Annotated in this window: 99 protein-coding genes, 3 tRNA genes and 1 pseudogene (1 of these 103 only partly in view); 68 read left to right on the top strand and 35 right to left on the bottom strand. The window is 43.5% G+C overall.

Annotated elements, in window-relative coordinates; genetic code table 11:
• Positions 1-20 precede the first annotated feature (20 nt).
• A complete protein-coding gene (locus AB3114_RS04715) occupies positions 21-1,973 on the bottom strand; it encodes a glycosyltransferase family 39 protein (protein ID WP_367342106.1) in 1,953 nt (650 codons plus the stop codon).
• 234 nt (positions 1,974-2,207) lie between these two features.
• On the opposite strand from AB3114_RS04715, the gene AB3114_RS04710 reads away from it, so the two are divergent.
• The 4 genes from AB3114_RS04710 (at position 2,208) to AB3114_RS04695 (ending at position 7,006) form a co-directional block, all read left to right on the top strand.
• The gene (locus AB3114_RS04710; RefSeq protein ID WP_367342105.1) at positions 2,208-2,921 is read left to right on the top strand and encodes a response regulator transcription factor; all 714 of its coding nucleotides are present in this window, start codon (positions 2,208-2,210) and stop codon (positions 2,919-2,921) included.
• Between the two features lie 12 nt (positions 2,922-2,933).
• On the top strand, positions 2,934-4,283 hold the full coding sequence (locus AB3114_RS04705; protein WP_367342104.1) for a sensor histidine kinase: 1,350 nt from the start codon (positions 2,934-2,936) through the stop codon (positions 4,281-4,283).
• 249 nt (positions 4,284-4,532) lie between these two features.
• On the top strand, positions 4,533-5,474 hold the full coding sequence (locus AB3114_RS04700; RefSeq protein WP_367342119.1) for a glycosyltransferase family 2 protein: 942 nt from the start codon (positions 4,533-4,535) through the stop codon (positions 5,472-5,474).
• 146 nt (positions 5,475-5,620) lie between these two features.
• The gene (locus AB3114_RS04695) at positions 5,621-7,006 is read left to right on the top strand and encodes a C69 family dipeptidase (RefSeq protein ID WP_367342103.1); all 1,386 of its coding nucleotides are present in this window, start codon (positions 5,621-5,623) and stop codon (positions 7,004-7,006) included.
• A gap of 62 nt (positions 7,007-7,068) precedes the next feature.
• Here the strand turns inward: AB3114_RS04695 and AB3114_RS04690 are convergent, their stop codons facing one another.
• Together AB3114_RS04690 and hemH are read right to left on the bottom strand one after the other, a co-directional pair.
• Positions 7,069-7,449 (bottom strand): hypothetical protein, encoded by a 381-nt coding sequence (locus AB3114_RS04690; RefSeq protein ID WP_367342102.1) that lies wholly within the window; start codon positions 7,447-7,449, stop codon positions 7,069-7,071.
• A complete protein-coding gene (gene hemH / locus AB3114_RS04685) occupies positions 7,449-8,396 on the bottom strand; it encodes a ferrochelatase (RefSeq protein ID WP_367342101.1) in 948 nt (315 codons plus the stop codon). The genes AB3114_RS04690 and hemH overlap by 1 nt, the downstream gene beginning before the upstream one ends.
• Before the next feature lie 108 nt (positions 8,397-8,504).
• Between hemH and AB3114_RS04680 the strand changes: the two genes are divergently transcribed.
• Together AB3114_RS04680 and AB3114_RS04675 are read left to right on the top strand one after the other, a co-directional pair.
• On the top strand, positions 8,505-10,445 hold the full coding sequence (locus AB3114_RS04680) for a GTP-binding protein (protein ID WP_367342100.1): 1,941 nt from the start codon (positions 8,505-8,507) through the stop codon (positions 10,443-10,445).
• Between the two features lie 156 nt (positions 10,446-10,601).
• On the top strand, positions 10,602-11,555 hold the full coding sequence (locus AB3114_RS04675; protein ID WP_367342099.1) for an alpha/beta hydrolase: 954 nt from the start codon (positions 10,602-10,604) through the stop codon (positions 11,553-11,555).
• A gap of 72 nt (positions 11,556-11,627) precedes the next feature.
• Here AB3114_RS04675 and AB3114_RS04670 read toward each other — a convergent pair whose 3' ends face one another.
• The 5 genes from AB3114_RS04670 to yaaA all read right to left on the bottom strand — a co-directional run bounded on the left by AB3114_RS04670 (position 11,628) and on the right by yaaA (position 15,948).
• Complete coding sequence (locus tag AB3114_RS04670) at positions 11,628-12,122, bottom strand: shikimate kinase (RefSeq protein ID WP_367342098.1); 495 nt, start codon at positions 12,120-12,122, stop codon at positions 11,628-11,630.
• Complete coding sequence (gene aroA / locus AB3114_RS04665) at positions 12,122-13,426, bottom strand: 3-phosphoshikimate 1-carboxyvinyltransferase (RefSeq protein ID WP_367342097.1); 1,305 nt, start codon at positions 13,424-13,426, stop codon at positions 12,122-12,124. Before aroA ends, AB3114_RS04670 begins: the two co-directional genes overlap by 1 nt.
• Positions 13,427-13,438: 12 nt before the next feature.
• Positions 13,439-14,605 carry a chorismate synthase gene (aroC, locus tag AB3114_RS04660; protein WP_367342096.1) on the bottom strand — a complete coding sequence of 389 codons (1,167 nt, stop codon included), beginning with the start codon at positions 14,603-14,605 and terminating at the stop codon, positions 13,439-13,441.
• Positions 14,606-14,625: 20 nt separating this feature from the next.
• A complete protein-coding gene (locus AB3114_RS04655) occupies positions 14,626-14,898 on the bottom strand; it encodes a chorismate mutase (protein ID WP_367342095.1) in 273 nt (90 codons plus the stop codon).
• Between the two features lie 291 nt (positions 14,899-15,189).
• A complete protein-coding gene (gene yaaA / locus AB3114_RS04650; protein WP_367342094.1) occupies positions 15,190-15,948 on the bottom strand; it encodes a peroxide stress protein YaaA in 759 nt (252 codons plus the stop codon).
• Positions 15,949-16,067: 119 nt separating this feature from the next.
• Here yaaA and AB3114_RS04645 point away from each other — a divergent pair, with 119 nt between their 5' ends.
• From AB3114_RS04645 to AB3114_RS04630, 4 genes are all read left to right on the top strand, one after another.
• Positions 16,068-16,937: an aldo/keto reductase gene (locus tag AB3114_RS04645; RefSeq protein WP_367342093.1), complete on the top strand. Its 870-nt coding sequence runs from the start codon at positions 16,068-16,070 to the stop codon at positions 16,935-16,937.
• A 13-nt stretch (positions 16,938-16,950) separates the two neighbouring features.
• Complete coding sequence (locus AB3114_RS04640; protein ID WP_367342092.1) at positions 16,951-17,475, top strand: flavodoxin family protein; 525 nt, start codon at positions 16,951-16,953, stop codon at positions 17,473-17,475.
• Positions 17,476-17,581: 106 nt separating this feature from the next.
• Positions 17,582-18,640 carry a D-alanyl-D-alanine carboxypeptidase family protein gene (locus AB3114_RS04635; RefSeq protein WP_367342091.1) on the top strand — a complete coding sequence of 353 codons (1,059 nt, stop codon included), beginning with the start codon at positions 17,582-17,584 and terminating at the stop codon, positions 18,638-18,640.
• 141 nt (positions 18,641-18,781) lie between these two features.
• The gene (locus AB3114_RS04630; protein ID WP_367342090.1) at positions 18,782-20,320 is read left to right on the top strand and encodes a glutamate--cysteine ligase; all 1,539 of its coding nucleotides are present in this window, start codon (positions 18,782-18,784) and stop codon (positions 20,318-20,320) included.
• Between the two features lie 54 nt (positions 20,321-20,374).
• Here the strand turns inward: AB3114_RS04630 and AB3114_RS04625 are convergent, their stop codons facing one another.
• Together AB3114_RS04625 and AB3114_RS04620 are read right to left on the bottom strand one after the other, a co-directional pair.
• Entirely contained in the window at positions 20,375-20,959 is a 585-nt protein-coding gene (locus tag AB3114_RS04625) for a TIGR00730 family Rossman fold protein (RefSeq protein WP_367342089.1), read from the bottom strand.
• A gap of 154 nt (positions 20,960-21,113) precedes the next feature.
• Positions 21,114-21,476 (bottom strand): DUF4828 domain-containing protein, encoded by a 363-nt coding sequence (locus AB3114_RS04620; RefSeq protein ID WP_367342088.1) that lies wholly within the window; start codon positions 21,474-21,476, stop codon positions 21,114-21,116.
• A gap of 177 nt (positions 21,477-21,653) precedes the next feature.
• On the opposite strand from AB3114_RS04620, the gene AB3114_RS04615 reads away from it, so the two are divergent.
• The 3 genes from AB3114_RS04615 (at position 21,654) to AB3114_RS04605 (ending at position 24,149) form a co-directional block, all read left to right on the top strand.
• Positions 21,654-22,664 (top strand): Gfo/Idh/MocA family protein, encoded by a 1,011-nt coding sequence (locus tag AB3114_RS04615; RefSeq protein ID WP_367342087.1) that lies wholly within the window; start codon positions 21,654-21,656, stop codon positions 22,662-22,664.
• Positions 22,665-22,680: 16 nt separating this feature from the next.
• Positions 22,681-24,030, top strand: a complete 1,350-nt coding sequence (locus tag AB3114_RS04610; RefSeq protein WP_367342086.1) for a DEAD/DEAH box helicase — start codon at positions 22,681-22,683, stop codon at positions 24,028-24,030.
• A gap of 46 nt (positions 24,031-24,076) precedes the next feature.
• Positions 24,077-24,149: transfer RNA gene (locus tag AB3114_RS04605), tRNA-Arg, on the top strand.
• A gap of 50 nt (positions 24,150-24,199) precedes the next feature.
• On the opposite strand, the gene AB3114_RS04600 is transcribed toward AB3114_RS04605, so the two are convergent.
• Positions 24,200-24,703 (bottom strand): hypothetical protein, encoded by a 504-nt coding sequence (locus tag AB3114_RS04600; RefSeq protein ID WP_367342085.1) that lies wholly within the window; start codon positions 24,701-24,703, stop codon positions 24,200-24,202.
• A gap of 172 nt (positions 24,704-24,875) precedes the next feature.
• On the opposite strand from AB3114_RS04600, the gene wecB reads away from it, so the two are divergent.
• Positions 24,876-26,000, top strand: a complete 1,125-nt coding sequence (gene wecB, locus AB3114_RS04595; RefSeq protein ID WP_367342084.1) for a non-hydrolyzing UDP-N-acetylglucosamine 2-epimerase — start codon at positions 24,876-24,878, stop codon at positions 25,998-26,000.
• 74 nt (positions 26,001-26,074) lie between these two features.
• Here wecB and AB3114_RS04590 read toward each other — a convergent pair whose 3' ends face one another.
• Together AB3114_RS04590 and AB3114_RS04585 are read right to left on the bottom strand one after the other, a co-directional pair.
• Entirely contained in the window at positions 26,075-26,518 is a 444-nt protein-coding gene (locus AB3114_RS04590) for a GtrA family protein (protein WP_367342083.1), read from the bottom strand.
• 12 nt (positions 26,519-26,530) lie between these two features.
• Positions 26,531-26,980, bottom strand: coding sequence for a flavodoxin (locus AB3114_RS04585; protein ID WP_367342082.1), 450 nt, complete (start codon positions 26,978-26,980; stop codon positions 26,531-26,533).
• A 108-nt stretch (positions 26,981-27,088) separates the two neighbouring features.
• Between AB3114_RS04585 and map the strand changes: the two genes are divergently transcribed.
• The 3 genes from map to AB3114_RS04570 all read left to right on the top strand — a co-directional run bounded on the left by map (position 27,089) and on the right by AB3114_RS04570 (position 28,602).
• Entirely contained in the window at positions 27,089-27,925 is an 837-nt protein-coding gene (gene map / locus AB3114_RS04580) for a type I methionyl aminopeptidase (RefSeq protein WP_367342081.1), read from the top strand.
• A 147-nt stretch (positions 27,926-28,072) separates the two neighbouring features.
• A complete protein-coding gene (locus AB3114_RS04575; protein WP_367342080.1) occupies positions 28,073-28,333 on the top strand; it encodes a type II toxin-antitoxin system RelB/DinJ family antitoxin in 261 nt (86 codons plus the stop codon).
• On the top strand, positions 28,333-28,602 hold the full coding sequence (locus tag AB3114_RS04570; protein ID WP_367342118.1) for a Txe/YoeB family addiction module toxin: 270 nt from the start codon (positions 28,333-28,335) through the stop codon (positions 28,600-28,602). The genes AB3114_RS04575 and AB3114_RS04570 overlap by 1 nt, the downstream gene beginning before the upstream one ends.
• 67 nt (positions 28,603-28,669) lie before the next feature.
• Here AB3114_RS04570 and AB3114_RS04565 read toward each other — a convergent pair whose 3' ends face one another.
• Positions 28,670-28,846, bottom strand: coding sequence for a hypothetical protein (locus AB3114_RS04565; RefSeq protein ID WP_367342079.1), 177 nt, complete (start codon positions 28,844-28,846; stop codon positions 28,670-28,672).
• Positions 28,847-29,194: 348 nt separating this feature from the next.
• Here AB3114_RS04565 and AB3114_RS04560 point away from each other — a divergent pair, with 348 nt between their 5' ends.
• Positions 29,195-30,115 (top strand): YihY/virulence factor BrkB family protein, encoded by a 921-nt coding sequence (locus AB3114_RS04560; protein ID WP_367342117.1) that lies wholly within the window; start codon positions 29,195-29,197, stop codon positions 30,113-30,115.
• Between the two features lie 38 nt (positions 30,116-30,153).
• Here the strand turns inward: AB3114_RS04560 and AB3114_RS04555 are convergent, their stop codons facing one another.
• Both AB3114_RS04555 and AB3114_RS04550 read right to left on the bottom strand, forming a co-directional pair.
• Positions 30,154-30,402 carry a DUF2922 domain-containing protein gene (locus AB3114_RS04555; RefSeq protein WP_367342078.1) on the bottom strand — a complete coding sequence of 83 codons (249 nt, stop codon included), beginning with the start codon at positions 30,400-30,402 and terminating at the stop codon, positions 30,154-30,156.
• An 18-nt stretch (positions 30,403-30,420) separates the two neighbouring features.
• Positions 30,421-30,642, bottom strand: coding sequence for a hypothetical protein (locus tag AB3114_RS04550; RefSeq protein ID WP_367342077.1), 222 nt, complete (start codon positions 30,640-30,642; stop codon positions 30,421-30,423).
• Between the two features lie 97 nt (positions 30,643-30,739).
• Between AB3114_RS04550 and recX the strand changes: the two genes are divergently transcribed.
• The 16 genes from recX to AB3114_RS04470 all read left to right on the top strand — a co-directional run bounded on the left by recX (position 30,740) and on the right by AB3114_RS04470 (position 49,865).
• Positions 30,740-31,534 carry a recombination regulator RecX gene (gene recX / locus AB3114_RS04545; protein ID WP_367342076.1) on the top strand — a complete coding sequence of 265 codons (795 nt, stop codon included), beginning with the start codon at positions 30,740-30,742 and terminating at the stop codon, positions 31,532-31,534.
• Between the two features lie 84 nt (positions 31,535-31,618).
• The gene (locus AB3114_RS04540) at positions 31,619-32,266 is read left to right on the top strand and encodes a sugar transferase (RefSeq protein ID WP_367342075.1); all 648 of its coding nucleotides are present in this window, start codon (positions 31,619-31,621) and stop codon (positions 32,264-32,266) included.
• Positions 32,267-32,285: 19 nt separating this feature from the next.
• Positions 32,286-33,050: a DUF4422 domain-containing protein gene (locus AB3114_RS04535; protein ID WP_367342074.1), complete on the top strand. Its 765-nt coding sequence runs from the start codon at positions 32,286-32,288 to the stop codon at positions 33,048-33,050.
• 18 nt (positions 33,051-33,068) lie between these two features.
• On the top strand, positions 33,069-33,998 hold the full coding sequence (locus tag AB3114_RS04530) for a glycosyltransferase family 2 protein (RefSeq protein ID WP_367342073.1): 930 nt from the start codon (positions 33,069-33,071) through the stop codon (positions 33,996-33,998).
• A gap of 57 nt (positions 33,999-34,055) precedes the next feature.
• Positions 34,056-35,174: a UDP-galactopyranose mutase gene (gene glf, locus AB3114_RS04525; protein ID WP_367342072.1), complete on the top strand. Its 1,119-nt coding sequence runs from the start codon at positions 34,056-34,058 to the stop codon at positions 35,172-35,174.
• A gap of 2 nt (positions 35,175-35,176) precedes the next feature.
• The gene (locus AB3114_RS04520; protein WP_367342071.1) at positions 35,177-36,613 is read left to right on the top strand and encodes a flippase; all 1,437 of its coding nucleotides are present in this window, start codon (positions 35,177-35,179) and stop codon (positions 36,611-36,613) included.
• Positions 36,614-36,619: 6 nt separating this feature from the next.
• Positions 36,620-37,816 (top strand): hypothetical protein, encoded by a 1,197-nt coding sequence (locus AB3114_RS04515; protein ID WP_367342070.1) that lies wholly within the window; start codon positions 36,620-36,622, stop codon positions 37,814-37,816.
• Positions 37,809-38,429, top strand: coding sequence for a chain-length determining protein (locus tag AB3114_RS04510; RefSeq protein ID WP_367342069.1), 621 nt, complete (start codon positions 37,809-37,811; stop codon positions 38,427-38,429). The genes AB3114_RS04515 and AB3114_RS04510 overlap by 8 nt, the downstream gene beginning before the upstream one ends.
• Before the next feature lie 91 nt (positions 38,430-38,520).
• The gene (locus tag AB3114_RS04505; RefSeq protein WP_367342068.1) at positions 38,521-39,540 is read left to right on the top strand and encodes a galactofuranosyltransferase; all 1,020 of its coding nucleotides are present in this window, start codon (positions 38,521-38,523) and stop codon (positions 39,538-39,540) included.
• Positions 39,541-39,651: 111 nt separating this feature from the next.
• Positions 39,652-42,003, top strand: coding sequence for a C39 family peptidase (locus AB3114_RS04500; protein ID WP_367342067.1), 2,352 nt, complete (start codon positions 39,652-39,654; stop codon positions 42,001-42,003).
• 86 nt (positions 42,004-42,089) lie between these two features.
• Positions 42,090-43,199 carry an acyltransferase family protein gene (locus tag AB3114_RS04495; protein ID WP_367342066.1) on the top strand — a complete coding sequence of 370 codons (1,110 nt, stop codon included), beginning with the start codon at positions 42,090-42,092 and terminating at the stop codon, positions 43,197-43,199.
• 45 nt (positions 43,200-43,244) lie between these two features.
• A complete protein-coding gene (locus AB3114_RS04490; RefSeq protein ID WP_367342065.1) occupies positions 43,245-44,051 on the top strand; it encodes a phosphorylcholine transferase LicD in 807 nt (268 codons plus the stop codon).
• Positions 44,052-44,127: 76 nt separating this feature from the next.
• A complete protein-coding gene (locus tag AB3114_RS04485; RefSeq protein ID WP_367342064.1) occupies positions 44,128-45,234 on the top strand; it encodes a glycosyltransferase in 1,107 nt (368 codons plus the stop codon).
• 30 nt (positions 45,235-45,264) lie between these two features.
• Positions 45,265-46,161: a glycosyltransferase family 2 protein gene (locus tag AB3114_RS04480; RefSeq protein ID WP_367342063.1), complete on the top strand. Its 897-nt coding sequence runs from the start codon at positions 45,265-45,267 to the stop codon at positions 46,159-46,161.
• A 3-nt stretch (positions 46,162-46,164) separates the two neighbouring features.
• Positions 46,165-47,214 (top strand): glycosyltransferase, encoded by a 1,050-nt coding sequence (locus AB3114_RS04475; protein ID WP_367342062.1) that lies wholly within the window; start codon positions 46,165-46,167, stop codon positions 47,212-47,214.
• Between the two features lie 1,019 nt (positions 47,215-48,233).
• Positions 48,234-49,865 (top strand): hypothetical protein, encoded by a 1,632-nt coding sequence (locus tag AB3114_RS04470; protein ID WP_367342061.1) that lies wholly within the window; start codon positions 48,234-48,236, stop codon positions 49,863-49,865.
• A 67-nt stretch (positions 49,866-49,932) separates the two neighbouring features.
• Here the strand turns inward: AB3114_RS04470 and AB3114_RS04465 are convergent, their stop codons facing one another.
• Entirely contained in the window at positions 49,933-51,282 is a 1,350-nt protein-coding gene (locus AB3114_RS04465) for a transposase (protein ID WP_169490189.1), read from the bottom strand.
• Positions 51,283-51,546: 264 nt separating this feature from the next.
• Between AB3114_RS04465 and AB3114_RS04460 the strand changes: the two are divergent.
• The 12 genes and pseudogenes from AB3114_RS04460 (at position 51,547) to AB3114_RS04405 (ending at position 69,521) form a co-directional block, all read left to right on the top strand.
• Positions 51,547-52,868: pseudogene (locus AB3114_RS04460) on the top strand (DUF6056 family protein).
• 88 nt (positions 52,869-52,956) lie between these two features.
• Positions 52,957-54,630, top strand: coding sequence for a hypothetical protein (locus AB3114_RS04455; protein ID WP_367342060.1), 1,674 nt, complete (start codon positions 52,957-52,959; stop codon positions 54,628-54,630).
• A gap of 178 nt (positions 54,631-54,808) precedes the next feature.
• Positions 54,809-56,431 carry a 6-pyruvoyl-tetrahydropterin synthase-related protein gene (locus tag AB3114_RS04450; RefSeq protein WP_367342059.1) on the top strand — a complete coding sequence of 541 codons (1,623 nt, stop codon included), beginning with the start codon at positions 54,809-54,811 and terminating at the stop codon, positions 56,429-56,431.
• Entirely contained in the window at positions 56,428-57,291 is an 864-nt protein-coding gene (locus AB3114_RS04445) for a UbiA prenyltransferase family protein (RefSeq protein ID WP_367342058.1), read from the top strand. Before AB3114_RS04450 ends, AB3114_RS04445 begins: the two co-directional genes overlap by 4 nt.
• A gap of 8 nt (positions 57,292-57,299) precedes the next feature.
• Positions 57,300-58,325 carry an acyltransferase family protein gene (locus AB3114_RS04440; protein ID WP_367342057.1) on the top strand — a complete coding sequence of 342 codons (1,026 nt, stop codon included), beginning with the start codon at positions 57,300-57,302 and terminating at the stop codon, positions 58,323-58,325.
• A gap of 262 nt (positions 58,326-58,587) precedes the next feature.
• On the top strand, positions 58,588-60,861 hold the full coding sequence (locus AB3114_RS04435) for a peptidoglycan DD-metalloendopeptidase family protein (protein WP_367342056.1): 2,274 nt from the start codon (positions 58,588-58,590) through the stop codon (positions 60,859-60,861).
• A gap of 85 nt (positions 60,862-60,946) precedes the next feature.
• On the top strand, positions 60,947-63,433 hold the full coding sequence (locus AB3114_RS04430; protein WP_367342055.1) for a GH25 family lysozyme: 2,487 nt from the start codon (positions 60,947-60,949) through the stop codon (positions 63,431-63,433).
• 1,008 nt (positions 63,434-64,441) lie between these two features.
• Positions 64,442-65,449 carry a LacI family DNA-binding transcriptional regulator gene (locus AB3114_RS04425; RefSeq protein ID WP_367342054.1) on the top strand — a complete coding sequence of 336 codons (1,008 nt, stop codon included), beginning with the start codon at positions 64,442-64,444 and terminating at the stop codon, positions 65,447-65,449.
• A gap of 206 nt (positions 65,450-65,655) precedes the next feature.
• The gene (locus AB3114_RS04420) at positions 65,656-66,399 is read left to right on the top strand and encodes a glutamine amidotransferase (protein ID WP_367342053.1); all 744 of its coding nucleotides are present in this window, start codon (positions 65,656-65,658) and stop codon (positions 66,397-66,399) included.
• 20 nt (positions 66,400-66,419) lie between these two features.
• Positions 66,420-67,391, top strand: a complete 972-nt coding sequence (locus AB3114_RS04415) for a DMT family transporter (protein WP_367342052.1) — start codon at positions 66,420-66,422, stop codon at positions 67,389-67,391.
• A 14-nt stretch (positions 67,392-67,405) separates the two neighbouring features.
• A complete protein-coding gene (locus AB3114_RS04410; protein WP_367342051.1) occupies positions 67,406-68,461 on the top strand; it encodes a linear amide C-N hydrolase in 1,056 nt (351 codons plus the stop codon).
• Between the two features lie 220 nt (positions 68,462-68,681).
• Positions 68,682-69,521, top strand: a complete 840-nt coding sequence (locus AB3114_RS04405; protein WP_367342050.1) for an Rpn family recombination-promoting nuclease/putative transposase — start codon at positions 68,682-68,684, stop codon at positions 69,519-69,521.
• Between the two features lie 59 nt (positions 69,522-69,580).
• On the opposite strand, the gene AB3114_RS04400 is transcribed toward AB3114_RS04405, so the two are convergent.
• The 4 genes from AB3114_RS04400 to AB3114_RS04385 are packed head-to-tail and all read right to left on the bottom strand — an operon-like array spanning position 69,581 to position 76,580.
• Positions 69,581-72,544 (bottom strand): LTA synthase family protein, encoded by a 2,964-nt coding sequence (locus AB3114_RS04400; protein WP_367342049.1) that lies wholly within the window; start codon positions 72,542-72,544, stop codon positions 69,581-69,583.
• Positions 72,544-74,073, bottom strand: a complete 1,530-nt coding sequence (locus AB3114_RS04395) for a BCCT family transporter (protein WP_367342048.1) — start codon at positions 74,071-74,073, stop codon at positions 72,544-72,546. The genes AB3114_RS04400 and AB3114_RS04395 overlap by 1 nt, the downstream gene beginning before the upstream one ends.
• Entirely contained in the window at positions 74,060-74,812 is a 753-nt protein-coding gene (locus AB3114_RS04390; RefSeq protein ID WP_367342047.1) for an NTP transferase domain-containing protein, read from the bottom strand. Before AB3114_RS04390 ends, AB3114_RS04395 begins: the two co-directional genes overlap by 14 nt.
• Positions 74,805-76,580 (bottom strand): phosphotransferase, encoded by a 1,776-nt coding sequence (locus tag AB3114_RS04385; protein WP_367342046.1) that lies wholly within the window; start codon positions 76,578-76,580, stop codon positions 74,805-74,807. Before AB3114_RS04385 ends, AB3114_RS04390 begins: the two co-directional genes overlap by 8 nt.
• A gap of 197 nt (positions 76,581-76,777) precedes the next feature.
• On the opposite strand from AB3114_RS04385, the gene AB3114_RS04380 reads away from it, so the two are divergent.
• Together AB3114_RS04380 and AB3114_RS04375 are read left to right on the top strand one after the other, a co-directional pair.
• Entirely contained in the window at positions 76,778-78,358 is a 1,581-nt protein-coding gene (locus AB3114_RS04380; RefSeq protein WP_367342045.1) for a peptide chain release factor 3, read from the top strand.
• A gap of 93 nt (positions 78,359-78,451) precedes the next feature.
• Positions 78,452-81,361 carry a KxYKxGKxW signal peptide domain-containing protein gene (locus AB3114_RS04375; RefSeq protein WP_367342044.1) on the top strand — a complete coding sequence of 970 codons (2,910 nt, stop codon included), beginning with the start codon at positions 78,452-78,454 and terminating at the stop codon, positions 81,359-81,361.
• Positions 81,362-81,497: 136 nt separating this feature from the next.
• Here the strand turns inward: AB3114_RS04375 and AB3114_RS04370 are convergent, their stop codons facing one another.
• On the bottom strand, positions 81,498-82,733 hold the full coding sequence (locus AB3114_RS04370) for a hypothetical protein (RefSeq protein ID WP_367342116.1): 1,236 nt from the start codon (positions 82,731-82,733) through the stop codon (positions 81,498-81,500).
• Positions 82,734-83,148: 415 nt separating this feature from the next.
• Between AB3114_RS04370 and AB3114_RS04365 the strand changes: the two genes are divergently transcribed.
• Positions 83,149-83,460 carry a hypothetical protein gene (locus tag AB3114_RS04365; protein WP_367342115.1) on the top strand — a complete coding sequence of 104 codons (312 nt, stop codon included), beginning with the start codon at positions 83,149-83,151 and terminating at the stop codon, positions 83,458-83,460.
• A gap of 67 nt (positions 83,461-83,527) precedes the next feature.
• On the opposite strand, the gene AB3114_RS04360 is transcribed toward AB3114_RS04365, so the two are convergent.
• Positions 83,528-84,127 carry a TetR/AcrR family transcriptional regulator gene (locus tag AB3114_RS04360; protein WP_367342043.1) on the bottom strand — a complete coding sequence of 200 codons (600 nt, stop codon included), beginning with the start codon at positions 84,125-84,127 and terminating at the stop codon, positions 83,528-83,530.
• Between the two features lie 190 nt (positions 84,128-84,317).
• Between AB3114_RS04360 and AB3114_RS04355 the strand changes: the two genes are divergently transcribed.
• From AB3114_RS04355 to AB3114_RS04330, 6 genes are all read left to right on the top strand, one after another.
• The gene (locus AB3114_RS04355) at positions 84,318-88,646 is read left to right on the top strand and encodes an acyl-CoA dehydratase activase-related protein (protein ID WP_367342042.1); all 4,329 of its coding nucleotides are present in this window, start codon (positions 84,318-84,320) and stop codon (positions 88,644-88,646) included.
• A gap of 192 nt (positions 88,647-88,838) precedes the next feature.
• On the top strand, positions 88,839-90,707 hold the full coding sequence (locus tag AB3114_RS04350; RefSeq protein ID WP_367342041.1) for an acyltransferase family protein: 1,869 nt from the start codon (positions 88,839-88,841) through the stop codon (positions 90,705-90,707).
• An 11-nt stretch (positions 90,708-90,718) separates the two neighbouring features.
• Positions 90,719-91,543: a Cof-type HAD-IIB family hydrolase gene (locus AB3114_RS04345; protein ID WP_367342040.1), complete on the top strand. Its 825-nt coding sequence runs from the start codon at positions 90,719-90,721 to the stop codon at positions 91,541-91,543.
• Positions 91,544-91,873: 330 nt separating this feature from the next.
• A complete protein-coding gene (locus AB3114_RS04340) occupies positions 91,874-92,509 on the top strand; it encodes a LysM peptidoglycan-binding domain-containing protein (RefSeq protein ID WP_367342039.1) in 636 nt (211 codons plus the stop codon).
• Positions 92,510-92,673: 164 nt separating this feature from the next.
• Entirely contained in the window at positions 92,674-93,102 is a 429-nt protein-coding gene (tnpA, locus tag AB3114_RS04335) for an IS200/IS605 family transposase (protein ID WP_367342038.1), read from the top strand.
• Between the two features lie 17 nt (positions 93,103-93,119).
• Positions 93,120-94,280, top strand: a complete 1,161-nt coding sequence (locus tag AB3114_RS04330; protein WP_367342037.1) for an RNA-guided endonuclease TnpB family protein — start codon at positions 93,120-93,122, stop codon at positions 94,278-94,280.
• Between the two features lie 96 nt (positions 94,281-94,376).
• On the opposite strand, the gene AB3114_RS04325 is transcribed toward AB3114_RS04330, so the two are convergent.
• The 6 genes from AB3114_RS04325 to AB3114_RS04300 all read right to left on the bottom strand — a co-directional run bounded on the left by AB3114_RS04325 (position 94,377) and on the right by AB3114_RS04300 (position 97,113).
• A complete protein-coding gene (locus tag AB3114_RS04325; protein WP_367342036.1) occupies positions 94,377-94,556 on the bottom strand; it encodes a hypothetical protein in 180 nt (59 codons plus the stop codon).
• A gap of 210 nt (positions 94,557-94,766) precedes the next feature.
• Positions 94,767-95,231, bottom strand: a complete 465-nt coding sequence (locus tag AB3114_RS04320; protein ID WP_367342035.1) for a flavodoxin — start codon at positions 95,229-95,231, stop codon at positions 94,767-94,769.
• A 123-nt stretch (positions 95,232-95,354) separates the two neighbouring features.
• Positions 95,355-95,427, bottom strand: a tRNA-Gln gene (locus AB3114_RS04315).
• Between the two features lie 46 nt (positions 95,428-95,473).
• Complete coding sequence (locus AB3114_RS04310; protein ID WP_367342034.1) at positions 95,474-95,647, bottom strand: hypothetical protein; 174 nt, start codon at positions 95,645-95,647, stop codon at positions 95,474-95,476.
• A 12-nt stretch (positions 95,648-95,659) separates the two neighbouring features.
• Positions 95,660-95,971, bottom strand: a complete 312-nt coding sequence (locus AB3114_RS04305; RefSeq protein WP_367342033.1) for a hypothetical protein — start codon at positions 95,969-95,971, stop codon at positions 95,660-95,662.
• Complete coding sequence (locus AB3114_RS04300) at positions 95,968-97,113, bottom strand: helix-hairpin-helix domain-containing protein (RefSeq protein WP_367342032.1); 1,146 nt, start codon at positions 97,111-97,113, stop codon at positions 95,968-95,970. Before AB3114_RS04300 ends, AB3114_RS04305 begins: the two co-directional genes overlap by 4 nt.
• A 137-nt stretch (positions 97,114-97,250) precedes the next feature.
• On the opposite strand from AB3114_RS04300, the gene AB3114_RS04295 reads away from it, so the two are divergent.
• The 8 genes from AB3114_RS04295 to AB3114_RS04260 all read left to right on the top strand — a co-directional run bounded on the left by AB3114_RS04295 (position 97,251) and on the right by AB3114_RS04260 (position 106,288).
• Positions 97,251-97,580 (top strand): hypothetical protein, encoded by a 330-nt coding sequence (locus tag AB3114_RS04295; RefSeq protein ID WP_367342031.1) that lies wholly within the window; start codon positions 97,251-97,253, stop codon positions 97,578-97,580.
• A 55-nt stretch (positions 97,581-97,635) separates the two neighbouring features.
• Positions 97,636-97,708 (top strand) — tRNA-Glu (locus tag AB3114_RS04290).
• 792 nt (positions 97,709-98,500) lie between these two features.
• Positions 98,501-99,964: an ABC transporter substrate-binding protein/permease gene (locus tag AB3114_RS04285; protein WP_367342030.1), complete on the top strand. Its 1,464-nt coding sequence runs from the start codon at positions 98,501-98,503 to the stop codon at positions 99,962-99,964.
• 12 nt (positions 99,965-99,976) lie between these two features.
• On the top strand, positions 99,977-100,720 hold the full coding sequence (locus AB3114_RS04280) for an amino acid ABC transporter ATP-binding protein (RefSeq protein ID WP_367342029.1): 744 nt from the start codon (positions 99,977-99,979) through the stop codon (positions 100,718-100,720).
• A 250-nt stretch (positions 100,721-100,970) separates the two neighbouring features.
• Positions 100,971-101,534, top strand: coding sequence for a hypothetical protein (locus tag AB3114_RS04275; RefSeq protein WP_367342028.1), 564 nt, complete (start codon positions 100,971-100,973; stop codon positions 101,532-101,534).
• A gap of 160 nt (positions 101,535-101,694) precedes the next feature.
• Entirely contained in the window at positions 101,695-103,437 is a 1,743-nt protein-coding gene (locus AB3114_RS04270) for an ABC transporter ATP-binding protein (RefSeq protein WP_367342027.1), read from the top strand.
• Complete coding sequence (locus AB3114_RS04265) at positions 103,430-105,262, top strand: ABC transporter ATP-binding protein (protein WP_367342026.1); 1,833 nt, start codon at positions 103,430-103,432, stop codon at positions 105,260-105,262. The genes AB3114_RS04270 and AB3114_RS04265 overlap by 8 nt, the downstream gene beginning before the upstream one ends.
• A gap of 18 nt (positions 105,263-105,280) precedes the next feature.
• Entirely contained in the window at positions 105,281-106,288 is a 1,008-nt protein-coding gene (locus AB3114_RS04260; protein WP_367342025.1) for a serine hydrolase domain-containing protein, read from the top strand.
• Positions 106,289-106,347: 59 nt separating this feature from the next.
• On the opposite strand, the gene AB3114_RS04255 is transcribed toward AB3114_RS04260, so the two are convergent.
• Genes AB3114_RS04255 through AB3114_RS04245 form a run of 3 tightly spaced genes read right to left on the bottom strand, consistent with a single transcriptional unit; the run spans position 106,348 to position 108,713 of the window.
• On the bottom strand, positions 106,348-106,629 hold the full coding sequence (locus AB3114_RS04255) for a hypothetical protein (RefSeq protein ID WP_367342024.1): 282 nt from the start codon (positions 106,627-106,629) through the stop codon (positions 106,348-106,350).
• A 39-nt stretch (positions 106,630-106,668) separates the two neighbouring features.
• Complete coding sequence (locus AB3114_RS04250; protein ID WP_367342023.1) at positions 106,669-107,376, bottom strand: type 1 glutamine amidotransferase; 708 nt, start codon at positions 107,374-107,376, stop codon at positions 106,669-106,671.
• Complete coding sequence (locus AB3114_RS04245; RefSeq protein WP_367342022.1) at positions 107,376-108,713, bottom strand: MurT ligase domain-containing protein; 1,338 nt, start codon at positions 108,711-108,713, stop codon at positions 107,376-107,378. Before AB3114_RS04245 ends, AB3114_RS04250 begins: the two co-directional genes overlap by 1 nt.
• A 150-nt stretch (positions 108,714-108,863) precedes the next feature.
• Between AB3114_RS04245 and AB3114_RS04240 the strand changes: the two genes are divergently transcribed.
• Genes AB3114_RS04240 through AB3114_RS04225 form a run of 4 tightly spaced genes read left to right on the top strand, consistent with a single transcriptional unit; the run spans position 108,864 to position 112,426 of the window.
• On the top strand, positions 108,864-109,451 hold the full coding sequence (locus tag AB3114_RS04240; RefSeq protein WP_367342021.1) for a thymidine kinase: 588 nt from the start codon (positions 108,864-108,866) through the stop codon (positions 109,449-109,451).
• A gap of 8 nt (positions 109,452-109,459) precedes the next feature.
• Entirely contained in the window at positions 109,460-110,542 is a 1,083-nt protein-coding gene (gene prfA / locus AB3114_RS04235) for a peptide chain release factor 1 (protein ID WP_367342114.1), read from the top strand.
• On the top strand, positions 110,535-111,398 hold the full coding sequence (prmC, locus tag AB3114_RS04230) for a peptide chain release factor N(5)-glutamine methyltransferase (protein ID WP_367342020.1): 864 nt from the start codon (positions 110,535-110,537) through the stop codon (positions 111,396-111,398). Before prfA ends, prmC begins: the two co-directional genes overlap by 8 nt.
• A gap of 5 nt (positions 111,399-111,403) precedes the next feature.
• Positions 111,404-112,426 (top strand): L-threonylcarbamoyladenylate synthase, encoded by a 1,023-nt coding sequence (locus tag AB3114_RS04225; RefSeq protein ID WP_367342019.1) that lies wholly within the window; start codon positions 111,404-111,406, stop codon positions 112,424-112,426.
• Positions 112,427-112,481: 55 nt separating this feature from the next.
• Here AB3114_RS04225 and AB3114_RS04220 read toward each other — a convergent pair whose 3' ends face one another.
• The 3 genes from AB3114_RS04220 to AB3114_RS04210 all read right to left on the bottom strand — a co-directional run bounded on the left by AB3114_RS04220 (position 112,482) and on the right by AB3114_RS04210 (position 114,878).
• Complete coding sequence (locus AB3114_RS04220) at positions 112,482-112,748, bottom strand: hypothetical protein (protein WP_367342018.1); 267 nt, start codon at positions 112,746-112,748, stop codon at positions 112,482-112,484.
• An 82-nt stretch (positions 112,749-112,830) separates the two neighbouring features.
• Positions 112,831-114,033, bottom strand: a complete 1,203-nt coding sequence (locus tag AB3114_RS04215) for an amidohydrolase family protein (RefSeq protein WP_367342017.1) — start codon at positions 114,031-114,033, stop codon at positions 112,831-112,833.
• A gap of 11 nt (positions 114,034-114,044) precedes the next feature.
• Positions 114,045-114,878 (bottom strand): transporter substrate-binding domain-containing protein, encoded by an 834-nt coding sequence (locus AB3114_RS04210; protein WP_367342016.1) that lies wholly within the window; start codon positions 114,876-114,878, stop codon positions 114,045-114,047.
• 313 nt (positions 114,879-115,191) lie between these two features.
• Here AB3114_RS04210 and AB3114_RS04205 point away from each other — a divergent pair, with 313 nt between their 5' ends.
• On the top strand, positions 115,192-115,343 hold the 5' portion of the coding sequence (locus AB3114_RS04205; RefSeq protein ID WP_367342015.1) for an argininosuccinate synthase. 1,072 nt of this gene lie beyond the right edge of the window; the window shows 152 of its 1,224 coding nt (coding positions 1-152); the start codon lies at positions 115,192-115,194; the stop codon falls past the right edge of the window.

Raw genomic sequence — 115,343 nt, 5'->3', positions numbered from 1 at the left:
AGTGACCATAGATCCTTTTGTTATTTCCAAGCTGTGTAAATCAGTGACGCATCATTTTCCGGAAAGCCATTATTGATCAATGGCTGTCGCGCCAATTGATAATTTCTGGCGTGGGTGATGGCTAGTGGTTGAATTTTTCCGGAATGATTGATGATCACTATTTGGTAGTTACCCGCAGGCAACTTTCGTTGGAGCACCAGGAAATCTTGTTGCTGCTGGTGCAGGCGATAGTGTTGTCCGGATTGCAAATTAAAGAGTTGAACGTCTAGTTTGCTGTGGTTAGCTACCAGGATGAAGAATTGTTGAGCCGGTGCATTGAGTCTCAACTGCTGAGTGACAATTTGCCCTGGTGCGACGTTGGTTGGACGTGCCTTGTACTGGCTCGATAATTGAGAACGTTGAGCAGCCACAACAGCAGCATTGGTACTGACATCTTCAATAGCTCGGGCTGGAGCTCGGTAATGTGTCAATAAACCAGAACAGAGGAGGGCGGCAGCCATAGTGACAATTGGATATGACCAGCTGCCATATCGTTGCGGATCATGTACGCCACCTTTGTTAGTGGCTAAGGTGAAAATTAGCAGTGGCAGCAATACTTGACCATACCTGCCCTCAACTTCCCACAACAAAATGTGAAAGGCCAGGTAGCCTAAAGCTGTGAGGATAGCAAGAACGGTGGCTGGTTGTTTGCCAGTGTATCTTTGAAATAAATTCCGGATTGCCATCAGAACCAAGGCTGCCCAAGCTGTTTGGTAGAGAAGGCTAAGACTGGTTTCAATCAGGATTCCGTGCTGAATCCACCAGGATGGTGCCTGGCGGTGCCCACCGCTGTACCACTGGCTGATGTCGGTGGCGTTCATCATGATGCCATCTTTAGCGAGGAAGAGTTTGGCTATGCCAGGAGCCCCGTCTTTTGCCAAACGACGCGCAATTTTATGTTGAGCGACTCGCTGGCGCGTTGTTTTAGTGGGAAGAGCAATCATTTTATCCACGTCATGGCTGCTGTAGGTGCCGCTGGTGTGTGCATTCAGCCCCATTGCGACCCAAGCGGTAGCCGGAAATTCATAGCTGTTGTTGTGACTGAAACCGGCTTGTTGTTCTATTATTTTGCCAACCGGCAGACTGATAAGAATCCCAATGATGATTGCTACTAGTGGAACGGTGAGTTGCCGGCTTGCTTTCCGCCACATTCGACAAGTTAGGACGGTCAGAATAATTGCGGGCATCATAACGATGAAGTTGCCTTTGATCAACATCGCTAGCATGCTGACAATGACAAGAAGTAGGCTTTCCCAGGTCCGGCCTTGCCTTGAATGGTTTGACCAAAAGTAGATAGTTCTGAAGATCACTAAAAGGATGATCATGTTGGGGAGGTCGGTGTAGGCGACGTTGAGAAAATAGGTGTAGCCAAAGGGTGTCAGTGCGCAAAAGGCAGTGGTTGCTGCCACCATGCTTTGACGATGGCTGCTCTGCCAGATTGTGGCAATCGTTAAAATAATAAAACCGTCGAGCATGATCATCTGGAGGATCATCAGACTGACGTTTGCAGACAAATGCATTGCGTTGGTCAAGATGAACCACCGCGATAAAAAGATGGCTGGGACGGCGTTGTTGGGGTAACGCCAGAAGTAGGTGCTGCTCTGCCAGCTCTGTTGTCCGCTGGCAAGTTGTAAAGCCTGGTGCAGCATGCGAAATGGGTCGTGGTAAACCGTAATCGGCAATTGTGACAGAATGAGACTTTGGCCGATGAACATGACCAATAAAATGATCAAGATAAGGTAAAAGAATGTCTTGCGGGGAATTTGGTTGACCTGATTTGCCATCGTCTGGCTGAAAATCATCATCAAACTAGCTAAAATCATCGCTGCTAATGAGACTGGCCAATTATGAATATTTGTTGTCGTTGCTAACAAACCGAGAAATAGGCAGCTAGCTAAAAACCATCGCCAACCACGAGATAGATAATAGTTCATCACATTTTCCTCCTCACTTATACGACTTAAAGATAAACGCCTTTGTCCGCTGCGGCTACCATGGTTGAATAAATTGAAACTAAATTTTTTGAAGGTTGGTTATTAAAAAGACTTGATAAAGCAGTTTTAATCTAAAGATTCTTTAGAATTGCCTTGGAACCGTTTTGATGTAGATTGACAATCAACCTGATTTGAGATGATAATCGCAGTATTAAGCAGAAAGAAGGGCGTGTCATGGCGACGATTTTGTTTGTTGAAGACGAAAAAGGCTTAGCAGACTCGGTCACGACAGAATTAAAATTGGAGAACATGGAGGTCATCAATGCTTTTGATGGACAGGAAGCCTTGGACCTTTATCGTCAGTATCAAGAAAAAATTGACTTAATCCTACTGGATTGGATGCTGCCAAAGGTGGATGGTTTTAGTGTGCTGCGCCGGGTCCGCAAGACCAGCCAGGTACCGGTCATTATGCTGACGGCCCGGACATATATTGGGGATAAAATTGCTGGCTTGACCGGTGGTGCCGATGATTACATTACCAAACCTTTTGAAATGGAAGAGTTGATCGCAAGAATTGAGGTTGCCTTACGTCACGGCAAGGAGGCTAAGCGAGCGGGTTCATCCAGTAGTGCATCTAAGATTCAAGTTGGTGATTTGACCATCGATTTAACTGCTAAACAGGCCGTGCGGGATCACCAAATCATTGCCTTGACGCCACGGGAATTTGCGTTGCTAGCGGCCATGGCTAAGCACCACGACCAGCCGTGTTCGCATAATCAATTGCTGGATGCGGTGTGGGGGACTGCTTTTGAAGGCGAGCCCAATATTTTGGATGTCTATATTCGTCAACTGCGTCACAAAATCGATAATGGGGACGGTAAGCTAAAGTTAATCCATACTATTCGCGGAACGGGTTACATGTTGTCAGCTAACGTGGCTAATGATTAGGGGGCAAATGCTGTGGATGACAAAGCGCGAGCAAGTGCTACGATTTTAACGCAATCCATTTTGCGTCTGATTATCTCGATGATTATCTGTTTAGGCCTCGCCATTGTCGTTGCCATCGGTCACCAGCTTTGGGAACAGGCTGCCGTTAATAGCAACAGTATTATGGAAAGCATGAAGAGAGTCACGATCGACTCCCAGCATGATTGGCGCAACTGGCGCAGCAATAGCAACGTCAACCAGTCTTCGCTGTATTTTGTGGCTGTCCACAATCATCGTCCGGGTGCCGTGCATACCCATTACTTTACTCCCTATGCCCGTTATCTAGTTCATCACCGGACAAAATTAACCAAGACCCTTTTCTATAGCCCCGGGATCGGCCTCCTTTACCGGCAAACGGGCGGTGCACATGGTATTCGTTACGTTGTTTGGACGCGGATGGACATGCAAATCAGTGTCCTGTGTCGGATTATTTTGGTCACGACAGCGGTGATGATCGTGGCAATTGTTTTTTCGGTTTATTATACTAAACGACTGTCACAACGGTTGACTCGACCTTTGCTGCAACTGGTTGACGATACCAATGCCCAGAGCGCTTCGATCAGTGAGGAAGCCCACATTGCCGTCCCCAAAGAACCGGTAGAAGTGCAACGCCTGGCGAAAAGCTTTAACCAATTGCTGAAGGAACGGTTTAATAGTCAAAAAGAGCAGCAACGTTTTTTAATGAACGCTACCCATGAACTGAAAACTCCGATTGCGGCTATTTATAGCCACGTTCAGTTGATTGAACGCCACGGTCAGGATCACCCTGAAATCATTCCGAAATCCATTCGCTTTATCGGTGAGGAAACCCAGCAGATGACCCAGTCAATCAACCAGATGCTGACCCTGTCACGTGCGGAGACAACGGCGGTGGATTTGGTGCCAACCGACGTCAGCCAAGTTGTGCAAGCTCAATTGGACCGGCTGCAACCTAGCATTCAGCAAAAGTTGATAATGAATTTAAAGCCTGGTTTATTGGTGAAGACGAATGAAGATAGTTTATCTCATATCGTAGACAATCTCGTGGGCAATGCGACCAAATATGCTGATCCTGATACAACAATTTCAGTAACGGTGCGTGCCAAAGGAGTGGCTCATGTGCAATTGATTGTCGCAGATCAAGGTCCGGGGATTAGTGCCACTGATAAGCCGAACGTCTTCAAACGTTTTTACCGCAGTGACACCGTCCGTGGTAATTATGAGGGCTCTGGTCTGGGGTTAGCCATTGTTGAACGCTTGGTGAAGGTGTGTCAGGGAACAATTCAGATAACAGATGCCCGCCCCCACGGTGCTGTCTTTACGTTGACCTTTCCACGAGCATAAAAAATAAGTCGGAAATTGCTTTTTCCGGCTTTTTACATTCTGAAAATCTTTGAATTTTACTCGCCGTGAGGCCGTCATTTTTATTGAATTTCTAAATAACCTTTAGTTAGCCGTTAGTTTCCCTTACTGGTTTGGTCCCAGCATTTGATTAAACTAGGGTTCAAATAATTGAGAAAGGGACGATTGATGATGCAAACGACCAATTACGCGCAAACAAAAACATTTACTATGACCGTGGATAAAACCCACCTGCCTCAGCTGACAATTGTGGTGCCGGCTTATAACGAAGAGGAAGTTCTGCCGTCCACTCTAGAGCGCCTTATCAAAATTGAGGACCAGATGAAGGCTAATGGAGAAATCGACTATGGTTCTAACATTTTAGTAGTTAGCGATGGTTCCACGGATCAAACTTGGCAGATTGTTAAACGTTGGCACGAAAAGACTTCAGCTGTTGATGGTTTGCAATTTTCGCGGAACTTTGGGCACCAGCAAGCGCTATTAGCGGGAATGAAAGCGGCGGTTGATCGAGCTTACTTGGTCATCACAATTGATGCCGATTTGCAGGACGATCCGGACTGCATTCCGCAGATGATCAGTGACTATCGTGCGGGCAGCGAAATTGTCTACGGCGTGCGCAATAACCGTCAATCGGACTCGTGGTTTAAACGCAATTCAGCTGAAGCCTACTATGGGTTACTGAAACACTTAGGAGTCGACCTAGTTGCCGATTCAGCTGACTTTCGGATGATGGATGCGCGGGCAGTTCACGAGTTTTTAAAATTTTCCGAGCGTAACCTCTTTATTCGGGGGATGGTACCCAAACTCGGCTTTAAAACGGCGAAAGTTTACTATAAGCGAACACCACGGCAAGCGGGGACGTCGAAGTACCCATTAAAAAAGATGTTAGCCTTAGCCTGGAATGGCATCACGTCGTTAACGGTAGTCCCTCTGCGGATGATCTTGTGGACCGGAGCGGTGGCATGTTTGCTGGCTGTTTTGATGGGAATTTACAGTATCGTTGGCCGCCTGGCAGGCATTAGTTCATTTGGCTGGTCACCGTTGATGATCTCGCTTTGGTTGATTGGTGGTACCCAGTTGATGAGTATCGGACTTGTCGGTGAGTATGTTGGCAAGGTAATGGTTGAGGTGAAGCACCGGCCTCGCTATATCGTGCAGTCTCGCCTATTTTAGTTAAAAAGAGCCGCTTAGCTATCCTGGTGAAAGGGAAACTGAGTGACTCTTTTGTTTTGAAAAGTTGCTAACTGGTGATTGAATGAGCAATAAGCTATAATGAAAACGTACTCATGTAAGTGATAGTTTGAGAAAGGATCGATAAAATGCCATGTACAACAATTTTGGTTGGTAAAAAGGCCAGCGCTGATGGTGCGCCTTTAGTATCACGGAATGAAGACTACTTCACTGCCTTTAATCCCAAGCGTTTCGTCGTTATTAAGCCGGCTGATCAACCGGTTCACTACCAGAGTGTTCATAATAAGCTGAAGCTGGAACTGCCAACGGACCCGCAGCGCTACACTTCCTTACTGGAATCTGATATTAAAAAGGATGGCTACTGGGGTGAAGCCGGTATCAATGCGTCGAACGTCTCCATGTCGGCTACTGAAACCAGTACAACGAACTCACGGGTTCTCGGCGTGGATCCGCTGAATCCCAAGGGGATCGGTGAAGAAGACTTTGTTACGATCGTTTTGCCGTACATCCATAGTGCACGTGAAGGTGTCGAACGTCTTGGCAAGTTGCTGGAAAAGTATGGAACATACGAATCCAACGGGGTTGCCTTTGGGGATGCCAACGAAATCTGGTACATGGAAACAATCGGTGGTCACCACTGGGCTGCTAAGCGGGTTCCTGATGACTGCTATGTTGCTGCACCTAACTGGTTTAGCATTACCGATTTTGATTTTGACAGCGACGATACAATGTCCTCTGCTGACCTGAAACAGATGATTGCTGACAACCACCTCAACATCGATCGCGAAGGTTACAATCTCCGTCATATTTTTGGCAGTCACAATGATTCCGATTATGGCTACAACATTCCACGGCAGTGGTACATCCAGCACCTCTTCAATCCGCATGATGATTTGCGGCCGGATGATCCGGAGATGCCGTTTGCCAAACAACCTGAACATCTGCTGACAATCGAAGACGTCAAATACGCTTTGAGTTCTCACTACCAACATACCAAGTACGATACATATGAGGGTACTGAAGATGGGAAGCACAAGTTCCGGCCAATTGGGATTCAACGTAACCAGGAAGTTCATGTTCTCGAAGTTCGGTCGGATGTTGATCCTGCCGAAGCCGGGATTATCTGGTTGGCTTACGGACCAAATCCGTATAATGGGCTAGCACCGTTCTACACTAACGTTACCGATACGCCGGCACCATACCGTGATTCCAGCAAGAAATTTGATATCAATAATATGTACTGGTTAACCCATACGATTGCAACGATGGGTGACGACCACAACTGGCGTTACAATGCTAGTCTGGAAGATCTTGACCGCAATACCCTTGCGGCAGGACGCCACAACATTGCGGAAACGGACGCTAAGTTTGCTGATGCTGGCGACGCTGCTGCTCAACAGAAACTTCTGATGGACACCAACGAAAAGACTGCTAAGAAGGCTCATGACCTGGCTATGAAGTGTCTTGGTGACATGGTGAAGAAGGGGTCACTGCTGATGAAGCTGAATTACTAGCCAACAGGACCACAAAAAAAGGGATGGATTTTGCAATTCTTGAGATTGCTGATCCATCTCTTTTAGTTCATGTGGAAATGCGTTGCAAGAATGAGCTTCTCATCAGCCCGCTGGCCTTTGCCATGGCCTAAGCGCCAGGCGGCTTGGTGCACTTTCTCTGTGTCAATCCACTGCCCCTGACTTGATAAGCTTTGCTGAAGGCGTGGGTGATGATCCGGGCCATAACCTAAACCAGGATGCACCCGCTCGACCTGCCAGCTAGGGTAGGTGATAATTTTGGCTCCTGGTAAGGCGGAATGCCAGCGCGCGGTATATTGCCAATTTCCATTATTCCACTGAAATTCGACTTGTTGGTAGCCGTCTTTTTCTTCATGGTGAACACGGGATGCAACAGGAATAGTCAAAGGCGCCGTTTGTATCAGCTGTTGGTCTTCTGTGAGCATTATCGGTTGTTGACGATATTGGCCAGTACCTGGGTGAAGGCCTGGTCATCGTTGAAACAAGGGACAAGCTTAAACTGCTGACCACCATTATCCATAAAGTAGCTACGGTTTTCCACGTTGAGTTCCTGGATCGTTTCCAGACAGTCAGCTACGAAGGCGGGGGAGACAACGAGAACGCGTTTCACGCCTTTGCTAGGTAGTTGTTTCATGGTATCGGCGGTTGCCGGCGTCAGCCATTCCGCCGGACCAAACTTTGATTGATAGGTCTGCATAACGGGCACATCGGTCTTCAGGCGTTGTTTCACTCCATCAGTGGTAGCGTCACATTGCTGCGGATAAGGGTCACCATTTTCGGCATAGGAGACGGGGATGCCGTGGTATGACATAATAATCTGATCATAGTCGGCCTTGTCCAATTCGGCCTGGATCTTACTTGCCAACAAGTCTAGGTAGTCGCTTCGGTCGGCAAAACCGCTCACCAAGTGTAATTCTGGGACACGGGCGCGGCGGTAGTAAAAACGGTTGATGTCGTCCATCACGGAACCGATCGTCGTCGTGGAATATTGGGGATACATGGGGATGATTGTCAGCTGGTCAACATTAGCGTCAGCCATCTTTTGAAGCCCCTCGCTAATTAATGGATGGCTGTAGGAATAGGCGTAGTCGACCAGGTAGTCGGGGAGTAATTTCTGCAATTGTACTGCTTGCCGCTGAGTGTAGTAGGCCAGCGGAGATCCATGTTCACTGGACCAGATTTGCTTGTACTTGGCAGCGGAAGCAGCTGGTCGTTTGGGCAGGATCATCAGGTTGAGAATGGGCAGCCAGATTGCTCTGGGAGTATTGATAACGCGCGGATCGCCTAAGAAGCGATGGAGAAATGGCCGCACTTCTTGGGCCGTGGGTGCCTTAGGAGTGCCTAAGTTAATCAGTAAAACGCCTTTTTTCAATGGAAACGACTCCTTTATTTACTTACTTTGTGTTAATGACTATGATAGCGCTTGATTGATAGCATGTCCATCAAGCTTGGGCGTATAATGTGAGCCGAGGTGAAACGTATGAAAAAGATTGTGGCGGGGATTATTGCCCCGGTGGATGCTGGGAAAACAACGTTGTCTGAGGCAATGCTCTACCAAAGCGGGGCAATTCGGCAGCTCGGCCGGGTGGACCGTGGCAACGCCCACCTGGATCCTGATCAGGAAGAAAAACGACGCGGCATAACCATTTTCTCTCATCAGGCGCAGTTACAAACTCAGGACCTGCAGCTAACCCTCCTTGATACCCCGGGACATGTCGACTTTGCGGCCCAAACGGAAGATGTTTTACGGGTGTTAGATTATGCGGTCTTACTTGTGTCAGCGACCGATGGGGTTACCGGCTACACGCGGACACTGTGGCGTTTACTGGACCGCTACCAGGTGCCGACCATGATCTTTGTGAACAAGTGTGATGGCTTGGGTGCTGATTACCAGGGTACACTGGACCAGTTGCAAGATTTAGCCGGCGGGTGCCTAGCATTTGATCAAGGTTTGACGGATGAACTGAAGGAACAGGTCGCTATGCAAGACGATGATGTACTGGCAGCCTACCTGGACAGTGGGCAGCTTGGTGACGACCAAGTCAGGGCGATGATTCGGCAACGCCTTCTTTTCCCCGTCTATCATGGGTCAGCCCTCCAGGGGGAAGGTGTTGCTCAGTTGTTAGCTGGATTGAGCCATTGGACCGTGGCACGATCATGGTCGAATGATTTTGCTGCCCGTGTCTTTCGGATTTCCCATGATTCTCAAGGAAATCGCTTGACTTGGCTGCGGGTTTTGGGCGGTCAACTCAAGGCTAAACAAGAACTGGTAGATGGTGAAAAAGCCGATCAAGTACGGATTTATGATGGCGGGCATTTTGATATTTCCCAGGAAATTCCGGCAGGCGGGTGCTGTGCAGTCACGGGCTTAAGCCAGACTTTTCCTGGTCAAGGCTTGGGCAATGCTCACGACAGCGGTCGGCCATTCTTTCAACCGGTTATGTCATATACGGTTGTATCGGGCAATGATAATGTCCAACAGTGTTTGAATGCCCTTAAGCGTTTAGCAGACGAAGATCCATTGCTCGATGTGATCTGGAATCAGGAACTCCAAGAAATTCGTGTTCAAGTAATGGGCCAGGTGCAACTAGAAGTGCTCCAGCAACGCCTTCACGACGAAGCCCAAATTGACGTGCACTTCACGTCCGGCAGCATTCTGTATAAGGAAACGATAACCCAACCAGTTGAGGGAGTCGGTCATTTTGAACCACTGCGGCACTATGCAGAGGTGCATTTATTGATGGAACCGGCAAAACGGGGGAGTGGTCTGCACTATGAGGCCCATCTCAGCGGGGACGTCCTCGATTTGTCGTGGCAGCACCAAATCTTGGTTGCCCTTCGATCCAAACAGCACCGCGGCGTCCTAATTGGGGCTCCCCTCACCGACGTGAAAATGACCTTGGTTGCTGGTAAAGGCAATATTGTCCACACTGTCGGCGGCGACTTTCGTGAAGCAGCATGGCGGGCAGTCCGTCAAGGATTAATGGAATTACGCCGTGTCGGTGCTTGCCAGTTGTTGGAGCCCTGGTATTCCTTTCGGTTGACTCTGGACCAGCAGAGTGTCGGTCACGCGTTAACCGATATCCAGCGAATGGGCGGTCAAGTGGATGCACCACAACAGCAGGGATCACAGACGGTGATTACGGGAACAGCGCCAGTCAGTGCGATGCGTGACTATGCGCAACAAGTTCGTTCGTATACTCACGGTCAGGGGCAACTGGAATGTGTGGTCGATGGCTACCGGCCATGCCATGATGCCAAGCAAGTCATTGAGCAGGCTGACTACGATCCAGTTAGCGATCTACCTAATACCCCAGGTTCCGTTTTCTGTGCTCACGGTGCCGGCTACCCAGTTCATTGGGACGATGTGCCGGCGCATATGCATGTTCCGTATGCGAGTTCGGTGATGAAAAATCATTAATGCGTAAAAAGCATCAATGACTATTAAATATGGATATTTTACATTGATGCAAATCCACCATATACTTAAAACATCAACTGATGAGGCAACGGGCATTCATTTGATGCTATTCAGCCTATTGCCAAATCAAAAAAAATATAATGGGGGATTTACCTAATGGATAACTACATTTTTGACTTAGACGAAAACGTAACTCGCACCCACGTCACTTACCCAAACCGTTATGGGATTAAGCTGGACGCAGACCTTTACCTGCCAAAGAACTTTGACAAGTCTGAAAAGCACATGGCTGTCGTCGTTGGTGGTCCTTACGGTGGTACTAAGGAACAGGCTGCTGGTGTTTATGGTAATCAATTGGCTAAGCGCGGTTTTGTTGCCCTGTCATTTGACCCATCATTCTACGGTTACAGTGGTGGCACGCCTCGCGAAGTTTCTTCACCAGATATTTACAGTGAAGACTTCTCTGCTGGTGTTGACTACCTTGGTGTCCAAGAATTCGTTGACCGCGACAAGATCGCTGCCCTCGGTGTTTGTGGCTCCGGTTCTTTTGCTCTGAGCGCTGCCCAAGTTGACCCACGTATCCAAGCTGTCGTAACTGCAAGTATGTACGACATTTCTCGTTACGTTCGCGATGGTCTTGGCAACACGATGACTGATGAACAACGGAAGGCTGCCCAAAAGCAGTTCGCTGAACAACGTTGGGAAGACTTTAAGACTGGTCGTCCAGCCTTAGACAACTCCCGGGCAATGCAGATGCAGGCTCTGGTTGAAGACAACCCGAACCCAGTACTGAAGGAATTTGCTGACTTCTACGCTCAACCACGTGGTTACGCTCACAATGCTACTGCTGAACACACCCTGTCCAGTAACCTGGCATTCATGAACTACGAATTATTGGACCACTTGGAAGACATCTCACCACGTCCAGTTCTGCTGATTGCCGGCGACCAAGCTCACTCCCTCTACTTCAGTCAGGATGCTTACAAGCAACTGAAGGATCCGAAGGAACTTTACCTGGTCCCAGGCGCTGGTCACGTTGACCTCTACGACAAGCTGGACCTGATTCCATTCGACAAGATCGAAGACTTCCTGAAGAAGTCTCTGGCTTAGGATCAAATTGATTTGAATATTTCTTCATAACTAGAAAAGGCATGGTCGCAGCAACGACCATGCCTTTTCTTATTACAATGCCTTTAATATCGTCTGGCAAATCGCATCGACATCTAGTTGATCAGTTGCAATCACTAAATCAGCTACCCGGTGATAGGCCCTAGCGCGCTGTTGCTGCAATTTAGCGATTCCTGTCTCATCCAATTTGTCACCAAGCGGGCGCCCGGATTGTTGGCACAAGCGGTCAGCAATTACTGCTGGTGACGCCTCCAAAAGGACGATGAATGCTGAAGACTTCATCAATATTTCCTGGTTATCTTTTCGTACTGGAGTGCCACCACCGGTTGCTAGGATTCCCGGTTGATTGATGACGTGCTGTAATTCATCGTGCTCCATTGTACGAAATGCATTCTCGCCGTCGTCAGCAAAAATTCGGGGGATGTCTTTGCCGGCAGTTTTCTCGATCACTTCGTCCAAGTCGGTATAAGGGCAGTCTAGCATCTCTGCCAATCGTTGGCCGACTGAACTTTTGCCACTGGCCATGAAGCCAGTTAAAATAACTTTCACTAATGGCCACCTCCTGTTAGGTGCTTCAGATCGTCGAAAAATCCGGGGTAGGAAACACTGATGGCATCAGCGCCTTGCAAGGTTAGTGGGACTGAGCTGGTTAAGGAAGCGATCGCAACCAACATTCCCAAACGGTGGTCACCATAACTAGTAAACACCGGATCCTGGATTTGCCAATCAGGCCGGCCCTTAATCAACCATCCGTCCGGCAATTCTTTGACTTCCACGCCGAACTGCTGAAGCGTCGTGGCAACAGTATGAATGCGGTCAGTTTCCTTGACACGCAGTTCTTGGGCGCCCGTGATTTTGCTGGTGCCGCTAGCTTTAGCAGCGAGCAGTGCAACCAGGGGCAGTTCGTCGACCATCGCTGGAACGTCATCTTCAGTGACGGTAATCGGACGGAGCTGGCTACTGGCAATGTGGATGTCGCCCAGCGGCTCACCGTCGCTAGCTAGCTGCTTGATGTCCATTTGCGCACCCATCTTTTTCAGGACGTCGATGATGCCCGTCCGGGTGGGATTGAGGTTGACTTTGTCCAGGGTGACTGCCGAGTTAGGCGTGATAGCCGCTGCCACCATCCAGAAGGCCGCGCTGGAGATGTCGCCGGGCACAAGAACATGTTGCCCCTCAAGGTTAGGATGGGGGTGGACCGTGATCGTCAGTTGGTCATCAGCCGTTGTGATGTCAGCACCAAATTGGCGCAGCATCAGTTCGGTATGGTTACGCGTGGGTAATTTTTCGCGAATGGTGGAAACACCGTCGGCTTGGAGTGCCGCAAAAATCATGGCGCTCTTGACCTGGGCGCTGGCCACGGCTAACTGGACGTCGGCTGCATGTAAATGGTGCCCCTTCACAGTTGCCGGCAGGGTCCCGCCCTCACTGGTGATAACCTCACCGCCAAAGTGTGTAAGGGGTTCGCTGACCCGTTTCATCGGCCGTTTGTTGAGAGAATCATCACCGCTCAACCGCGTGTCGAAGGGTTGGCCAGCTAAAATGCCCATCATCAAACGGGTGGTGGTGCCGGAGTTGCCCATGTTTAAGGTTGCTGAAGGGGCGTGTAAACCATCGAGCCCCACGCCGTGGACAACAGCGTGATCATCGTCGATAGTAATTGATACGCCGAGTTGTCGAAAGGCTTCAGCAGTAGTGCGGCAGTCCTGGCCCGTCAGAAAGTGGTCGATGGTAGTGATGCCGTGGCTAAGGGCTCCTAACATGATTGCCCGGTGGGAAATGCTTTTATCACCGGGAATCTGGAGGTGACCATGTAAGCCAAGTGGTGCTGATGATAATTTAACTTGTGTCATCGCCATTCCTCCTTAGTAACCACGCAGTTCCTGCCGGTAGTCAGCGAGCTGGTTCTGCAAACGGATGAGGTTGTTGCTGTCGAAGGTATCAGTGATTGCCCGTGCCAGGGTGATGGCAACGACATTTTCGATCACGAGGGAAGCGGGGACGACGGCGCTGGTGTCTGAACGTTCGCGACTAGCCTTTGCCTCCTTGTGGTTTAGGATGTTGACCGTTTCCAGCGGCCGGGTCAGAGTCGGGATTGGCTTAACCGCGGCGTTGACAACAATCGGCATGCCGTTGGTCATCCCGCCTTCAAATCCGCCGAGGTGGTCGGAGGAACGTGAAAACCCGTCGCCATCATCCCAGGTGATCTCGTCCATCACTTGACTGCCAGGCACGCTTGCCACGTCGAAACCGATACCGAAGCTGACGCCCTTCACGGCATTGACGCCCATTACAGCGCCAGCCACTTGGCCGTCAAGTTTAGTGTTCCATTCCGTGTGGCTACCTAGACCAGCTGGTACCCCGTTAGCGACCACCCGGATGATGCCACCGAGGGTGTCGCCTTTTTTCTTGGCCTCATCAATAGCGGCGTGGGCTTTGTCAACCATGGCAGGATCAAAGCAACGCACGTCATTTTGGATCCCCTTGGTTAATTTTTTGACGTTGAGGGGTTCCTGAACGCTTGACTTTGCTGGCCCCAATTGACGGACAAATCCGCACAAACGAATGTCCAGGGCGGCCAACAGCTGTTCGCAGACGTTACCGACAGCTACGCGGATGGCAGTTTCGCGGGCAGAAGAGCGTTCGAGGATGTTGCGCAGGTCGGACTGGCCGTACTTCATGCCACCAACCAGGTCTGCGTGACCCGGTCGGGGATCAGTGAGGGCGCGCTTGGCATCTTCACGTCCGGCTTTGCCAAATGGGTCCATGACGGTCCCCCAGTTAGCATGGTCACGGTTTTGAACCACTAACGTGATCGGTGATCCCAGTGTCTTACCATGACGGACACCGCTTTCGATTTGGACGGTGTCATGTTCAATTTGTTGGCGTAATCCGCGTCCGTAACCGACCTGGCGTTCTGCTAAGGCTGCATTGATTTTGTCGGGGTCGATGGTTAGGCCGGCGGGAATGCCGGTGATGATAGCTGTCAGTTGTGGGCCGTGTGATTCGCCCGCGGTTAAATAATCGATCATTTGAATGCCTGCTTTCTTAATTAATGCTTATTGACTTCTGCTTCGGCTTGACGACTGGCTTTCATGATTTCCTGGAAAATATCTTTCAGGTAGGTGGATGTCGCAGGGTCGCTGCTCTTGGCGCCGAGTTCGTTTAAAATGTCATTTTCACGTTGGCTGTCCTTGATTGCCAAACCATTTTGCTGTTTAATGCGGCCAACTTCTTGAACCAGGTGTAGTCGCTGCATTAAAAGACCAGCCAACTGGTCGTTGAGACCGTTGATTTGCTGCCGGATTGCTATTAATTTATCCATCACTAATCCCTCCTCAAATTAATTATAGACAAAGAAAAGCCAGCCGGGCGGAGATATTCTCCAGGACCACGGCTGGCTATTTATTACGCTATCAGAAACGCATGATCCCGAGATATAGACCGGGAACACACAAATGCACCCGGGCAATTTAAAACGCAAATTGCCCGAAATAATAACTATTATTCAATGGTGCTGTTAGTTTCATGATAACGACCTTCTTTTCAAATTCTCTCTTGATATGTCTATTATTAAACCCCATTAAAGGCTCCTCGTCAAGATCTCATTGAAATTTCATTTTGCTGGGACGTTCCGAATGAAGACCAACTGATCCGCGCTAGAATGCGATGGGGCATAGATAAAACCGTCATCGTGGAACTTTTTGACATCATCCAGCTTGTCGATACCATTTTCAGCGAGAAAACGGACCATCCGACCGCGCGCCATCTTAGCCCGGGTCGTGGCCTGTTTCAGCTTACCATCTTTTAGCTGGTCAAAGACGCAAGTGACGATCCGCTGACCAGCTTGTTGATGATCAAAGACAGCTTTGGAATATTCGTGCGACGCTAGATTCAGGCAGAGTTGGTCGTCCTTTACTAATTGGCGGGCAATGCTGTCGCCCCAAAACTGGTAAAGATTCTTGTAACCATGGACTTGCAGGCGGTCGCCCAACCCTAGGCGGTAAGGCACCACCCCGTCGAAAGGACGGAGGACGCCGTAGAAACCAGAGAGAATTCTCAAGTGCTGGCGAACATAGTTTAAGGCTTTTTCTGAAAAGACGTCAGGAGCCATGTACTGGTATTGCAAACCGGTAAAAGCCAGCAGGGCAGGGGTCAAGTTGCGCTTGAGATCCATTTTAAACAACCAGCGGTAGTTAGGTTCAGCAATTTTAGCAGAGCAGTTCCACCAGACCCGATGAGCTTGATCGTAGGACAGCTGGCGAAAAGCTCTCAAAATCTCTTGGGTGCGGTTTAACATGGCTGGCAATTGTTCGACCGGCAAACTGTCGGTATCGATCGTCATTTTTCTGGCTGGGGCAATAATAATTTGCATCAATAGGGCCTCTTATCCATAGCAATAATGCATGTAATTGAATTTAAAATAACTATTTTACATTGATAGTCTGTTCCAATAAACTAAAAGTAGCAAATCAAGTAAAGGAAGCAGGAACAATGACAATTTTAGCAGAAAACTATCAATTAAATAATGGGGTTGAGATTCCCAAGATGGCGCTGGGCACTTGGTTAATCGATAATGACGATGTCGCTGCAGCTGTCGAAAATGCAATTAAGTTGGGATACCGTCATGTCGACACCGCTCAGGCTTACGGTAACGAACAAGGTGTGGGCAAGGGTATCCGCGAATCTGGGGTTGACCGCGACCAGCTTTTTGTGACGGACAAGGTTGCGGCCGAACTGAAGGACTACGACGGGGTTACTAAGTCGATCGATGAATCCCTGTCAACATTGGGCCTAGATTATGTAGATATGCTGATTATTCACAGTCCACAGCCATGGCGTGAAGTCAACCAGTCAGATGATCGGCACTTCAAAGGTAACCTCGAAGCTTGGCGCGCGATGACTGATGCTATGAAGGAGGGTAAGGTGAAGGCAATCGGTGTCTCCAACTTTAATCAGGATGACCTGCAAAATATTTTGGACAATAGTGATGTCAAGCCGGCTGTTGACCAGATCTTGGCTCACATCGCCAACACGCCACTAGATTTGATTAAGTTCTGTCAGGACAATGATATTCAAGTAGAAGCATATTCACCGGTTGGTCACGGCGCGGTATTGAACCAGGCAGACGTGAAGAAAATCGCTGCTAAGTACCATGTTTCACCAGCGCAATTGTGTTTAAAGTACGACTTACAATTAGGAATGGTCGTTTTGCCAAAGACGGAAAATCCGGCACACATGAAGCAAAACGCCGACCTCGACTTTACCATCAGTGACGAAGATATGAAGACTTTGGAAAACGTTAAGAAGATGACCGATTATGGTCAAGCAAACCTCTTCCCAGTTTACGGAGGTAAGATTTAAGGAGGCTTTTTCAATGAAAAAAGTAGTTATTATTACTGGCACCCCACACCCACATGGCAGCTCCCTCGACCTCGCCGATGCCTTTGAAGATGCATCTAAAAAGGCGGGCAACGATGTTTATCGTTTCGATGCCGGCCTGCGTCAAGACGAAATGAACTTCCTAAAGTTAGACGCCAATGAAACGACAATTCATGACGACGACGTGATCAGTCGTGAAGTGATGCCGAAGATGATCGACGCGGACGTGATGGTGCTGGTGACCTCACTCTATTACTACGGAATCAACGCTGAACTGAAAGCCGTCATCGACCGTTTCTACGAACACAACCATGATTTGAAGGATAAGCAGAGCGCTGTTTTGATTTCTGGCTACGGCGTCGGGGATGCTTACGATTCGATGAAGCTTTACTTCAAACAATTACAAAAGTACATGCGTTGGGAAGATCTGGGGCTGGTCCTCGGCGAAGATTCCTGGAACTCACGCAAGCACGCGGCAGCCATCAAGGAAGCTGCTGAATTGGGCGCCAAGATCAAATAATTCAGCCAACTTAGCAAATAATAACCAATTCGTAAGGGAAACTTAACATCATTATGACAAAGAATTGCTTATAATCTTCTTTAGTACTTAAAGGAGAAATATAAGCGTGCTATTCAAACATTCATTTATTAAAGCGGCCACCGTCATGATGGCCGCCTTATCACTTAGTTCGGTTGTTGCCCCGGCAACGGCTTTAGCTGCTAAAAAGTCCGTCAATACGGTTACGAATACCCAAACGCGGGCAAAGAAGGGTCAGCATGTTCAGGCAAAGGCTGCGGTGACAATCGATGCCAAAACCGGTCAAGTTCTTTATGCACAGAATGCCACCCAGAAGATGCCAATTGCGTCGGTTGTTAAAATTTTGACGCTGGCTGTAATTGAAGAGGACATTAATAAGGGTAAATTGCGGTGGAATACCAAGATCAAGATCTCTAAGCCTATTGGCAAGATCGCCAATGATTGGCATTTCTCGAACGTCGAGTTGGATACGGGACGTTCCTATACTGTTCGGGACCTCGTTAACTCGATGATGATCGTTTCGGCTGATGGCAGTACGGCTGCCTTGGCTATCAAAGATGCCGGTAGCACTGCTGCTTTCAACAAGAAGATGCAACGGGTGGCACGTAAAGCTGGCGTGCGCGATGCTAAGATCTACAACATGATTGGCTTGGACAATGGTTCGATGGGTAAGCTCAAGCTAAAGGGTGTTAAGAGTTCGGCCGAAAACCAGTTCTCTGCTTTGGATGTAGCCAAAATTTCCCGTTATTTGGTTCAACACTACCCGTCAGCTCTGAAGATCACTAGTGGCAACCACGTTAACTTCACTTCTAATGACCACCAGAAATACGACATGCTCAATATCAACTATCTGATTCCTAAATGTGGAATGGAACCAGACTACGGCCAGGTGGATGGTTTGAAGACTGGGAAAACCGATAAGGCTGGCGATTGCTTCTCTGGGACAGGAGTCTTCGGCAAACGGCGTTTAATCTTCGTTGTTTTGAACGTGCCTGGTACCTATAACAATATGTTTACCCAGTCGCTGGCGATGATCAGTGATGTCCTTGGACGGCAGGTGAAACCAAAGACTGATCAAAACAAGAATAAAACTAGTAACTCGCAAAATAATGCCAGTGGTCAGAGTAACCAGGTTACAGCTCATTGATTGTCGATAGTTCTTCACATAAATGACTCATAGCGAGCCATCGACGTTGAATTGGGCTAGGCATTTCAACTAAGAATGGTGTACAATCAGTGTGAATAATGATGTGCGCCACGAAAACGTAGCGCTAGGGAGGCTATGATTATGGCAGACGAGCTGAAAAGACTCAGTGACGCGCTGCGGACACCAGAACTGAACAAACTGATGTACCAGGGACGTTTTGCGGCACGGATGGAGACACACCGGATTTTGACCAACGGGCGTGCCAGCCGCTACCCATACCCTGCTAATTTGAGTTCACGGCGGACTAACCGTTACCTGACGACGGTAATCAGTGACAATATGATGGAACTGAAGAGTTCGCCACAGCAGGGTAGTGAAAACGTGGTGCGGCAACTGGATCTTTTACAGCAGACCCTGTACAGTGAGTTGCAGTCGGATGAACGACTGTGGCCACTGAGCTTGCCACCCGAACCACTTTACGAGCACGATCTGGATTTCTTGAAACATCATTCGACTCGTTACTGGATCAGTGATTATAATTCATACTTGATTAAGAAGTACGGTATTAAGCGGCAAATCATCGCTGGAGTGCGCGTCAACTACAGTTTAGACGAAACCTTGATCCAACGTCTTTACGAACTGGAAGACCATGAAAAGTTCCCGACTTTAGCTGATTTCCGCAACCACCTGTACTTTAAGATGGCCCAATTTTTCTACCTGCACCGTTGGCTCTTTACCTACCTTTATGGTGCGAGTCCAACGAGTCCGAACGTCAAGCATGATATTCCAGACGATATCGATCACCCAATCCGCAGTCTGCGTTGCTCGCAGTATGGTTTCACGAACCGGCCTGATGAGCAGGTAACGTATAACTCGCTGGAAGAACACGTTCATCAGTTAGAGGACATGATCGTTAACGGTACTTATGCCGATTATGATGAATTCTTCGGCCCGGTGCGTCTACACGGGGATGCGGAATTAATGGGCGAAAATGACAACTTGCCGACGATGATCAAGCAAGGTGTTAAATATCTCCAGTTCCGGACCTTTGACCTCGATCCATTCGCTCTTTCCGGAATTAGCGCAGACACCTTAGACTTTCTGGAAATTTTGATGATGTATGGTCTGATGATGCCATTGCCGGATAATTTACCGGATCGCTTGGCTCAAGCCAAAGAACGCAATAATGAAGTTGCTTTGGAAGACCCGTTGGAAGAACCTGATTGGCTGCAGGATGCGGCAGACCATATTCTGACTTGCCTGGAAACTTTCATCAATGACTACCAGGCTCCCCGCAAATACAAGATGGCACTGAAGTTTGTCCGGCGGCGTCTTGATGATCCATCGCTCACGATTGGTGGGCAGGTAGCTTCCCAACTGAAAGAAGACAGTCTTTTATCGTTTGGTCTGAAGATTGCTAACGACCGTTACAGCGATTTCTTAAGGTTAGGACACCCGCTGGCTGAGCAGGATGAGCGTTTCAGCAGTACGGCGCACCGTCTCGTCATGGCCGCTATCAAACTCGGAATTGAGTTCGATGTTGGTGATAAAATCGTCTTGAAAGTCGGCAAACACAAGGAAACATTCGCTCCAGACGTCAAACTGGACATGCCGGAGGGCGCGCGTCAATACGTGATCGACCTCTTCCCAGAAGTAGAAAAAGAATTAAATGCGGAATAAAAAACGACCCTCGTTGCAAGAGATGTAACGGGGGTCTTTTTCATCTTGATAACTTTAATTATGATTGTATTGGCGGTGTGCTGGAGCCTTATAATGTTCCATAAAGCTAATCAGGTCACGGAAGTGGTTGGCAAAATAGATGGCATCTAAGAAACTCTTTTCTGCAAAGCCCTTGTAGTACATCCGCCGCAGCATATTGTGGAGTGGATCATAGAAGCCTTCGTAATTGTAAAAGGTAGCTGGCTTGTGGTTATCACCAATCGTCGTCCAGGAAATAGCCTCGCTGATTTCTTCCAGTGTGCCGTAACCACCTGGCAAGGCGACCATTCCGTCTGCCATATCCATCATCTTTTGCTTACGAATGTCCATATTGGGAACGATTTGCAGGTCGGTCAGTCTTTCGAGTGCCGTTCCCCGATCAGCCAATTCTTTGGTAATAATCCCGTGAACGGTACCGCCATTATCAAGGACCGCGTTAGCAACAGCGCCCATCATGCCATACCGGCCGCCACCATAGACTAACTCGATGTGGTGTTTGGCCATCTGCTTGCCGAAACGTTTGGCTTCCCGGACAAAGTGGGGGTCATTACCACTATTAGCTCCGCAGTATACCGCTATTTTTTGAATAGTTGCTGTCAAAAAAGTTCACGCTCCTTGTTGTGAATCGAAATACCAATAGTTTCAGTATAGCACTCGACTAAGCTTAATAATAAAAAAACGATTGCCCGTTGTGAGCAATCATCTTAATCTGTTTTGCTATGGGATCAGTTCAAGAAAATGTTTGAACTGTCATCTAGTTCATTGGTTTGATGTTGTAAATCTGATCATCGGCTTCGTCGATCAACTCTGCTGGTTGTTTGTTATTAGCTTTGATCGTGATGTGATAGCCAAATTTATCGAGGTAAACTAACTTATCAGCGCCAATGTGTTGAACCGTGGCCGGAATCACCTGGTGATCAATGTCGAGCTTGAGGTCAGGGGTAATGGTGATTAAATGAGAACGGTCACGCTGAACATCATAGTAACGCCATGTGCCGGTGTAAAAAATAGGAAGCGACTGGGCCGGGTGTTTTTTCTTTTGATGACTGAACCCGAATGTACTGCTGAGTCCAGCCATTAAACCCGCGCCGAAAAGTAACGTTCCTTTTTTCTTCATTAAATTAAGTCTCCTTAGTAATTTCATAGTCCCAGTCTTTTTATCATTGCTTTTTCATTTTGCTGCCTCTATTATACACAGCTTTTTATTTTGATTAGATTTCAATTCTGTTAAAACAGTGCGACAATTGTTAAAATTAAAGTAACAGTTTTAACTTGGTACGAAGGAGGTTTTTGGATGCTCAAATTAGGAATTATTGGGACTAACTTTATCACTGACCGGATGCTCAAGGCAGCCGAGGCAAGCGGTGAGTACCAGCTGACCAGTGTCTATTCCCGTCATTTGAGTCGGGCTAAGGATTTTGGCGAGAAGTATGGTGCTACTGAATTTTACGACTCATTAGAGGACTTTTTTGATCAAGGCGACTTTTCTGTCGTTTACATTGCTTCGCCGAACAGCCTACATTATCCGCAGGCCCGGCTGGCCATTGAAAACGACAAAGACGTGATCGTTGAAAAGCCAGCTTTTGTTAATCCCCATGAATACCATGAGATCGATAAGCTATTGGCAAACCACCCCCAGGCACGCTTGGTCGAAGGTGCCCGCCATATCCATACGCCGCTCTTTAAGGCAATGGCTAAGCAAGTGGCCCAGATGAAGCAAGTGCAGGGTGCTACCTTCACGATGATGCAGTATTCGTCGCGCTACGACAAGGTGCTGGAGAATGCTGACCCGATGCCAAATATCTTCACTCTCGAATACGCTGGCGGGGCTTTGCAAGACCTCGGCGTGTACTGTGTTTATGATGCTGTAACTTTATTTGGTATGCCCGATAGCAGCGTCTATTACCCGACCTTGGTCGAGACCGGAGTGGACGGTAAAGGTGTTGCCGTCCTGCAATACCATGACTTCACTGTCGTGTTGAATTTCAGCAAAACAACTAATACGTACATCGGTTCGGAAATTCACGGTCTGCGCGACACGATGTGGCTGGATAATGCTACGGATTTCCACCAAGCCACGTATTTTGATGAAGAGAAAAAGGCTCATGAATTGAAGGCTGAAGTGCACCAAAACCCACTTTATGATGAAATGGTGGACTTTGCCCAGCTCTTCAACCACAAAGATGATCCTGCTGAAATTAAGCAATACGATCGTTGGCACAAGATCAGTCGAAACGTTAACCAGCTGATGTATGATCTGCGTCAGTCTGCAGACTTGGTCTTCCCATCAGACGAAAATTACTAGGGGGCTAGCAAGAGAATTGATTGAACAATTTCAAATTCATTTTGATGAAAAGCATTTTAAAGAGCAAACAGCAATCCAACAGGCAGTTGCTGAGCCGCTGAGTCAGGGTCAATCCGTCCTCAGCATTGCACCGACGGGTTCGGGGAAGACACTGGCTTTTACCTGGCCAGTCCTACCGAACTTATCCGAAGGTGGCGGGGTCCAGATGGTAGTGTTGGAGCCCTCACAAGAACTGGCCATGCAAACTACCCGTGTTTTAAGAGAATGGGCCAGCTACCTTAATCTCCATGTCCAATCGTTGACAGGCGGGGCCAACATTCGCCGGCAAATCTTACGTTTGCGTGAACATGCTGAAATTATCGTCGGGACACCCGGACGTATCCTCGATTTGGCTAATCAGGGGCGGCTCGAACTAAAGACGGTCCGTACCTTGATTATCGACGAAGCCGATGATTTGCTTCAAGACGATACTGAAGCAGTTGTCGAGGACATCGAGCGACGGATCCCGATTGATTCCCAGCTTGGCTTCTTCTCCGCCACCTGGGCGCCAGTTTTCAACCAGCTAGAAGACATGTTTGGTCAGAAGATTCAGCTGTGTGACGTCCGCAAGACCGATAAGAGCCGTGGTGCGGTCCACCATTATTTACTGCGGGCCCGTAATAATCAACAAAAGTCGGAAGTTTTGCGAAAACTGTGTCGGCAGCGCGATTTCCGGGCCTTAGTGTTTATCAACAGTCAGCGGACGATCAGCTACGTGGCTGCCCGGATGCGTCACCAAGGGGTTAAAATTGCTATCCTCGGCGGTAAAGAGCGGGGAACTAAGCGGGCTCAGGCTCTCCGGATGATGCGTAAGCGTCAGATTCAATTATTGCTGACGACTGACGTTGCAGCGCGGGGTCTGGACATCGTCAAGCTACCAGCTGTGATCAACTATGATCTGCCGAAGGAAGCTAACCAGTACGTGCATCGGGCTGGACGAACTGGCCGCCAGGGTGAACCGGGAACTGTCTATAATTTGGGTGATGACCACGATTTTCGTCGTCTTCGCCAATTATTAAAGGACAGCGAATATGACCTGGAGCTTTTGCCAGCCGTCCCGGAAACCAAGCATGACTTGCATTTGGACAACAAAGGGGAGAAGGATACGGCTGCAGCTAACCAGCGTCAACGTCAAGAGCGGAAGGCGGAGAAACAGGCCAACAAGCACTATGGCTTTTGGAGCCGCAAGCTAACCAACAATGGGCCTGCCAAACCCCGACGCCACAAGAAGAATCGTCATCACAAGAACAAAGGTATCCGTTTCAAGCGTCGTAAGCAGGAAGCGGCTGCTGCTAAGAAAGCAGGCAAACAAAATTCTGGTCGATGATTGTTCTTTACAGGGGCCAGCAACGATGAGATAATAACAATGTTGCGGTCCCATAGTATAACTGGATAGTACATCCGCCTCCTAAGCGGTCGATCCCGGTTCGAACCTGGGTGGGACCATCAAAAAAGCTCAGCGTTTTTACAGCGCTGAGCTTTTTAAGTACAAGTGTTTAGTTGTTTGAATGCTGGATCGTTGCACCACTCGGTAGTGGACCTGACCAGTCACTGTATTGACTCTGGCTTTGACCCGGAACAGTTTGCCGGTCCATCCCATCGCTATCAACGTGGTGGGTAACACCTTTAGAGTCGGTCCAAACAGCAGTATCGCCTAATCCCAACTGCTGGCTCTGTTTTTGCTTTGAGCTAGTTTTGGCAGTGGCATTGCTGCTTGAGCTCGTGGATGAATCACTTTCGGAGTCCACGCTGCTAGAGCTGTTGTCATTGCTGTTTGATGATTGGGAACTGTTGTTGCTAGAAGATTTAGAACTAGCACTCTTTGCGTTCTTCTTGTTATTCTTAACTTTGCTTGCTGATTTCTTGTGTTTAACGACCTTGCTGGAAGTGACTTTGCTGCTAGAAGATGTTTTACTTGAAGCGGAATTGCCACATGCTGCCAGCATCAACGAACTCAACAGGGTAATTACAACTAATGGTAATTTACGCTGTAATTTCATTAACGAGTCCTCCTTATATCCTATAATCTAAATTCAACAAGAGCATTATACTACAACCACGGCTACAAAAACATTACAATTACTTGGCAATTTCTAACCTTCTTCGTTATTTAACCTCGATTTGGTCAAAACAACGCGGTAAAATTAACAGTATTATGAGAGGGGGATGACGTTGCCAGTACCATTTAAGATCATGTTTTTCTTGGGCACCCGGGCTGAAGCCATTAAGCTAGCCCCGATTATTTCAGCGATGCGGCGTCATCCTGAAAAATTCCAACCGGTTATCATCGTCAGTTCAACTCATTCGGCATTATTGCAACAAGCCTTGAAATACTTGGATTTGCAACCGGACTTTGATCTGCAGGCACCATCGATGAATCAGGGCGGTGATCTCGAAGCCCTCGGTAACATGATGCATAATTTTAATAACGTTATCAACGCGGCTCAACCCGACATGATGGTGGTCATCGGCGATACGACGATTACGCTAGCTGGGAGTCTCTGCGCTTTTTACCATCATTTGCCGTTAGCCCACGTCGAAGCGGGATTGCGGACCTATGATAAGGAGCACCCGTTTCCTGATGAAATGCAGCGTCAGTTGACGGACGTTTTAGCCGATCTTTATTTTGCGCCGACCCAACATGCCGCCCACAATTTACTTCAGGAACACCACCCATCCGACCGAATCTTCGTAACGGGTAACACCGTGGTGGATTCGGTGCGGCTGAATTTGCGTGATGATTTTCACAGCAAGCTATTGGATCAACTACCGGATGACCAGCGGATAATCCTGTTGACGATGCAGCGTGCAGAAAACCGTGGTGATGCGATGAACCGCGTTTTTCGTACGATGCGTGATATCGTCGAAACTAACCCCGATGTGGCATTAATTTGTCCCCTTTATCCATCAGACGATGTGATGACACAGGCGGACCAGGTCTTTACTGGTTGTGACCGCGTGCACGTCGTTCAACCGATGAATTTAGGGGAGTACCTCAACACGGCCGCAAGATCATACATGCTGGTTACCGATTCAGCTGGGGTTGTTGAGGAAGCACCAGCAATGCACAAGCCAGTGTTATTGTTGCGTGATAAGACGGAGCGCCCGGAAGCCTTAATCGCCGGCTTTGCTAAGATAGTTGGTACTGATCCGACGACGATTCAGCAGGCGGCTTTTGAGTTATTACATAATAAGCGCACTTACAAAAAAATGTCCTCCGCTCCCAATCCGTTTGGGGAAGGCTATGCTGCTGATAAGATTATCAATTTGATTTTAAATTACCTGCAGAATAAATGATGAATGGCAAGTCATCGCATATAAGAAACCCAGCTACATCAAGCTTTTGCCTGATGTGACTGGGTTTGTTTTAGCTATTTTGTTCTTTCGATTATATTTTTGTTGGTCGTAAAGATCAGGAACTTCGAGAAAATGAAGTTGGCGATGATCACGACGACGTTGTCCAGTGTCTTGACGACTAACTGCTGGAGTGGTGAATTGAACTTTAACAGCGTCACGCCGACAAACATGAAAGCCACGTCGATCAGCAGGGTGAGGGCCCGATAGAAATAGAATTTTACAAATTCGATTCCAAAAGCCTTGACGGTCGTGTAGTGTGAACCAAAGACCCAAACTTTATTGGTCAGGTAGGCGACCAATACCGACAGGAACCAGGCAATCACGTTAGCTACCTGGTAGTTCATTTTGACGCCTGAACTCAGCCACTGGAAGACCCCAATATTGACAACAGTGGTGACTACCCCCCAGAAGAGGTAAGCCACCAGCTGCTTATATTTTTTCCACAGTTTAGCGATCACGATACTAACCTACTACTTATTAGCCTTGTCGATCAGTTCTTGAGCAAACTTGTCTAGAGTCTCAATGTCGTCTTTGTCGGGGTTGAGGTTGATGTGAACTGGGCCACCGCCACGGGTAGCGCCAGTTTGGGCAAAGGCGTCGTCAAAGCTGTCAACGGCCTTGCAGTAGTATTCACCGTATGATTTGTCACCAGAACCGGCTACACCGAAGACCTTGCCATCTAACTTTTCTTCCTTCAAATCGTCGAAGAAGTCTAGTCCTTCGTCAGGCAGCGTCCCTTCGCCGTAAGTGTATGGGCAAACGACACAGATGTCGACGTCTTCGAAGTCAGCGGGGTCCGCCATCGTGATTTCTGTTTCTTCAGTATCTACACCCTGTTTTTTGAGGGCTTCAACGATAATGTCAGCCACGTCCTCGTTGTTACCAGTGATCGTGGCGTAAACTACTAATGCACTTGCCATTGTAATGCCTCCCGTTAAGTTTTGCTTGACTCAGTATAGCACATTTCACCGCTGATTGCCGCGGAGTGGTATACTAAAGAAGACTAATAAATAGGGAGTATCTATAGAATGATTAGTTTAAAGTCACCACGTGAAATTGAGGCTATGGAAAAATCCGGCGCTATTTTAGCCGGCATGCACATTGGCCTGCGTCCGATTATCAAACCAGGAATTTCTAGCTGGGAAATCGAAGAATTCGCCCGTGCATACTTCAAGCGTCACCACGCTATTCCTGCCCAAATCGGTTTTGAGGGATACAAGTACGCAACCTGTGTCAGTGTCAACGACGAAATTTGCCACGGCTTCCCGCGCAAGAAGTTGATTCTGAAGGACGGCGACTTGGTTAAGGTTGACACGGTGGTTAACCTCGACGGTGCTTTCTCTGACTCATGCTGGAGCTACGTCGTCGGCACCCCAAGCCCAGAAGTAAAGAAGCTGATGGACGTAACCCACAAGGCTTTGTACATGGGAATCGATCAATGTGTTCCTGGCAACCGGGTTGGTGATATTGGTGCCGTTATTCAGCACTACACCGAAGACGAAAACGGCTATGGCGATGTTCGTGAATTCGTCGGTCACGGGATCCAACCAACGATGCACGAAGACCCAATGATTCCGCACTATGGTAAGCACGGTCAGGGTCTGCGTCTGCGCAAGGGAATGACGATCACCGTTGAACCAATGATCAATACTGGGACCTGGGAAGCAGATACGTCTGATCCTAGTGGTTGGCTGGCTAAGACTGCCGATGGTGGTCTTTCTTGCCAATACGAACACACATTGGTTATCACCGATGATGGTCCAAAGATCTTGACTTCACAAGATCCTGAATACGATGCTAAGTACATGTACGACGACAACTACGCGAAGTACTTGGCAGAGGCAACGGCGGAATTTAAGAAGTAAATTCAATTTAAAATAAGCACCTTACACTGCTTAGATGAATTTGGCAATGCAGGGTGCTTTTGTATTGCTATAAGTCCAAAAAGTGTCATACAATGTCATTAAATGTAAGTCAATATGCACACTATGTAAGACAGGAGGCACGTTATTATGTCTAACGACGCAAAAGTAACAGCTCGGATGGATCCAGAATTAAAACACGAAGCAGAAGATTTGCTTAATGATATGGGGCTTAATTTCTCTGTTTGGATAACATTAGCAACAAAAGCTTTGGTGAATGAAAAGAAAATTCCGTTTGAAGTAAAAGCTAGTCCATTTTACAGTGATGAAAATATGAAGGTGTTGGAAAAAAGATACAACGAATACAAACACAACAAGCATATTTCTAAGCATGATCTTCTGGAGGATTAATCATGATCAAGTGGAATGATGGTGCATGGGCTGAATATGTTGCTTGGCAACAAGAAGACAAGAAAACACTCAAAAGGATTAATAAATTGATTAAATCGATTCAGCGGGAAGGACTTTTTAAAGGTTTGGGAAAGCCAGAACCGTTGGAAGGAAACTTGAGTGGTGCGTGGTCCAGAAGAATTAATCATGTTGATCGATTAGTATATATACCTGAAGCTCATGGCGAGTTTACTATAATTCAATGTAAAGCTCATTATGGTGATCATTAAAACTAATTAGAAATAAATCCCCATTGACTCATGATTGCCAACGGGGATTATTTGCATCATATCTTGATTATTTTTCTTCGCGATGAAATGCGTCAAAAATAAGATAGAACGACACGAGCAATGTAATAAGAATGTTGATGGTCTGGTCATGTAGCAAGAAGCCTAGCCACATGATGATAATTAAACTGATGGCAAAAAATTTGCGCTTGGTTGCTGTTGTTAGTTGATGGTTTGATTTATTCATTGTTGATTTAGAATTTGCAAAGTGGCTGAATTTTCTAAGATCCAGCCATCGTTGTCATTGGAACTTTGTAAATCTTCTTCCTCCCAGCCAGTATTATAACGTGTTCGATCATTTTCGAAAATGAAAAAAGAACCGCTCAGCGTAAAACTTTGGCAGGTTTACTGAGTAGTTCATTTACTAGGTAGTAACAAGCCACCGCCTTTTAAGCGGCTCGTTTTGTTCTGTACACCATTACTATATCATTAGCATTCATATCCAACAACAACCACCACAAAGATCCCTCCACTCCTATTCCCCTCCCGCTTACTTCCTGCTAAAATGTACATATCTATGAGTGAGGTGGAAATGGTGCGACGTGAACCTGGCAAAATCAAACAGTTCTGCGGCTTGTTCATGAAGCATTTCATGATGGCTCAGGTTTCGGCTTCAGCAGCCGTACTGGCGTACTACAGTCTCTTGTCGATTTTTCCGGCGATTATGATTGTGGGCAACTTGATGCCAATGCTGGGACTGGATGCTAATACGGTGACGTCATATCTCCAGACGGCTATTCCCACGTCAATCTACAACTTTATCAAACCGTTTGTCTACGCCTTTTTACGGCGGGGAAGCAGCGGTGCGTTGACAACTGGGCTGTTGATCGCGCTTTTCTCGACGAGTACCGGGATTGCAGCCTTTCAACGAAGCGTTAACCACGCCTACGGGGTCGCCGAAAACCAAAACCCGGTCATCAACCGGGTGGTTTCCTTTGTCTGGATGATCGTCGTAATTGTAATCCTCTTCTCACTGATCCTACTTTATGGGTTAGGGGAACAAGTCCTGAAAGCTTTGCAACCGATCTTTGGCTTCAGTATGCACTACATCCGACTCTTTACATCACTGAAATGGCCGGTCACCTTCGCTGGGCTTTTTATTGCCCTCACGCTTTTATACTATTTCGTGCCCAATGCACGGGTGCACCTGCGCTACGTTATCGTCGGGGCAGTCCTCGTATCACTGACCTGGATGGGACTCTCGCGGATTTTTTCTTATTACACCGTTGTCTTCTCTAATAGCATTACGTCCTACAAAACCATCGGGGCCTTTATTATGCTGATGATTTGGTTGGACGTTTCCGGGATGGTCGTGATGATTGGAGCCGTCATCAATGCCACACTGCAGGATGCCCACGAGGGGGATGCCCAGCAGCGCCGATATATGTGGGAATTAATTCGTGATTGGCGTCAGGAACATGTCGGTCATCTTCCGGGACGCAAACATCAAAAATAAAAAAGAGGATGGGAATATTTCCCACCCTCTTGGAAAAGTTATGCCGCTGGCTTCAGTTGCTTGGTGTCTTCTTTAGAAACAATGATCTCTTCAGTCGTTTTGATGTACTTAGCGGAGACTGGTGTAGCGTAGATGTTTTCGCCATCCTTGCTGAACGCATTGGAAGCGGCAATTGCCTTCATCTGCTTCAGCATCGTGTCCTTGTCGAGACCGTCCTTTGCGTAATTCAGCTTCAAGACGTGTGTTTTGCCGAGGCTACCCTTAAAAGTTAAACTCAAAGTCTTCATTTATACATCGATCCTTTCTTATTCAGCGCTTGCTGGTTCCATTTCTAACTTGTTGGCAACGGTTTGTTTCATTTCAGAAACAGCGTCATTCGTAATCGCCTGCATAAAATTCTTGATGATGGCAATTTGTGCATCCGTCAGGTTTTCGGCGACGTTGCTCAACGTGCGGGTAACACCTTCTGGATTGTCTTGCCCCTTCATCTTGACTTGCAGCTTAGCGTTTTGAAATACTTTCTTCATGGTAAAAACTCCTTTGTTTATTAGCCGTAAGCACGGCGCCAATGCTTACACTTATAGAAACGAACGAGCAGGGAAAATGTAAAGGAGAAATTTGAAATTGGCTAAAATTACCAAAGTCACAACGCAAAAGAATCGCAAGCGCCACCGCTATAATATCTTTCTCGACGGCCAATTTGCCTTTGGCGTCGACGAGGCAGTGCTAGTAAAGTATCACTTGCTGAAGGGGACTGAGCTGGATAAGGATCAGATCAAAATGATCACTAGCTTTGACCAGCAAAACACTGCTTATCTGCGCGCCCTTGATTACCTTTCCTACGGTCTGCGGACAGCGGCAGAAGTCGAGAAAAAGCTAGCTGACTTTGACACGCCTGCTTCGATGGTGCCACCAGTGATGGAACGCCTCAGTCAACAGGGTTACGTCGATGATAGTAACTACGCAAAATCCTACGTTCGAACTGAGATGAGGCTCGATCTCAAAGGGCCGGGCTTTATCAGACAACACCTTAAGCAAAAACACGTTGCTGACGAAGTGATTGAACAGGCTTTGGAGCTCTTTACTCCTGATATCCAACTAACTAACGCTACCAAGTTAGCAAAGAAAGTCTTTAAACGACAGGGACGGCGATCAGCCCGGCAACAAGAAGAGCGGGTGCGGCGCAATTTGATACAAAATGGTTATAATAGTAACATCATCCAGCAAGCTCTGGCGGCGGCACGGCCGGAACCTGACCCCAAGCACGAAGCAGACCTACTGGATCGCGAAGCCAAAAAGGCTTGGCACCATTACGGAAAGTACCAGTCGTATGAACGTAAGCAGCGCGTCAAGCAACTCCTCTTTCGCAAGGGTTACCAGCTGGATGATATTGAGCGTTGGCTGGATGAGAATGTTTAGTATTTATAAAAGTGATTGTTTCAGCCGGGCCAACGCTGTATTATATGTAAGATAGTGATTTTTGAGAATAAATGAGGCAAAAATATGGCTGAGAGAAAAAGTCAAAATCAGCAGTCTTGGTGGTACCGATTCATCAAACGCTTTTTTGATATTGTACTATCAATACTAGCTTTAATTGTATTTAGCCCAATTTTCTTATTTGTATTTATTGCTGACCAATTTGGTAGTAATAAGGGGCCATTATTTTTCCAGCAGGTAAGGATGGGACAATACCATAAGCCATTTAAAATTTTGAAATTCCGTTCAATGGTCGTTGGTGCTGATGAAATATTACATAATGACGCTAAACTATATAAAGAATATATAGATAATAACTATAAGTTAAAGCCAGAACAAGATCCACGTATTACTGGATTGGGGCGTTGGCTCCGTAAAACATCAATTGACGAAATTCCTCAATTTATTAATATTTTACGTGGTGACATGACAATTATTGGTCCTCGGCCGGTAGTTCCAGAAGAATTATCTCAATATGATGGTCACGTCGATAAATTATTGTCTGTTCGTCCAGGTGCGATGGGGCTTTGGCAAGCAAGTGGTAGAAGTAATATTGGCTATCCGGAAAGGGCAGATCTCGAATTAAGCTATGTTGATAGGGCTTCACTGCTTTTCGACGTTCAGATCCTGTTTAAAAACGTTATTAGTATTTTTAAGAGTACTGGGGCTTATTGATTAGGGAGAGTAAATACCAATGAGTAAAATCAAAGTTATTGTGGCCACTCATAAAAATTATGTGATGCCACAAGATGATCTGTATTTGCCAGTTTTTGTGGGTAAAGATTTGCATCCAGACGTTAATCATACTTTTCAAGGCGATAATACTGGTGACAACATTTCTAAGAAAAACGCACATTATAATGAATTGACTGCGATTTACTGGGGATGGAAAAACTTGGATGTTGACGCGATGGGGCTTGTACATTACCGTCGTTACTTGAGTTTGAATCACCACAAGTCGCTCAATAAAGTTTTGACTTACAAACAAGCCGATAAATTATTAGAAAATAACGACATTATTTTGCCAAGCAAACGTCGTTATTACATTGAAACCAATAAGTCCCATTATCTCCATGCACATGAACACAAACCATTTGATGTGCTGGATCAAGTGATTCATCAGAAATATGCGCTATATGGAGACGCTTTTGATACTGTGATGAATCGTACGTGGGCGCATATGTTTAACATGTTTATCATGAAGCGTAAGCCACTAAATGATTACCTCACATGGCTCTTTGCTGTTTTGAAGGATGTTGAAGAAAGAACTGACGTTAGCACTTATTCCACTTATGAGCAGCGCGTTTATGGTTTTTTGAGTGAATTGCTGTTAGATGTTTGGTTGGAAGTTCACCCTCAATACCAAACTAAAGAAGTTAATTACGTATTCATGGAACATACTAATTGGCTAAAAAAGGGTGGAAAGTTCTTAGAACGAAAATTTGTTGGGCATGCTTAAGGGAAAGGACAGGTGACAATGCCAAAGTTATCAGTCGTAGTGCCTTGTTACAACGAAGAAGAGTCCATTCCTCTTTTCTATCCTGCTGTATCCAAGATTATTGCTCAAATGCCAGTTGATGCAGAATATTGGTTTATTGATGACGGCTCTAGGGATCATTCATTGATGGAGATGGAAAAACTTCATCAGAAATATCCTGATGAAGTGCATTATGTGTCATTCTCACGCAATTTTGGCAAAGAAGCCGGTCTTTATGCTGGTTTGCAAGCAGCTACTGGTGATTATGTGGTTGTGATGGACGTTGATTTGCAGGATCCACCTGCGATGCTTCCAACAATGTATAAAGATCTTCAATCAGGTGAATATGATTGTGTAGGAACACGGCGGACGGATCGAACGGGTGAAGCAAAAATAAAATCCTTTTTGTCTTCGCAATTCTATCATGTCATCAATCATATTTCAGAAACTGAAATTATTCCTGGAGCTCGTGACTATCGAATGATGACCCGCCAAATGCTTAATGCTGTCTTATCGATGACAGAATATAATCGCTTTTCTAAAGGTATCTTTTCCTGGGTTGGCTTCCGTACTAAATACCTTGATTATCACAATGTGGAACGGGTGGCTGGTACTACAGACTGGTCAATGAGTAAACTCTTTCGCTATGCTTTAGATGGGATTATGGACTTTTCAGACGCCCCATTATCCATTGCTACTTGGTTTGGAACATTAATTGCTGGGTTAGCTTTTATTGCTCTAATTGTTGTGGTTATTCGTCACATAGTGTCACCAAACGCAAGTGCTTTTGGTTGGGCATCCTTGATTTGCATCATCCTTTTTATGGGTGGAATACAATTACTCAGTATCGGAATAGTTGGCAAATATGTAGGCAAAACTTACATGCAAGCTAAGCATCGACCAATTTACATCATTAAAACTAAAAAGTAGTATAATATTTCTGTTTTGATATTGAACGTGAAGTCTAATTAAATAGGTGAATGTATTATGAGTAAATATGATTATCTTATTGTTGGGTCCGGGCTCTTTGGTGCCACCTTTGCTTATGAAGCTGCAAAGCGTGGTAAGCATGTTAAAGTGATTGAAAAGCGGAACCATCTTGCTGGTAACATCTACACAAAAGAAGTGGATGGCATCCAGGTTCATCAGTATGGCGCCCACATTTTCCATACCTCAAATCAAAAAATCTGGGACTATGTTAACAAATTCGCAAAATTTAATCGTTATACTAATAGTCCAGTAGCTAATTATAAGGGTGAGATTTACAACTTACCTTTTAATATGAACACTTTTAACAAAATGTGGGGCGTCGTTACGCCGCAGGAAGCTCTGGATAAGATCAACGAGCAACGTCAGGAAATGGCAGGTAAGAAACCAGCTAATTTGGAAGAGCAAGCTATTTCTTTGATTGGTCGTGATGTCTACGAAAAGCTGGTTAAGGGCTACACCGAAAAACAGTGGGGGCAAAAAGCCACTGATTTACCAGCTTTCATTATTCGTCGTCTACCAGTTCGTCTGACGTACGACAACAACTACTTCAACGATGATTACCAAGGGATTCCGATTGGTGGTTATACTCAGATCGTTGAGAAGATGCTAGCTAGTGATTTGATTGATGTTGAAACCAATACTGATTTCTTTGATCACAAGGAAGAATACCTACGTGACTATCCGCGAATCGTTTTCACAGGTACTATCGACCAGTTCTTTGATTACCAACTGGGTGAGTTACAATACCGGAGTCTGCGTTTCGACACGAAGGAACTGAATGTCGACAACTTCCAAGGTAATGCGGTCGTTAACTACACCGACGCTGAAACGCCATTTACCAGAATTATTGAGCACAAGCACTTTGAATTTGGCAAGGGTGATAAGGGGAAGACCATTATCACCCACGAATACCCTGCCGACTGGCACCGTGGGGATGAACCATATTACCCAGTTAATAATCAAAAGAACAATGCTCTTTATAAGAGTTACCAAAAACTAGCTGCTAAGACACCACAAGTTATCTTCGGTGGCCGGCTTGGCCAATATCGTTACTACAATATGGATCAAGTGTTGGAAGCTGCTCTTGTTGCAGTAAATAAGGAGTTTAAAGATTAATAATGAAGGTCATCAAAAACTATTTGTATAACGCTGGTTACCAGATTTTGATAATGTTGGCACCTTTAATTACGACACCTTATGTGTCGCGTGTTTTGGGCCCGCATAATAATGGTATTTATGCCTATACAACTGGTTGGGTGACCTTTTTTTATTTAATTGGTCAATTAGGCATTACGATGTACGGAAATCGCGAAATTTCTTATAATCGTGATGATCCCATTAAACGATCACAGACTTTTTGGGGGATTGAATCACTCCAATTGATGACAGTGTTCCTAACACTAATTGCCTATATTGTCATTGTTTTTCTTTTTAGTACTACTTTTAGGGAGTACTTTTTAATTCAATCAGTTTGGATTGTAGCGGCTGCTTTTGATGTTTCCTGGTACTTCATGGGGCTTGAAGATTTCAAGCGTACAGTTACACGTAATACAATCGTAAAGCTATTGTCCATTTTGATGATTTTCACCTTTGTTAAACAGGAAAGCGATTTGTGGAAATACATTCTGCTGCTGGATGGGGCTTCTTTAGTCGGTAATTTGACTTTATGGCCTTATTTACCTAAAACTGTCCGCTGGGTACCAATTAAAACTTGGCATCCTTGGAAACACTTCTATCCATCTTTGCTCTTGTTTGTTCCAACAGTTACGACCCAAGTTTACCTTGTCGTTAACCGTTTGATGTTAGGACGGATGTCTACTCAAACAGCCTTGGGCCAATTTGATTATGCTGATAGACTTGTCAAATTGGTAATAGCTATTGTGACTGCCAGTGGAACAGTAATGTTGCCACACATTGCTAGTAAATATGCAAAGGGTCAAGTTAAAGAAGTTCGCAAAAGTTTATATATATTCTTTGATTTTTCCACTGCAATTGCCATTCCAATGATGTTTGGTATGATGGCTATCTCTGCGAAAATGACACCATGGTTCTTGGGTAACAAATACATAGAGGCTGGTAAAATTGTTTTCTATGAAGCTCCTGTGATCTTGTTTATTTCTTGGAGTACAGTTACTGGTAATCAGTATTTGATTCCTATTAATCGAGTTAGAGAATATACTGTTTCTGTAACCATCGGCGCTGTCGTTAACGTTATTAGCAACTTGGTTTTGATTTATCTATGGGGCGTTAATGGTGCGGCAATTGCGTCAGTTTTGTCTGAATTTTCTGTCGCCGCTTACCAGTTGTTTTGCATTAGAGGTACGATTCGACGCCGTCAGTTGTTCTCTTCACTGTGGAAATACTTTCTCGCAGGGATTATCATGTTTGTAGTAGTTTATCGAATGGACCAGTATATGTCGATGAATATTATTCATCTAATTGTTCAAGTAGCTGCTGGGATAATTCTTTACTTGATTGGAATTATTACTTTGAGGGCCCCGATCGTGCATCAAGCACTTCAGCTGATTGCTAATCGCAGAGGCAATAAGGAGTAGAATTGAATGATGACGCGCATAATAGAGGTTTTAAGAGATGCTAAGCAACGCCAAACAGTTGGTCAGCAATTATACTTTGTTGCCTTCATCTTTGGCTTAGTCATTACTTTTTTGCAGACGACGACTTTTATTCAGTTTGTTTCTAACCATGCGCTAACTAGGCTGATTTATATTTCATTAGCTTTGCTGGTTGCAAAGCTTCTGTGCTTTGATGATCACGATATTCGACAGTTATTATTAGATTTAGTCATGATGGCTTTATTAGGATGTTCATGGTATTTGTCCCAGTCACTGCCAATGATTACGATGGGGTTATTCGTAATTACTGCTCGTAATATTGATTTTCATCAAATTGTGCAAACTTACCTTACTGTCGGATTAATTATCTTTGCAGTTGTCATTGTGTCAGCTCTTGTTGGTATTATTCCCAATATTATTTTCCACCGTCAAGATGTTGTTCGCCTATCATTTGGCATTATTTATACGACTGACTTTGCAGCACATGTTTTGAGTTTAGTCATGGCGTATTGCTATTTGAATTTTTCAAAGCTTAATTGGCGGTATTATTGCTGCATTGTTTTAATAGCCATCTTTATTATGAAGGTTTGTGATGCTCGTTTAGACACAGCTTGTCTTTTATTGATTATTCCTGTGATTTGGTTTGCACAACAAGCGCAGCGTGGCAACCGGGGAGCTCAATTAGTGACTAAATTTTATTGGGGTGTCACACCAATAATGGCTTATGCTACCGTGATGATGGCATGGTTATTTAATAATCAAAAAAATTGGATGTTACGGTTAGATCAGTTGGTATCAGGACGTCTGACAATTTCACATCAAGCACTGGGTAAATATGGGATCAGCTGGTTTGGACAACATCTAACAGAACGTGGGTGGGGCTTTGGCGCTGCCCATGTCAATGATCAAAATTATTTCTTTATTGATTCATCTTTCATGCGTATGGTGATTATTTCAGGTTTGGTTCTAGGCATAATCGTTGTCTTTTGGATGACTAAAATTTCTTGGCAATCTATTCAAGCTGAAGATTATGCTTTAGCAGCTATTATTGTGATATTGACAATTAGTGCCATGGTGGAACAACACCTGTTGGAAATTGATTATGATCCTTTTTTGCTCGCAGCATATTCTATAGTGTATACTAGCGACAGACAAAGTCGAATGGAGAAGAAGAACATTGAATAAGAATCAAGTGCGGAAAAGCTTTTATACTAGCTTAATTGTCGTAATTGTCTTGGCAATTATTGGCGGTGGGGTGTTTGGGCTTTATGCTAAACATAAGAAGACTACTACTTTCACTGCTTCGCGTAACGTTTTAGTTTCACATAACTTAAGGGAAAACGAACGTGCTAATAGTGGTCAAGACCAGATGACACAGGCTGATTTGAACATGATGAAGACTTACCAAGATGTAGCAGAGGACACCAAGGTTGCTCAAACAACTCACAAGTTGCTACCTAAGAAGTTGCGTCATCGCTACTCTTCTCATGATTTAGGCGGCATTATTTCAGCTAAGACGAATGATCAATCCCTTGTTCTGAAGATCAGCGCACATACTAGTCGCCCCAATGATGCTAAGGTTATTGCTAACACATCAGCGCGTGCATTTAAGCAAGTTCTACCTCAGGAACAACCAGGTGCAGGCCACGTTTCATTGTTAGGCAAAGCAACTAATCAGAGTGTTGAATCTCATAGTCATCCCAGCATCAAAAAGTATGGATTAGTTGGGATTGTTCTTGGCGGACTTGCTGGGATTGTCATTTCAGTAGGCTATGTAACGATCCGCAATATGAAATGAAGTAAATTAATCGTTAGTAAAGGTGGTCGGTTTTAGCGTGTTGAACAACGTTAAAAGTCGGCCGCTTTTTTATTTGATGAGGTTAAAAATAATGAAGAAAGAAATTTTGACAATTGTTGATTTTGACAAAAATAATGCAGCCCCCAAAGCTAAAGCAGACGTTGCAGCTTTTTTAAAACCATTAAGTTTTACAAGTACCCTGATACATACCGATTTCCATTCTAAGTTTCAAAAATTACGTTTGACTTATTGGGAACTTCCACATTATTTAAGAACGCACCGAAACATGGACGAATTAATTTTCCAGTATCCTGCTTATTCCTTTTTTGTGATGGATCGCTTCTTAAAGGATTTTCACCATCATTGTCATGCCAAGCTGATTTTCTTTGTTCATGATATTGAAGCTTTGCGTATGTTTTCCTCTCAAGAAGAAGGAATTCATGAAATGAATGTTCTCAATCAGGCTGATGGGTTGATTGTTCATAATCAGAAAATGGCTCATTATTTGAAGTCTCAAGGTGTCAAAAAACCAATGGTGTCCTTAGATATTTTTGATTATCTTAATCCTCAGCCATTGATTCAGCGCAAACATTATGAACAGACTGTTTGCTATGCTGGCAATTTAATGAAATCAGGTTTTCTAACTAAGATAGATGATGCTCATTTGAAATTAAATGTATTTGGCCCTAATCCGGCTGATCATTACCAGAATGGTGTTGAATATTGTGGACAGTATAGTCCAGAGCAATTGCCTGAACATTTACAATATGATTTTGGCCTCGTATGGGATGGTGATCAGTTAGATACATGCAGTGGCAAGTATGGTCACTACCTAAAATACAATGCACCACATAAAGCTTCACTGTACTTAAGTTCAGGTATTCCGGTTATTATTTGGAAGCAGGCCGCTTTAGCAAAATTTATTGAACAGCATAATCTAGGTATTGTCATCAGTAATTTAAATGATTTAAGTCAGACGTTGCAATCTCTAGATAAGACACGATATATGGAAATTAAAAGCAATGTCATGAAATTTGCTGAAAACTTGAACAATGGTTATTTCACACGGCGTGCAGTCAACAAAATGGAAGAATTGCTAAAATTTAACTAATTTAATATTCAAAATATTAGCATTTTGTTAAGATTCCTATTTTCTTTGCTTGTGGTCGTCGTTATAATGAAAGATATTAAAAAGGAATTCGAGGGAGCGTACCAATAAATTATGAAGACTCGTTTTAAACTATATAAAGCGGGAAAGCGTTGGCTTACCGCAACGTTACTTACTGTTGCAGTAGGGGGGGTGAGCCTGACACTGACAGCTTATGCCGATCAGGATAATAATTCGGAGTCTACTGTAACGACCACCGTTGTTGTGCCAAGTTCTACTACGATAGCAACTACGAATGGTTCTAGTAATAGTCAAAATCAAACGCAGGATGTTAATGGTTATCATCCAGTGACGAGTAACAATAGCACTACCTGGCAGAATGCTAATGGGCAGAAGGCCAATGGCTGGCAAGCTAATAGCAGTCATCAATGGTACTTGTTCAATGATGGTACAATGCAAACTGGCTGGCAGTATCAGTCAAATAACTGGTACTACCAAAATCCACAAAGTGGTATTACTGAAGCTGGTCTTCAGCATATTAACAATGACTTATACTATTTAAATGATCGTTCAGGTCATCCTTATGGTGCAATGCAGACTGGTTGGCAATATGTCAGCAACAATTGGTATCACTTTAAGAATAGTGGTCAGGCTGATCGTGGTTGGTTTTATGTTGGAAATCAATGGTACTACTTAAATCCGTCTTCTGCAGCAATGGAGATTGGTTTACAAAATATCAATCATGATTACTATTATTTAAATCATAGTGGTGCTATGCAGACCGGCTGGCAATATGTCAACAACAATTGGTATCATTTTAAGAATAGTGGTCAGGCTGATCGTGGCTGGCTTTATATTGGAAATCATTGGTATTACCTTAATCCAACTACTACAGCAATGGAATCAGGATTTCAGCATATTAATGGCAATTTATACTATCTTGATCAACGTAAGGGTGGCATTGCTGGTGCAATGCAAACCGGCTGGCAAGTTATCAATGGAAATTGGTACCATTTTCGTCCAAGCGGTCATGCTGACTTAGGTTGGCAGTATGATGGTCATAATTGGTATTACTTTAACCAACGAACTGGTTTGATGGAATCAGGCTTGCAAACAATTAATAATCAGCTATATTATCTTAATCTTCACCATGATGGTACTTTTGGTGCTATGCAAACTGGTTGGCAATATGTTGATGGCAATTGGTATTTCTTTGCTAATAGTGGTCAGGCTAACAAGGGATGGTTAACATTGAATAATGTTACCTATTACCTCAATCCTGCCAACTCCCAAATGGTCACTGGCGATGTTACGATTAATGGGCATCGCTACTTATTTAATAACTCTGGTGCTCAAATTAGGGGAGTTATTATTGTTAATAATGGTCGTAGTTTTCGTTACTATGACCCCAATTCTGGTGTCTTGCAAACTAAAGTTAATCTCAATGGTCATGAGGTGAATGCTGATCCACAAACGGGCAATCTACCTCTTAATGGTTTAAAATCAGGTTTATTACAGCTTGGTGATGATTACTTCTACTTCAATAATGGGCACTTTGTTACTGGTGATTGGGCTAAGGTCAACAATCGCTGGTACTTCTTTAGCAATAATGGGAAAGCTACTAAAGGTTGGTTCCAACGCAACAATCACTGGTATTATTTTGATAATAATGGAGCTGCACATACTGGTTGGTTTAAGTCACCGGCAAGTGGATCTTGGTATTACTTTGATCCCACAAATGCCTGGGCATTAACCGGCTGGCATTACATTAATGGCAACTGGTACTATTTTGACAATACCAATGCTTATGCTTTAGAAGGTGACCATTGGATCTATGGTGTGGAATATTACTTTGATCCAACGAATGCTAATATGTACCGCAACCGTTGGGTGAATATCAATGGTTATACAGGCCATGCTGATAATAGCGGGCATATTTGGTACCCAGAATACCGTAGCCAGTTCTCACCAACGTTTGTGGCAGAAGGATGTTCTGTCTATTCCCTTGCTATGTTGTTGAGTGCAAAGCAGTACATTAATATTCCTTATGCACTGTCACTTCTGCAGCAACGACAAGGCGGGAATATATACAGTGGGGCAGGTTTTAGTTTGATCATTCAGCCAAATTCATTAGTTGACTTGGCTCATCACTTTGACTCATCAGTTCGCAATATCACAGGATCTAGCGTACAAGACATCATTAATTTGGTGAATGCCGGTCACCCTGTGCAATATTATGGTTATTCCAGTTATGAACGAGGATATGGTCACAAGAACCATAACAAGGTTATTGTCGGATACCGTAATGGTTACTTCCGCATTTATGATCCATGCTATTGGTCAGCCGGTAGTGGTGCTTATACAGAAGGCCGCAATAGTTATGATTGGGGAGCAGAATCGTGGGTAAACATTGGTCGCTTCGAAAATGATTATTATCCTGATCGGCAAGCCATTACAGTAGATTAATGTTTCTTTTAAACGATCTAATAACAGCTAAGCCTGGTGTTGGGTCGTTTTTATGTGACTACAACTTAATTTGCGAGGTTATTTTTGTGACAAAACGAAAAGATAGAAATTCAAGTATTGAATTGCTCAGAATACTGACAATGTTTACTATTGTGATGCACCATTATGCTTATCATGGAACATTCTACTGGCAAACTTTTAATCCACAGACAGTTGGTGCTCTGCGGGTCAATGCTTTCTTACAATATTTTGGCAAAACAGGGGTGGCTATTTTTGTAATGATTGGGGCCTATTTCTTGTGTGAGAAAAAGTTTAATTTTTATCGTCCTATTAACCTATTGCTGACGATGATGTTTTATAGCTTCCTCATTTATATTGTTTTACGTATTTTTTATCCACAAGCCATTTGGATGCATGGATGGATTAATATGTTATTGCCATTCCCATTACCAAGTGGTTACTGGTTTGTATATTCATACTTGTTAATGCTAGGGGCAATGCCATTCTTAAATATTATTATTAGTCATCTTAAATCACGTCAGTTGCTTTTACTGATTTGTTTAATGACTATTACTTGGTCTTTTTTGGTAATTGGTATTTGGCTATTTAGTAATAAGCCAGATACCGAACCCGATAGTTTTGGTTATTCATATGGCACATATTTCTGGCTTCTGTATTTGGTAGCTGCATATTTACGTAAATACAGTGGGAAGCATTTAAACTCAGCCCGCTTTACTGGAATCAGTGCTTTACTATCGATGATATTATTAGCGCTATTTACGTTATTGATTCACAGCCAGCATACATCTAATGGAGTACTTGATTTCTGTGATTTAAACAGTCCATTTGTACTTTTAACATCAGTTTTTACTTTTTCTTTCTTTAAGAATTTGCATTTTCATAGTCCGATTATCAATTATCTAGCTGGGTCGATGTTTGGCGTTTATTTGATTCACGAAGATTCTTTTATCCGACCTTTGGTTTGGCATAATTTAATATCTTCCGCTAAAGTTGCTCATTCTGCAATGTTATATGTAGGACAAGCAATTGGCTTTTCACTCTTAGTTTTCATAGCTTGTGTATTAATAGATATCATTATTAGACGTCTTTTGATTGCTAAACCCTTGCAACGATTTTCTATTTGGCTGAATAAATGGATTACTAATAGAGTTATTCTGTTTGTGAATGGAAAATAAGCTATAATATTCAAGGTAAAGTTTCAAATAAGGAGTAGCAATGCAATGCAACAATTGACTCGGCCACAAATTCAACAACGATTGTTGAACATCATGTTGAATTTTGATAATTTTTGTCAGAGACATGATTTGAAGATGTATTTATGTGCTGGCACTCTTTTAGGTGCGATTCGGCATCATGGCTTTATTCCGTGGGATGATGATATTGATGTATGCATGGATCGCCAAAGCTACAATAAAGTTCTTGAGATTGCAAAGAGTCAACGAACATTTAATGATCACTATATGTTCACGGACTATCATTTTGGTAATTCAAGCTATCCATTCATTAAAGTGGTAGATTTAGAAACTAAGATGGATCAGGAGTACGAAAACGATATGGCTGACTATCTTTGGATTGATGTTTTTCCAATGGACGGACTACCATCTGATATTACTGCACAGAAAAAAATATATAAAAAGATTGGTGTAGCTAGACAGATTCAAATGTTGAGTTTTGCTAAGCCTGGAACTGGTCGAACCATGGCTAAGAGAATCATTAAACCATTCTTTATGATCTTTGCGCGGATGTATGGTTTGAGTCGTGCTAACCGCAGATTGGATCAGTTAGCACAAAGTTACGATTTCCGACAAACTGGATGGATTGGGGACGTCATGTGGGGTGACTTTGGTCGTGAAACGTTGACTGCCAAGGAATATTTTAAATCCACCAAAGTATCTTTTGAAGGTCATCAATTTTACACAATGGCTTGTTGGAACAAGTATTTGACGATGCTTTATGGTAATGATTATATGGCAATGCCTCCAAAAAGTAAGAGATTAGATCATCATTTGCGAGCATGGCTTAGGTAGTTTGCTCTTGACACTTAGTTAAGTTAGAATAGCGAGGGTAATATTTGTTATCCTCGTTTTATTTTGGAGAATTAGTATGAAAAGACTACTTGTTATAAGTGACTGTGTTAGAAGCAGTGGAGTTACAGAAGTTATTTTTAGAATTTTCAGTCGTTTTCCTAAGGACCAATATCATATTGATATGGTGGGTTATGGTGAAGATCATACTGGATATTCAGAGAAGCAATGTAAGAAATATGGATGGCAACTTAATAGGGTAATTCCTGTGACCCAAAACCCAATACGTCATTGGCACTGGTGGAAAGAATGGTTTAAAAACCATCAATATGATATTGCTTATTTCAATTATTCTTCATCTTGGAATTATTTACCGATAGTTTATGCTTCTAAATACGGACATGTTCGCAAAATAGTTTGCCATTCTCATAATTCGTATTATAGTCATAAATTTTCAAATAAGTTATTAATGTTTATGCTCAACTCTTTGAATAAACATGGAAGAAAAGTAATAAATCATTATGTTAGTGTTAGAATAGCTACTTCAGCAAAAGCTGCACGGTGGATGTTTGGTAATGAAGCGAATAATGCTGTTATTAGTATTAATGGTGTGGATATTTCTAAATTTATCTTTAATGCTTCTAAGCGTGCATTGTTACGTAAGCAGCTTGGTCTATCTAATTCCACATATTTAATAGGTTTTGTTGGAGCTTTACAATCTAGAAAAAATCCTCAATTTGCTATTCAAGTTTTTGACAAATTTCACAAAAAACATCCTAACAGTAAAATGATTATTGTGGGCAACGGTCCTTTAGAGGCTAGTTTAAAAAAGCAAATTAGTAACTTAAAACTTGACAACGATATTTTCTTTCAACGTTATTTAAGCAACATTAATGAATGGTATTCTGCTATGGATGCACTGTTATTTACTAGTCGTTATGAAGGTGTTAGTTTGGTGGCTTTAGAGTCGCAAATAAGTAATTTACAAATTTTAGCGTCTGACAAGAATGATAATGTTATATTCTCCGGGAATACTATTAAAAAAATGACAGACATGGATGTCATTTCTTGGTCTACGTCCTTAGAAAGGATTTTATCCAGAGATATTGATAGAAGTATATTTCAGCCAAATTTGGAAAAATTTAGTATAGTTCACCAATCCCAAGATATTGAAAAATTGCTATAAATTCAAAACGAAAGTGTTGAAACATTTATAATGAGTATCCATAAAATAGCTGCAATTGTTGTTACATATAAACGTAAACCACTGCTTAAAGAATGCATCAATAGTTTACTAAAACAGACTTACAAAGATTTAGATATTTTGATAATTGACAATCATAGTCTTGATGGTACTGATCAACTGGTTCATTCATTTAAGGATGATCGTGTTCTTTATCAAGACACTGGACAAAACTTAGGTGGTGCTGGAGGTTTTCAATATGGCATTCGTGAAGGTGTCGAGCGTGGATATGATTATTTGTGGCTAATGGATGATGATTCTATTCCTGAGCCTAAAGCATTGAGCAACCTTGTTAAAACTCATAAACAGCTACCGAACAATGGTTTTCTATCTAGCAAGGTGCTGTGGAAAGATGGCTCAATGTGTCAAATGAATATTCCTAAAGTTTCTTTGAATCGCAAACTAACGGATTTTGAAGGACATGCCAAGCGCATCATCATGACTAGTTTTGTTTCTTTCTTTGTGTCGGCTCAGGTTGTTCGAAAAGTTGGATTACCAATCAAAGAATTCTTTATTTGGGCTGACGACTTTGAATATTCTCGTCGAATCTCTCGTCAATATCCTTGCTATTTTGTTCCATCGAGTATTGTTGTTCACAAATGCAAATCAAATACCGGCAGCAATATCGTTAATGATTCGGTAGATCGACTGCCTCGTTATCGTTATGCATACCGCAATGAAGTATATGTTTACAGGCGAGAGGGTTTTGCTGGTTGGATTCACCTTGCATTAAAAACGATCTTACATTTGACGCGTTGCCAATTAAAAGCCAAAGACCATAAGGCAGAACGTCGTCAGATTATTTTGCAGGCAACTCTTAAAGGTTTTTCATTCCATCCAAAAATTGAGTACGTCAAAACAAAGGATTAGATTATGCAACTGACTTTTATTTGTCCAGAAATGAATGGTAATGGTGGTACCGAAACTGTTGTTGCTAAAGTTGTTAACCATTTGGTTAATGATAATCATGTGACGCTTGTGTTAACTTCCATTCCAACCAATAAGCAATGGCTATCTTCCATTAATTCAAATGTGGATATAATGATGGTTCATCATGATGGTAAAGTGCACAAAGCAATGTTGGTCATTAAAGCACTCATGAAACAGCCTAACGATGCTAAAGTGATTGTACTGGCTGCCAACCTCATTAAGTTAGTAGCTAAATATCGTCAATTGCTTCATCGTCATTGGAAGTTAATTTCATGGATTCATTATTCTTTAACACACCAACCTTATTTTGATCCGCGCAATATTTTAGTGGCTGATGAGCATTGGGCAATCAGTTCACCGATTAAGGACAAGTTAATTGAAATGGGAGCAGATCCATCGTCTGTTAAGCTGATTTTTAACCCAATTGATGATTATAGTGGGCCATTAAACCAACCATCAAATGGGACGATTAACCTTGTCTATGTTGGTCGCATTATGTTTGATGGTCAGAAAAACTTGCACGAGTTGTTATTGGGTATAGAGCAATTAAAACATGATGAAAAAGATATTCATTTAACGCTATTTGGTAGTGGTGATGATTTAGCTCTTTGCAAAAAATTTGCGAAGGACCATGGGATTGCAGAATGTCTTGATTGGTATGGATGGACGAAAGATCCTTGGAGTGTGATTGTTAAGCAAATACATCCTCAGGCATTAGTGTTAACATCAAAATTTGAAGGATTGCCAATGGTTATGTTGGAAGCAATGTCACGAGGAATTCCTTGTGTTTGCTCGGATTTTGATGGTTATGGGGATGTGTTGCAGGACAATGTTAATGGGTATGTTTATAAATTAGGCAATATTAATAGCTTAAGAGCGAAAATGTTAAAGGTACTTCCAGATGATTTATCTCCCCAAAAAGTTAAGAATAGTGTAGTGAAATTTTCTCAAAGGGAATACTTTAGTAGGCTGATAGCCATTATTAAGGGATAGGTATGCTATGAAAAAAGGTCAAGTCGTTTAGACAGTGGATTATTTTAATCTTATTAGGAGTTATGCTTCTTCAAGTAATTTACTTAAAACTATATAAAAATGACTTTCCATCGCAGTGGGACAATTTTATTCATATCTAGCGAATTTCTCCATCATGAATTATCAAATTGCTTCAATTTTCATTCCTTTTTTTGGTATTGGTCAAGCAATGAATCGAATCTTGATACTACTTTATGGCCACTGGTATTAATAATTACATTACTTTTTTCATTTAGTCATCAAATTGTGGTAATCAATACTATAATTCTATTTTTGATATTTCCTATTTCATCTGTTTGTGCAGGATTTGCTTTATGCCAATTTAGTAATGAAACGCAAGTAGGTGCAGGAATTGTTTACATATTTTCATTTTTACTTAAATTTATGATTTATAATATTATAAATAGTAATAGTATGACTAAACAATTAATACTTCGATTTGCCATTTGCTGCACAATAATTGTTTATTCTCATTTACTTAGTGTGGTAGCTCTTGCCATTATTATTGGTAATAATCTACATGTTTAGTATCAAGACAGTCTAGTGTTTATCCTTATATGAATGTTTTACTTTGGAGATAGTATCAATCTTGACTCTTTTAACAATTATCTTTAGGTATTTATAAATTTTCGTGTCAGATATTAGGCAAGAATATATATATTCACTGAAACTGCGCAATTTTATACTGGCTTCGAACACATGGAATGTTCAAACAAGTCTCACAACGTTAGCCATTATTTACATTGCTTATTTCTTCGCTTTTTGCATAATAAGAAGAGATTGAAATTATTAATATTTGAACTATTTATGGCATTGTTAAATGCAGTAGTTCTAGTAAAGAATAGGCATATGGACATGCCACGTTTACATGATACAAATGCTCAGTGTTATGTACAATTAAATCATCATATAGTAGCAGTGATCGTAATCTTTTAAAATATTATGAGTGAATTTGAAATATAAGAAAGTGAGTTTTTATCATGAATAAAGTTTCGAAAAGCAGAAACTATATTGATATTTTAATAATTATTTTAATGGCATTTCTGGCAATGATTCCATTGATTTTAAAAGGAACATTATTTTCTGGGGCTGATATAGGATACCATTTAAATCGAATTTTTGATACCTATCAAACATTGGAACATCACCATCTTTTTTCTTATGTTGCAACCTATAGTTTAAATCGCATTGGTATTGCAAGTAATATGTCATATGGTTTCTTACCATTATACATACTAGCAATTCCATTTATGTTTATTCATAACTATATTTTGGCAACTTATATCGGTTTAATTATTCTTTTTGGAATAATCATGTTGATATCATATTTTGTTGGATTAATTTATTGGCATAATAATCGCAAAAGCCTCATTTTTGCATTATTTTATGGATTGTCTAATTATTTGTTTAATTTTGCAATTGGTACATTTGATATTGGGCAATTTTTTGCAGCAGCTTTTATTCCTTTAGTGGTGTTTGGATGTTATAGCATATTGTTTTTGAATAATAATAATCATTGGCTTTTACTGCCGATAGGACTTTCTGCTGTAACATATACTCATTTAATTAGCACAATAATGATCTTTAGTTTAGTTATTTTTATGTTTATTTTGTCCATTGTGCTACATAAGATAAGTGCCCTTAAACTATATCGTTTGGTCTTATCAGCAGCTGTTTATTTTTTAATGACAATATTTTATTGGTACAACTTAATTATTGTGTTACGTTCTAATATTCGAGCAACTCAATCTCCAAAATTTATTTTAGGTGAAAATGCATATAATATTTTAGAAAGTATTTTAAAAAATGAACAATCAATTGGTTCGATATTTTTAGCATTTAGTATAGTTGGATTACTCTTATGGGCAAATCTGGACAATATAACCCATGGTGCGTTTTTTATTGCTTTATTTTATACATTTATTATTTCATCAGCATCTAATATCTTTTGGGTTATTTTGAGCAAGACACCAATTGTTAAAATCCAATGGGCAGGACGTTTTATATGGATTATTAATTTCTTTATTTGTTTTTTTGTTGCTGAAACTATTTTTGAACTCGTTAATAAAAAGGTTAGCCTTAGATTTAGGAAAATCATTTTCTATTTGTTAATGATTACACCTTTAATACTTTTTTGGAGTGAATCTGTAACTCTAATTAACCATGGTTCCAGTCAAACTGCAATTAGTAGGCCAGCTACTTACAGTAATCCTTTGCCATTTCAGAACTTTAAAATTAATAGTCAAAACGGATTCAGATACATTATTAGTAGCGACTACACTGGAGTTGGATCTTTAGATTATTTGCCTTCTAAATCTATGAGTAATTTCAAAAGCTTAACAGATTCGCAACTTTTTATGAATGGGAAAAAAATAAATTATTATGGTTATTCTAGACATAATGGCATGATGTATCTAATAAAAAAGCACAAAGTAAATAGTATATACGATTTGCCATTTGCTAATTATAGTGATTGCAATTATAAGGTAACAGTAAATGGTAAAAGGGTGCCATACTATTCAACCAATAGGGGAACAGTTGGATTTAGGTTAAGTGCAAACAATAATAATAACAATGATTTGAAGATAGATGTATTTTATATTCCTAACTGAAACTTGAAAGCACGAAAACTAGCCGGAGCTGCGTCAGCTTCGGCTTTTCTCAGCCTAAATTAGACTTTTAGATGCCAGTATTCAATGCTTTTTGGATCGTTATTGGCAACTGAGCTATGAATCGATTAATGATGTTATCAATGTGATCAGTTAGGCTGAGCTCAGCTCGACCCAGTTCATGAAATAAGTAGACCAATGCGTCCATAAAACGAATATCTGGCAGTGCTTGATTCATAATGTAAAAGAGTCCACCAATTGTGCGATCATCAGTATTAAGTCGTTCTTGCCAAGCCAATAAGTCATAAGTAATCATGGTGACGGCAATATAACCACATTGACCGTCGTAACTTTGAATTTGTGATCGATTAAGAGCTAAATACTGCTTAGCAGCTTTGAAATAGGTCTCAATTTGCCAGCGGCGTCCGTACAATTGAATGATTTCTTCTGGCCGCATAGCTAAGTTAGTGGTCGCTAAAACTAGGTAGTCCTGACGGTGCCCCTTTTTGGATACAAAAACCACTTTTAGCGGAAACTGATGGCCATGATATTGGGCTTGAATGACACTGCTGTAAAGATAGTGATGCCGACAATTCATTTTAGAAGCTGCTAAACGTTGATAAAGACCCTTAATGCTATAGTGACGACCACGATATCGATAATAGACTTTTGCGCTGCGTTTGAGCATACCCACACCAAAAAGCTGAAGCTGAGCGAGTTGCCAAAACATCTTCGGCGAACTGTACCAAGAATCAAAAAGGACGTATTTAGCTGACACGCCTAGTGTTTGCGCTTGTCTAATCAATTCTAGAGCCACTTGGTTCATTGGGCGTTGAGCTTGAGCCCTTCTTTGACCGGCAATTTGACGTTGGTCAGTAATCTGCGCTAAGCATCCAATCAGATTAGCAGGCTGGTGAGTTGACATTAAAGCAAAATTAATAGGCAAAAAAGTATTACCATCACTCCAACCGAGAGTTAAGCCACGGTAACCATTTACATACTCGTGCTTATCGTGGTCATAGGTCTTGGCTAATAATTCAGTCTTTTGGGACCAACGACGTGCTAACAGAGTATCATCAAGCACTAATGCCAAACGACGTCGACCATCAATAAACGGGGTTAAGATGCGAATTAATTGAATCGCTACTAAACAGACTAATTTCTGCCAGTTAATACGGCCATCATTCAAAACATTCCGTGCCGTTCTTGGGGTAAAATGGCAATCTGGATGAGCACGATTGATCGAAAGACGCTCAAAATGAGCTGTCATTAACCAAGCTACGATCATTTTCAATGAACATAATGAGTGACGCTTAAAATTCACCCTGTGAGTTAGCTTAGCTAGACCAATTAGGCTTAAGAAGTGAGAAATAATGTTTTGAGAATCGTTTTCAGTACTGAAATGGTTTATAATTTGCATAGCGCAAGACTCTTTTCTACTTTGATTTTGACACTTAAAGTATAGCGTAAGAGTTCTTGCGTTTTTTATTTTTTTCGTCCAAAAGCCCTGAACCACAATGATTTCATTGCAATTCAGGGCTTTCAAGTTTCAGTTCCTAAACGATTGCAGAGGTTTTTCGGCTATTTATCATTTATTTCATCTGCATTTGTTTTATGTTGTTACATAAAAAAATATAGATATGCAAGGTAATATATTAACTTGAAATAGGGGGGGAGTATTCATATGCAATCAGATTTTTCCAAAAGGCGTCTAATTAGGTTTTCTATTTTTGCAATAATATTATTTTGCGTGTATTTATTAATGTTTTACTGGAACTATAAAACACCATATTTGGACGACGATTTTTCTTTGGCAAATTTGTCATTTTCAGAAATTATAAAGGCCGGCATTGGGGATTACTTTCATTGGAATGGAAGGTTTTTCGGTCAATCGTTTGCTCGTGTCCTTTTAATGCACGGAGTATTCTTTGGCAGCATTCTTTCTAGCTTAGGTTTTATAATAATGACCTACTTAACTTCAATCCTTGTTAAAGGGGTAACTCGCTATGACATTAGTTTTACCAGAGTTATGTTAGTCATATTTAGTATATTTTTGTTTACTCCTGGTTTTTCAACAGTTTATTTATGGAAAACAGGAGTTGGCAATTATCTGATTACTTTAGTTATGGATTTATTGTACCTTGTATTGGTAATGAATGATAACAATTCTAAAATAGTTATTACCATAAGCTGCCTAGTAGGTTTTATAGCTGGTTGGGGCAATGAAAATACTTCTGGCGCTATTATATTAATTATTATTTTGCAATTAATAGATTCCTATTACCATAACCATAAAATGCCAATAAAAAAGGCTTTGTCTGTATTTTTTGTTTTTGTAGGCTTCATTTTTCTATTAATGTCTCCTGGGAGTGCTGAACGTGCTAGAACTCTTCATTCATATTTTGCTATGAGTATTACTGATCGTTTATGGTATGGATTATCATTACAAATGAATTTCTTTACAAAGCAAATTCAATTTGTTGTATTTATGTGTGTTGTTATTTTGATTACTGTATTTGCTTATTTTTATTGGAAAGATAATCCACACTTAATAGATGGTATTATATTTATTGTTGCTAGTTTTGCTGCTATTTTTTAATTATTTCACCACAAGGGATGAATATATCAAGGACATATTTAGGGCCATTTATATTAATGCTAATTGGTGTTATTAAATTAATTCCATATAGTTTGACAAATATTAGAGACAAAGCAATTATTTATATGTCATTGTATGTGGTTGCATTTTTGTCTTTAATATTTGTTACTAATGGAATGTATGAGAGCAAAAATTTTAATGAACAACTGAATAATAGATATGCACAAATTATTAATGCAAAAAAATGCGGGAAAAATCGTATCGTATTACAAGCTTTAAATTATCCTTACAATAGATATTCGCTTTCAGATGTTTATTTTGAGCTAACTAATAATAAGAACTATTTCCCAAATTCAAGCTATGAATATGGTTTTAAAATGAAGTCAATTATTTTAAAGAAACCATAATTTTATATTTTCTGGAGGAAAGTCCTTTGCAACAACATACTAAAAGACGTGCTGATATTAAGTTGTTATTGCTGGTATTGATTTTTTTGTGTTATCTATTACTTACGTTTTTTTACTAGCAAAAAGCAGGATTATATATGTAGCAGATGATAGAACTTTTCATATAGAAAGATTTGAAGAAGCATACTGGAATATATTACATGGACACTTAATTTCATATGTCCAAACTAATAGTTTTGCACGGATTGAGCAGGCTATTAATAGTTTTTATCCTCCCTTCACTGCCATTTTATTTGCTTTATTGAGGATAGTTCTTCATTCTCCAGTCCGCTCTATATACGCATTAATTTTTTTGGAACAATTTTTAGGACTAAACATTGCATATTGGTCTGGTAAAAGAATTTTAAGATCATCTAACTCTGCTTTTATTTTTTCAATAATTTTGAGATTTTCAACATATGTTATGTACAATGATTTTTCGCGTTTTGATGTAGGCGAAAGTTGGTCATTTGTTTTTATTCCTCTAACTATATGTGGGTTAGTGACAATAGCCAGAGATCACATATATAAACAAGGCAGTTTATACTTAGCGGTTGGTTTAACTTTACAGACATGGTCCCATATTCTTTTGCCCATTATGACTGTCTTCATATTGATTGTATTTGGGGTGATTTTGGTAATTATTGATAGTAAAAGACAGCTAATTAATGAATTAATTGCGGTGTTTGTGGCGGCTTTAATATGGTTCATTAATTGCCTCGTTATTTTGGTTCCCATCATGCACATGTCACATATTGGCACTTTTACTCCAAATTTGAATACTTTGGGCAATTATAATCTTACATTTGGTGAACTCTTTTCTTATTCGATTTCTAATACCATACTTAGAGGAGGACACTATGGGATTGGTTTAATTTTAATGACTGTTTTAATTGCAGGACTTTTTGTATTTAAAAAGTCAGATCAACTGATGCGGGCATATTATTTACTAGGATTATTTTCAACAATATTGGCAACTAATTTATTTCCGTGGAGTATCTTACATAATACTTTTGTTTCAACTATTCAATTTCCATGGCGCTTATTAGATATGAGCATATTATTTCTCTCACTATTTGGCGCTGAATTGGTAGCAAATAATTTTAAAAAGGGTGGGGTAATATTCATTACATTACTGGCACTTATTCTAACTGTGGGTTCAGAATCTCAATTTAAAATTCAGGAGCAGAACTCATTTCATATTGCGTCATCCAGTTATGATATGTACTATTCTTTTCCAACATTATTAAATTCTAGTAATTATGATAAAATTTTATCTGATCATAGAGTGAAAACAGGCTATGTCAGGTTTCAAGATTATGTACCTCTTAAGGCTCAACCATTTTTGAATGATTTATTTGATCATAAAGTTGTAATTGGGAAAAAGGAATATCATCCAACGAAAATAATTGATGGATTTCAATCAAACACATTTGTTGTAGATCATCCTGTAAAGTTAGATACACATGTCTCACTTCCATTTTTAATTTATAAAAAGTCAGACTATAAATTGCTTGTTAATGGCAGGATATACGATATTAGTGATAGACACAATTATCTTAATTTCGTAGCAAAAAAAAATATGAATAAAATGAAAATTAAGATTGTTTTTGTAACTCCCAAAATATTTAAATTGAGTTTACTAATATCATTCATTGGCTTTGTTATTACTGTTTTTAGTCTAGTTTACATTCAAGCAAGTCTTAAATATAAAAATATTTGATAACGCATACTAGCACACTATGCAGAATAATTTATAGTGTCATCTTTTTTAACTAATATTTTCAGAGGGAAAAATGCGATATTTGAAAAAAAAAGTTGAATGTCAGTTAGTTTTATTATTATGTTTTATTGTATTACCCATTATTTATGTTTATTTGTTTTCTCGATTTAACCAAATAATGTCATCCGGTGATTTTATGTTTCATGCGAATCGCATGGAAGAGCTTTATCAGGATGTTATACGAGGAACATTTATTCCCCGAATTAGCACCTATACATTTAATCAAGTAGGTAGTGGAATTAACTTCTTTTATCCCTGGATTTTGCTTTATCCATTTGTGATTTTTAGAATATTATTTCATAATCCCATTATTGCTTTTTATTTGTTTATTCTTTTTTACACATATTTAACAATTTTTATAGCTTACATTTGTATGTACTCTTATTCAGGGTCATATTTACGAGCATTCATATTTGCTCTGCTTTATACATTCAGTAATTACCATTTTTATTTAGTATGGAATCAGAATGTTTTAGCAGAAGCTTTGGCATATACGTTTCTCCCAATAGTTTTTTTGGGTTTTTATGAAATATTCTTTAATAATTATAATCAGTGGCCATTGCTGGGAATTGGAATGACATTTTTAATTTTTTCACATATGTTAACAACCATTTTGTCAGCAATTGTAATGCTCATAATTTTGTTAGTTACTTTACCATTAATTAGCAATATTATTTCTAGATTTATTAATGCTGTGAAAGCTGCTTTGCTGAGTTCACTACTTTCTGCTTTTTATTTAGTTCCTTTTTATGAGCAATGGGAAAGGACTAAAGTTCGTGGTTCATGGTTAGGTTTAATGCTCGTACAGACTCCGTTTGATACGGTTAAAAATGCTCTTAATAACGTTTCAAGCCCAAATATTGGTATACTGCTGTTAATAGTGGTAATACTTGGAGCATTTTATTTAAAGAAATCTAACCCAATCGATAGAAGCACATACTATATAGGATTAACTCTTTTACTTTTAACAACAAGCCTTGTCCCATGGTCGCATCTTAAATCTACACCAATTGCTATTTTGCAATTCCCATATAGATTAAATGGCTTAGCAACATTAATGTTAAGTGTTTATCTTTCCTCTATTGTTGCTTCATGGATTAAAATATCAAGATTTAAATCATTCTATTTAGAATGTTTATCAATTTTGGCTTCTATATTAATAATTTTTACTTTGAATATTGATATAGCTTTACAAACTACAGACTATCGACAATCATTACCTAGAATGAGTGAGAAGCAGACGTTTAGGAGATACTTACCTGATAAAAATTACTCTTTTAATATTACAGCTCATGATTGGAATAATATGTTTGGATATTTTGGACATAATGGAGCCTTCGACTATTATCCTAAATCACTGGCTAAATCTATGGAAATAACTGTAGCTACACATCATGCTTGGATTAACGGTAATAAAGTTGATGTTAGTTCTAGAATATCTAAGTTACCGAACGAATTATCATATGATTTAAGTGGATTTCCAAGTGGGTCGAAAATCACATTACCAGCTATATATTATTTTAATGACGTTGTTAAGACAGGCCGAGGTCATTTCCAAAAGCCACAAGTGGATAATAATAACTTAATTCAAATAAGAATTCCTAAGAGAGATAAGAAGGTTACTGTAAAATATCAGGATTCATTTATTGATATTGCATCTCTGTGGATCTCATTGCTTTCGTGGATAGGACTTATTGTATCGTCATTTTGGAAAAAACATAATTTAAGGAGGAAAGTATGAAGCAATATATAAAATTAATGCGTCCTTTTCATTGGATAAAAAATTTATTGCTTTTTGTTCCACTGTTTTTTAATGGTACTTTAAATGATACAAATAAGTTTGCCAATGTTGTTATCGGATTTGTTGCTTTTTCTCTTATTGCTTCTTCCGTTTATGTTTTGAATGACATTCAGGATGTAGATAAGGATCGTCAGCACCCTAAAAAGAGATTTCGCCCGATTGCGAGTGGAGCCATTAGCGTATCACATGCTAAATGTTTCTGGTTGTTTTTAGTAATAATTAGCTTATTGTTAATGTATTTCGTTGGCTATCGTTGCGAAAATTATTGGATAGCTTATTCTATGCCAATACTTTATTTGATCATGAATATTGGATATAGTGAAGGGTTAAAAAACATTCCCTTATTCGATGTGATTATTATTGCTTTGGGTTTCGTAATTAGGTTGTTTTATGGTGGAATGATTGTTAATGTATCAATTTCTTCTGCTTTATTCCTAACTGTTGTATCTGTGTCACTGTTTCTTGGATTTGGTAAACGACGAAATGAGTTACAGAAGGGAACAAAAACCAGAAAGGTCCTTCAAGCTTATAATATTGGATTTTTGGATAAGATTATGTATGTTTGCATTACGTTATCTCTAGTTTTTTATGCTTTGTGGACGTTGGAAAGCCATTCAAGACTATTGGTTTATACAGTACCAGTAGCAATGATTATCGTGATGGATTACTGTTTAATTATTGAAAGTGACAGTTCAGATGGGGATCCTGCAGAAGTACTAAAACACTCCAAATCTTTGTCCATATTATTGTTTGTATTTATCGTAATGGTGTTTATTAGTATTTACATTATTCATATTTAGGGTGAACAATGAAACGTGATAGTCGATTTGAAACTCTTAGAATCATCAGTATGTTTATGATTCTACTATTTCATTATCAATATTTTAGTCAACCTTGGAGATTAAGTGGTCACCATTCCTTGTCATTTTATTTTCTACCAAGTGCATATTTAGAATTAGGGAAATTAGGTGTCTATTTATTTGTTATGATTACCGGTTATTTCGTTGGTAATTCACAGTGGACTTTACAAAAGGGCGTCCATAAAGCTGGTCGTGTTTGGTCAGAAACAATTTTCTATGCAATTTTGATATTTGTTATTGCATATTTATGTGGACAAATTCCCAATCCGAAAATGGAATTGATAACTTCAATAATGCCATTTACACATGATCTATATTGGTTTGTGGATGCTTACATTGTTTTAATATTGCTTGTTCATTATTTAAATATTGTGTTAGTTCATATTAATCGCAATGATTTTAAATGTCTTATCATAATTGTTAGTGTCTTTGCTAGTTTACTTTCGCCAATCAATTCGACAATATTTACAAATGAAATTCAGTTTGGCTTTATTATCCCTGCTTACTTAATTGGAGCTTATTTCAGGAAATATCATATAAGCTTTCAAATTCCACTGTTAAAAGCAATGGTTTATTACTTTATTGCTATGGTAGGCGCAAGTATACTGTATTTTGTAGGCCACACTAGTTATATCAATTTCTTTTTCTTTGGCATTTTCCAGCTGATATCTGCATCATATATTTTTAATTTTGTGATGCAACGAAAATCATTTGGCAATGCTGGAATTAATGTCATAGCCAAGACAGTATTTGCTTCATATTTAATTACTGACAATGAGATTGTACGCAGACTGCTTTGGAGTGCTAAGTTATTTCACGATCATGCTTGTTCAACATTGCAGATGGGTATAATTGCAATTTTTATTGTTGTATTCATAATGATATTGTGCACGTTAATAGATGTTTTGCGTGCAGGATTGTTTAGCTTTTTAAAGCGTGTTTTATATTTTTTGAGAAAGAAAGACAGCTGCTAGGTTATTTCATAGCGTAGATTGTATAGAAGAATTAGGATGTTTTGACAAAATTAAAAAGTATCCATCATTTTATAGAATTTTATTGTTACAAATTTGTAACAGCAAATTTACGATTACTTAATAAGTCGTAAGATCGGTTTATTCCACTTGACCGTTATACTATAATAAAAACTGGTATTTTATAGATGCCAGATTATGAAGAAAAATCAATTTTTTAAAGAAAGAACAACTGCAAGGATTCAAATAAGGAGACCGAGCAATTTTGGAAAATAACAACGACGCAACAACGCATTTTAAGCTTTATAAAGCAGGCAAGTTATGGCTGGTTGCAGCACTTGCAACGATGGGTGTAATGGCAACTAATGGTCAACAACGTGCACACGCTGCTACGACGGATGGTGAAAAGAAAGTAATTCGCACTGTTGGTAACAATAATAATAACGGTACTAATGGTAGTGATTCAGATAATAATACTACCCAAGGGAGTGCAGATACTGTGGCAACTAATGCACAATCATTGCAAAGCGCTACTGTAACACTTCCTGCAGCAGCTGACAGTTCTGCACAGACAGCTAATACTAACTCAGCAGCATCAAGTGCAAATACAAGTAATGCTTCTTCAGCAACAAGTCAGGCTTCAAGTGCTGCACAAAGCAGTTCAGCTAATGCTACGAGTGCAGGTTTAACTACCATTAACGGTAAGGTTTATGATCGGGATGCAAATGGTCAAAATCAAACTGGCTGGCAACAGGTGAACAATCAGTGGTACTACTTCAACAATGATGGTGCTGCTCAAACTGGTTGGTATAAGTCACAAGCGGGCAACTGGTTCTACTTTGACAGTGCGACTGGTGCTGCCAAAACTGGCCTGCAAAGCATTAATAACAACACCTATTTCTTCGATCTAACTGAAGCATGGGCTTTAAAGGGTTGGCAAAAGATTAGTGGTTCATGGTATTACTTTGATGAAAATAATGCCTGGGCCCAAAAAGGTTGGATGAAGTCACAGGCGGGTAACTGGTATTACTTCGCTAACAATGGTAAGGCTGCTACTGGTTTAACGACTGTTAACGGCCGTACTTATGACTTTGATAATGACAATGCTTGGGCTAAAACCGGTTGGCAAAAAGTGAATGGCTCATGGTATTACTTTGACTCAACAAATGCATGGGCTAATACTGGATGGTATCAATCAGCATATGGAAATTGGTATCACTTTGATAATAGTGGTAAAGCTGATAGTGGTTTTACTACTGTAGATGGTCATGAGTACTACTTTGATCCAGAAAATGCATGGATGGCTTATGGCTGGAATTATTTGAATGGTTCATGGTACTACATGAACACTTCTCATGATGGCACGTTTGGTGCGATTAAGACTGGCTGGCAGACTATCAATGGTAAGCGTTACTACCTTGATCCTAGCCAACATGGCAAAATGTTGACTGGTTTACAGCAAGTTAATGGCACTTGGTATTACTTTGATTCCAAGAATGGTAATCAGTTTACTCAGACTGGTGTAGATTCTCAGACTCATAAAGTTATTGTAATTGTTAATGGTCATCCAGCTATTGCTAGTGCTGCTGCTGATAGTAACAGTACTGCAGAAAGCATCGAAGGTGCCTTTGTAACACTAACTAAGAGCGGCATTCAAAGTGTTGGAGGACGTGTCTTTGATTTTGATGCTTCCACTAATAGTTTTAAGACTGGTTGGGTCAAGCAAAATGGCAGTTGGTACTACTTTAGTCCAAGTGATTCAGCTGCTGTCATTAATTGGAATAAGATCAATGGTCGCTGGTATTACATGGATTCAACCACTGGTGCAGCTAAGACTGGATGGAACCAAATTAACAACCGTTGGTATTACATGGACACTACTAATGCTTGGTGTGTTACTGGTTGGAATCAAATCAATGGTAAGTGGTACTACATGGACCCAACCAATGCCTGGTGCGATACTGGTTGGCAGAAGATTAATGGTGAATGGTACTACATGGATCCAACTAATGCGTGGATGTACACTGGTACCCATACCATCAATGGTAAGAGCTACACCTTTAACTCAAATGGTAAGTGGGAAGATTACTGGGGTTGGCCATTCCCTGCAGATGGTGAAGGTCACTTTGCAGGTGCCCAACTCTTTGGCGTTAACGCCGGCGGTGAATTCCGTCAAAATGGTTTCCATGATGGCCTAGACTTCGGGTCTGTTGACCACCCTGGTTCAACTGTTCATGCAATCCACAGTGGTAAGATTGTTGCTGTTGGTTACACGGCCGGGTTGGAAAACTACGTACTTGAAGATACTGGCGAATACCTGATTGTTTACCAGGAAGCCTTCTCGTCACGCAGCAACATCAAGGTTTCTGTTGGGCAACAGGTTTCAACTGGTGATGCTATTGGTTACCGCGATACTTCTCACGTTCACATTGGTATTACCCGAAACCACAACTTCAACTACGACTTAGCAATGTCATTTACCAACAACGGTACGTGGTTGAACCCATTAACCATCATCCGGAATGGTTTACAAAAATAATTTCTAACTGATGCGTTTGAATAAAAAGGAAGCGAAAATATTTTTGCTTTCTTTTTTTTTAAGAATCTGGAGGGATCATTAATTTATGGATTTTAGGAAGTCGCTAAAGAATTCTACTTTAACTTGTGGATTAGTGTTACTGTCACTTTCCTTTGGCATGGTTAGTGCTCAACATAAGGCACATGCCGATCAAGCAGTTAAGCAGCAAGCACAAACAACCAATGCTAATAATAATTCAGATGCTAACACTGTGACGCTTTCTGCTAGTTCCAGTGTGGCTTCATCTGCAGATAATTCTGCAACAACTTCATCAGCTACGACAAACTCTACTAACAGCGTTGCTAGTTCAGCCGCTAAGAGTGCTAATACACCTGTAGCTAGTCAAAGTGATTCAAGCCAAAGCACCACCGTAATTTCAACTCCACAAGTTGTCAAACCTGCTGCCTCTGCTTCTGATGGCACACCATATGTAACTATTGGTAGTTCAGCTTATCCACGTGTGGATGCAGTTGACGTTTCTTCATACCAGTACAATTTGACTGAATCTAACTATCGGGCATTGAAGAATGCCGGGGTTAAGACGATTATTGTCAAGTTAACTGAAGGTACCAATTACGTTAACCCATATGCTGCTTCTCAGATTTCTAATGCACGCGCGGCGGGGTTAAATGTGGCTGCTTATCACTTTAATGACTTTGCAAATTCAGCTCAGGCATATGCTGAAGGCCAATACTTTGCTAACGAATTACGTCGTTTAGGTTTAAGTACATCGACTCCTGTTATTGCCGATATGGAATCCTCATACGTTCAGTATGGTAATGTTGCTAATGATTTGAACTCATTCTGGCGAGCTCTTTCTGCTGCTGGCTATAACAACCATATTGTCTACTGCTCCATTTCTTATGATGAATCTTATGGTGTCAGCACGACCGTTGGTAAGAAAAAGACGTGGGTTGCTCAATACCCGTACAGTCCTTCTCCAAGCCGTTTACTAAACACCGGATATGGTGCTTGGCAATATAATGCCCATGGTCGGATTGGTGGTTACAATTCTGACTTAGACGTTTCTATTGATTACAGCGGCATTTTTGGGCGTGGATTGACCAATAGCTATCAAAATGGTCACTGGTACTTGTATAACGGTAATGTGAAGCAAACCGGTTGGCAACAAGTTGACGGTCATTGGTACTACTACAATCCTGCTAATGGTAGTGGGGAGATGCTTGTTGGCGATCAAAACATCAATGGTGCTTGGTACCACCTGAACACAAACCATGATGGTACTTATGGCGCAATGGTAACTGGTTGGGTGAAGGAAAATGGTAAGTGGTACTACTATAACCCATCCAATAATGATGGTAAGCTGATGTCTGGTGATCAATACATTAATGGTCACTGGTACTACCTGAACCCTAACCATGACGGCTCATTTGGTGCCATGGTTACTGGTTGGCACGAAGAAAATGGCAAATGGTATTACTACAATCCTGCTACTGATACCGGTTGGATGTTGACTGGTCGTCAGAACATTAACGGTAGTTGGTATGACCTTGGCTCTGATGGTGCCCGAAAGACTGGCTTAGTTTATGATTCAGCTTCACAAGCACTCCATTACTATGGTAACGATGGTAAAGAAGAAACTTCTAACTGGGTTACTGCGGCCGCCTCTGCTGACCAAGATGGTTTGTTGACGGAAGGTGCTGACGAGTACAAGATCCATGACCGGAGTACTGGTAAAGTTGACACCGGATGGCAAAAACTTGATGGATCATGGTACTACTTTGACCCTACAACTGGTAAAGCTCGGAAGTCACAATGGTTCCAAACACCAGCTGGTAATTGGTATTACTTTGGTAGTGATGGTAAGGCTGCATCTGGTATCACCAAAGTAGGTAGCCAGACCTTCTACTTTGATCCAACTAATGCTTGGATGTTAGCTGGTTGGCAAAAAGTCAACGGGTCATGGTACTACCTGAATCTTAAACATTATGGCAATTTTGGTGCTGCTGAAACTGGTTGGCAACGCATTAATAACCGCTGGTACTACTTCGATAATGATGGCAAAGCTGAAACAGGTTTGCACGTCATTAACGGTCGATGGTACGACTTTGATAACTCTAATGCCTGGGCCAATACAGGCTGGCAAAGGGTCAACGGGTCATGGTATTACTTCGATAATACTAATGCTTGGGCTGAAACTGGCTGGCAGCGTATTAACAATCGTTGGTACCACTTTGGACAAGATGGTAAGGCTGCCACCGGATTACAAAGCATTAATGGTCGTACTTACTACTTTGACACTAACAATGCTTGGGCCGACGCTGGTTGGCAAAAGATCAATGGTTCTTGGTACTATTTTGATGGTACCAACGCTTGGGCTATGATCGGTTGGCAACGTATCAATGGTCGTTGGTACTACTTCGACAATACTGGTAAGTCTTTGTCAGGCTTGCAGACTATCAATGGTCACACTTACTACTTTGATCCAGAGAATGCTTGGGCTGTCACTGGTCAACACACGATTGATGGCCATGTCTATAATTTTGATGCGACGAATGCGTGGGCATTGTAATTAAATAAGACTTTTGATGAAGCACTGAAGGGTGGGGGCCTGGAGGTGCTTTATTATTTACTTGGTAATCGCTTTATAATGGGGGGTATATAAAAATGAGATGGTTTAATAAATATGCACCACAAATTGGAATTGGTCTCATGATTGTTATATATTATTGAAGGGATTGTCGGTGCTAAACTATTATATCCACACAAGGTCAGATGTTTTTGGCGTGTATTGTTAATTTTTTTATTTATAGTATTTATTATCATTAGCTTATTTTTAACTACTTTTACAAAAGACTATAAGGATCAAACTGACAGTATGGGTAAATTTGCAATTATTGGCAAAAAGGGACTAATTTATTTGTGTATCCTTTATTATTATTTTTAATTGAAAAATTAATATAACTATAAAAATGATTGTAAAAAGTGTGCAGAGCGGATTTAAAATGTAGGAAAACGGCGGAATAAAATGAAGTGCTATAGAAAAATTATGGTTTTTTAAGATTGAGCGTTGTCCAATCAATATGTCTCTTCTTTAATCTTCACCACATGATAATCCTATCAAGAATAGCTTCTGCTATTGTGGAGTTGTACAAGGCAACTCCCTAACAGAAAATAGTTCATTTGTCGTTTATAGAGGTAGGTTAGAGTCTTTTGCTAAGATCGGCTAATAATATAGTTAATAATTAATTAAGAGATAATATCTTTCGCAACGATTAAATCTCCCTTTTAATTATCCTTTCTTGTTGCTTTTCTGCAAGACAGTTTACTTTGCGTGACAATGATTAGGTAATGTGATGCTTCTTCATCTGATTGTGATACTACGGCAACTGATAATGAAAAATGTAAAGGAATATATCAATTACTGATATGAAACAGAATCAATGAATGACTTTATATTGTTTCATAAGATATGGCCTATTATAAAAAAGTTAATATATACATGAACTCTATCAATTATAGGTGTAGAATTAGTTCAACAAGTTAAGTTGAAAAGGCGACTGATATTATGAGCTTTACCATGAAAGACATTGCAAAAAAAGCAGGTGTATCGTTAAGTACGGTTTCACTGGTACTTAATAATAAAGAAGCAAGAATATCCGAAAAAACTAAGGAAAAGATCAAAAGGATAGCACAACAAAATAATTATCATCCTAACTCTGCTGCAGTGTCTTTGAGTAAGAAAATCAGCTACAATATTGGATTAATTGTTCCTGACATTACTAACCCTTTTTTTGCCCAATTAACAAGGTTGGTAGATGAAAAAATAAGATCTTATGGCTACTCAACTCTGTTTGCTGATAGTAATAATTCAGCAAAAAGGGAAAAAGAAATATTAGCAAATATGGCTTCTCATGGTGTGGATGGAGTCCTTCTAGTTCCTTCAAACGAATTTTTTTACCAGAGCACGAAAGATAACCAAGAAATGATTGATGATTTGGGAAAACCATTGATCCTTGTCAATGCAAGTAGTGACATGAAGGTTACTACTATCAATTTTGACAACTATTTGGGAGCTCAGCTTGCAACTCAATGTTTAATTGATAGAGGTCATAGAGAAATTGCGTTTATAAAGGGTAAAGATAAGTATGTCAATGCACCCGAACGTTATAGGGGATATTTAGATACTCTAAAGAAGAACAATTTGCAATTTGATCCCAATTTAGTTTATAAAGGAGATTACTCTATAGAGAGTGGATATAGAGCAGCACCTCAAATTTTTAATAATCCAAAAATTACAGGAATTGTTAGTTCAAGTGACATGATGATTTTTGGATTAATTAAGTGGTCTAATGAGCATCATTTAGATATATTTGATAGATATTCTTTGATTGGCTTTGATAATGACCCAACTGATGCATTTACCCAAGTGCCTTTAGCCTCTATTGATCAAGAATTGAGTTTAATGGTAAATGAAGCAACAACTCAGCTAATCCAAAAGATTAACAAAAAAGTTAACTCATATAAACATATCATTATAAAACCCAAATTAATCGTTAGAAGAAGTGTTAGGAAAAATAAAAATTAAAAGCGCTTACATTATAGTGGAAAAGTGGTATACTTGTAATTGAAAGATGATTGTTTGTAAATGATAAAGCGGTTTAGCAAGTGATACTATTCCGCTTTATTGAAGGATTACAGTTCAGTAATACAAACAATCATTATTTTTTGCAAAATTGCTAAAGCGCTTTACCAATTGGCACAATAGGGTTTATATCAAAGAAGTGGTTAATTATGGCAAAGGTATTATTAGCCGGTGAATCTTGGATTGTATCAACGACTGAATATAAAGGATATGACTCCTTTACAAGTTCAAAGTTAGAAAGTGGTTGTGATCATTTAATTGACGAATTAGAAAAAAATGGGCATCAGGTAACTCACTTATTTGCTCATAATGTTCAAGAGCAATTTCCTTGGACTATGGATGAGCTCAATAAATATGACGTAATTATTCTTTCAGATATTGGATCAAACTCATTTTTGCTTTCACATCGTGTATTTGATGAGGGACATACCACAGTAAATCGCTTAGATTTATTGAAAAAGTGGGTCATTAACGGAGGCTCATTGATGATGGCTGGCGGATATTTGTCATTTGGTGGATTTGAAGGCAAAGCTCATTACCACAACACACCAATTGAAGACATACTTCCGGTGAATGTTTTACCTTATGATGATCGTTGTGAAATGCCACAAGGTGTCAAACCATTAGTCAAGGAAGACAGCAATATCACAAAAGGATTAGGTGAATTTCCAGATATACTTGGCTATCAAGAACTTCAAGTAAAGCCGGATAGCAAAGTACTAATGACGGTAAATAAATCACCACTATTAGTTATTCGTAAAGTTGGAAAAGGAAAAACGTTAGCATATGCTAGCGATATTGCTCCTCACTGGGCACCTGAAGAGTTTATGAATTGGAGTGGTTATGGAAAATTCTTCTCTCGTTGCATAGATTGGTTAGCTAATGTTAATTAACTGTGAAAGAAGGTTTTATCATGAGTGAAAAGATGTCGACAAAAAAGAAATTTGCCATCCCGTTGTTAGTATTAGCCACAATCTTAGCAGGTATGCTTTCTCCAATGCAATCTGCTGTCAATGGCCAACTGGGCAAAACATTACATGGTGATGGGAATGCTACTGCAGTTATATCATTTGGATCCGGGCTTGTAGTCATGGCAATTATTATTTTGGCCCGTAAATCAACTCGTCAACAGTTTGCTTCTATTCCACGTCTAATGAAATCAAAACAAATGCCGTGGTGGAACTGGATTGCTGGTATTTGTGGTGCCATGGTTGTATTTTCTGAAGGTGCATCAGCTTCAGCCTTAGGTGTAGCAACTTTTCAAACAACGTTAATTTCTGGTTTAGTTATTTCAGGTCTGTTATGTGACCGTTTTGGAATCGGGGTTGATTTGAAGCAACCGTTTAACTTTGTACGTATCATGGGTGCTATCTGTGCCATTGCAGCGACTGTCTTGGTTGTATCACCAAATTGGCAGGCACCAAAGGTCATTGGTTTAGCTGTTTTGCCATTTATTGCTGGTTTGTTAGCTGGGTGGCAACCCGCAGGTAATTCAGCTGTTGGTAAAGCCACTGGATCAATGCTTGTCTCTGTTACTTGGAACTTTATTGTAGGATTTTCTGTTTTAACAATTATCTTGCTCATTCGGATGGCCATGGGACAAGCTTACTTTGCATTGCCACATGTTTGGTGGATGTATCTTGGCGGTCCTTTAGGATTATTATCAATTGGCCTTATGGCTTTGTTAGTTCGTGGTTTAGGATTGCTTCTTTTAGGATTAGCTTCCACTGCTGGTCAGCTAATCGGATCAGTGTTGATGGATTTACTCATTCCTCAACTTGGTGCTCATGTCTATGTTGTAACTGTATTGGGTGCTTTGGTTGCGCTGATTGGTGCCGGGATTGCGATGATTCCATCTCGGAAACCTAACACTTTAAATGATTAAAGGAGGGTTTAGCTATGGCTTGTACAGGCATTGAATTAAAAAGTACTCAAGGGAATCCATATTGGGCAAGAACTCAAGATTTTGAACAACATTTTGAATACTCGGGTATTAAAATTCCACGTAATTATAGAATGACAAGTACTTATACCCCCTTTACAACAAGCAAAGCTGTAATGGGTATCGCTTGGGCAGCCGACTTACATAAGCACCCTGTGGTTTTAGATGGAATCAATGAAAATGGCATTTGCGGTGGTTCGTTTTATTTTGATCATTTCTATAAATACGTTCCGACTTCTGAAATTAAAGCAAGCGGTAAAGTACCAATTCGAGGAGAAGAAATTTGTACGTGGATTTTGACTCATTATGGCAGTCTGACAGAGATACAGGAACATTTAAATAAAGATGTAGGAGTTACTAATGAACCAGGACCTATGATGGGAATGTCTGTTCCTCAGCACTGTGTATTCATTGATCCTGACGGTAATTCATTAGTTGTTGAACCATCTATTCCAAATGGTTTTAGATTCTTTAAAAACACAGTAGGTGTATTTACAAACGCTCCGACATTCGACTGGCATCTTAATAACGTCAAAACTTGGTTGGAGCGTACTACTAAACGTTCGTACAAATATCAAAATGATGAACCAATTGATGACATTAAATTGGGAGAAAGTACTAGTGGATTGGTTGGTATTCCTGCCGACTACAAACCTGAATCTCGATTCTTACGTGCGGCCTTTGTAAAGCTCCTTTCAGATCATTTTGATGATGATAAAACATTAAACCAAATTTTCCAAATGCTAACTGCTGTTAACACACCAAAGGGGTCGCTCAGAATACCTGATGGCGAGAAGACTATTTATGCCTGGACGCAATACACATCAGGCTATGATATTAAAAAGAAGAAATTATTTGCTTATACCTATGACAACCGTAATTTGAAAGAGTTGGATTTTGGTAATCCTGATGATTGGGGAGATAAAGTTCATTTCTTCAACTTTATTAGCAAACAAACCACTGAACCGTTTGTTGCACGTGATACATGGAAAGAAGGTGAAAACACAATTTAAAATCATTTCAACTAAAAGATTATGACTAACACCTTATAATGCCCCTTAGAGTGAACACTTTGGTTAGAGTGCAGTTCTAAGGGGTATATTTGTATTTATAAAAATGCAATTATTTAGCATCATCGTAATTGTTTTCCTCGTATCTATTTTATAGAAGGATTTTAGCTGATTTTTGGCTACCAGAAAATCTGAGCAAAATAGTATAATTGGGGTAACGAAGATGACACAGTTTGCACTTAAACAGTGGCGGCAAGCAGGCATTACTAATGATTTTATCTTTGGTAATGTTATGCATCTGGGTAATAATTGTCGTGATTTATTACGAGCAATATTGCCGGAATTGCATATTCAACGAGTTAAGCTAATTAACACCCAAAAGGACATCCGAGATCAATACGATCAACACGGGGTCAGATTGGATGTGTTTGCTGAAGATGAAGTTGAGCGTGTATATGACGTGGAAATGCAGGTGACTCGCCCAAAAGATTTGGGTGAGCGGATCCGCTACTATCAATCTAAAATTGATATGGATTCATTAGTTAGCGGAATGTCATATGGCAATATTAAGCGTTCCTATGTCATTTTCTTGTGTCCGTTTGATCCTTTTGATAAGCAATTGCGACGTTATACTTTACAATTGCGTTGTGATGAGGAACCGGCACTTAAGTTGAATACAGATGCAAAAGTTCTTCTATTAAACTCGGCAGGCAAGTTGGGGAGAGTCACACCTGAATTAAGCAGTTTCTTTGCCTTGATGAATGGTCTTACAGTTCAAGGCAACAGTTTTGGTGAACAAATTTTGAAAGATATTGCAGCAGTCAAAAGAGATCCAGTGAAGGAGCGTGATTTTATGGATATGGCATTGAAGATGTATGATGCTCGGCAAGAAGGTTTGAAAAAAGGCAAAACGGAAGGCAAGTTGCAAATGGCTGTTTCCGTTGCCCAGAATTTAAAGAGAAAAGGTTACAACGAGGAAGCTATTAAGGATCGATTGCAAGATTATTTTAGAGATCAACTAACCGAAAAAGAAATTAAGCGAATTATTAAAACATTAAAATAAATTGGACAAAAACGACCCTCTCAGCTGCACTGCAACCGAGAGGGTCGAACTATTTTCTATTATTTGAGTTGGCCATTTCTTATCAAATAATGGTGACCAGCCGTGACATCATATTGAACCAACTGGTAGTCATGCCACAGTTGTTTTTGCTGCTTATTAAAGTGGCGTGAATTAACAATTTTTCCATGCTGGTTAATAAATTGGGCATTAGTGTTGTAGCTATTGGTAGATGATTGCTCCGTGTTGAGAGCAAAGGCCGGTAGCTGCTTCCAAATATGTGTCAACATAGCTTGGTACCAGTCCACTTTAGAGTTGGTTTGCTGGGCAACCATTGCAATAAAATCGTTGGGGTCGACAAAGCCGACTGTTTTTAACATCTTTTGGTGGGCACCGTGATTTCTGGCGTAGCGATTGGAATAAATGAAGTAGTCCGTTTCGTGAAGTTTCAAACCGTCTTTCTGCAAACTGTTGCCATAGATGCCACCTGGTAGATGATCACCGTAGAAAACGATGGTGATAGGCCGCTGAATCCTATCGATCCGTTGCAGGAAAGTCTTGACGGCAGAATCAGTGTGATGAATGCCTACACTGTAATCTTCTAGTGCATTGATGTTCGTACCCGCATCTGCAGTGGCCTTAAATTGGTGGTGGCCATTGTAGAAGTTCTGGGTATATGGGAAATGGTTTTGCATTGTCACTAGTTGAATGAACTGCCCATGATGCTGCCGTTTCAACTGATCCATCACATTAGCATAGGCTGTTTGATCAGACAGGTAAGGGCTGCGGTCAATGCGTTGTTGATGCCTGATCGGGTAACTGCCGTTGAGATGGTAAAAACGTTGAAAGCCAAATTTCTGGTAGACTTGCTCACGATTATAGAATGTGCCGAGGTAAGGGTGAATAGCAGTTGAGTGTTTGAAAGAGCCAACAATTGATGGATTATTTGCTAACGAGCCGACTAACTGTGTATAAGGGGTTGGCAAAGTTGGTGAAAAGTTGGCTAAAGCGAAGCCAGTCAGCGTCATGTATTCCATGTTAGCCGTTCCTCCACCATAGCCAGAACTGATCATCAGGCCACTAGTGTTAGCTTGTTTAATTCGGTCCATTTTAGGCAGTGGATTGTTGGCCATGTGAACGCCAGGAACACGGCGTGGATTAGCTAGTGATTCACTGAGATTAAAAATGATTGTTTGCTGGGACAATTTGTTGGTCCGTCCCTCATTAATTTGCCGAGCATTAGTCTGGTAGCGTCTACGGATTTTAATCATTGCGGCTTTGGAATAACCGTGTGGTCGATTCATGACGGTGATGTCGATATTGTTCAAAAACTGAACAACAGGACCGTTAACCCGGGCACCTGATAGCTGGTTGTAAAACATCGGGTCATCCCCAGATCCCGACAAAATAGTGTGGAAAACAGAAGATTGGTGGTTCCAGCGCACACTAGATAGAAGAATGAGCGGCAAAATGAGAATTGCGGCGATACTGGCCCAACGCTTTGGCGCCTGTTGCCCATGCTGCCTTTCCAACACAATGATTATGGCAATTAAGATGATTATCAGGATGATGACGGTAATGATAGTCGCAAGACCGGTCATTTGAATGAGACTGCCCCAGACACTCACCATTTTGAGTTCAGAAGGCATCACTGGTTCATTGCGTGCACGAATCTTCATCCAGTTCGCAAAAATCCAGATAATCATCAGTGCATCGGAAACCATGACACCGACAAAATAGTGTCTGGTGATTGCCCAAAGAAACATGTTAAAAGCAAAGAGAATGATCGTCGTCAGGATGATCATCGGTTGACACTGGAAAAAGGTCAGCAGGAATATATTGTGCGAACTGCCGACGTTAGGAGTAATCCGCCAGCTGTTGTTCATCAAAAGAAAAGAAAGAATGGATAGGCAGTAGGCGACGATTAGTGCGATCAGTGTTGGTCGATGTTTGAATAACCATTGCTGTAAGCTAACACGTTGGCGGCTGATCCAGGGAAGCGGTTGATCTAGATCAAGCGGCTTGATCCAGCCATGGAGTCGGGTATTTAACCGGCAGCGTTGAGATAACCAGGTTAAGATCAAATCCCAACATCCACCTGCAATGGCAAAGGCTAGAGCTAGGACAAAAGATACAACTAAAAGCTTAGTAGTTGAACTGCCAGCATGACCGTTGAGAAAATTTTGACATTCTGTTTTCATCGCAGGGTTGGTTGTTAGAGCTAAGGCAGCGGATAACCAGTTTAATAGGTTTGGAAAGTTGGATGATGTTTGCTGAAACGATGGCATCTGAATAATGGCCCAAGAGACATAGACCAGCAAGGGACTGGCTAGCGTCGTAAAACGGGCAGCTGTACTGGAATCACTATGAATTAGTGTCGAAATAGCGGGCATTAACCCCATCAAAATCAATCCAGCGATTCCAACAAAAACAACTCTGCCAATGTGATGATGTTGATCATTACATTGTGGTGCGACATCACCTAATAAGAAGAGAACGGTGTACAGCAGCGGATTATTCCCTGAATTCCAGTGGAACATATTGATACCAAAGACAAAGGGAATAATGAGTAGCAACCAAAGCAGGAAAGCAGTGGACATGCGAGTTTGTTTGAAATGATTATCCATCAACACCATTATTAACAGGCCCAGGAAAACTCCGCTGAGCAAAGGATAGGTGTTGTGGAGTAACGGGAATAAGGCCTGGTAAAAGTTGGTCAGGCTAAAGATACGGTGAAGGGCGAGAACTAAAGTTGCTACAATCCCTGTCAACACGATAATCATCCATGATTGGATGCCATCACTGATTAGTGATTTGGCCCTTTGCTGTTGAGCGACTCGTCCTAAAGACAATACTAATAGATCAATTCCGATTAGCATGGCCCCATGAAGAATTTGTCCAGCTGCTGCATGGAGACTCCCACCCGGATATTGAATGATGCCAGGGTGATTAGTCCAGAAAATCATGGCGGTAAGAGTCCACCACAATAAAATCCCACTAATCAAGTTGTTGCGAATGCGTTTCACTACTTTTGCCTCCCGTCCCCTTGATTTGTTTCTATTATATCCTTAAAGAACGACATTAAAATCATCAACATCACAATGCCGATCGGCAAGGCGGCGATGATAGCAACCGATTGCAGATCGTAAATAGAACCGTGCATCAAGATCAAAGCAATTGGCATCAGAATAAAGGTAATTGCCCAGAAAACGCGCACCCGCTTATCTGGCTCATCTTCAGGGGCAAGGTAGTGGTAAGAATAGGCGGAGACGACCATCGTAATCCCGTCAAAAACGGTTGAGTAAAGGCCAACCATGGTTAGGACAAGCAAGATCAACGCTAAGCTCGGAAACGGCAGGGTTTGAAAAACTGCAATAATTGACTGGGCGTAGGGAACGTGATTAGCAACGTCTTGCAAGACGTGAACGTGATGACTCAGTTGTTGGCTGATGCCGTAACCACCCAGAGACAAAAATGAAATATAAGTACCGGCCAGTCCCCAGAAGTAACCGCCGAAGACGACGTTGCGGATAGTACGTCCCCGGCTGATCATGGCGATGAAAAACGGTGTTGCGACACTCCAGACCATCCAGTAAGACCAGTAATAGACGGTCCAGTTTTGCATGAAGTGTCGCTTCATGGCGGGACCGGTGAAGGCAGCCATCGCTGGGAAATTTTTAACTAGGCTAGCTAAAGAGTGAGCACCGTTGTGGATAATAAATCCTTCCTGACCGCCAGCCAGGAAGAAATAAAGAATGAGAGCCAGAAAGAAAAAAGAACAGATAGTAGCCAGGTGGGCGATTCCGTTCGTCCCAAAGATAACGGTGACGGTGTAGATGGTGGCGACCAGAAGCAGCATGATGATCGACAGGTAAAGACCGTCGTGGATACCGAAGACCTTACTGATGGCAGCCGACAAAAGCGGCATCGACATGGAGAAGGTTGTCGCGGTTCCGGCAACCAGGGCGACGATCGCGATGAAGTCGATGATTCGTCCGGGCAAGTGGTCAACCCAGCGACCGATCAACGGGCGGCAAGCCTCTGAAAAACGCTGCTGATTATCCTTTTTGACGTGTAGCATATAGCCAAAAGCCACGGCCAGCATGATGTAAAATCCCCAGGCGAGCGGTCCCCAGTGGAACAGGGAATAAGTCAGGCTGAGATCGCGGAGACCGTGCGGTTGTTGCCGAATGTAGGGGTCGTTGCCGTACATTGCCCATTCGCAGAGAGAATAGAAAATCACGTCAGCCGACATGGTCGAGGTGAAGATCATTGTTCCCCAGCGCCAGGTCGGGTAACGTGGGTGATCATCATTCCCTAGACGGATTTTCCCATACTTCGAGCAGGCAACCGCGATGCTGGCAACCAGGAAGATGATCGCTACCCAGAGGTAGAAATTCATCAACTTATTTCCCAGGAAATATCTGATTGTCTGCAGGACTTTGTTAGATTGTAGCGGCCACGTCAAGAAAATCAGGCAGAGGAGGATGATCGTTGCGATCGGCGCTCCCATCGCCGGAATGTTTAATTGATGGCGCAAATTATGCTTGTTCATCATGGGCTTCCTTCTTTTTGAGATCGAGGAAATGCTGGTAACGTGGTTCGAGTTTGACTAAGTCCTCGAGGCGGTCAATTTCCCGCACGTCACCGAGCTGCATCGGGTAGACGGTGAGGTGGAACTGGTCCGGGCAGCAGAACATGGCAACGTCATCCCAGTAGATGTCGGTGTGTTGTTTTTTCTTAAATTCGCTGACAAGACAATGTCGCAGCGTTTGGCAATCCTGCTGATTCCAGCGTGAGACGCTGTAGAGACGCCAACCGTGCTCGCCACCATCACGGTCACAGTGGATGACTTCTTTGTCATCGCTGACCGTCAGTAGCCATTCGTCGGTGTGGCCTGGTGTCCAGACACAGTTATAACCAGAACGCTCAAAATCAGGTTGGAGGACGGCGGGGTTGTTGATCAACTGGTCGCCGTCGAGAATGATGGTGTTATTAAGGTGTTCACGAGCCACGTACAGTGATGAAATGTTGTTGGCTTTGGCATAGTATGGGTTGTCGATTAGGTGAACATCACTGTATTTATGCGGCAGATAGTCATACTTTTCCTTGAGGTATCCGACGACGACGTAAATTTCACTTATGCCATTTTGGTGAAGGGCGTTGATAACAGATTCGATCATCGGCTGACCACCCACTTCAATCAGCGGTTTCGGGGTTTCTAAACTGAGCGGTCGCATTCGGGTGCCGAAACCGGCGGCCATGATAATGGCATTGTTTACATGGTTAGTCATTGGACTGTGCCTCCTTAATGCGTTGAGCAGCAATTTGCGAGTAGTTTTTGGCAAAGCGGTATTGGGCAATCGAGTATTCGCCAAAGTCGAGCCCCAGTGTCTGTTTGTATTCACACCAGTTGCTCCAGAGCAAGCCCGCAGCTGCTAAGTAAGCGTAGATTTTGGTGCGGATATCCTCTGGGCAGTCGTTGTGGAAGTAGCAATCGATCAGGTGGTCGACGGATGCACGATCATACATCGAATAAGCCGCAAACATGGCAATATCCAGGTGAGGGTCCTGCATCCCCGCGTATTCCCAGTCGATCAGGTGCAGCTTTTCTCTCCCGTCTTCCTGTTTAGCAAATAAGAAGTTATCGGCGTTAGCGTCGATATGGCAGAGGGTACACTGGTCACGGTGCTCCTTGATAAAGGAACGCAATGCCAGGACGGCTGCCTTAACCTGGTCATAATCACGGTAAGCTGACGGTTGACCGTGACGCAGCCCTTCGTAAAAGTCGATCTGGTCGAAGAGGTCGAATTGGTGGTCGACTTTGACTCCCCGATTATGGAAGTCATGCAGCAAGTCAATGCAACGCTGCACATCATCCCAGTTATTAGCGTCACAGTTACGTGAATGGGGGATGAAGCGGCTGAGCTTGTAACCATTGCGGGGATTGATGTACAAGACTGGTTCGGAGATTGCCAGTGGCTGGATCGCCTGGTAGACGGCAGCTTCGTGCTGGCGATTGATCAGTTGGTTGGTTCCTGCACCTGGGATTCGCATGATGTAACGGTGGGCGCCAGCGGTAAACATGAACGAGCGGTTGGTCATCCCCTTCTTCATCACGGTGATGTGGTGAATGTCGTGCCGTTTAATGCCTAGTGTCTTGGTGATAATATCAATTGCTTCACTGTTGAGGTGGTTAGAGTTAGCGTCGAGGTTGAGCAGTTGTTCATAGGTATTGATTTCAGCAAAGTCCGTATCAGCAATGATGCGGCTAGACATCTGTCTCCACGTAGATTCTTCGAGGGAGTGTTCCCAGAAATCATTGAAGCACTGGGGATTGGCCGCATCTTTGTTTAGCTGGGTAGCTAACGATTTAGCCAGACCCGCAGTCAAATAAGCCAGGCCAACCGGAACGTTACCTAAGTGTTGATCATCAGCAGCTTTAAATGTGTGCGCCTTCGTGGAGTACCATTCTTGACCGCTGGTGATGTGGTCACTGACCATGTACCAGGGATAGAGTTCGCATTTGCGAAACGGGTTGTTCTGAAACCAGATATCGCTGGGGATGATATAAGCGTCGCTTAAGTGCTGCGGATCGACCAACGATAAAGAATAGAGATTGTTGCGGTCGTGGTAATGGGAATTGACGATTAAGTTAATCCCCGCTTGGTCGCTGAGAAACTCAAAATGTTCCTTCATAAAACCGACGACGACGTCAATCTGGTTGACACCGCCAGCGTGTAGCTGGTCAATGAGCCGTTCGATGAGCGTCTGGTGATGGACTTCCAAGAGCCCTTTAGGTTGCTCGGTGTTGATCGGAACCATCCGCATGCCATAACCAGCGGCGAGAATGACCGCGTGTTGGGGACGGTGAGCTTTGATTAATTGCTGTCCCTTGGCGGTGAGCTGGTGGTCATTAGCTAAGATGCCTGTTTCTTTTAAGTTTTTAATGGCGTTATTAACCTTACCCAGCGAAAAACCGAGTTGGTCAGATAGTTCGCGTTGGGTGAAATCAGGGTGGAGGATCAGTGCTTGCAGTACGATCAGGGATGCTCTGTTCATTTTTAATTCTTCTTTCTATATTTTGAACACATCAATATATTAGGAGCGAGCTGCTCACTTTGTCAAGGATCTGTGAGCGATGATATTTACATCGATCGGGAAACTTTCTATAATTAATTAGTTCTACCTAATAAGTACCCGTTAATTGAAATTAATTTTAAATGTCGAAACAGACATCATTATTAGAAAGGAATATTATGACAAGCAAACAAGACTTAGCTAAGGCTGTTAATAAACGGCGCACTTTTGCCATTATTTCACACCCAGACGCCGGTAAAACGACGATTACTGAGCAGATGCTGCTCTTTGGTGGGGTGGTGCGGCAAGCCGGAACGGTTAAGGCCCGTAAGACCGGTAACTTCGCCAAGTCCGACTGGATGGCCATTGAACAAAAGCGTGGGATTTCCGTTACCAGTTCAGTGATGCAGTTCGACTTTGAAGGTAAGCGGATCAATATCCTGGACACGCCAGGGCACGAGGACTTCTCCGAAGATACTTACCGGACCCTGATGGCCGTCGATTCGGCTGTGATGGTGATCGACGCAGCAAAGGGGATCGAACCGCAGACCAAGAAACTGTTCAAGATCTGTAAGATGCGGGGTATTCCGATCTTTACTTTTATGAACAAGTTGGACCGTGATTCCCGTGATCCGCTGGACCTTTGTAACGAAGTCGAGGACGTCCTTGGCATTGAAACCTACCCGATGAACTGGCCGATCGGCATGGGTCGGGGCTTCATGGGAATCTACGACCGCTATAACAAGCGCGTCGCCTTAACGCACCCTCAGGACGAAAAGAATCCCTACCTGCCGCTGAAAGATGATGGTCAGGTTGACGGTGACAATCCGTTGGCTGACGATAGTGCTTGGCAGGAAGCCGTCGACGGCATGGAGTTGGTGGAAGCGGCTGGTAACCAGTTCGATCCGGATAAAATCGCTGCTGGGGACCAAACGCCCGTCTTCTTTGGCTCGGCATTGACGAACTTCGGGGTTCGCACTTTCCTGCAAACTTATCTCAAATTTGCTCCGGCCCCGACAGGACATAAACAAGAAGATGGTGACCCGATTGAGCCGCTGGATCCCGAATTTTCCGGCTTCGTCTTCAAGATTCAGGCCAACATGAACCCACGCCACCGTGACCGGATCGCCTTCGTGCGGATTTGCTCTGGTGAATTCGACAAGGGGATGGATGTCACCTTGGAGCGGACCAAGCAAAAGCTACGGCTTTCCAACGTGACTGAATTCATGGCCAATACCCGGGAAAACGTCGATAAGGCGGTGGCTGGTGATATCATCGGTCTTTATGACACCGGGAATTTTCAAATTGGTGATTCCATCTATACCGGTAAGAAGGACATCAAATTTGAAAAGCTGCCACAGTTTACGCCGGAGCTCTTTGTTCGCGTCAATGCCAAGAACGTGATGAAGCAAAAGTCCTTCCACAAGGGAATCAACCAGTTGGTTCAGGAAGGAGCCGTCCAACTTTATCGTTCCTGGGGTACGAACGACTACATCCTTGGGGCTGTCGGTCAGCTGCAATTTGAAGTTTTCCAGTTCCGGATGAAGAATGAATATAATTCAGAAGTCATTATGGAACCATTGGGTCATAAGACCGCTCGCTGGGTTGATCCAGACCAACTGGACCCGAAGATGGCGTCATCCCGGAATATGTTGGTCAAGGACATTAACGACCAGCCGCTATTCCTCTTTGAAAATGACTTTGCGGAAAATTGGTTCAAGCAAAAGTACCCGGATGTGAAGTTGACAGCACGTCTATAAGCACTTTTATAGCAGATGATTCGCTTTCAATCTTAACGTCAAGGTTTTATAATTAGTTCAGATTTATCCAGTTTTTTTATGGAGGGTCAAATCGTGAGAAAAGAACATTACAAGTTATATAAAGCAGGTAAATTATGGTTAACGGCAATGATCGTGGCCTTTGGTGTTGCAGCAGGTTCAGCAGTGGCCAACGCCGACCAGGTCAATGCTAATGCACAAGTAACCGTACCAGCTCCGGCTGCTGACCAAGCAAACCAGGCTGCTTCTGGTGCAAGTCAATCAGGTTCTACAGCAGCAAGTCACGCTGCATCTGGCACTTCTTCATCGGCTACTAGCTCGAGCACAGCTTCTGCTAGTCATGCTTCATCAACAACTGGCACTTCTGCAGCAAGCAGTTCGGCTGAAACGACGAGTCATGCTAATAGTGGGACTACGTCACATGCATCTTCATCAAATGCCAACAGCAATGCAGCTAGTGGACATAACTCATCAGCCCACCAAAGTGGTACTTCTTCAACTACCAATAGTGGCTCTGGTCAATCTGGCACTAGTGCATCCAGTAGTGCTGCAAGCTCCTCCGCACCGCAAACTCCGCGGAGCACGGCTACTAATTCTTTAGCTTCAGAAATGGAACGTAATGCTGACGGTAACATTGTTTGGGGCAGTGACGCAACTAACACCGTTACTAATGGTTGGTCACAAACTGATAATAGCTGGTTCTACTTTGCCAACGGTGTTGCTCGTACCGGTTGGCAGCGAATCAATGGCCGTTGGTACTACTTCAGCACTAATGATGGTCGGGCTCAAACAGGTTTGATGGCTATCAATGGCAATGTTTATTACTTTGATCCCCAAAATGCTTGGGCAGATACTGGCTGGCAAGCAGTGAGTGGTGCCAACAACCATGGTTCATACTGGTACTACTTTGATCCAACGAACGCCTGGGCTTTACGGAACTGGCAATTGTTGGGTGGCCATTGGTACTACTTCAATCCAACAGACACCACGATGGAAGCTGGATTGCAACAAATCAATGGTCAATGGTACTATTTGAATCCAAACCATAATGGTTACTTTGGTGCCATGGATACTAACTGGCAACGTATCAATGGTACGTGGTATTACTTCAATCCAAGTCATCGAGGAACTTATGGTGCAGCTTTGACTGGTTGGCAATTAATCGGTGGTAGTTGGTATTACTTCAATACTGACACTGCTGCTGCCTACACGGGAATTCATCAAATTGGCAACCAGACCTATGCTTTTGATACAAACAATGCCTGGATGTTGACCGGTTGGCAACGTGTCGACGGTACTTGGTATTACTTCAATCGTGGTAACCAAGGCACTTATGGCGCAGCCCTGACTGGCTGGCAAGTCATCAATGGTCAATGGTATTACTTCAATACTGACACCGCTGCTGCCTACACTGGTGTTCACCAAATTGGCAATCAGACTTTTGCCTTCGATTCAACGAATGCTTGGATGCTGACTGGCTGGCAACACATCAATGGTCACTGGTACTACTTTAACCAAAACCATAATGGCAGCTTTGGTGCAGCATTGACCGGTTGGCAAGCCATCAATGGTCGCTGGTACTACTTCAACACCTCAAATGGTCAGTCATACAGCGGTTTACAGGCCGTTGGTAATTACTGGTACTACTTCGACCCAACCAATGCTTGGATGTTAAACGGTGGTTGGAACTTAGTAGGTGGTCATTGGTACTACATGGATCCAAACCATGATGGTCACTATGCTTCGATTATGACCGGTTGGCAGACGATCAATGGCCGTCGCTACTACATGTTCACTGATCCGAACAGCGCTAACTTCGGTCAAATGGCAACTGGTAACACGCGGATTGGCAGTTCTCACTACTACTTCAACGCCTCTGGTGCACAGGAAACTGGTATCTTTGTAGAGAATGGTCACTTGATGGACTTCTCTGGTGATGGTGGCTCATTGAACACTGAAACCATTACGTTGACACGTGGTGTCGCAGCTGATGGATCAGCCATCGATGTCAGCAACGTTCATTTGACGGTAGGTGCTGATGGTGTTGTTGACCTGTCATCGCTGGCAAATGGTTCATACACCTTAGCCAATGGTACATTGATTACGGTTGTTAACCACCGTGTATCCACGGGTTGGACTGGTCACCAGTACATTGATCCAAACACCGGCCGTGCACTGACCGGTTGGCAACGTTTGCCTTATAATGGTGTCACTAGTTGGTATTACTTTGCTAACAATGGCAATGCCGAAACTGGCTGGCAATATATTAACAACAACTGGTACTACTTCAATGACCAAGGGGCCGCCCAGACTGGCTGGCAACAGATTTCATGGAATGGCAGCAACCGTTGGTTCTACTTTGATTCAACCAATGCCAACATGTACGCTAACCGGTGGGCTTCATTGAGCTGGAACGGTGGTCAATTGGCTGACTACTACTTCAATGCTAGTGGTGTGATGGTCACAGGATGGCAAACGATTAATGGTGCTCGTTACTACTTCAATGCTGACGGGACCCTTGCTAACTATTCCGCTCGCTTGATTAACTGGTTCCGTTCTCGGATGGGCCGTTTGACTTACAGAGCTAATGGTGGGTCTCGCAACGGTAGTGATGGTACTGCTAACTCTGCTGGTGCAATGACCCAAGCACTGCGTGATTCGGGGTGTGGTGCATATAGTCATTTGTACCGCACTGATGAACTTGGCAACTACTTAGTTGCTAATGGTTACCAGCAAGTATATCAGGGAACCGGACGCTACCAGGTTCAACACGGTGATGTTGTACTCTGGGATCCATATGGTTCTGACAACGTTGCAATGGTTATTTCAACCTTCGGCAACGATCCACAATGCATTGCTGTATCCAATTACACCAATGGTCGGAGTGGACAAGCTGTAAATGAAATTGACTACAATCAATACTGGAACTACGCTGGTCATCCTACCCAATACGTTTACCGTCCGGCACGTGCTGAATGGCGGTAAGTCGTCAAAGCTGAATAAAGACAAAAAGATAACAAAAGCATGGTCCGCATCGCGAACCATGCTTTTTGTATAAAAAAGGATTTCCGAATTGCGTGAACAGTTCGGAAATCCTAATTTATTGTATTTATTCAATATTTTAGCGAACAGCACCGCTGTTATCAGCATAGTACCACTTGCCATCAACATTGAAACGACCAGTCAGATAATGGCCACTATTGTTAATGTAGAATCGACGTCCTTGACTATCTGTTTGCCAGCCAGTCAGCATCCGGTGTGCCCGGAAAAGGTACCAAGCGCCATTGCACCAGTACCAGCCGGTATCAGCTAAGGAACCGTCGCCTTGAGCAAAGTACCAGTGTCCGTTAATCGGTAACCAAGCGTTAGTCTTGTAGTGACCAGCACCGTCGAGGTAATATGTCCGTTTCTGATTGTCCGTGAAGAATCCATTGGCATCCATGGTGTAGTTGTTAAACAGGTACCATGAACCGTTGATCAGCTGCCAGCCAGAATGTGCTAAAGCACCGCTGCCAAAGGCATAGTACCAAGTGTTATTAACTAAGAACCAGCCAACTTTCATCCAAGCGTTATTGAGGTCGAAGTAATATTCTTGACCGTTAATAGTTTGGAAGCCAGTTTCAGCCGCACCTTGGTTGTTGAAGTAGTACCAGCTGCGGTTGATGAGTTGCCAGCCAGAACGAGCAAGTGCACCGCTGCCAAAAGCATAGTACCAGGTGCCATTAACGCTAATCCAACCGGTTCTCATCCAAGCGTTAGCAGGATCAAAGTAATAACGCTGACCGTTAATGTACTGGAAGCCAGTTTCAGCCGCACCTTGGTTGTTGAAGTAGTACCAGCTGCGGTTGATGAGTTGCCAGCCGGAACGAGCTAGTGCACCGCTGCCAAAAGCATAGTACCAGGTGCCATTAACGCTAATCCAACCGGTTCTCATCCAAGCATTAGTAGGGTCCATGTAATAACGCTGACCATTAATGTACTGGAAACCAGTTTCAGCCGCACCTTGGTTGTTGAAATAATACCAGCTGTTATTGATTAATTGCCAGCCCGTCTTGGCAGCTCCATAATTGCCGTCATGGTATGGATCAAAGTAATACCATGATCCATTGATCTTTTGCCAACCGGTGTCAGTCCAGACGTTAGATGGATCAAAGTAGAAGGTTTGATTATTAATACGAGTTAAACCAGAAGCTGCCTTGCCATTATTGTAAAAGTAGTACCAGGTGCCACTGTATGGTGACTGGAACCAACCACGATTAAAGGCTTGGCCATTTTGGTAGAAGTACCAAGTATTATTGTTGTCCTTGTACCAGCCATTTTGTGGACGACTGCTAGTAGTTGCTGGCGCAGGTGCAATGGCCTGTGGCGTTTGTGTACCTGATTAGTATTAGTCGCTTGACTATTTTGATTGGTTTGTTGATCAGAATTTGTTGCCGATGTAGTTTGGGCATTGGAAGCGACTAATTGTTGATTATCTAGACTAGTTGTCGTTTGGTTATTCTTTGCTGACTGATTTTGGACAACGACAGTTGTGCTCGTTGTATTAGTATTAGTCGGCGCAGTAGTTTGGGAATCGGCATTGGCGCTGGTTCCTAGAGCCACAGTTGCTAGCACGGCAGCTGTAGCAAGCACCATTCTTCTTTTTTTCAATATTACATCTCCCCATATAGTTCATCGACTACTATTATACTGCGAAATAAGTAAAAGGAAAATGAAGGCTTCACAATGTTGATACTGGCCAATGTATAATGGAAATGAAAGAGAGTGAAAAAATGGAAGAACAACACGAAGTTTTAGACATGATCGAAGAAATTACTAGGAAGGATGGGACTAAGTATTATGAAATCGGCAATATGGTCCATAATGGCCGGGCAGAACTCGCAGCTGATCGTGGTTTTATCAAAGAAGTACGGATTTTGAAACTTAACATTCCGCATACCCAAATGGTGCAGAAGTATGAACACTACGTAAATACCCACTATAAGATGCAGACTGAAGATATGGACCATTGGGACGAGTGGAAACGAACTCCGCAAGCAGATAAGTATGTTGCGGCTATTTTGAAGGAAAATCATATTGGTTAAATTCACTACAAACGACAACAGGGCATGATCAGAAGCTTTACTTAGCTTCCCGTCATGCTCTGTTTTCTTATTCAACTTTGATACCCACCAACTTCAAGTGCCCATTGCGCATCAGCTCGACGTACAGCTTGGCCAGTTGTTTAGCTGACATCCGGGTGTCTGTTCTCAACCACCACTGGAGCACCCCGATGAAAGTGGAGACCAGGTAAGTGAGAACCAGTTCGGCCGGGACGTTGCTATTGCGACGAATACCGAGTTTCAGTAAGACGCCGGTAATATTAGATTTCAGCATCTGCTTTAATTGATCCAAGAGTTTAGTGGAATTTGTGTTATTCAGAATCAACAGGAAAATCTTTCGTTGCCGTTTAACTTCCTTGAAGACGCCGGCCAGCCGTTCCGTAACGAGTTCAGCTTGGATGTGGCCGTGACGGAATAATTCGGGCGCCCGCAGGGGAGAAAAAGTTCCCATTGCTAAACGAAAGACTTGTTCATAGAGATCGTCTTTATCGGTGAAGTGAGCGTAGAAAGTGGCCCGGTTGATCATTGCCCGGTCCGCGATTTGCTGGACGGTTACCACATCGATTCCTTCTTCGTTTGCTAAATCGACAAAAGCTTGAATGATATTCTGTCGCGTCCGAACGACACGGATATCCATTTTTTTAGTCATTACGCTCACTCCTTTACAAAATGTTACATTTTCTTTAATTATACAACACTAACCAACAAAGTGTTGGCTAACCGACAAAGTGCCGGAAATTGACGGACAACTTTGCCGATCTTAGCGCTAAAATAAATTTCAACATGGGTCAGTGAATGCTGACTGACGAAGCAATGTAAATTCAGTTGGAGGCTTTTGAATGAGCGAAGAACGACTATATGGCGGGATTGATGTTGGTTCGACAACGGTCAAGTTGGTCATTACTGATAAGGATGATAACCAGAAGTTTGCCCGTTATGAACGGCACTACTCTGACGTCAAACACGCAAGTGAAAAAGTATTAAAAGAAGCGGTGGAAGAAATCGGTGGCGACACCCCAATTTCATTCACTATCACTGGTTCTGGCGGAATGGGCCTGGCCAATCTCTTGCAGCTGAAGTTTGTTCAAGAAGTAATTGCCTGCACCAAGACGGTTGAAGAAGTAATTCCTCAGACGGATGTTTCAATCGAACTCGGTGGGGAAGATGCCAAGATCACCTTCTTCGGCGATTCCCTGGAACAACGGATGAACGGGAGCTGTGCCGGCGGTACCGGGGCCTTCATCGATCAAATGGCCACTTTACTGGATACTGACGCGGCTGGTTTGAACAAGTTGGCTCGTGATGCCAAGACCATCTACCCAATCGCTAGTCGTTGCGGGGTTTTTGCTAAGACTGACGTTCAACCCCTGATCAACGATGGTGCCCGTAAAGAGGACATCGCTGCTAGTGTCTTCCAGGCCGTCGTTAACCAAACGATCGCCGGTCTGGCTGCCGGTCACAAGATTAAAGGTAACGTCGCCTTCTTGGGTGGTCCGCTGTACTTCATGGACCAGCTGCGGAAACGGTTCATCGTTACTCTGGACCTGAAGCCGGAGCAGGTTATCTTCCCAGAATCACCACAACTCTTCGTGGCCATGGGTGCCGCAATCTACGCTAAGGATCAGCCGGTCACCAGCTTGAACGGTTTGCTGAAGCTGATCAAGAACGGTGACGACTCCATGCTGAAACCGTCTCACGCTCTACAGCCGCTCTTCAAGAACGAAGAAGAACTGGCAGAATTCCGTAAACGTCACGCTAAAGACCGGGTGGAATCGCGTGACTTGCAATCCTACCATGGCGTTGCTTTCTTGGGGATCGATGCTGGTTCGACGACGACCAAGGTTGTTTTGATGTCTGAAGACCGGAAGATCCTGTACACCTTCTACGACAGCAACGATGGTGATCCACTTAAGAAGACCGAACAGATTATGCGCGATCTTCATAGCAAGTTGCCAAAGGACGTTGTGATTGGTAAGGCTGCAGTTACCGGTTATGGGGAACACCTGATTAAGAATGCCCTCAACGTGGACGTCGGCGAAGTTGAAACGGTGGCTCACTACCGTGCCGCCCACTACTTCCAACCAGACGTCGACTTCATCCTCGACATCGGTGGCCAGGATATGAAGGCGATGCAGGTTAAGAACGGGGCACTTTCTACTATTAAATTAAACGAAGCTTGTTCTTCTGGTTGTGGTTCCTTCCTGGAAACCTTTGCTAAGGGCCTCAAGTATGACATCAAGGACTTCGCCCAGAAGGCATTATTGGCCAAAGACCCTTGTGACCTCGGTTCACGTTGTACCGTCTTCATGAACTCTAAGGTTAAGCAGGTACAAAAGGAAGGGGCAACGATCGGTGACATTTCTGCCGGTCTGTCCGTTTCAATCATCAAGAACGCCCTCTTCAAGGTAATCAAGATGCGGAAACCTGAAGACATGGGGAAGCACATCGTCTGCCAAGGTGGGACTTTCTACAATGACGCTGTTCTGCGGGCCTTCGAAAAGATCGCGGGTGTCGACGTCATTCGGCCAAACATCGCCGGCCTGATGGGTGCCTACGGGGTTGCTCTGATCGCTCAACACGCCTACAAGAAGGGTGATAAGACCCAAATGCTTTCGGTTGACCAGATGGCTAACCTTAAGCTGACCAAGGAACACCGTCACTGTGGTGGTTGTGAAAACAACTGTCTGCTGACGATCACGACGGTCAATGACGGACGGAAGTTTGTCACTGGCAACCGTTGTGAACGTGGGGTTGAACGGGGGCTGAAGCTCCATACCCACAAGGAAAATGGTAAGATCAACCTGGTTGAGGAAAAGTACAAGTTGCTCTTCTCTTACCGTCCACTGCGGAAGAAGTTAGCTACTCGCGGGATGATCGGGATGCCACGGGCATTGAACATGTACGAAGATTACCCATTATGGGTTACCTTCTTCAATAAGCTGAAGATCCGGGCCGTCCTTTCCCCAAAGAGCAGTGAACGTCAGTACCAGAAGGGTATGGAAACCATTCCTTCCGATACGGTTTGCTACCCAGCTAAGCAGGTTCACGGTCATATCCAAGCCTTGATTGACCACGGCTTCAAGCGGATCTTCTACCCGGCCGTCGTTTTTGAACGGGAAGAAGATAAGAACGCCCAAAACCATTACAACTGCCCGATCGTGCAGTCTTACCCACAGGTCATCAAGAACAACGTCGACGAAATCCGCAATGGTAAAGTTGACTACCGTGACCCATACCTGAACTTAGCCGACCATAAGTCAACGGCTAAGAACCTGTACGAATGCTTTAAGGACCTTGGCGTGACCGAAAAAGAAGTCAGCGAAGCACTGGAAGACGGTTATGCTGCTCTGGCCGACTTTAAGAAGAAGATTCAGGACCGCGGTGAAGAAACCCTAATCGCCCTGCGTGAAAACGGTGAACGGGGGATTGTCCTTGCTGGTCGTCCATATCATTTGGACCCTCAGATCAACCACGGGATCGCCAAGATCATGACTTCAGAAGGTTTTAATGTCCTGACTGAAGACTCTATCTCACACTTGGGCAATGTTCGTGGACTGCGGGTTGTCAACCAGTGGATGTACCACTCCCGTCTTTACGCTGCCGCCAAGGTTGTTGCCAAGACACCAAACCTTGAATTCGTCCAACTGAATTCATTCGGTTGCGGGATCGACGCGATCGACTCCGACCAGATCGAAGAAATTCTGGAACGTCACAACAAATTGTACACGGCCCTGAAGATCGATGAAGGAACTAACATGGGTGCTATTCGGATTCGTCTGCGTTCATTGAAGGCTGCTGTTAAGGAACGTGAAGAACGGCACATCGAACCGAAGAAGTTGGCTGATGCACCAAAGCCGGTTTCCTTTACTAAAGACATGAAGCAAAAGGGTTACACGATCCTCCTGCCAATGATGTCGCCAATTCACCAGGCTGGAATGATCGATACGGCATTGCGTGCTTCCGGCTACAACGTCGTGCAGATGCCAATCAAGGACCACCATGCCGTTGATGTAGGTCAAAAGTACGTTAACAATGATGCTTGCTACCCAGCTATCATCTCAATTGGCCAGCTGGTTGAAGCACTGCAGTCTGGCAAGTACGACGTCAACAAGACGGCCATCATGATGACCCAAACCGGTGGTGGCTGCCGGGCAACCAACTACATTCCGCTGATTCGGAAGGCGGTCGCTGACGCGGGCTTCGGTCAAGTGCCGATCGTTTCATTGTCAATGGGTAACCAGGGAGTTGAAGATACACCAGGCTTTACCTTTACCTTACCGTTGCTGAAGCGGGTAGCTGTGGCCTTCCTCTACGGGGACCTCTTCGAACGGGTTCTTTACCGGACTCGACCTTACGAAGCCGTCAAGGGCTCGGCAAACAAGCTCCACCACGAATGGTTGCAACGGATTCAACCGGATATCAAGTCTGGTAGTTTCCGGATGTTCCGCAAGAACATCAAGGCTATCATCCACGACTTTGACAATCTGCCGATGAATGAAGTGGTTAAGCCAAAGGTTGGGGTTGTCGGTGAAATCCTGGTTAAGTACTCACCAATTGCCAATAACGACGTTGTGGGCACGATCGAACGCGAAGGTGCCGAAGCCGTTGTTCCTGACATCGTTGGCTTCATGGAGTATTCATTGGTCAACCAGATTTATCGTTACCAACATTTAGGTGGGACCACGAAGGCACGGCTCTTCGCACAGTTTGGCCTCTCACTGATCAACCACTGTGAAAAGCCACTGGACAAGGCTCTGCGGGCTTCCAAGCACTTTGAAGGGATCACCCCATTCAAGGAAATTGCTAAGCAGTCCAGCCGGGTTCTTTCCCTGGGCAACCAAACCGGTGAAGGTTGGTTCCTGCCTGGTGAAATGATTGAATTGTTGAACTCCGGCGTGCCAAACATCATCTGCATGCAGCCGTTTGGTTGTCTGCCGAACCAAGTTGTCGGCAAGGGGATGATGAAGGAGATGCGGCGTGACTTTAAGGGCGCCAACATCACCGCCATTGACTACGACCCAGGTTCGTCAATCGTTAACCAATTGAACCGGATCCGGCTGATGATGGCCACTGCTAAGAAGAAGTTGGCTGAAGCCGGGACACCAGTTGGGACGCCAATTGTCAATGGTAAGCCAGTACCAGAGAAGGCACCGGTGTCGGTAGATTAATAGCTGAATAAAATAAGGAACGACTCAAGAGAAATCAATTGATTTCTTTTGAGTCGTTTTTGCTCTTTTGGGTGGGACAATTTAAATGTAAAATAATTTGAAAAAATGCTCTACGTGCCTATACGGCAACGTTGGTGATCGCTATAATAGTACAAGTAAGTTTGAGCTTTAAAGTATTTGGAGGAGACAATCATGCGGATTGAGCCCGCGTTTACTGAAGAACAAATGGGGGGACACCGGCACTTTGTAACTGGAATTGACGGTTTACGTGCTCTGGCAGTTATTGGTGTAATTGTTTACCACCTCTTACCATCTGTGATGCGTGGTGGTTATTTGGGAGTTCCACTGTTTTTGCTGATTTCAGGCTACTTTGTCACTGATCAGTTGCTCCATCGATGGGACACCTTTGGTAATTTGGATGTTGGCAATTTTTATATCCGACGCATTAAGCGCTTGTACCCGACCTTATTGACGATGTTGGTTGCGACGAGTGCCTATATTACTGTTTTTGCGCGACCATTACTGCATCAATTGAGGGCCATTTTCCTGACGAATGTGTTAGGTGTCTACAACTGGTGGGAAATTTTGCATGGTCAGTCTTATTTTGATCGTTTTGCGGCCCAATCTCCATTTACCCACATGTGGACAATGGGGGTCGAAATTCAGTTCTACCTCTTATGGCCTATCATTCTGTGGCTACTGTTGCGGTTCTTTAAGCATCGCTCGACAGTGCAGTCGATAGTGCTCGTATTGGCGATTCTCTCTGCAGTGGAAATGGCGGTTTTGTATAACCCAGCTAACGTTAACCGGGTTTATTACGGAACTGATACTCGTGCATTTTCACTCATGCTTGGTTCATGGTTGGCATTCGTGTGGCCGCGTAGGCGTCTGCGTGCCAATCTTGACCGATCCGGCGCCTTAACACTAGACGTAATTGGGATTATCGGTCTTGGCTTAACCATCGTTAGTTTCTTCTTGATGAGCGGGGTTGCAGCATCGACCTACCGTGGCGGGATGTTTTTAATGAGTTTAATTGGAATGCTACTGTTGGCCACGATTGTGCATCCTGGTGCTCAGATGAATAGTTGGCTGACTAACCCACTGTTTGCCTGGTTAGGTCGTCGCTCCTACGGTATTTATGTTTACCAATTTCCGGTAATGGTTTTCTACGAGCAGAGGATACCAATCGGTAACCACCCGTACCTCAATGCGGTTGTGGAAATTATCATTATCTTGTTAATCAGTGATGTTTCTTATCGTTTTATTGAGCGGCCGTTGACTCATTTTTATTGGACAAACTTATGGATCGTTTTGAGAGGATGGGTGACGAATATGTCTGGACATTGGAAGGAGTGGGCAACCACAATTCCATGTATCGTTTTGATTGCTACGGCTGGCATCGGTCTAGCAAGCCCGGAAAGAGCGCCAAAAGCTAATGCGGTTCAGAAGCGCATCCAACGTTCACATAAGCAAGCTGCAGCCCATAACAAGGCGGTGGCTGAAGGCAAGGTGCCAGTAGTTAACACGAGTAGCAATTCTGTCAAAAAGAAGTATGATTTATCGACGAGCCAACTGCGTCGCGCAGGTCAACTGAAAGTTACTGCTATTGGGGATTCTGTGATGGATGATGCTTCCGGTAGTTTGCAGGAAGTAATGCCACACTCATATGTTGACGCCAAAGTTGGCCGACAGGGGTCGGAAGCTCCAGACGTCATCAACCACCTGAAAGCCGATCACCACTTGCAAAAGATTGTGGTCGTTAATCTTGGTACCAATGGGGCGATGACTACCCAAACGGTTCAACAGATTCTGGACGCCATTGGACCGGATCACCAGATTTACTGGGTTAATGCCCACATTCCAACCAAGGATTGGCAGGCTGCAGTCAATAAACAAATCTTGCAAGTAGCAAAACAGCGCAAAGACGTTTATTTAGTTGACTGGTATGGCCTCAGTAAACAGCATCCGGAATGGTTTGCTTCCGATGGGGTTCATATGAACGACAAAGGGAACGCTCAGTTTACCCGCTTGATCGTCACAACAATTCTGAAACATAATTAAAGGAGAAAAACATGATTAAACTGATTGCTTTGGATATGGATAACACCCTCCTGAATAGCAAAAAAGAGATTAGTGAACGCAACACGACTGTTTTAAAGAAATTGCATGATCAGGGGATTAAAGTAGTTTTGTGTACTGGACGGCCGATCAACGCCATCTGGAACTACATTGAACAACTTGGCTTAACCGAAGCAGATGATTACACTATCACTTTCAATGGTGGTTTGGTCATCAACAATACAACTAAGGAATCACTGTTTCGGTTAGGAATGTCGTATGACAAGCTCAAGCCGGTTTATGATTACGCTAAGGCGGGGCATTTCCCGATGAACGTCCTCAACTTCTCAGAAGTGTTTGAACTGACAGGAATGGACACACCTTCTTATTATTCACACGTCATCCACAACATTGCTTATCACAAGGCTGCCTTGGACGATCTGCCTAAGGACGACCTTTACAGTAAGATCATCATGTCGGCTCAGCCAGAAGTGTTGGATCGGGCAGAGCAGAATGTACCAGAAGACATTCAGAATGATTATCATGTAACCCGTTCGCAGCCCGTGGTACTGGAATACCTTCCACCCAAAGTAGATAAGGCTTTGGGTCTGGAAAAATTGCTCCAGCATTTTGGAATGACGTTTGCCAATTTGATGACCTTTGGCGATGGTGATAACGATCTGGGAATGACCAAGGCGGCTGTGGCTGGCAATGGCCTGGGGGTAGCAATGGCTAACTCTATTCAAGCGATGAAGGATGCAGCCAATGTCCATACCTCAAGCAATGATGATGACGGTGTCGCAGATTACTTAGAAAAGTACTTTGCAACAAAGCTGTAATAAAGCTGATTAATAAGACCTTTTTGGAGGCAAAAAACAATTTTTTGAGTTTTTTTACCTTTAAAACGGTCTTTTTTTGGTCTTATTGGTAGATAGACCAATTAAAACTTAGGCAGACCAAAAAAGTGGGATAGATTGGGCTCTTGGACGAAAAGTTAAAACAATTTTAAGTTCTCTGATGGAAGAATGTTACAAAACATTACAAAAAAGTACCTAAAACGGCAAATTCGATATTTGTTTGTTACTTCTGCGTAATATAAGACGACTATCATAATAGCTGTTGAAACGAACAGCAAGATAAACATTTTTCCAAAGGATGGTTATTGATATATGTTAAAGAAAAACTTGACGAAGGTTATTGCAACTGTTGGTGCTATGGCTGCTGGGGTAGCTGCGGGGACCGCCGCAGTTCACGCTGACTCAATTTACACCGTACAGAGTGGTGACACCCTGTCAGGGATTTCCATGAAGTTCACTAACGATATCAGCAAGGTTAATGAACTGGCCCGGATGAACAACATCCAAGATATTAATAAAATCTACGTTGGCCAAAAGCTGCTGATTAAGAGCGATGGTGAAATCCAACAAGCCACTGCTCAACAAGTTGCTACTCTGCCAGCAGCAATTAACGCTAACCAGAGTTCAAACGCTACTAGTCAAAACAGTCAGAGTTCTAGTCAGTCATCAACGACTAACAATAGCTCTAACTCATCAAGCAACAGCAGTGACCAGAATCTGTCAGGTTCTGAAGCCGCAGCTAAGGCTTGGATTGCCCAACGCGAATCTGGTGGCAATTACAATGCTCAAAATGGTCAATACGTTGGTAAGTACCAGCTTTCTGCTAGCTACTTAAACGGTGACTACTCACCAGCCAACCAGGAACGGGTTGCTAACCAGTACGTGGCACAGCGTTACGGTTCATGGGTTAACGCTCAAGCTCACTGGGAAGCTAATGGTTGGTACTAAAATTTAATAATGAAATAATTAAAGCTATCTGCTCGTCATACGATGGGCAGATAGCTTTTTTGAAAACGGGCAAGGAAACACGTTCTTTTAAGGACGTGATGAATTGCCCTCTTTTTGTGTCCTTTGGACACATGGATTCACTTAAATATGATATAATTATTGATATGAAAGATACTAATAGGCTTACATATGGGAGAACATCTGTCTATAATCTGAATTACCACATCATTTGGGGTACCAAGTATCGCAATAAGGTGCTTACCGGCCATGTAGAGGAGGTATTTAAGGCCTTAGTACAAGATATTGCGAAACAATATGGCTTTGATATTGCCCATTTGGAAATCGGCAAAGACGATCATGTTCACCTCTTAGTAAGCGCACCACCAAAATTATCAGTGACTAACATTGTTCGTTGGCTCAAAGGCATTACAGCTTACCAGCTGTTCCGTCAATGTCCTGAACTGAAAACTAGTTACTGGAAACAACAAGGCCGTCATTTGTGGTCACCCAGCTACTATGTGGAAAGCATCGGGGCCGTAAATGAACAAGCAGTAGCTAAATATATTGACGATCAGCGTAAAAAAGAACAGTAGAAAAGAGGTGAAATCCGATGGTCAAAGTAGTTAAAGGGGTCAAACTTCGTTTGTACCCTAACCATACTCAAATCAATTTAATTTGGCAGATGTTTGGCAATGATCGCAAAGTCTGGAACTTAATGCTCGACATGGCTCAACAGCGCTATCAGAACAATCCACATAGCCAATTTGTAAATGAATATGGCATGAACTACCTTTTGAAACGTTTAAAGCAAGAATATCCTTATTTAAAATTAAGCGATTCAACCAGCTTTTTAGTCGTTAACCATAATTTGGCTCTCGCCTTTAAAGCTCTCTTTAAGCATCGTGGGGGTTATCCGCGCTTTAAATCACGACACCACTTGCGACAAGCCTATACTGGTCGTTCCATTTGTCAGGTAGAAGCTAAGCGACGCATGAAATTGCCAAAACTGGGTAGTATTCGTACCAGTAAGACCGGCCAATTGGCCCACAGCAAGATTAAGCGTTACACGATTAGCTACGACCCGACGGGTCGTTATTACCTGTCACTGCAAGTAGAAGCAGAGATTAAGTCACTACCTAAAACGGGCCGATCGGTAGGCATTGATGTAGGTGTAGCTGATCTAGCTATCGCTTCTACGGGGCAAAAATATGCCACTTTTAACGCCCATTGGCAAGAAAAACAGGTCACTCGCTGGCAATCAAAATTTAGCCGGCGAAAAGACTTAGCTGAAGAGGCAGTGAATCAGTGGAACCATAGCCATAAAACTATCAAAGAAGACTTGAATGATTACCAAAACTGGCAAAAAGCTAGAATGATCAAGGCCCGTTACCAAAAGGCAGTGGCCAATAAACGCCAAGACTATTTGCAAAAGCTGACCACCAATTTAGTGAAACATTACGATGTAATTGTGATTGAAGATTTGAAAACCAAAAATCTTCTTAAGAACCATTGCTTAGCTAAATCCATTGCCAACGCTAGTTGGCGTCAGTTTCGCATCATGCTGGAATACAAGTGTACTTGGTATGGTAAAAAGCTAATTACCATCAACGCCAAGGACACTAGTCGCATCTGTTCTAAATGTGGCTTTAACAGTGGCCCTAAACCATTGAAAATTCGTGAATGGACGTGCCCCAAGTGTGGTACCCATCACGATCGAGATATTAATGCGGCAGTTAATATCTTACATCGAGGATTAAAAGCCGTTGGCTAGGGACTAGCCATGGTAAAAGAACGAAGTTCTGTAAGTTGGGTAGCATGAATACATGCGCAATACCCCAAATACTACTTCGTGTTCCCAGAAGCTCGGTCATTCATGGCCGAGTAGTTCACCTTGGGTATCCTTGCCATAGTTAAGGATGGTGTTAGCTTTGTCATCGGCCAATTGCGTTGCCAATTGTTTAGCTTGGTTGAGCTGATCGGCGGAAAGGTGTTTCTGTAATTCAGGTAATTCTGAATTGGTTGGTTGAATTTGGTTTTCTTGACCCATTATTTTGCCTCCCAAAAGTATTTTATCAGTAGATATATCATTAGCAGTATACTGCTATCTACTCAATAAAATAATGGCAAAAAGAAAGCGCTTTGTCAACGCATTTTAGCTTATCAGTCTATTAGTAATATAATAAATTCTTATTTGGGCTGACAAAAAAATCCACCAATTTTCTGTACGAAAGTTGGTGGATCTTTGATTGTAATGAACCTAGCCTAACCAGCTATCCACTTCACGCTGACTGGCGCCAGCTGCAAAGCGCCGGCCGTCCTGCCAATTAACTGCTGGCCGAATCTGTTTGAGTTCGTTAAGGCTCTTGTCAATGGGACTGCTTCCAGAAGTGCAGAATGGGTAGACAGTCTTACCATCCAAAGCACCAGTGTCTAATAAAGTGTCTGTGACCCGGGCTGCTTGGCCCCACCAGATGGGATAGCCCAGGTAAATGGTGTCATACCGACTGAGATCGGGCTGGTTAGCGATGGCTGGGCGGGCATTGCTGTCGTTCATTTCGCGATTAGCGCGGGAATTGTCATTATGCCAATCGATGTCGGCATCCGAGTAGGGTTGAGCTGCCTGGTATTCCAATAGATCAGCACCAGTATTGTGAGCAACTTTTTCGGCAATGCCTTTTGTATGACCAGTACGAGAGAAGAAAACAACTGCGCTTTTACTCATGAAACATCTTCCTTTCGTTAATTCATTCACTAATAATTATAGTCCAGTGCTGAATAACCTGGAAGAAAAGGCTTTCAAATTTAAGTAAAAGAAAAACGCCAGCTGATAGCTGACGTCAAGTAATTGGGCATGCTGGGGTCGAACCAGCAAATTATGGATCCAGGGTCCACCGCCTTACCAGTTTGGCTAATGCCCAATATCTGCATTGCCTAAGCAACGATTAATAGTATACCCAATCAAACTCAATTATGCAATACTTTTGTCAGATTTTTCTCTTCTTTTTTAATTGATTGCATCCACTGGCCGGTGCGGAAGCCGCCCCATTTTTGGATACCGGGATCATGATACTGTTCACTGAAAAAATGACTGGCCATTTTGTTAGCCGTCATGTCATCATATTTCTTAAGTTGGTCCATTTGCTTTTCCTCCTATTTGAGATGGTGTAACCAGCGTTGCAGTGCCCGCTGCGTTTCAGGATCAAAATTAATAAATTGAATTGGAAATTGATAACGGCTGCGAAAAGCAGACAGTGTTTCTTTGAGTTTTTCTAAATGATCATCTTCTCCGCCGAGCGGGTAGGAATAAGTGCTGACCCCGAGGCGTTTGACATAGAAAAAATAATTAAAACGGTGGTCTGGGTGATAATGCACTACAGCTAGCCAGTAGCGGTGATGTGGCAGTTGGTGGAAATACTGAGGAATTTTTTGGTTGATAGATTTGCCGAGCTGACTACCTGTCATAACAAATCATCTCCAAAGAGGTTTAATTGTGTGTCGCCTTGCTGATGAAGGTTATTAAAACTCACTAGTACTTTTTTAACGGCATCACCGTGCCATAATTGGTGGAAATTAGAGTTGACACGTTGCCAGACTTCTTGGTCAGTAATCTTGTCGGGCAGTTCTTCATTGTGGGTAAATTGGCTGCGTTGACTGCGATCGTAAAAGCCGTTGGCGAGGTCGATGCCAACCACTAATGTGGAAGCGGCTAAATTCTTCTCGTGAAGTCGTTCTAACAAGTGATTGGTCACGTCTTTAAAAGTGCGCACCAGTTCGTTTTCGTTCATTGAACCTTCGTTGAGAACTTTGGAATTGCTGATGCTTTTTTGGCGGCGGGGGCGTGCGTCGTCGATGTGTGAACGATCGATTCCCCAAGCTGTGGCGTAAAGTGAAGTTCCCAGCTTTTGGCCGAAGATGGCTTGGAGGGCGTTAGGATCCGAATGAGCAATATCGCCCAGATTATGAATGCCCAAACGATTGAGTTTGTTTGCTGTTTGGGGGCCGATCCCCCAGATATTAGTCAGTGGTTCGATCTGCCAGACTTTTTCTGGAAGCTGCTCGTAAGTTAGGCGACCGACAAAGTTGGCGTCATGCTTTGCCAGCAGATCGAGGGCCAATTTAGCAAGCAGTGGATTGTCGCCGATGCCAACACTGGTAACCAGCCCCAGATGCTGACGAAAGCGTCGTTGGATCGCTCTGACGATGTTATCTACCGAAGGACCATATTGCTGCCAATGATGAGTGACGTCGAGGATCGATTCGTCGATTGAATAAGGGAGCAGTTCATTGGCGTGAACGAACTCTAGAAAGAGCCGGTTGAGTTGCCGATTCTTTTCTTCATATAAGTGCATCCGGGGTGGGACGATAATGAGGCGATCGTCATTAGTAAGATCGGTTTTGACGTCACGATTATGAATGCCAAATAATTGTTTGGCTGCTGGGGATGCAGCTACGATCATTCCATGAGCCGTGTGGCGGGTTTCACGCATGACGACTAATGGCGTAGTCAGTGGGTCCAAGCCACGCACGGTACATTCGACACTGGCAAAAAATGACTTCATGTCGACTACCAAAAACAAGCCATGTGGTTCATGCTGGTAATTCATGGTGATGCCTCCTTCTAGAAAATCCTTACTTATTGTATAAGTTGTTGGCAGGGCATCGCAAGAAATAAGCCAGATTACGTGATCAACACTTCTTGATCTGGTAAAATAGGGTTTACATAACGATTGGAGAGAGAAATATGGCAAGTAATTCAGACAGTATCTATAATGTATTGTCAAAACTCAAGCGTCACCCGGATCTTGCAATAGCGGCAAATGACCAGTATTCCAACACACTGTCGTTGATCATGCCTGATTCAATGAAGATTGCTGACGCAGAATTTTACTTTCCTGACAACAAACTGATGGTTAATCGTTTATCGCCTAACTTTGTATCTCAGAATGGTGATTTACTAGATTATTATTATCAACTGACGGACCGTGAAATCCCGGACTATCATGATGTGTGGGTCACGAGTTCACACGTTACGGCTAGCAAGCGTTACTTAATTGAACTGTCATTTGAATAAGGATGTTGACAACGAATGATAAAATCCGTATAATTTGTTGCGTATGTTAAGTTATTGCCCGCTGGTCAAATTGGTTAAGACGTAGCCCTCTCAAGGCTAAGTTACGGGTTCGATCCCCGTGCGGGTGATTTTTTTGTGCTTTCGTTAATTTTATAATTCCCAAAACGTTGATATGACGGCATTCTTGATTTTGAAAAAACTGCGGAAAACGTATTAAATGCGGAAAAATTAGCTGGCGGGCATGATTAGACTACTGTTTGAGCAGTGGTCTATTTTTTACTATAATAAAAGCCAATCAGTAGTTGGCCCGCTTGCTGGCACTAGATGATTGGCTATTGGTTAAAACTTAATGAGTGCAAAGATTAGTCCAGCTAGAACTAAAATGCCCCACCAAGAAATACGGATATAGATGTGCAAGGGAATCACCCCTTATCATTGGTATTATTTTAGTTAGTCAGGATAAAACCAATGACAAAATGATTTTACAAGTAAACAAAAGCATTGACAATATCTCAGGTTCACATATATTATTGGAGTTGGATATAGATGTGCAAAGTGGGACCTAGTCAATCCTACAATTAACATCCATGTGTTTAGCCTCCTACTATCTTGTTAGATAGTGGGGCTTTTTAATTACAGTAACAAATTCAACAACCTAATATTAGTTCAGAGCGACATTAAATAGTTTGGAACCAATATTAGGTTGTTTTGTTTCGGCAAAGCTTTTATTAAAAAATTCTCATTTAAAGACAAGCTTAATAATCTTAAGTCATGCCACAATCTTAGTTTTAAAAGTGATTTGTGCAAGCGCTGCCAGCTTTTATCGGTCTGCAATTCCCCAGAAAGTTTTGATTTATTAAGAATTAATGATAAACTATCATTAATCATCTTAGAAATTATTAATAAAGGGGACCTTAAATATGCAAGTTCGCATTAAAAGCCATTGGCTAGTCGCGTTAGCGGCTTTCCTGGCAGCATTTATTCTGGGCATCCAAGTCCAAACGACACGGGTCCATGCTGAACCAACTTACACAATTGGTACCAACACGACCTTTGCCCCATTCTCGATTCAAGATAAAAATGGGAAATATAACGGGAAGAATCCCGGAATTGAAATCGAAATGCTGAGAAAAATTGCGAAGCATGAACATTTCAAATACCGTTTCAAGATCATGAGCTTTAACGGTGACTTGCAGGCCCTCTCTAATGGTCAAGTTGACGCCGTTATGGCTGGGATGTCTGTTACTAATGAGCGGAAACAAAAGTTTGATTTTTCAACTCCTTATTACAATGATGGTGTTGTTGTTGCCGTTTCCAACAAAAAGCACATCACCTCAATGAAGCAGTTGAAGGGTCAACAAGTGGATGCTAAGTCTGGTACGACCGCTTCAATCATGGCACAAAAGTATCGTAAGAAGTATGGTTACCACATCAAGTACTTCCAGGACTCTAACACGCCTTACAACGACGTGAAGGTTGGTCACGCGGCTGCCGTCTTTGATGACCAACCAGTGCTTCAGTACTCGATTAAGAATGGTGTTCCGCTGAGGATCATGTCCAAGCACGCTGAATACTCCACCCCAATTGCCGTCGGTTACAAGAAGGGTCATAACAAGGCTCTGCAACGGAAGATGAATGATGGGATTCGTTGGATGAAGCGCACTGGTCAAATGAAGCAATTATTCAACAAGTACTTGAAGTCTAATGCTACTCATATTGACACTGCCAAGCAACGGACTATTCCTGGATTGATCAGAAATAACTCAACAGCCCTCTTACGTGGTCTGTGGGCAACTGTTTGGTTAGCCGTTGTCGGGATTATCCTCGCGGTTATCTTCGGTACTATCCTGGGTGTTCTGGGGATTGCTGATAACAAGATCCTTAATGGTATTTCAGCAGTGATCATTTACATCTTCCGTGGGATGCCAATGATGGTTTTAGCCTTCTTCATTTACATTGGATTGCCATCAGTTATCGGTCACAAGATTCCACTGAACGAAGCTGGTCTGTTAACATTGATGCTGGACGAAGGTGCCTACGTTGGTGCTATCGTCAAGGGTGGTTTTGAAGCCGTTGATCCTGGCCAATGGGAAGCTGCACGTTCACTAGGGATGCCTTACTACAAGGCTCTCTGGAAAGTTGTCGCTCCACAAGGATTTAAGCTGATGATTCCTTCACTGGTTAACCAATTCATCATTACCTTGAAGGATACGTCAATTCTTTCCGCTATCGGTGTCATGGAACTGACCGAAACCGGGACGGTTATCATCGCCCGGAACATGGAAGGATTCAAGATGTGGTTGATCATTGGTGTAATGTACATCATCATCATCACTATCCTGACGTGGTTGTCTAATTACATTCAAAGAAGAATGGCAAAGTAGGAGGTTGTTAGAATGGATTCACAATACAAGATTCAAATTAAGGACCTCCATAAGAGTTACGGAGATAACGAGGTCTTAAAGGGCATTAACATGAACGTCAAACCCTCAGAAGTGGTTTGCATGATTGGTCCTTCTGGTTCAGGAAAGAGTACTTTCCTGCGTTGCATTAACCGGCTGGAAGTGGCACAAGCTGGTCATATCTACGTTGATGGTTATGACATTGCTGATCCGAAAGAAAACATCGACAAGGTTCGGGAAAACATCGGTATGGTGTTCCAACACTTTAACCTCTTCCCTAACATGTCAGTGCTGGATAACATCACCCTGGCACCAATTCAGGTGAAGCATGAAAGCAAAGACCAAGCCGAAGAAGAAGCGATGAAGCTGCTTGAAACTGTTGGCCTGAAAGAAAAAGCTAACACCAATCCAACCAAGTTGTCTGGTGGGCAGCAACAACGTGTTGCGATTGCGCGGGCATTAGCCATGAAACCGGATGTGATGCTGTTTGACGAGCCAACAAGTGCGCTGGACCCCGAAATGGTCGGTGACGTGCTCGAAGTTATGCGCCGCTTGGCTAAGCAAGGGATGACGATGATTGTCGTTACTCACGAAATGGGCTTTGCTAAGCAGGTGGCTGACCAAGTAGTCTTCTTCCACGATGGTGTTATTCGTGAGCAGGGGACTCCTGAACAGATCTTTGATCATCCGCAACATGAAGATACGAAGAGCTTCCTTGATAAAGTTCTCAACGCTTAATGGCGATTGCGATTTCACATAATGAGAGCTGGCAGAAATGTCAGCTCTTTTTTGCGTCTTAATATTGCAACTTTGTTACGTAAATTAAGTAGATGATTGCAAGCGGTTGCAAATACTGGTACTTTAGCTTTTGATTCTAAGCTTTATACTTATTTAAGGATTAATTTGCTATTTATTGTTACATTTTTGTTGCAGATCAGTTACAATATAAACATAAGTTATCCAAGAGAATTGATCGGGGGTTGTAACGATGAAAGCACAAAAAGTTTTAACTAGTACGGTAATGTTGATGGCGGCTTTAGGTTTAGCAGGTTGCGCTAAGAACAGTAGTGCACCGGCTACCAACGAATCACACGTGCGGAGTGCGAAGGTTGCTAAGGCAAATTCACACAAAGCAGTTAAAACGGATAAGACCGCTAAGAATGCCAAAAATGATTCTAAAGCTTCCAGTGCTTCCACTAGCGTTGCAAGCTCCAATGTTGCTAGTTCTTCTCAAAGCAATAGTAATGTATCAGCTAACAGTCAATCTAAGCAGAGTGAAGCTAAGGCAACTGCTCCAGCAGCTGCTAGTTCTAGCCAATCAGTCACAGCTAACAGCAAGGCTGCTAGTTCTTCTAGCGTTACCGCTAAGAACCACAGCGAAGCAGTTCAGCTGGGATTAGGTGACACGGCTGTTTGGACGGATAACAAGGGTGTAACACACCACGTCAACAGTGATGGCCTTGACAAGCAGACTACCCAAAACAGCAATGCCGTTAGCTACAGCGACTGGTCCGGCAACCTTCCACAGGGTGTTAAGGTTGAACACAATTAAATAGGGGATATCACCAGACCCCCGAGCGACCGACAAAATCGTATGGTTTTGCCGATCGCTTTTTTTGATTTTTCGCATTGATTTGCTTAAAATAAAGCAGTTATTAAATCCGCTGTCGGTAGTGACGAGCGGTTATTTTTCTGTTTGAAAGGAGAAGGCAATGTTTAAAATCGCCAAAAGAACCCTCAATTGGTGGGCTGCCACAGCGGCCCTTCTCTTTATGTGCGTTCAGGTGGCCTGTGACCTTTACTTGCCAACCATTACGGCTAACTTGATTGACAAAGGGATTATGCGCCGTGACATGCATTATATTTGGATGATTGGTGGTGCAATGTTGCTGGTTGCCTTTATCGGTTTACTGGCGGCCGCCGGCAACGTCTTTTTTGCGTCGACCCAAGCGATGAAAGTCGGCGAGCGCTTGCGCAACATGATTTACTACAAGGTACTTCATTTTTCGAGTCGGGAACTTTCCAAGTTTGGCTCATCTTCGCTGATTACCCGGTCGACTAACGACATCGTCCAAATTCAAAATGTGATGGTGCAGATGATGCGGATGATGCTGATGTCGCCGATTATGTTAGTTGCCGCGATCGTGCTAGCGTACAACCGTGAACCACGCTTAACCCGGATTTTCATGATTTCTTTACCGGTACTCGCAATCGCCATTGTGATCGCGATGTTCTTTGCGATGCCGTATTTCAAGAGCATGCAACCGAAGATCGATAAGATTAACTTGATTTTCCGCGAAGGACTGACGGGTGTCCGGGTAATCCGGGCTTTTAATCAGGATAAGCGCGAGCAGAAGCGTTTTGCCCAAGCTAACGAAGAGTACACCCAGGTCGGCTTTAAGGCCTTCACCTGGATTTCCTTCCTGTTTCCGATCATGACTTTGATTTTGAGTATGACAAACGTCGGTATCACTTGGTTTGGGGCTCATTTGATTGCGGCACGGACGATGCAAGTCGGTAACCTGATTACTTTCATGACCTATTCCACCCAGATTATGATGAGTTTTATGATGCTGTCATTTGTCTTCGTCTTTGTTCCGCGGGCTGAGGTTTCGGCACGACGGATCAATGCAGTTTTGGATGAACCGATTGCCGTGACTGATGTACCTGAAGAACAACGTCAATCCTTGAAGAATGACCAACCAGCTTCACTGGAATTTCGTCACGTTTCTTTCCGCTATGATGGTGCCCAGCACTTGGCTTTAAAGGACTTGAACTGGAAAGTAACGGCGGGCCAGACGCTGGCGATTATCGGGGGCACCGGTTCTGGTAAATCGACGTTGGTCAACCTGATTCCGCGCCTCTTTGATCCAGAAAAGGGACAAATTCTCGTTAACGGCCAGGAAATCAAAAAACTCAGTATTCATGACCTGCACAGTTTGATCTCCATTACCCAGCAAAAAGCTGTTCTCTTTACGGGAACGATTCGTTCCAATTTGCAATTTGGCAACCATGCGGCATCTGATGATGAAATGTGGCGGGCACTAAAAATCGCCCAAGCCGACGACTTTGTCAAGGAACAGGGTGGTCTGGATGCTAAAGTTGAACAAGACGGGAGTAACTTCTCGGGTGGCCAGCGGCAACGCTTGGCGATTGCCCGGACGATTATTAAAAAGGCTTCGGTTTACATCTTTGATGATTCATTCTCGGCCCTCGACTTTAAGACGGACGCTAAATTGCGGCAGGCCTTGGCAGAAGATCAGGCTTTATCACAGAGTGTCAAGGTGATCGTTGCCCAACGGATTTCAACAGTTGCAGACGCTGACTTAATTCTTGTGCTGGAGGATGGGCAAGTCGTCGGTCAAGGGACGCATGAGGAATTGAAGGCTCACAATAAGACCTACCAAGCCATCCTGCATTCACAGATTCAGGAAGGGGATGAAGCCAATGCATAACCACAACAATAAGGGAGCACGTAAGGCCCAACACTTCTGGCCTTCCACCATGCGCTTGTTGATGTACCTGAAACCATGGTGGGCTGGCGTCATCGGTGCTGCTCTTTTGGCATTAGCTTCGACCATTTTGTCACTGCTTGCCCCGAAAGTGCTCGGTGAAGCGACGACGACTATTTACAACGGTATCATGAAGGGCTACCAGCTGACTAAACAAGGTCAACACTTAACCCAGTGGCCAATCGATTTCACCAAAATTATGCATATTGCGGTGATTGTCGTCTTGCTTTACGCCTTTTCTGGCTTGCTGAGTATGTTCGAACAGGTTGTTATGACCTGGATTAGCCAGCGGGTTGTCTTCAACTTACGGCGTGACCTCAAGGCCAAGATGGCACGGGTGCCCGTCAAATTTTATGATACGCATCCCAATGGCGATTTAATGAGCCGGATGACTAATGATATGGATAACATTGCGACGACGCTCCAGTCGAGTTTGATTGAATTGTTGACGAGTGCGGTTACCTTCGTCGGTGTGTTGGTTCTGATGTTCTCGATCAGTTGGCAACTGACCCTGGTCGCGCTGATTACCGTTCCACTGAGTATTTTGGTGGTGGCCTTTGTCGCTCCGTTGGCCCAGCGATTATTTTCGCGGCAACAAGCGGTACTGGGTGATATCAATGCCCAAGTGGAAGAAACGTTTGCTGGTCACACGATTGTCCGGACTTTTAACCACGAAGAGGATGAGGAGAAACGGCTGGCTGAGACTAACCACCATTATTATCAGGCGGCTTGGAAAGCCCAGTTCTTCTCCATCTTAATCTGGCCACTGATGAACTTTATCCGGAGCTTTGGTTACTTGAGCGTTGCCATCATCGGTGCTGTGCGGATGATCCACGGTCAGATTACCTTGGGTAACATCCAGGCATTCCTGCAATATACTAACCAGTTCTCTCAACCGATTACCCAGGTGGCTAACTTAGCCAACACCATTCAGATGACGATTGCTTCCGCCGAACGGATCTTTGCGGTTTTGGATGAACCAGAAATGTCCCATGAACTGGCACAGGTGCCGGTTAAGAAGGAACAGCCACAGCCAAAGATTGAATTCGACCACGTCAACTTTGCTTACGAGAAAGACGAACCGCTGATCGAGGACTTCAATTTAAAGGCTCCTGTTGGCGAGACGGTTGCCATTGTGGGTCCAACTGGTGCCGGCAAGACGACGATTATCAACTTACTGGAGCGCTTCTATGAAGTGCAGAGCGGCCATATTTATCTCGATGGTCACGATACGCGCTCGATGACTCGACCACAGTTGCGTAGCCATATTGCCATGGTGTTGCAGGACACCTGGCTCTTCAACGGCACGATCTTTGACAATATCAAGTATGGTCGCGAAAGTGCCAGTGATGATGAAGTTTATGCCGCTGCCAAGGAAGCCTACGCGGATGAATTTATCCGGGAATTACCAGATGGTTACCAAACCGTGCTGAATGAAGCTGCTTCTAATATTTCCCAGGGGCAAAGACAATTGCTGACAATCGCACGGGCCTTTCTGGCTAACCCTGAAATCCTAATTCTGGATGAAGCGACGAGTTCGGTGGATACACGGACGGAAACGCTGATTCAACAAGCGATGGAACGGCTGCAGCAAGACCGGACTAGCTTTGTCGTTGCCCACCGATTATCGACAATCCGGAATGCGGAACACATCATTGTTCTCAACCACGGGCACATCATTGAAACCGGCAACCATGATTCGTTGATGAAGAAGGGTGGCTTCTATGCCGACCTTTACAACAGCCAGTTTATCGGTAATAACCTTTAACGATGGAAGGCAAAATTAATGGCAGACTATGAAAAGACGAGACGTTTAATGCAAGCAATGGTCCACGACCGGGTAGTGCCTGGTTTGTCATACGTCATTTTCGACGGCGATTCTGAGTGGTCGGACACAATGGGACTTTCCCAGTGGCGTCCTGAACCAGAACCGTTAACGGCCGAGATGGTCTATGACCTGGCTTCGTTAACCAAAGTCGTCGGGACCGTTCCGCTGATTACCCAACTCATTCAGGAGGGCAAAGTTGCTTTTGACCAACCGGTGACGGACTTTTTGCCAGAACTAGATGATAGGGGACCGACGATTCAAAACCTATTGACCCATACGTCAGCGATCAGTGGTTGGATCCCGAACCGCAACCAACTCAATTGTCAGCAATTGACCCAGGCGTTCTTGCATGATATGAAAGTGGGAAACAACCTGAACCGCGAAATCAGGTACGCTGACGTCAACTTCATTTACCTTGGCTGGATCGCTGAACGGATCTGCCACGCCCCGGTTCAAGAACTGATCACCGAGCGGGTCTTGAAACCACTGGGGCTGAGTCACACGACGTTTCATCCCGCCAAAGAACAGGCTGTACCGACAGAGATTCAACCAGAACGTGGCTTGATCAAGGGAGAAACCCATGATCCTAAGGGCTACATTTTAGGTGAACATTGTGGTTGTGCCGGCCTCTTCAGTACTGCCCAAGACCTGGCAACTTACGGTAGGAGTTTAATTGAAGACCGGCTTGGTGGCCTTTTAAACCAATCGATGGTCGATGCCATCTTTGCTGACCAGACACCATTGCCGGGTGAGCACCTACGATCATTGGGCTGGCAACTCTATCATGACCCGCATGATCGTCACTACGTGATTGCCCACACCGGATTTACCGGCACCTGGATGATGTTAGATCGCCAACGTGACCGCGGCTTCATCTTCCTGTCCAACCGGGTGCACCCGCGGGCCAAGAATGATGAGTTCTTGCGGCGCCGTGGTCAGGTGATGGCAAGTTTTCTTAATGAATAAAAAAGACTGAGTTTCCTCAACATCAGCGAAGCTTGCTGACAGCGAGGAGCTCAGTCTTTTTAATTATGGTTAATTTTCATTGTGATCTGATCCAGTTGGTGGACGATCACGGCTTCGATCAGGAGTAGAATGCTGGCTAACAAGAGAAAGTAGCTGTCTGGTAGAACGAATAAGAGGATGATGATCACCCAGGTTGCGAGGTTCCAAATCCCTTCGATGCGAACGACGCCTTGCCACTTAGTAGTCAGCCCAGCTTCACTGATTTTGTCTTGGTGGAGATGCAGGTAGCCATTTAAGCGAAATTCCTGAAAGGAAATGATGATAAAGATAATCGTAATCACCGTTGTCAGAATCTCAGTTAAGTTAATACCGCTCGCCTCCTAAAATGTTGGTTTGATGGTCAAGGCCTTAGCTTGGCTCAGGTCGGCGTCCGGATACTTATTTTCCAGTGCTTTGATCAGTATACGTTTGGCTAGTTCGCCGTTCCGCGTAAGAATTGGGCCGTGAAAGTAAGAGCAGAAGGTAAATTTATGGATAGCTCCTTCAGTTTTATCTTCGCCGTTATTGCCGTGACCTGAGATCACCATGCCGAGTGGCCGTTCATCTTTTCCTAAGAACGTCCGGCCGTTGTGGTTTTCAAAGCCGTGGTAGACTTGACCGGTTTCTTCATTCTTGATGGTGATGTTGCCGATAAAACGGTGGTGGTCCTGGCTCAGGGTGTAGTGGTCCAGCGCACCGATGCCCGGGATCTTTTCGCCGGCCGCCCCGATGTAGTAGTGACCGAGTAACTGGTAGCCACCGCAGATAGCCAACATCGGTTTGTTAGCTTCGATAAATTCTTTGATGGCGTCTTTTTTGCCTTGGATGTCCTTGGAAACGACGGTTTGCTCGTAATCTTGGCCGCCACCAAAGAATGCGAGATCAAATTCATCTGGATTGAAGTTTTCTTCGATGCTGATTACCTTGACGGCAATATCGGTGTCCATTTTGCCCGCATAGTACTGGAGCGCCGTGATGTTACCGATGTCGCCATAAGTGTTCATCAGGTCACCGTAGAGGTGCGCCAACGTTAGATGATACTTAGCCATTAGTCCATTCCTCCTTTGATGACACCTTGTTCTGCCAACTGTTTCCGCAATTGAAGGACGGCCGTGTAGGTGGCCAGGACATAAACCTGGTCAGTTGGCAGCTGTTTAATCTTTGCAATGACGTTGTCGAGATTTGGCTCCTTCCACATATCGGGGATGCCAGCCATCATCAAGCGGGTGCTGATGTCTTTGTAGCGCTCCCCGCCCGTCATGAATTGTGGGATATCGTGCTTTTTCAGGTTTTCAAAGTGACCATCCCAAATCCAACTGGTGTCGATACCGTCGGCGTAGTTGGCATTTAATAAGAAGACAAATGAGAACGGTCGCTTATCCGTTAAAATCATATCGAGGACTTGGTTGAGACCGACTGGGTTCTTTACCAAAATCAGGGTCACCGTCTTGGAACCAAGCTGGAATTCTTCCTGGCGGCCAAAGACACGTTCGTCGGCTTCGAAGGCGTGCTTAATCTGGCTTTGGCTGACACCAAGGAAGCGGCCGAGGGCATAAGCGGCGAGGGCGTTGTAGATATTGTAAGTTCCGCCGATCGCGATCCGATATTCCTGGCCGTCGATTTCAAATGTTGAACTGTTAGGTGTTTGGTTAGTTACCTTCGTGACGGCATAAGTTAATTCGGGCCGGTGGAAGCCACAGTTAGGGCAGAAGTAATCACCGAGGTTGGCGTAGGTCCGCAGGTGGTAGTGCAGGATGTGCCGGCACTTGGGACAGAGCAGGCCATCGGTGTTGGCTGGTGCCCGCAAGTCGTCTTCATGGCCGTTGTTGAAGCCGTAATAGATGATCGGGTTAGGCAGTTCCTTCGAATTGAAGAGCTGTTCGTCACCGTTAGCGATGATCGTCGCTTTCGGTGCCAGGCGGACCCCCTTGAGGATCTTTTCGTAGGTGGTGTAGATTTCACCATAGCGGTCCATCTGGTCCCGGAAGAGGTTGGTGAAGACAAAGGCGATCGGAGTGATGTAGCGGCAAACCAAAACGACGTTGGCCTCGTCGACTTCGAGGACGGCTAAGCCCTTTTTGTGGGGGCGCGGTGCCGTGATGAAGGTAGTGACAATCCCTTGCTCCATGTTAGAGCCAGTAGGGTTAGTCAATACTTGCTCGTATTTTTGCTTTAAGACGCGGACACTCAGTGCAGTCGTGAGGGTTTTACCATTCGTCCCGGTAACGATCACCAGGTCGTATTTTTTACTGAAAGCTTTGAGAATCTGTGGATCCAGTTTGAGGGTCAATTTTCCTGGTAGCGAACTGCCACCGTGCAAAAAGGTGTGAAGAAACCAGTAACTGGTCCGGCCGACAGTTTCGGCAAAGGCACTTCTGATTGTCATATTGATGTCCTTTCATTTCGTCATTATCAGGCTTTAATTTTAACCCGCAATTAATGAAAAGAAAAGCCAATCGATCGATCCTGCTGCTTTTCTTAATGTGCCCTTTCGGCTATAATTGAGTTACTATGCAAATAAAAGGGGCAGAATGTCTTGGCACAGTTATTCTTTAAATACGGCGCAATGAATTCTGGCAAGTCCATTGATATCCTTAAAGTTGCTCATAATTATGAGGAGCAGGGCAAGCCAGTTGAAATCATGACCAGTGGGGTAGACAATCGATCGGGCGTCGGCATTATTGCCAGTCGAATCGGCTTAAAGCGACGGGTGACGCCCGTGATGGCTGATACAGATATTTACCGTCTGGTGAAGAATATCGACCACCGAATTTACTGCGTTTTGATCGATGAGGCCCAGTTTTTGAAAAAACGCCACGTCTTACAGTTGACACGCATTGTCGACGAATTGGGAATTCCGGTGATGACGTTTGGCCTGAAAAATGACTTCAAAAACGAGCTCTTCGAAGGCTCGAAGTACCTTTTGATCTATGCCGATAAGATTGAAGAAATGAAGACCATCTGCTGGTTCTGTCCGCACAAAGCGACGATGAACTTGCGCATCCATGATGGCAAGCCCGTTTATGAAGGTGAACAGGTTCAAATCGGTGGCAACGAATCTTACTATCCCGTTTGCCGCAAACATTATTTCCACCCATTACTAAATCAACAGGAGAATGATTAACGATGGATATGCAAAAGATTTTTGATAAGTTGCAAGCGGTAGTCGACCGCTACGACGAGTTGAATGAATTGATCTCCGATCCCGAGGTGATCGCTGACACGCAACGGTTCATGAAACTCTCTAAGGAAGAGGGTAGTCTGCGTGAAACCGTTGAAAAGTATAAAGAATACCAAAAAGTCACCCAAACAATCGAGGATGACCAAAAAATGCTCGGTGATATCGATGATGATGAACTGCTGGAAATGACCAAGCAGGAAATTGCCGACTCCGAAGACAGACAAAAGGAATTGGAACACGAGCTGCTGGTTCTGGTTTTGCCGAAGGATCCAAATGATGATAAGAACATCATCATGGAAATCCGCGGGGCCGCCGGTGGGGATGAAGCCTCACTCTTTGCGGCGGACCTGTACAACATGTACCTCCACTACGCTGAACGACAAGGCTGGAAGGTCGAAGTCATTGACCAGAACCCAACAGAGGTCGGCGGATTTAAGGAAATCGTGCTGATGATTTCCGGGAAGAAAGTTTATTCCAAGCTGAAGTTTGAAAACGGGGCCCACCGTGTTCAACGGGTGCCAGTCACTGAGTCGGCTGGACGGGTTCATACCTCAACGGCAACTGTTGGTGTGATGCCCGAAGAAGAAGATGTCGACATCAAGATCGATCCGAAGGACATCCGGGTTGACGTCTACCGTTCTTCTGGTGCCGGTGGTCAACACGTCAACAAGACCAGTTCTGCCGTGCGGATGACCCACTTGCCAACCGGGATTGTCGTTGCCATGCAGGATGAACGTTCCCAACAACAAAACCGTGCCAAGGCCATGCGTATTTTGAAGGCGCGGGTCTACGATTACTACAAGCAAAAGGAAGAGAACCAGTACAATGCCGAGCGGAAGAGTGCCATCGGGACCGGTGATCGTTCGGAACGGATTCGGACTTATAATTATCCGCAAAACCGGGTTACCGACCACCGGATTGGCTTGACCATCAATAAACTCGATAAGGTAATGAGCGGTGAACTTGATGAAATTATCGATGCTTTGATCGTTGCTGATCAGGCAAAGAAACTCGAAGACTTGAAGAATGAATAAGCCGACATACTTTACGGCATTAAAATGGGCTGCTCAGCAGTTAGCGGGATCGCAGATTGATCCAGATGCGCCACGTTTCCTGCTTTTGATGAAGCACGACTGGACGCTAACGGATTTTTTAGCGCACCAGCGTGACCAGGTCCCAGCTGAAGAGTGGGCCTGGTTTCAACAAGCAATTCAGCGGGTTTTAGATAATGAGCCGCCCCAGTACGTAGTAGGTGTGGCCCCGTTTTATGGCCGGACGTTTCGGGTCAACCGTGACGTCCTGGTGCCGGAAAGCGAGACCGAGGAGTTAGTTGACTGGGTCTTACAGGAACAGCCACCAAAGCGTCAACTGCGTGTTCTCGACCTGGGAACTGGCAGTGGGGTGATCGGCATTACCTTGGCGCTGGAGCGTCCTAGTTGGCAAGTCGAATTGAGCGATATCTCGGCGACTAGCTTGGCAGTGGCTCAACAGAACCAGGAGCGTCTGGGGACGCACTTACCGCAAATACAGGGTGATCTTTTTGAGCATCTGTCCGGACGGCGATTTGACCTGATCGTCACTAATCCGCCATACGTGGCTACGACGGCTCGGTCAGAGATGGACGAAGCAGTCAAGGAGTTTGAACCAGAACAGGCCCTTTATGCGGGCACTGATGGACTAGACTTTTACCGTCGACTGTTTGAGCAATTACCAGATCATCTTAATCCTGGCGGAATGTTATATGGTGAGACTGGTTTTGATCAGGAGCATTTAATTAAGGAATTGGCACAACAGAAACTGCCTGCTTGGCAGCTGACGACTAAGCATGACATGGCAGACAGAATGAGGATGATTAAGTTATGTGGTGGTTTGGAAAAAAGAGGAGACTGAAAAAAGTGGATACGCGAATCTTTCAGTTAGATGAAATTGATGAAGCGGCTAAGTTGATCCAGGACGGTCAGCTGGTGGCATTTCCAACTGAGACTGTCTATGGCCTTGGTGCAGACGCAACTAATGAAAAAGCGGTTAAGCAGGTTTACTTGGCCAAGGGACGTCCTAGTGACAATCCGTTGATCGTGCACATTTGCTCTAAAGACATGGCCGAAAAGTATGCCCAGCACATTCCGGATGACGCCTACAAGCTGATGGATCATTTCTGGCCTGGTAGCCTGACAATGATCTTCAAGATCAAGCCGGGTTCACTATCCAAGACGGTGACGGGTGGCCTTAAGACGGCGGCCTTCCGTTTTCCTGACTGCAAGCCAACGCTTGATCTTATTAAGAAGGCAGGGCGGCCAATCGTGGGTCCGTCCGCTAACACTTCTGGTAAGCCGAGTCCAACGACGGCCCAGCACGTTTACCATGACCTAGCTGGTAAGATTGCCGGCATCCTCGACAACGGCCCGACGCGGGTCGGCGTGGAATCGACGGTCCTCGACATGTCCGGCGATCATCCGGTCATTTTGCGTCCAGGCGCTGTCACTAAGCAGATGATCGAGGACGTCATCGGCTCGATCGACGTCAACCACCACAAGGTTGGCAAGCATGAAACACCGAAGGCACCGGGGATGAAGTACAAGCACTATGCTCCGGCGGCTCAGGTGTACGTGGTTGATCCTGGTACTAACTGGGATGACGTGGTTGCCTGGATTAAGCAGCAACCATTTGACGTCGGTATGATGGCTGAAGAGAAGATCTTGCAGCACGAAGTTTTGCCGATGAATGCCAGTCAGTTCTCACTGGGTAATAACGTTCAGGATGCCAGTGCACGGCTGTTCGACGGTCTCCGTGAATTCGACGACAAGCCGAATGTCAAAGCTATCGTTTGCCAGGCCTTTCCGGCAGAAGGACTGGGGGTAGCCTACATGAACCGGCTCAATAAATCAGCTGGTGGGGTACACTTCGGACAAAAGAAATAAACAGCAAAATGGCAGCTCCATGATTGGAACTGCCATTTTTTCGAATAGTGTGACTTTAAACCCTAAACGCTAACTGCATCATCTTCGCCTGTGCTGCTTCTAACTCGGCAGCAGAAAGACTGATGTATTGGGCGACGATCCGCGGTGAAACATGGGCATCGTTAATTAAAAAGTCGTGGATATCACTGGTGCTAACGTTGGCGTGACGAAGGTGCTGAACCGTCATTGCAGTGGCAAATTCAGCTGTTTTGGCAGCCGAAAAGACTGCGGGGGCTGTTTCGACGACACCTTGATAGTAGCCAAGCATAAATGTCCGATTCATCAAAATCACCTCACTTGTTACCTCTATTATAAGGCTTAGAACGACAATAAGGCAGGGACCAGCAACGTGGTCCCTGCCTATTTTAGAATTGTTTCTTGCCACCTAAATAAACTTGTTTATCGACTTGCTGAACAGCTTTAATGTTGGTCAACGGGTTATCGTCGAGAACAAGGAAGTCGGCCATTTTACCTTTCTCTAGCGTGCCGTATTCTTTATCAATTCCCATGAGGCTAGCGGCCCCAATGCCGGCAGCCTGTAGAGATTGGAAATTGCTGAGGCCATGTTCCGCCATCAGTTCTAGTTCCACCGGTGCTTCTTTGAACTGGTTAAAGGGTGTGCCCGCATCGGTACCCATGGCAATCTTCACGCCGTGACTCATGGCGTAACCAACGTTGCTGATAAAATCGTCGAGAATCTGGTCCTCCTTATCCAGCATGTACTGGGGAAGCTTGCCCTTGCCATATTTGGGAATGACGATCCCAGAAACGAGGGTCGGTACCAGGTAGGTGCCGTGCTCTTTCATCAGTTCAACGTCATCGTGGGAAAGGTAGTGACCATGTTCAATCGAATCGACACCAGCTAGCAAGGCTTTATGAATGCCTTTGCCGCCTTCCGCGTGCGCCGCAACCGTCATGTGTTTGGAATGGGCCTCTTCGACTGCCATCTTCATTTCTTCGACACTCAGTTCGGTGTCATCGATTTGGTCGGTGGCCGACATGACGCCACCAGTGGCCATCACTTTGATATTCTGGGCGCCTTCCTTAAAGTTTTCCCGAACCGCGTGGCGCATTTCGTCTGGTGAGTCGACGAGGCGTCCCCAGACGGCACCGCCGTGCTCGCCTTCAGTAAAATCGGCGTGGCCACCAGTCATACACATCGGCTGACCAGAGGGCATAATCCGTGAACCAACAAAGGGGTGGGCATGATGCAGCTTCATTAACTTGATGTCGACGTTAAAGGCACAGCCACAATCACGTACGTAGGTGATGCCTGCCTGAAGGCTTTCCTTGAGGTTGGCCAGTGCTTGCAGGGTGACTTCGGTTTCGCTCAAGTAGTAGAGCTTATTGGTGAGAGCGTTCATCATCATGTGGGTGTGGGCGTTGATCAGCCCCGGCATGACGTACTGGTGATGGAGGTCCACTACCTGATCTGCTTGTGGAGTCGCACCTGTGCCGATGGCGGTGATTTGGCCGCTGTTCTGGTCGACTACCATCCAGGCATTGTCAACGATTTTCTCTTTTGTGCCGGCAAAGAGCTGAAAATTATCGAAAAGAAGCTTTGTCATTCTATCACTCCTTACTTAGCGTATTTAATTTGGAGATTCTGAGCCTTGTGGTAAAGTTGGTTGAGTTTGCCGTTCTTTTGGTCCTTGGTGATGGTTTGGTTGACTTTCTTCTGCAGTGCCTTGTCACCTTTCCGGATGGCAACCCGGGTCCCGGCTTGCATCTTGTTTTGCTTAAAGGTGAAGTGGGGATCAACAGCGTATTGGTTCGGGTGTTCCTTTGCGAAAGCTTCGGCGGTGTCACTGGTGGCGACCAAGCCATCGAGTGAGCCGTTCTTCACCTCACTAGCCAGGGTCTGCAGCGAAGTTTCGTTAACAACTTTGGCACCCTTGACACCCTTTGCGATCTTATCTTGGTATGAGGACTGTTGAGCACCGATCTTTTGGCCCTTCAGGCTTGAGATGGACTTATATTTATCCTTATTAGCTTTAGATACCAGCAGCACTTGGTGCACTGTCCGGTATGGCTTGGAGAAGTTAATAACTTTAGCCCGTTTAGGGGTATACGACATTCCGGCCATGATCAAATCGAATTTCTTGTTTTGTAATTCTGAAATTAATGAAGGGAAGGCGATGTTGACGACTTTGACTTTCTTGACCCCCATCGATTTGGCAATTTCCTTGGCCAGCATCATATCGTAACCGACGATTTTTTGCTTGCCGTGTTTGACAATCGTGAATTCATAAGGGGCGTAGTCGGCATAGGTTCCGACGACCAGTTCCTTCTTATTTTGAATATTCTTAACACTGTTATCTTTCTTGGCACCACAGCCACCCAAGAATAAGCTCAGCGATGCGACAACTGCAGTGGCAGCGATAGCTGCTTTTTTAAATGACTTCCATTTCATAGGTAATTCCTCCGTTCTCTCGTTCCTATCCTGTATATTTGATGAATATAATTGCTAAATCAAGTATTTATATTCTTAATGGTGCATATCTTACGCTGGCTGATTTACAATTGCAAGACCTTTTATGCAATTTTTCTGTATTTTCTTTAAATTGGTATCTTGCTTAAATTTATCTTATCCTATAAATATAATATCCAAATGTCACGCTTATTTTGAATATTTTTTAAATATGCTTGCATTTTACACAAAATACGTGTATATTTATCACCATCATCAAAAGAAACAGTTCTTTAACGAAATGGAGGAATTATTCATGGCAAATGAAAAAATTGTTTTAGCATATTCAGGTGGACTCGATACTTCAGTTTCTATTCCTTGGCTGATCAACAAGGGTTACGATGTCATCGCATGTTGTATTGATGTCGGTGAAGGCAAGGACATGGATGCTATTCAAAAGAAGGGTGC

It is taken from the genome of Limosilactobacillus sp., assembly GCF_040772465.1.
Taxonomy (GTDB): domain Bacteria; phylum Bacillota; class Bacilli; order Lactobacillales; family Lactobacillaceae; genus Limosilactobacillus.
This window is presented reverse-complemented; position numbering and strand designations above follow the sequence as displayed.

Coding starts and splice junctions, on each gene's coding strand:
- AB3114_RS04715 (WP_367342106.1), bottom strand. CDS start 1,973: ATGAACTATTATCTATCTCGTGGTTGGCGATGGTTTTTAGCTAGCTGC.
- AB3114_RS04710 (WP_367342105.1), top strand. CDS start 2,208: ATGGCGACGATTTTGTTTGTTGAAGACGAAAAAGGCTTAGCAGACTCG.
- AB3114_RS04695 (WP_367342103.1), top strand. CDS start 5,621: ATGCCATGTACAACAATTTTGGTTGGTAAAAAGGCCAGCGCTGATGGT.
- AB3114_RS04690 (WP_367342102.1), bottom strand. CDS start 7,449: ATGCTCACAGAAGACCAACAGCTGATACAAACGGCGCCTTTGACTATT.
- AB3114_RS04680 (WP_367342100.1), top strand. CDS start 8,505: ATGAAAAAGATTGTGGCGGGGATTATTGCCCCGGTGGATGCTGGGAAA.
- AB3114_RS04675 (WP_367342099.1), top strand. CDS start 10,602: ATGGATAACTACATTTTTGACTTAGACGAAAACGTAACTCGCACCCAC.
- aroA (WP_367342097.1), bottom strand. CDS start 13,426: ATGACACAAGTTAAATTATCATCAGCACCACTTGGCTTACATGGTCAC.
- aroC (WP_367342096.1), bottom strand. CDS start 14,605: ATGATCGATTATTTAACCGCGGGCGAATCACACGGCCCACAACTGACA.
- AB3114_RS04655 (WP_367342095.1), bottom strand. CDS start 14,898: ATGGATAAATTAATAGCAATCCGGCAGCAAATCAACGGTCTCAACGAC.
- yaaA (WP_367342094.1), bottom strand. CDS start 15,948: ATGCAAATTATTATTGCCCCAGCCAGAAAAATGACGATCGATACCGAC.
- AB3114_RS04645 (WP_367342093.1), top strand. CDS start 16,068: ATGACAATTTTAGCAGAAAACTATCAATTAAATAATGGGGTTGAGATT.
- AB3114_RS04640 (WP_367342092.1), top strand. CDS start 16,951: ATGAAAAAAGTAGTTATTATTACTGGCACCCCACACCCACATGGCAGC.
- AB3114_RS04630 (WP_367342090.1), top strand. CDS start 18,782: ATGGCAGACGAGCTGAAAAGACTCAGTGACGCGCTGCGGACACCAGAA.
- AB3114_RS04620 (WP_367342088.1), bottom strand. CDS start 21,476: ATGAAGAAAAAAGGAACGTTACTTTTCGGCGCGGGTTTAATGGCTGGA.
- AB3114_RS04615 (WP_367342087.1), top strand. CDS start 21,654: ATGCTCAAATTAGGAATTATTGGGACTAACTTTATCACTGACCGGATG.
- AB3114_RS04600 (WP_367342085.1), bottom strand. CDS start 24,703: ATGAAATTACAGCGTAAATTACCATTAGTTGTAATTACCCTGTTGAGT.
- AB3114_RS04585 (WP_367342082.1), bottom strand. CDS start 26,980: ATGGCAAGTGCATTAGTAGTTTACGCCACGATCACTGGTAACAACGAG.
- map (WP_367342081.1), top strand. CDS start 27,089: ATGATTAGTTTAAAGTCACCACGTGAAATTGAGGCTATGGAAAAATCC.
- AB3114_RS04575 (WP_367342080.1), top strand. CDS start 28,073: ATGTCTAACGACGCAAAAGTAACAGCTCGGATGGATCCAGAATTAAAA.
- AB3114_RS04565 (WP_367342079.1), bottom strand. CDS start 28,846: ATGAATAAATCAAACCATCAACTAACAACAGCAACCAAGCGCAAATTT.
- AB3114_RS04555 (WP_367342078.1), bottom strand. CDS start 30,402: ATGAAGACTTTGAGTTTAACTTTTAAGGGTAGCCTCGGCAAAACACAC.
- AB3114_RS04550 (WP_367342077.1), bottom strand. CDS start 30,642: ATGAAGAAAGTATTTCAAAACGCTAAGCTGCAAGTCAAGATGAAGGGG.
- AB3114_RS04540 (WP_367342075.1), top strand. CDS start 31,619: ATGGCTGAGAGAAAAAGTCAAAATCAGCAGTCTTGGTGGTACCGATTC.
- AB3114_RS04535 (WP_367342074.1), top strand. CDS start 32,286: ATGAGTAAAATCAAAGTTATTGTGGCCACTCATAAAAATTATGTGATG.
- AB3114_RS04530 (WP_367342073.1), top strand. CDS start 33,069: ATGCCAAAGTTATCAGTCGTAGTGCCTTGTTACAACGAAGAAGAGTCC.
- glf (WP_367342072.1), top strand. CDS start 34,056: ATGAGTAAATATGATTATCTTATTGTTGGGTCCGGGCTCTTTGGTGCC.
- AB3114_RS04520 (WP_367342071.1), top strand. CDS start 35,177: ATGAAGGTCATCAAAAACTATTTGTATAACGCTGGTTACCAGATTTTG.
- AB3114_RS04515 (WP_367342070.1), top strand. CDS start 36,620: ATGATGACGCGCATAATAGAGGTTTTAAGAGATGCTAAGCAACGCCAA.
- AB3114_RS04505 (WP_367342068.1), top strand. CDS start 38,521: ATGAAGAAAGAAATTTTGACAATTGTTGATTTTGACAAAAATAATGCA.
- AB3114_RS04500 (WP_367342067.1), top strand. CDS start 39,652: ATGAAGACTCGTTTTAAACTATATAAAGCGGGAAAGCGTTGGCTTACC.
- AB3114_RS04490 (WP_367342065.1), top strand. CDS start 43,245: ATGCAACAATTGACTCGGCCACAAATTCAACAACGATTGTTGAACATC.
- AB3114_RS04485 (WP_367342064.1), top strand. CDS start 44,128: ATGAAAAGACTACTTGTTATAAGTGACTGTGTTAGAAGCAGTGGAGTT.
- AB3114_RS04480 (WP_367342063.1), top strand. CDS start 45,265: ATGAGTATCCATAAAATAGCTGCAATTGTTGTTACATATAAACGTAAA.
- AB3114_RS04475 (WP_367342062.1), top strand. CDS start 46,165: ATGCAACTGACTTTTATTTGTCCAGAAATGAATGGTAATGGTGGTACC.
- AB3114_RS04470 (WP_367342061.1), top strand. CDS start 48,234: ATGAATAAAGTTTCGAAAAGCAGAAACTATATTGATATTTTAATAATT.
- AB3114_RS04465 (WP_169490189.1), bottom strand. CDS start 51,282: ATGCAAATTATAAACCATTTCAGTACTGAAAACGATTCTCAAAACATT.
- AB3114_RS04450 (WP_367342059.1), top strand. CDS start 54,809: ATGTCATCCGGTGATTTTATGTTTCATGCGAATCGCATGGAAGAGCTT.
- AB3114_RS04445 (WP_367342058.1), top strand. CDS start 56,428: ATGAAGCAATATATAAAATTAATGCGTCCTTTTCATTGGATAAAAAAT.
- AB3114_RS04440 (WP_367342057.1), top strand. CDS start 57,300: ATGAAACGTGATAGTCGATTTGAAACTCTTAGAATCATCAGTATGTTT.
- AB3114_RS04430 (WP_367342055.1), top strand. CDS start 60,947: ATGGATTTTAGGAAGTCGCTAAAGAATTCTACTTTAACTTGTGGATTA.
- AB3114_RS04425 (WP_367342054.1), top strand. CDS start 64,442: ATGAAAGACATTGCAAAAAAAGCAGGTGTATCGTTAAGTACGGTTTCA.
- AB3114_RS04420 (WP_367342053.1), top strand. CDS start 65,656: ATGGCAAAGGTATTATTAGCCGGTGAATCTTGGATTGTATCAACGACT.
- AB3114_RS04415 (WP_367342052.1), top strand. CDS start 66,420: ATGAGTGAAAAGATGTCGACAAAAAAGAAATTTGCCATCCCGTTGTTA.
- AB3114_RS04410 (WP_367342051.1), top strand. CDS start 67,406: ATGGCTTGTACAGGCATTGAATTAAAAAGTACTCAAGGGAATCCATAT.
- AB3114_RS04405 (WP_367342050.1), top strand. CDS start 68,682: ATGACACAGTTTGCACTTAAACAGTGGCGGCAAGCAGGCATTACTAAT.
- AB3114_RS04395 (WP_367342048.1), bottom strand. CDS start 74,073: ATGAACAAGCATAATTTGCGCCATCAATTAAACATTCCGGCGATGGGA.
- AB3114_RS04390 (WP_367342047.1), bottom strand. CDS start 74,812: ATGACTAACCATGTAAACAATGCCATTATCATGGCCGCCGGTTTCGGC.
- AB3114_RS04385 (WP_367342046.1), bottom strand. CDS start 76,580: ATGAACAGAGCATCCCTGATCGTACTGCAAGCACTGATCCTCCACCCT.
- AB3114_RS04380 (WP_367342045.1), top strand. CDS start 76,778: ATGACAAGCAAACAAGACTTAGCTAAGGCTGTTAATAAACGGCGCACT.
- AB3114_RS04365 (WP_367342115.1), top strand. CDS start 83,149: ATGGAAGAACAACACGAAGTTTTAGACATGATCGAAGAAATTACTAGG.
- AB3114_RS04360 (WP_367342043.1), bottom strand. CDS start 84,127: ATGACTAAAAAAATGGATATCCGTGTCGTTCGGACGCGACAGAATATC.
- AB3114_RS04355 (WP_367342042.1), top strand. CDS start 84,318: ATGAGCGAAGAACGACTATATGGCGGGATTGATGTTGGTTCGACAACG.
- AB3114_RS04350 (WP_367342041.1), top strand. CDS start 88,839: ATGCGGATTGAGCCCGCGTTTACTGAAGAACAAATGGGGGGACACCGG.
- AB3114_RS04345 (WP_367342040.1), top strand. CDS start 90,719: ATGATTAAACTGATTGCTTTGGATATGGATAACACCCTCCTGAATAGC.
- AB3114_RS04340 (WP_367342039.1), top strand. CDS start 91,874: ATGTTAAAGAAAAACTTGACGAAGGTTATTGCAACTGTTGGTGCTATG.
- tnpA (WP_367342038.1), top strand. CDS start 92,674: ATGAAAGATACTAATAGGCTTACATATGGGAGAACATCTGTCTATAAT.
- AB3114_RS04330 (WP_367342037.1), top strand. CDS start 93,120: ATGGTCAAAGTAGTTAAAGGGGTCAAACTTCGTTTGTACCCTAACCAT.
- AB3114_RS04325 (WP_367342036.1), bottom strand. CDS start 94,556: ATGGGTCAAGAAAACCAAATTCAACCAACCAATTCAGAATTACCTGAA.
- AB3114_RS04320 (WP_367342035.1), bottom strand. CDS start 95,231: ATGAGTAAAAGCGCAGTTGTTTTCTTCTCTCGTACTGGTCATACAAAA.
- AB3114_RS04310 (WP_367342034.1), bottom strand. CDS start 95,647: ATGGACCAACTTAAGAAATATGATGACATGACGGCTAACAAAATGGCC.
- AB3114_RS04305 (WP_367342033.1), bottom strand. CDS start 95,971: ATGACAGGTAGTCAGCTCGGCAAATCTATCAACCAAAAAATTCCTCAG.
- AB3114_RS04300 (WP_367342032.1), bottom strand. CDS start 97,113: ATGAATTACCAGCATGAACCACATGGCTTGTTTTTGGTAGTCGACATG.
- AB3114_RS04295 (WP_367342031.1), top strand. CDS start 97,251: ATGGCAAGTAATTCAGACAGTATCTATAATGTATTGTCAAAACTCAAG.
- AB3114_RS04285 (WP_367342030.1), top strand. CDS start 98,501: ATGCAAGTTCGCATTAAAAGCCATTGGCTAGTCGCGTTAGCGGCTTTC.
- AB3114_RS04280 (WP_367342029.1), top strand. CDS start 99,977: ATGGATTCACAATACAAGATTCAAATTAAGGACCTCCATAAGAGTTAC.
- AB3114_RS04275 (WP_367342028.1), top strand. CDS start 100,971: ATGAAAGCACAAAAAGTTTTAACTAGTACGGTAATGTTGATGGCGGCT.
- AB3114_RS04270 (WP_367342027.1), top strand. CDS start 101,695: ATGTTTAAAATCGCCAAAAGAACCCTCAATTGGTGGGCTGCCACAGCG.
- AB3114_RS04265 (WP_367342026.1), top strand. CDS start 103,430: ATGCATAACCACAACAATAAGGGAGCACGTAAGGCCCAACACTTCTGG.
- AB3114_RS04260 (WP_367342025.1), top strand. CDS start 105,281: ATGGCAGACTATGAAAAGACGAGACGTTTAATGCAAGCAATGGTCCAC.
- AB3114_RS04250 (WP_367342023.1), bottom strand. CDS start 107,376: ATGGCTAAGTATCATCTAACGTTGGCGCACCTCTACGGTGACCTGATG.
- AB3114_RS04245 (WP_367342022.1), bottom strand. CDS start 108,713: ATGACAATCAGAAGTGCCTTTGCCGAAACTGTCGGCCGGACCAGTTAC.
- prfA (WP_367342114.1), top strand. CDS start 109,460: ATGCAAAAGATTTTTGATAAGTTGCAAGCGGTAGTCGACCGCTACGAC.
- prmC (WP_367342020.1), top strand. CDS start 110,535: ATGAATAAGCCGACATACTTTACGGCATTAAAATGGGCTGCTCAGCAG.
- AB3114_RS04220 (WP_367342018.1), bottom strand. CDS start 112,748: ATGAATCGGACATTTATGCTTGGCTACTATCAAGGTGTCGTCGAAACA.
- AB3114_RS04215 (WP_367342017.1), bottom strand. CDS start 114,033: ATGACAAAGCTTCTTTTCGATAATTTTCAGCTCTTTGCCGGCACAAAA.
- AB3114_RS04210 (WP_367342016.1), bottom strand. CDS start 114,878: ATGAAATGGAAGTCATTTAAAAAAGCAGCTATCGCTGCCACTGCAGTT.